Below are 115343 nucleotides of genomic sequence, written 5' to 3'. Positions count from 1 at the left end.
TGCAGAGGGATGTAATGCGTTAAAAGAAATTTTTAGGCTTTATGACTTCCGTGACTCTGCTAGTACGCGTAATTTAATCGAGTCATTGTTAAAGCTTAATACTAAACCGGTTACTGCTCCGATTCAGATTGATCAAAGTGTAGTTTTATGTCGCGGCACAGAAGTTGAGATTGAACTTGATTCCATGATGTTAACAGGAACAAGTCCATTGTTATTTGCTAGCATCATAGAGCGTTTCCTGGGCTTATACTGTTCAATTAATTCATTTACAAAACTGATTGCCACTATGAGTGGTCGAGATGGGGAGTTGAAGCGATGGCCACCTCGCGCCGGCGAAAAAGCTTTACTGTAATTGAGCGTTTACGCCGAGAGCCTTATAACTTTGATTTTTTTCAAGCGGTAAGGCTGGTAGAGCGTGCAGTACATCTGGCAGGTACAGGTTTCAGTAAAGAACCTATAGCTAGCGCTGCCCCTCCGACTAAAGAGCTGATTCGGTTTAGTGCTCAATCTGGGTTGTCTTTTGTCAGCTCGGATGTTTTACGTCTAGAGAAGAAAAGCGTTGAACATGAAGAGCCCGATGAAAATGAGACTCATCAGTGGCATATGGAGGTGGGTTTTACAGGGTTAATCGGTAGTCAGGGGGTGATGCCCTATTACCTGACAGAGTTAGTGCAGAGGGAGCTTAGGGAGAACAATACGGCGCTGCGTGATTTTCTGGATATGTTTAATCACCGAAGTATTTCCCTTTTTTATCAAGCTTGGCATAAATACCAGTTGCCTGTGAATTATGAGCGGCAACGCCTGCAGAATTCTCGAGAGCCAGACAAGTTTACCCAGGCTCTTGCGTCCCTTGCAGGGCTTGGTACAAATGAAATGCGCTATCGAATGCCGATACCGGATGAAGCACTAGTTGGAATGGGAGGACACCTTTCCAGTGGACGTTGTTCCGCTACCGCTTTATCCAGCATGATCAAGCATTATTTTGATTTAACGGTAAGTATTGAACAATTCCAGGGACAGTGGGATGAGTTACCGGATGATATCTTGTGCCGACTGCCCAGTGCTCAGGTGCCGAAGGGTATTAATAATTGCTTGGGAGTAAATACCATTCTGGGTACGCACTGCTTCCAAGCCCAGAATAAATTTCAGGTAATTATTGAGTCAATGCCTTATGAGCAATTTATGACTATTGCTCCGGGTACGAAAAAGTTGGAATCGCTTAAGGAGTTTATTCGCTTTAGTGCTGGTATCGAATTGGATTTTGAGTTGTCGGTGACACTTTCAACCAGCCAGGTGGCACCTATCCAGCTAAATAGAAAAGCTGAGAATGAACCTTTACTGGGATGGAATACTCACATGGCTAGTGAACAAGATGGTGAAAGGTTAGTACAAATAACCTTAAGTGCAGACAATATTTCACCTGATGAAGCTTTACCTGCTGCATAAGTAAAATTAACAACATTATTATTTAGGAAAGGATATTCAACGTGATCAATATCGATTTGAAGCGATTGGTTGATACCATGACTCCGCATATGCGTGACTCACTAGAGGGCGCTGCTGGGCTTTGTCTGTCACAGAACCAGTACAATGTTGAATTAGAGCATTGGTTACTGAAACTTTTGGATCAGTCTGATACTGACCTTTACCATCTGTTGGAAAAACACGACTGTAATCCAGCAAATTTTGCCAAGCAGCTGGCTACAGCGATTGCTGGATTTCGGGCCGGCAGCAGCCGTCCACCAGCCCTGTCCCCAACTATCGTAGAAGCAGCGAAGAATGCTTGGATGCTGGCTTCTATTGATTATGGACATAGAGCAATCAGTTCCGGACACTTTTTGGCTGCGCTTTTACTGGAAGAAACTTCTCGTCGCCAGATTTTAGAATCCTGCCCAGAACTGAAAGAGATAGCTCCAGAATCGATTCGCGAAACCGCTCGTGCAATGTTTGGACAAAGTGGAGAGTCTAGCCATATTAGCGCTACGGCGGATATGGATGATGGCGCAGCTGCAGTTGCTGCAGCTGCTTCTAAAGCTCCAGCTTTGGACAAATATACAATCAACCTAACTGAAAGAGCGAAGAAGGGAGAGATTGACCCTGTACTTGGTCGTGATGAGGAAATACGCCAATGTATCGATATCTTAACTCGCCGGCGTCAAAATAATCCGATCCTGACTGGTGAAGCAGGTGTTGGTAAAACTGCCGTCGTTGAAGGCTTTGCTCTTCGAATAGCTAGTGGTGATGTACCTGAGCCATTGCGCGGTGTAGCCGTACGCACGCTTGACTTGGGACTTCTTCAGGCTGGCGCCAGTGTAAAAGGTGAGTTTGAAAACCGCTTGAAGTCTGTAATTTCAGAAGTGCGAGCATCTGCAACGCCAATTATTCTATTTATTGATGAAGCGCACACCATGATTGGCGCGGGCGGTAAAGAGGGGCAGGGGGATGCGGCTAATCTCCTGAAACCTGCACTGGCTCGTGGTGAATTGCGTACTTTAGCTGCCACAACCTGGGCGGAATATAAGAAGTATTTTGAACGTGATCCTGCTTTGACCCGTAGATTCCAGGTAGTAAAAGTGGAAGAGCCTGATGAGAGCAACGCGATTGATATGATGCGTGGTATCGCAACCTCGCTGGAGGAGCACCATAAAGTACGCATTCTGGATGAAGCTATCATAGCTTCGGTCAAGTTATCTCATCGTTATATTCCCGGGCGCCAATTGCCAGATAAGTCTGTTAGCTTACTGGATACGGCCTGCGCGCGCGTCGCTCTTAGCCAGTCTGCTACTCCTGGGGCGATTGAAGATGCTCGTATCAATATTGATCGCACTAATACTACCCTGGCTAAACTTGAGCGTGAAAACGCAGCAATGGGTGAGCATGAGGAGCAACTGGCAGAGCTAAAAGAGTTTAAAGCTTCCGAAGAAAAGCGTTTGGAAGTGCTCGAACAGCAATTACTTAAAGAAAATGAACTAATCGGACAGATTCAACAACTCCGCGATCAGATCGATGTAGAGTTTATGAAGGCCCAAGGTGGTGAAGGTGAAGATACACCCGACGAGGCCTTATTAGCCGACTATCAGCAACAGCTCAAAACATTAACTGCGGACTTGGAGGTTATCCAGGGGGATACCCCGTTAATGCAGCCAGCTGTTGATGAACAGGCTATTGCCGCAGTAGTTGCCAACTGGACTGGAATTCCTGTCGGCAAGATGGTTAGCGATGAAATTATTGCTGTGAAAACTTTGTCAGAGCGCCTGAATAAACGTGTTATTGGTCAGCCCCATGCTATCGAGGCTGTAGCTCAGGCAATTCGCACTTCTCGAGCAGGCTTGACAGACCCGCGTAAACCGGTGGGTGTGTTTATGTTCTGTGGTACTAGCGGTGTAGGTAAAACAGAGACTGCCCTTGCCTTGGCTGATGAGCTGTTTGGTGGTGAGCAAAATATCACGACCATCAATATGGCTGAATTCAAGGAAGAGCATAAAGTATCTATGCTGTTGGGCTCTCCTCCCGGCTATGTAGGCTACGGAGAGGGCGGTGTTCTTACCGAAGCTGCACGCCGTAAGCCTTATTCGGTAATCTTATTGGATGAGATGGAAAAAGCTCACCCAGGTGTACAAGATGTTTTCTATAACCTGTTTGACAAGGGGACCATTAAAGACGGTGAAGGAAGGGATATCGACTTCAAGAACACCGTAATAATTATGACCTCCAATGCAGGGGAGGATGCAATTAGAGCTATCTTCAGTCAGGTAGAAGAAAAGCCTGAGCCAGACGTATTGATGGATAATATCCGCCCACATCTGCTACAAAAATTCAAGCCTGCTTTCCTCGGTCGAGCAAATGTGATTGCTTATTACCCTCTCGATGATGAGAATCTGGTAGAGATTTGCAGAATCAATATGCGTAAGATTGAAAAGCGCGTTCACGAGCATTACGGAGCTTCCTTTAGCTATGACGAGGATGTTTTGATTAACATCGTTGCTCGTTGTCACGAAGCTGATACAGGTGCTCGTAATATTGAAGTTATTCTGAACAAAACATTATTGCCGGAGTTGGCTAGTGAATGTTTGGATAAAATGGCGCGCGGTGAAGAGGTTAAAGCAATTAAAGTATCCGCAACGGAAGAAGGGGACTTTAGTTACACTGTAGAATAGAGAATTGTATATAAGCCCGGCAGTGATATTAATAAAAAATCATTGCTGGGCTTGGTACCACTAATAACCATATAGATACAACTGGTTTTAAGAAATAATTACTGGTTTGGTCTTCCTGCCCTCATTACTAAGTCAGAAACAGCGCGGTGCATACGTAGAAATACCATACGAATAAAGGAAACCGTGATATCCGTACCTTCGACAATAGCCAATCCGATCAGTTGTGCCAGCCTACGGATAAGTCGCAAAATCCAAAAAGAGATATCTTTACTAATCTGATATGCTTTGTGCAGGAATATCGCAAGTCTGTCGAGAAGTGTAAAAGTCGTGCCACCGGCAACCACCAAAGAAATTCCTGCAAGGTGAGTGATTTTCTTAAGCACCCAGAGCAGTGCCTCTCCAGCGATCCATGCTGTATTCATGGTAAGGGAAAGTACACCGTCAGATCTTAACCATGCCTCGACGCTCTTTTCTAAATTTCCTTTAGGTTTTTGTAATTTAACGGTATCCCAATCTAAGCTGGTTCCATTAGGGGATACAGATTTAACATAGGTTTGACTGCTATGGCTTATTTTTGGGTTAAGACTCGGTGTAGGTAGCTCAAAGTCTCCAGTTCCACCATTCGGGACATGAATAAATGGCCACGTAGGTACCATAGGAACAGGATCTGCACGATGATATACGCGATAAATATTTTCAGATTTAAGTTTACGTTTACAGCTGTTAGCGAAGTGATCAAGCCCAACTCTTGGGCTGCCAAACGTATATAGTTTTATAGATTTTCCCGTGTTTGAGGAAAGCCAATCAGCAGCAAGCGTGGCTAACGCCCCACCAAGGCTGTGGCCAAGGCAGTGAATAGTATGAACATCATTGGGTAGGTTTTGCGCAAACTGTTCAAGTTGAGGTAGTAGAGACTCAAAAGTATAATAAAAACCTTGATGTACTGCTCCGCCAGTATGAAATCGCTTAACTCCAGCATTTAGGTCTGTTAACACATCATATAGGCTATCAGTTCCCAAAATACTAAAAAAAGCGCTACCTTTGTGTTGCCCTTTCCCTAAAGTTGCTATTCCTCTTGTGTCTGTACTTTTTAGGAAAATAAGAGCACCGGCTTCCGCATCTACTTTGTCTGTGATTTTTTCGTCAATATCAAAGTCATCTTTATACATTTCATAAAATATTTTCCTTGTCCTACTTTCTTTTACTAAGTAAGTGTCCGCAGCAAGTTTAGCGGTATATTTAGGACTTAGCATAATTGATCTTTCCTTTTATTTTAGTGTTAATTAAATTGGCATGATGTTAATAAGGCTGAATCAAATATTTCTTCTAACCTGGTTTCATCTGTTAGCTCACATGTGAGGTTAAGCGGCTTTCCCATTTCGGAGTTCTCACCCGGGCTTCTTTTAGCGTAAACCCAAACTTCATAGTTTTTATTTTCGTAACTAACATCGATGGCCTGGGAGACTACAAACTCAACTGGTAATACCTGTGTTAAAGAGTTTGAAAATTTAGCTGGGAGGACTGCGATTCCGTCTTCATCAGATGTAAATGTATCGATCCATTCCTTTTGCCATTGTATTGAGCGTGTGATCTTAGCCCCTGATACAGGCTCGCCATTTAGTGTTAACTTGATTTTCATTTCTGAAAATGTACAAGCTTTAAAGGGGTTGAATGAAGCCATAGCGTTAGTCCCTCCAGGTGATATGGCAATTAATAAAAAAGATATTAAAAATAATTTAAATTTATGTTTCTTTTGCATGGTAAAAACCCTCTGGCCATTTTGGCTAAAGTGATTATTTTCTGGTTGGTTGTAATCTTTACTTATATTTCGGTCCTAGGCTAAGTTCTTTAATAAAGAGTCATCGAAAATATATTGTTAATGAAAATTTATTGTGTGAAATATTTTAATTAGTGATCCGTAGGTTATATAAACATATTGTTTATATTTGATTGGTAATTCTGTGCTATTTTTAGCTGAATAAAGTTGTTTAATATTTCCGGTTCTTAGGTAGGTTTTCCTAAGCCTATGCAAGACATGCGTTAATGTACGAGTAACGATTTTTGGATTTAAAATAATTGTGCTAGATAGCTAGCTTTACCATTGCGGTCGGCTAAATATCCTAATAAAAGAGGGCGTCACTTTTAGTACACAGAAATATTGTCTTGTGTACTAGGGCCTATATTTTAAGCCGTTATCTTTATTCAGCAGATATGGTGTGGCAGAGAGATGCCCACTCGATAAGAATGGACTTGTGTGAGTACTCTTAAGCATAGATATGGGATGATCTTAATTGGACAACACCAGTTTCCAATTTTATCTATGCCGACACACCGTACTTAGTTAGTACGCGGGATGGACCTATTTTATCCACCTATCAATACTGTAGGGCAACCAATAACTATTTTTCCACCATGCCCTGTGGTGTCTCCCATTCTTGCTGCAGGTTTCTTTTGCAGCATTACCGTTGTACTTCCCATGGCGACCGTATCGGGCGGTCCAACACAGGTACAAGTGCTACCAACGGTTGCTGAGGGCATCCCACCGATGATAACGGTGGGTGCTCCTGGGCTTACTACTGGGCCACCCACATGAGGTACTGTGCCGGTGACCATTGGGCATACGTGCATATCACCAATACGGGAAGCTGGCTTACCCATAGTTTATCCCTCAACCCTACCGTTTCCGCCTCGTGCTAGATCGAGACCTTGCTCCATATAGCGCATGAACCTTTTGTTTGGATCGACTGGGTCAGATAGCACGGCAGCAAGGGTAACACTGCCTGCGACTGCATGAGCATAAAGGTGTTCTGGCGGCTCTACTACCGGCTCACCTTCGGCTGCTAAGCTGCCATGACACCAACTCGCTGCAGTAGCCGCCCAGCTCGCTGGAGTTTTATGTTTTGTTTTATCGCCGAATAGTTTGCAGCGTAAGCGGGCTTCTTCACTGGGCTTTTTGGCCCAAGTCTCTGCTGCATTAAGCGCATTCACATTGTCATCGTCAGTTTGAGGGCCTTGGATATCTCGGGCCGCGAGGCAAGCCCACCACACGGCTTCCCGCTTTGGTAGGCCATGAGCAAGCAACTTGATCGCGTCTGGAAATAGGCCTGCTTCCACAAGGCGGTTTATGCTGACTTCTGGTGCTGTATCCGGTACCAGATGATCTTCTGCCTCGTCACTAACTTCAAAATTCTTAAGTAGCTCATCTGCGGTGAGAGCTTCTACTTTAATGAGGTCTGTCATTGGAATATCCCCATCAGTTAATCATGGTTACGCCGCCTTTCAGGGTCAGCATCCCGCCACCTTTAACTTCTGCAGTAGCGTCGCCCTTACAGGAAAGCATTGTTCCTTTGATGGTGATACCAGCTGGAGTCAGTTTAATACTGCTACCGCCGACTTTTAATTCAATGGATGCTTTGGAGGAAATCTTAATTGCACCCATTGCATCAGTAGTTTGAGAACCTTTACTGACCTTGAGTGTGTGATTTCCTGACCCGATAGTTACAACTTGATTGCCTTTACTGACATTGAGTTTCTGATCACCTTTTGAGATGGTGACAACTTCACTGCCATCGGTAACCGTAATAGTCCGGTCTTGCTTAACCTCAAGGGTCTGTTTGTTCTCTATCTTACCTGTTTGGTCATTATGGACGACAAAGTTATGGTCTTTGCCGGCTTCCATATAAAGCTCTTCGCTTCCGCCTTTGTCATCAAATCGAAGTTCGTTAAAGGCGCTACCTTCATACTCAGTTTTCCAGCCGCTTTGAGTCGCAGTGTAGTTGGGACCAGGATTATCACCGTTATATACGGCTCCAGTTATCAGTGGTCTATCTGGATCACCATTAATATAAGTAACAATAACTTCTTGATTGACTCTGGGGACAAAGTTGGCGCCCCAGTTTTTTCCGGCAAATGACTGCATCACCCGTACCCAACAGCTGTTCTGCTGTGAATTCCATGGGAACTTGACTTTGATTTGGGTGTAGGGGTCTTGTGAACTATCAGAAGTGGTGGCCTTAACTTCAAGAACGCGTGCGACTTGCGGAGAGTGTACCTTCTTCGCAAAAATATTTGGCTCAGGTCTTGGAGTTACTGATGATGGAATGCAACTGAAAGTATTGTGGAAATGTGTTTCCGCACTATTGCCGTCTGTAGCAGAGATATGTACGGAAGTAATCAGGTACTTCCCTTTTTCTGACGATAATGTGTGGTCAAAATTAAAGCGGCCGCCAGCTGTGAATGAGGGGCAGTCACTGCGCCCATGGCTCACATCAAATAAAGCTTCTTGTGCTTCCATTGAGCGCTCGGCTAGCGCCTTATGGTAGCTATCTGTAAATTTGTGCTTATTTTCACCGTCAGCCTGAAAATGATTTAGCCCATAAAGGCCGCGCATGTAATTGCTGACATCATTTAGTTGGCTGGTGGTTTTAACTTGCTGCTTATTATCTTTTGTTGCGGTGAACTCACAATAATCTTTCAGTTCAAAGCCGCCACCATGATAATTGAAATTTCGCTGCCAGCTACTTACGGTATTTTTTGTCGGATGACTACCGCTCCCATCGTACTCTATCTGTTCGCTTTCGCAGTCATAGAAATCCTGGCTATCATCACAAAGTACAAGTTCGTGTTGCCCATTTGAGTGCTTGAAGTAATAGGAGATACCCTCTTCAGCCATAAGGCGATTGATGAATTCAAAATCACTTTCATCAAACTGCACACAATATTCACGAGTTATATATTCAGCATTTAATTTAACGCTTAGTTTTACAACTTTGCTGTACTCGCCCAAAACTTCTTCAAGAATCTGTTTAGCAGATTTCTTTTCAAAAATTCTGTTGGAACCCCCGAGGCTGGTAAACCAAAGGCCTGGTTGAATCGTGGCGCTATAACTTCGTACTCCCTCAGCATTTACATCGCGCAGAGACAGTTGAGTAACGTAACCATTGATATAGCGAGGAGTTTCTGAGTGGTGTACAGAAACGGTAACAGCCTTGCCGACGATATCTTTCTGGCTTATTGCATGGTCATCGGACAGGAGCTGAAGTTCATAGCGGAAGAGTTTGGATATGTGCTCTTCGCCTTGCAGGCTGGTAGCGATTACCGCATCCGTGCCGAGCGGGCTGTCGACTTTAATCAGTCTTCTATCTTGATTTAATGTAGTCATGGGCAGCCCCTACTATCCCTACGGTGCCTTGGAGAATAGTACTAGTTATTATACATTCAGTTATTTAGCTGAAAACTCAATAAGCGCTCAGCTAAATAACTGCTAAATAATGGTCTGCAGAATTTCCTGCAGACCATTGTATATGCAGATCAGGTTCTGCTGGCTTACAGCGGCTTGGCTGTTTCCAGGTCGTATCCAACACGCATATTTTTGGGGTTCTTGTTGGTCTTGTCTGCGTGGTTGAGGTCCGCTTCGATTTTAGCGTAGCTCAGGGATACAGACTCAGCCGGAGCGCCACCAGCGGAAGCACCGATGCTGTAGGAGGAAATCAGGGTGTTTTCCAGTTTGTAAACAGCGTACTTCTCTACAGAGTTAGCACCGGTTTGTACTACGTGGATCTCAACGGTAACACCTTCGTCACCGGTTACAGAAGATTTGAACAGACCGCCGGAAGCAGCGTCGATGCGCTTGGTGAAGCTTACTTCGCTCAGGCTTGGGCGAGAAGCTTCGCGGTTTGACATGGCGCCAGCTTCCATGGTAATGCCGCGGCCAACACCGAAGTTGAAGCTGTCAATTTCGATCCAGTCCTCGTAGCCGGAAGCAGTAACATTGCCTTTGATGGCTTTGTTGTTGTAGTTCATGTAGATAGCCATGGGATGTCCCTCATTAGTTGGCGTGTGATGTTGGTGGTTAATCCCTTACCACCGCGATTCGCAGTAGTTCAGGTGGTCGTCGCGGTGGCAACTGTGATGATTTAAACAAAGAGAAAGCTAAAAACAAACTAATTTTCGAGTTATTTAATCGACTCTGGCACTAATTTCGAGAGGCGATTTTATGCCGTTACGATTTATGCCTGTTTGCTCAAATTGACTCTGACACTAATTTAATATTGCTAAAAACTAACAAATCTCTAACGGGGATAAATAAGTGGTTTGAGTCATGGATATTGATTGACAGTCAAATATCTATTTGAAAGCATTTACTGGTATTTTTTTGATAAGCTTGCTTTGTAATAATATGTAATTCAGCCTTATATCGGAGCGATACTCAGTGTTTTCGGGGGCTGGATCAAGATAATAGTTTGATGGCGTGTTAAGGCAAATTTATTTGAATATTGATTCATTGTTGCCACATAGGCTGTTCGATATACTTCGCACCCTACTTTATTGCCTTGCCCATTAGATCAATAACAAAGTTTTTGCAGATTTGGATGTGTCGTAATGGTTTCCCATGGAGGCGGAATTGAACGATAAGACGCGTATTGTTCGGCCGAGTGACACTCCGCCGGGCTCAGGCCAATCAACCAGCGGGCTGACAGAAGATGGTGATATCACCGTTGTTGTGCAGCAGGATAAGACTGGAGCAAATGATCACCCCCCGGTTAAAGGTGCCCAACCGGTAATCCCTTCGGCTGCTGCCAGCTTTAGCTCAGATGCTACTGTCTTTGCGCCTTCCCCTAATCCTAATCGGATGGGAAGTGGGGCTGGGACCAATGAAGTTTTGGGTGGGGTTTCTGCCGATTCGGCAGTAATACCTGAACCCTTTGAAGCTTCTGGCTCAAATGCAGTGACCAAAACTGTAATCAAAGGCCGATTTGAGCTTGACAAACTCCTGGGTGTTGGGGGAATGGGGGCAGTTTACAAAGCCCTTGACCGCCGTAAATTAGAAGCCAGTGACAGCGAGCCCTATGTTGCTATCAAGCTGCTTAATGATGATTTCCAAAAGCACCCCGATGCTTTTATTTCTCTCCAGCGGGAAGCGCGCAAGTCACAAACGCTTGCTCACCCTAATATCGTAACGGTTTACGATTTTGACCGCGATGGAGATCGCGTATTTATGACAATGGAGTTCCTTGAGGGTGCTCCATTGGACAAGTTGTTGCGCGATCATGCCGATGTTGGGTTGGAGCCCGAGCGTGCCCGCTCGGTATTTTGGGATATCTCCCAAGCCCTGATATATGCCCACTCCCATAAAATTGTTCACTCGGACTTTAAGCCAGGCAATATTTTTGTCACCAATAAGAAAGGTGCAAAAGTATTTGACTTCGGTATTGCCCGAGCTGTTTCTGAAGGGGGAATCGCAAATAAAGCTGGCGAAACGACAGTATTTGACGCGGGCACTCTCGGAGCCTTGACTCCGGCGTATGCGAGCCTTGAGATGCTCAAGGGAGCTGAACCGGCACCGAGTGATGATGTATTTGCGTTGGGTTGTGTTGCCTACGAACTATTCTGCGGGCGCCACCCTTATGACAAAACGCCTGCCGATAAAGCCATGGAGCAGGGCCTACGCCCCAAGCGGATCAAAGGGCTTAATCGCAGGCAGTGGCGCGCACTTGAGTCAGCGCTAGAGCTAAAGCGCGAAAACCGCACTAGTACCGTAGAGAAGTTTGTACAGGCGTTCTTTGTTAGCCATGCCTGGAAGTGGGTACTAGGCGGTGCGTTTGTCATGTTGTTGGGCGGTGCTGTAGTGGGTTATGGCCATCTGCAGCAGCAAAATGCCGTAGAGCAAGAGCGAGTCAGAATCGAGCTCGAGCGCAAGCACGAACAGGAGCTATTGGCCAGGCGTATTGCTGATAAGAAAGAGGCTATCACCCGGTTGATTGGCCTGAGTATTTTGACTCCAGCCTGGGAGCGAGATCTTCAACTGGAGTTGGAGGAGTACTCTGAGCTGAACCCTGCGGATAAAGAGTTCCTGGATTCCTCCCGTCGCCAGGTATCAGAACTTTTCCTGGCTGCTGCAACCGGTCAGTTAAACCTGGGTAACCTCGATCAGGCCGATGTCATGCTGGCGGGGGTTGCCAACTGGTATGGTGAATCTAAAGAAGCTGAGGCTATCAAAACTCAACTGGCGAATGATAGAGAGAATCTGCGCGCTCGCCTTGAAGCGGAGCGGATCGCTGAAGAGCGCGAAGCCGAGCGTATTCGCCTGGCGGAAGAGCGGGCAGAGCGTCGCCGCCTGGCTGCGCAAAAGCAGCAGCAGATTGATGCTGTGCTCGATGATATGGAAGTAGCACTCACCTGCAGCTTCTCCATGAGTGCCACTGCAATAGGTTCACAGTTGTCCAGCCTGGCAAAGCTGGATAGTGCAAAAGCCTTGAAGATCCGCCCAGTGGTGGGCGAAGAGCTGGTAAATTGCGCATCTAATCTTGGCACTAAGGATCCGATACAGACGGAAGCCCTGGTTGATCAATTCAGGGCTCTACTGCCCGCATACCAACCATTGAAAGACTTTAAGCTGGATTTTTGTGGGCACCTGGTTCCTGGCAGCGGCCGACGTGGTGATCGCTACACCTGTCGTGACCGTCTTGCGGATGGCAGCAAGGGGCCGGCAATGGTGGTGATTAAAGGTTTGAGTGGCAGGCCACTGGCTGTGGGTAAATATGAGGTGAGCAGTACTGAGTTGGCTCAATTCTGCCGCATTGCTGGTCAGTGCGGAGAGCAGACTCCAGAAGCAACGGACTTGCCGGTAAATAACTTATCCCTGGCAACTGCAGAGGCTTATTTAAGTTGGCTCAGTGATGAGACCGGCTACCGCTACCGCCTACCTTCTGAGCAGGAGTGGTTTGCTGCTGCAAGTGCCAGGGGGGAAGACGAAGTAGCGGATCGAAACTGTCATTTGAAGTATGGCGGTATTGAAAAAGGTGCTGAGTTAGTACCTGCCCGAGCTGGCTCCTCTAACGGATTTGGGTTACTTAATGCTGTAGGTAATGTCCAGGAGTGGGGATTAGGCACAGAGAGCGAGTTGCTCGCTTTGGGAGGTAGCCGCATTGATCCAATGAGCCGTTGTCTGGCAACAACCAAGAAGCTTCATAATGGCCAGCCCGATGAGTTTACCGGTTTCCGTGTCGTTAGAGATGTTAACTAGATTAAACAATTACCAGCGAATATCGATACGATAGTTGAGTTGGTTAGATTAAAGATTAAGAGATTAAAACTGGGGGAAATATGCTTGGGCTAGGAAAAAGTAAGTTGGCATTATTTATAGGTGCTGGCTTTCTTGTATCGCAAGTGCCGGCTTTTGCCCAGGAAGATGGATCTAATTTTCGCAACCGAGTGCGGGAAGCCTTTAATCAGGATACGTCTACTATTAATGAAGTGGATGTAACCCAAGACTTTCTCCAGCGTACTTATGAAGCTGAAGACCCCAACTTAAATACAGAAATTCCTGAAATCTCCCAGAGAAATCAGGGGCCGCGGATTACTGTAAAAGAATTTAAGTTTCATCGTTTAGAAGAATATCCCGAATTTGGTATTTCCCGAGAAACCGTAGAGGAAATGGCAGAGGAACTTCGGGCTAAATTCATGAAAGAGGATCAAATCCTCGCTAGCGGTTATACCGTAGACAACCTGGAAGAGCTTGCAATATTACTGGGCAATATGAATGCTCAATTTAATCCTGGTGGCTTGGGGCCCGCTGAGCTTAAGAAGCTGGTAAGTGTAATTGAAAAACAAAATAAAGAGAGGGGCTTAAGTTATGGCGATCTCGAAGAGATTGCTGCTGAACTGACAAGCTTCTATCGTCGCCAAGGGCTGTTTTTAGCCCAAGTGCAAATTCCCGCTCAAGATGTGGAAAATGGAGTGGTCACTCTTACAGTACAAGAGGGGCTTCTCGGGCAGGTTGTTGCCGAAGATAACGAAGAATACACAGACGAAAAACTGGCAGAACCCTTTGAAGACCAGCGTGGCCATCTGGTAAATCATGAGAATATCGAGGAAGGATTATATTTACTTAATGACCTGCCAGGCTTAAACGTTACCGGGTATTTCAGTGCGGGTGACAACCCTGGTGAAACCAAGCTTAATTTAAAAGTACGTGAAACGGATTCCTGGCGCGCTTCATTTAGGGCCGATAATCACGGTTCTCTCTATACCGGTAGCGAAAGAGTTTATGCGACTGTTGACTGGCTGAATCCCCTTGGAATCGGTGATGCTTTAACATTGGGTTATTTGAAATCCAACCCTGAATCAGATGAGGATTATGGTTCTGATCTCGGGCAGTTCAGATACAGCTTCCCTCTGTTTGGCCCCCGCACCCGGTTGGAAATATCAGCAGATCACAATGAATTTAGTCTTTTCAATGAAGAAGATGATAGTGACTTAGTTAATCGGCTGGAAATATCAGGTGTGAACAAAACTTATGCACTGTCTTTAGATCATAAGTTTCGACGCTCAAGGGATTTCAACCTCACCGGATCCTTCGGCCTGACAGAAAAAAAATCAGACCTGGATGGCGTTATCGAGTTTACCAATGACCACGTTTATGGCGGGGAAGTTGGTATTTATATGGATAGCCTTTCTAATGGCTTCCTTTCAATGCTGAATATAGTAAGTGCTACCGCACAGTATGGTGAGCATCAAAATGCGGTTGAACCGGGTAGGGGAGATGACTTCAATAAGCTGGCCATTAACACCAGTTCTCTGATCTTCCTGCCTATGCCTTTTACCGATGACCACTCAAGGCTGATAGTAAAAGGAAGAGCTCAATATAGTGAGAGCAGCCTGCCTGGATTTGAGCAATTGTCACTGGGTGGAGCCAATGGTGTGCGTGCTTTTTCTGCAAGAGATTTTTCTGCAGATATGGGCGCAGTTGTTTCCGCAGAGTGGTATGTAAACTTCCCTGAATTTATGAACCCCATCCTGTTTAATCAGCGTTTAAATGACATTTTCCAAGTAGCACTGATTGCCGATGTTGGATATGGCTATGTGAATAACTATGAGGATACCGTGGAGGACGACTGGGCTCGATTCTCCGGTGGCGGAATGCTGTTTAAGATGAATTGGAGTGACAGTTTCTCGAGTAAAGTCTCTGTTGCTTGGCCAATTATGTCTAGCTCCTCGATAGTAAATACTGGAGTTGGTGAAGACGAGCCCACCGTCTACGCTGACTTTTCGATTTTTTATAACTGAATAATTACTGTTTCCTGAATACTTAAAAGTAGCAAGGTTCCTCTTCGCAAGGTGCTGGTATGAAAGCCAAAAACAAAAAGCTTGAGTTAAGAAAATTAGCAAGTGCCATTAAGGTGTCAAGTTTTGCCTATGCCGGCCTGTTTGCAGGGCTGATTAGTCCCATGGTTCATGCTGGACCTGAAGGCGGAGTGGTAACCGGCGGTAGCGGCACTATTGATGTTGACGGGGCTACAACCACAGTCGACCAGGTAACAGACCTGTTATCAATCGACTGGGATTCTTTTAATTTAAGTGAAGAAGAGCTGGTCCAATTCCTGCAGCCAGACTCGTCTTCTATCGTGCTTAACCGAATCCTGGACCAGGATGTCACTACCATCCAAGGTGCGATAGAGGCCAATGGCCACGTTATCCTGGTGAACCCGCGAGGAGTTCTTTTTACTGAGACAGCCACGGTTAATGTCGGCGCCATAACCGCGTCCGGGCTCGATATGAGTCCAGAAGACTTTATGAATGGTGATTTTGCCTTTAAAGGCGAGTCGGGTTCTTCAGGGGTTGTTGTTAACCGAGGTGTGATTAATGCATCCAGCGCGGTTCTGGTAGGTAAACAGGTTACAAATGCCTCTACCGGCTTGATCAGCGCTGAACTCGTCAGCCTGGCAGCAGCCGATGAAGCCTTATTAACTTTTGATGCCGATGGAATGATTGGCGTTAAGGTCACGAAAGAGGTTATGGAGAATGACCTCGGCCTAGATAGTGCTGTGCTAAATGAAGGGGCCATCGAAGGCGCTCAGGTTTTAATGGAAGCCAGCGTTTCCGGTGACCTGTTTACTGCTGCAGTAAATAATGAAGGCACAGTAACTGCACGCGGTATTGATACCAGCGGGGGCAAAATCCGCCTGTTTGGCTCGGGTTCCGGAGTTGTGAATAGCGGAACTTTGGATGCATCCGGCAGTGCCGGTGGTGAGGTTGTCCTGGAGGGCGATTTTGCCGAGCACAGCGGAGATATTTCAGTAGCAGCTGACTCTGGCAGTGGCGGTTACGTTGCTGTTTTGGGTGATGAAGTTGTTGTCAGCGGGGATATCGATGCCCGCGGCACTTCCTCCGGTGGCGAAGTCCTTATTGGCGGCGACTACCAAGGGAATAACGAAGATGTTCGCAATGCCGAAACCACCACAGTTGCGGCGGAATCTATAATCGATGCCAGTGGTGTCGGAGATTCTGATGGCGGTACTGTTATTGTTTGGGCCGATGACACCACCAATTTTGGCGGTACGATTTTCGCCGAGTCAGGGGAAGATGGTGGTGATGGTGGCCTGGTAGAAACCTCCGGCAAGATTTACCTGAATCTGGATGAGGATAATATGGTTGTCTCCACCCTGAGTCACGGGGATGGAGAGACAGGCCTCTGGCTGTTGGACCCGGGGTGGATGGAAATTTCTGATACTTGTAGTGGTAGCAATTGTGTTTCAACAGGGACCCTTGAATCTGCTCTGAGCACTAGCGACATAACTATCCAAGTGACGGATGCAGGTTCTGGGTCATACAATGGAGATGATTCTCTGGAGCCGGAGTCTGGTGATGACTTTTCGAATGGCATCAGTGTTGCCAGTGACATTATCTGGTCTGAAAACACTCTTTTCTTACAGTCCTATGCCGATGTTTCAATCGCTGATGGCGTAATAATTTCCTCCGGCTCGGGAAGTCTGGATATTGAGGCTGGCGGATCATTTACTAATGCTGGAAGCATCGCCGTTAGTGGATTTAACCTCGCTGTAGGTTTCGGAACAGGATCTGATACTACTAATACACTGGGGGATATTACGGCTGACACAGCGGCTATCACCGGTGGAACTGGCACAGATATTTTTATATTGTCAGATAATGATGATGCAATAACTATCGATGGCGATAATGAATTTACACTTGCCACCACTCCTTCTGGTGCCACAGATCCCAGTGCCACAATTGAGTTCACGGATATTGAGGAAGTCGATTTAGGTGAAGGTGACAATAGTATTGCGGCCATTAGTAATACGACGACGATCCTTAGCGGAGTTGATAACGAAGCCAAAATCAGTGCAATTGACTTCAGTAATATCAGTAGCGTGACAGGCGGTAGTCTGGAAGGTTCTGATAGTGCCGATACCTTGGAAGTGATCGGTGGCACCAGTGTAACCGCTAACGGTATTAGCTTTAGTGATTTATCCAGTACTACCATTGATACAAAAGATGGTGAGGATACTGTCACCGGAGCAGATGATGAGGACTGGACCTTAACCGGCAATAATTACGAAGCTGAAAATTACGGCATCACTTTTACCAATATAGAGAATATTAATGTAAGTGGTGATGCCGATCTTTTAGGTACCACTAGTGCAGAGAGTTTCAAACTACTTTCTAGTGGTGATGTCGACGTTAATGGCATGATCTTTTCTGGCATGAACCGGGTCCTTGGTGATGGTGGGGGCAACACTATAACCGGAGGTGATAGCCTGGATGCCAGTGAATATACTGATGGTTTGACACTTACTGATGCGATCGGAAAAGTTGAAACTGATTCGCTGATTTTCAAAAATATTGCTACCGCGAGTGCTGTTAAATTAACCGGGCACAGCGACACTGACACCTTCACAATTACTGGCTCAGGAGCTTTAGATCACACTCAGTCGGGTATCAGTTTTAGTGGGGTGAGCACGGTAATCGCGGACTCCGGTGAAGATACCGTAGCCGTGATTGATAGTGTGTCTCTAACCGGTACTGATTACGAAGCAACTTCTTCTGATATTAATTTCAGTGAAATTGAAATTATCAATTATGCCAGCAGTGACGGCGGCAACTTTAGCCTTGCAGGTTCCGCAGCTGATGATAATTTTACGGTAGTTTCGGGTACCGAACTTACCGCCAATGGCATTAGTGTTACAGGGTTTAGCAGCACTATTGATGCCGGAGGTAGCGACGATACGGATAGCGTCACTGGTGCCGATGGTGAAGATTGGACCTTAACCGGCAACAACAACGAAGCTGAAAATTACGGTATTACTTTTAGCAACGTAGAAGAGCTTACAGCCGTTAATGCGAACCTGGTTGGTACGTCCAGTGATGATTCTTTTGAGTTGTTGTCCGATGCGGATGTCAAAGTCTATGAGATGACTTTCTCCGGCATGTCTGCTGTTAAAGGCAGTGGCGGCACTGACAGCCTGGATGCCAGCGCTTACGGCGATGGCCTGGCCCTGACAGGAATCGATAATCAGGTGACCGCTGAATCTGGCAACCTGACCTTCGATGATATTACCAGCGCAGTAACCTCCACTTTAACTGGTACCAGCAGTGCGGATAGCTTTACCGTTAATGGTGATAACGAAGTTACCAGTTATGAGATTGCTTTCACCGGTGTTAGTACGGTCGATGCAGGTAACGGTGCAGATAGCGTTACCGGTGCCAGCGGCGCAGATTGGACCCTGACCGGAACTAACGAAGAAGCGACCAGCAGCAGTATTACGTTTAGTGAGATCGAGGCGATCACTGTAGTGAGTGGCGACTTGGTCGGTACAACCGGTGACGATGACTTCGTACTGCAAGCCGATGCAGATGTTGAAGTCTATGACATGACCATTTCCGGAATGTCTGCAGTCGATGGCAATGGCGGAGATGACAGCTTGGATGCCAGCGCCTACGGCGATAGCCTGGCCCTGACAGGTACTGACAACCAAGTGACGGCTGAATCCGGTACTTTGACGTTTGACGGTATTGTGAGCGCGGTAACCTCGGCGCTGACCGGTAGTAGCGGTGCGGATAGCTTTGTTGTGAATGGTGACAATGCTGTAACCAGCTATGACATCGCCTTTACCAGTGTGAGCACTGTCGACGGTGACGGCGATAGTGACAGTGTTACCGGTGCTAATGGCGAAGACTGGACCCTGACCGGCACGGATTACCAAGCCACCGCCAGCGGTATGACCTTTAACCGTGTTGAGGCTCTGACTGCCACCAACGCCGACTTGATCGGCACAACAGGTAATGATGCCTTTGTACTGCAATCTGACGCAGACGTTGCCATCTACAACATGACCGTCTCCGGCATGTCTGTTGTTGAAGGCAACGGCGGCACTGACAGCCTGGATGCCAGCGCTTACAGCGATGGCCTGGCCCTGACAGGAACCGATAATCAGGTGACCGCTGAATCTGGCAGCCTGACCTTCAACGATATTACCAGTGCCATAACCTCCGTTCTAACCGGTACCAGCAGTGCGGATAGCTTCACGGTTAATGGTGATAACGCAGTTACCAGTTATGAGATTGCCTTCACCGGTGTGAATACAGTGGATGCAGGTTCTGGCGGTGGCAGTGTTGCTGCACAGAGTGTTGTGACCTTGACCGGTACGGATAACGAAGCCACAACCAACTCAATCGCCTTCAGTAATATCGATAGCGTGACCGGCGGCAGTCTGGAAGGCTCTGATAATACAGACACCTTTGTGGTAACCAGCAGCACCAGTGTGACTGCCAACAGCATCAGCTTCAGCGGCTTTTCCGGTGATATCGACGCTAAAGGTGGTACAGATAGCGTCACTGGTGCCGATGGAGAAGACTGGACCTTAACCAGCACTAATTACGAAGCCACGAACAATGGCATCACTTTTAGCAATGTAGAACTCCTAACCGCAGTTAATGCAAATTTGATCGGCACGACTGGTGCGGACGCCTTTGTACTGGAGTCTGACGCCGATGTTGCCATCTACAACATGACCATTTCCGGCATGTCAGCGGTTGAAGGTAATGGCGGCACTGACAGCTTGGATGCCAGCGCTTACAGCGATGGTTTGGCCCTAACGGGAACCGACAATCAGGTGACCGCTGAAACCGGCAACCTGACCTTCAATGATATTGCCAGCGCAGTAGCCTCCACTTTAACTGGTACCAGCGGCGCGGATAGCTTCACGGTTAATGGTGATAACGAAGTTACCAGTTATGACATTGCCTTCACCGGTGTTAGTACGGTCGATGGCGGTAACGGCACCGACAGCGTAGCGGCTCTTAGTGTTGTCACCCTCACTGGCGTAGATAACCAAGCCTCAACGAACTCGATTTTGTTTAGCAATATCGATAGTGTCAGTGGGGGCAGTCTGCAAGCTTCCTCCGGTAATGACTCGTTTGAAGTTACCGGTGCCAATGCACTGACAGCAAATGAAATCGCATTTAACAGCATCAGCAGCGTGGATGCGTTGGGCGGTGACGACAGCGTTACCGGTGCCGATGGAGAAGACTGGACCTTAACCGGCACTAATTACGAAGCCACGAACAATGGCATCACTTTTAGCAATGTAGAATTCCTAACCGCAGTTAATGCAGATTTGATCGGCACGACTGGTGCAGACGCCTTTGTACTGGAGTCTGATGCCGATGTTGCCATCTACAACATGACCATCTCCGGCATGTCAGCGGTCGAAGGCAACGGTGGTACTGACAGCCTGGATGCCAGTGCTTACAGTGCCGGCCTGGCCCTGACGGGAACCGATAATCAGGTGACCGCTGAATCTGGCAGCCTGACCTTCAACGATATTACCAGCGCCTTAACCTCTGTTCTTACCGGTACCAGCAGTGCGGATAGCTTTACCGTTAATGGTGATAACGAAGTTACCAGTTATGAGATTGCCTTCACCGGTGTGAATACAGTGGATGCAGGTTCTGGCGGTGGCAGTGTTGCTGCACAGAGTGTTGTGACCTTGACCGGTACGGATAACGAAGCCACAACCAACTCAATCGCCTTCAGTAATATCGATACCGTGACCGGCGGCAGTCTGGAAGGCTCTGATAATACAGACACCTTTGTGGTAACCAGCAGCACCAGTGTGACTGCCAACAGCATCAGCTTCAGCGGCTTTTCCGGTGATATCGACGCTAAAGGTGGTACGGATAGCGTTACTGGTGCCGATGGTGAAGATTGGGCTTTAACCGGCACTAATTACGAAGCCACGAATAATGGCATCACTTTTAGTAATGTAGAAACCCTAGCGGCGGTCAATGCAGATCTGATCGGCACGAGTGGTAACGATGCCTTTGTACTGGAGTCTGACGCAGACGTTGCCATCTACAACATGACCATCTCCGGCATGTCAGCGGTCGAAGGCAACGGTGGTACTGACAGCCTGGATGCCAGCGCTTACAGTGCTGGCCTGGCCCTGACGGGAACCGATAATCAGGTGATCGCTGAATCTGGCAGCCTGACCTTCAACGATATTACCAGCGCCATAACCTCCGTTCTTACCGGTACCAGCAGTGCGGATAGCTTCACGGTGAATGGTGATAACGAAGTTACCAGTTATGAGATTGCTTTCACCGGTGTTAGTACGGTCGATGCAGGTAGCGGTGCAGATAGCGTTACCGGTGCCAGCGGCGCAGATTGGACCCTGACTGGAACTAGCGAAGAAGCGACCAGCAGCAGTATTACGTTTAGTGAGATCGAGGCGATCACCGTAGTGAGTGGCGACTTGGTCGGTACAACCGGTGACGATGACTTCGTACTGCAAGCCGATGCAGATGTTGAAGTCTATGACATGACCATTTCCGGAATGTCTGCAGTCGATGGCAATGGCGGAGATGACAGCTTGGATGCCAGCGCCTACGGCGATGGCCTGGCCCTGACAGGTACTGACAACCAAGTGACGGCTGAATCCGGTACTTTGACGTTTGACGGTATTGTGAGCGCGGTAACCTCGGCGCTGACCGGTAGTAGCGGTGCGGATAGCTTTGTTGTGAATGGTGACAATGCTGTAACCAGCTATGACATCGCCTTTACCAATGTGAACACTGTCGACGGTGACGGCGATAGTGACAGTGTTACCGGTGCCAATGGCGAAGACTGGACCCTGACCGGCACAGATTACCAAGCCACCGCCAGCGGTATGACCTTTAGCAGCGTTGAGGCTCTGACTGCCACCAACGCCGACTTGATTGGCACAACGGGTAACGATGCCTTTGTACTGCAATCTGACGCAGACGTTGCCATCTACAACATGACCGTCTCCGGCATGTCTGCTGTTGAAGGCAACGGCGGCACTGACAGCCTGGATGCCAGCGCTTACAGCGATGGCCTGGCCCTGACAGGAAGCGATAATCAGGTGACCGCTGAATCTGGCAACCTGACCTTCAACGATATTACCAGCGCCATAACCTCCGTTCTTACCGGTACCAGCAGTGCGGATAGCTTCACGGTTAATGGTGATAATGAAGTTACCAGTTATGACATTGCCTTCACCGGTGTTAGTACGGTCGATGGCGGTAACGGCACCGACAGCGTAACGGCCCTTAGTGTTGTCACGCTCACCGGCGTAGATAACCAAGCCTCAACGAACTCAATTCTGTTTAGCAATATCGACAGTGTCAGTGGGGGCAGTCTGCAAGCTTCCTCCGGTAATGACTCGTTTGAAGTTACCGGTGCCAATGCACTGACAGCAAATGAAATCGCATTTAACAGCATCAGCAGCGTGGATGCGTTGGGCGGTGACGACAGCGTTACCGGTGCCGATGGAGAAGACTGGACCTTAACCGGCACTAATTACGAAGCCACGAACAATGGCATCACTTTTAGCAATGTAGAATTCCTAACCGCAGTTAATGCAGATTTGATCGGCACGACTGGTGCAGACGCCTTTGTACTGGAGTCTGATGCCGATGTTGCCATCTACAACATGACCATCTCCGGCATGTCAGCGGTCGAAGGCAACGGTGGTACTGACAGCCTGGATGCCAGTGCTTACAGTGCCGGCCTGGCCCTGACGGGAACCGATAATCAGGTGACCGCTGAATCTGGCAGCCTGACCTTCAACGATATTACCAGCGCCTTAACCTCTGTTCTTACCGGTACCAGCAGTGCGGATAGCTTTACCGTTAATGGTGATAACGAAGTTACCAGTTATGAGATTGCCTTCACCGGTGTGAATACAGTGGATGCAGGTTCTGGCGGTGGCAGTGTTGCTGCACAGAGTGTTGTGACCTTGACCGGTACGGATAACGAAGCCACAACCAACTCAATCGCCTTCAGTAATATCGATACCGTGACCGGCGGCAGTCTGGAAGGCTCTGATAATACAGACACCTTTGTGGTAACCAGCAGCACCAGTGTGACTGCCAACAGCATCAGCTTCAGCGGCTTTTCCGGTGATATCGACGCTAAAGGTGGTACGGATAGCGTTACTGGTGCCGATGGTGAAGATTGGGCTTTAACCGGCACTAATTACGAAGCCACGAATAATGGCATCACTTTTAGTAATGTAGAAACCCTAGCGGCGGTCAATGCAGATCTGATCGGCACGAGTGGTAACGATGCCTTTGTACTGGAGTCTGACGCAGACGTTGCCATCTACAACATGACCATTTCCGGCATGTCTGCTGTTGAAGGCAACGGCGGCACTGACAGCCTGGATGCCAGTGCTTACAGTGCTGGCCTGGCCCTGACAGGAACCGATAATCAGGTGACCGCTGAATCCGGCAGCCTGACCTTCAACGATATTACCAGCGCCATAACCTCCGTTCTTACCGGTACCAGCAGTGCGGATAGCTTCACGGTGAATGGTGATAACGCAGTTACCAGTTATGACATTGCCTTCACCGGTGTTAGTACGGTCGATGGCGGTAACGGCACCGACAGCGTAACGGCCCTTAGTGTTGTCACGCTCACCGGCGTAGATAACCAAGCCTCAACGAACTCAATTCTGTTTAGCAATATCGATAACGTCAGTGGGGGCAGCCTGCAAGCTTCCTCCGGCAATGACTCGTTTGAAGTTACCGGTGCCAATGCACTGACAGCGAATGAAATCGCATTTAGCAGTATCAGCAGCGTGGATGCGCGGGGCGGTGACGACAGCGTTACCGGTGCAGATGGAGAAGACTGGACCTTAACCGGCACTAATTACGAAGCCACGAACAATGGCATCACTTTTAGCAATGTAGAATTCCTAACCGCAGTTAATGCAGATTTGATCGGCACGACCGGTGCAGACGCCTTTGTACTGGAGTCTGATGCTGATGTTGCCATCTACAACATGACCATCTCCGGCATGTCAGCGGTCGAAGGCAACGGTGGTACTGACAGCTTGGATGCCAGTGCTTACAGTGCTGGCCTGGCCCTGACAGGAACCGATAATCAGGTGACCGCTGAATCCGGCAGCCTGACCTTCAACGATATTACCAGCGCCATAACCTCCGTTCTAACCGGTACCAGCAGTGCGGATAGCTTTACCGTTGATGGTGATAACGAAGTTACCAGTTATGAGATTGCTTTCACCGGTGTTAGTACGGTCGATGCAGGTAACGGTGCAGATAGCGTTACCGGTGCCAGCGGCGCAGATTGGACCCTGACTGGAACTAGCGAAGAAGCGACCAGCAGCAGTATTACGTTTAGTGAGATCGAGGCGATCACCGTAGTGAGTGGCGACTTGGTCGGTACAACCGGTGACGATGACTTCGTACTGCAAGCCGATGCAGATGTTGAAGTCTATGACATGACCATTTCCGGAATGTCTGCAGTCGATGGCAATGGCGGAGATGACAGCTTGGATGCCAGCGCCTACGGCGATGGCCTGGCCCTGACAGGTACTGACAACCAAGTGACGGCTGAATCCGGTACTTTGACGTTTGACGGTATTGTGAGCGCGGTAACCTCGGCGCTGACCGGTAGTAGCGGTGCGGATAGCTTTGTTGTGAATGGTGACAATGCTGTAACCAGCTATGACATCGCCTTTACCAATGTGAACACTGTCGACGGTGACGGCGATAGTGACAGTGTTACCGGTGCCAATGGCGAAGACTGGACCCTGACCGGCACAGATTACCAAGCCACCGCCAGCGGTATGACCTTTAGCAGCGTTGAGGCTCTGACTGCCACCAACGCCGACTTGATTGGCACAACAGGTAATGATGCCTTTGTACTGCAATCTGACGCAGACGTTGCCATCTACAACATGACCATTTCCGGCATGTCAGCGGTCGAAGGTAATGGCGGCACTGACAGCCTGGATGCCAGCGCTTACAGCGATGGCCTGGCCCTGACAGGAACCGATAATCAGGTGACCGCTGAATCTGGCAGCCTGACCTTCAACGATATTACCAGCGCCATAACCTCCGTTCTAACCGGTACCAGCAGTGCGGATAGCTTCACGGTGAATGGTGATAACGCAGTTACCAGTTATGAAATTGCCTTCACCGGTGTTAGTACGGTCGATGGCGGTAACGGCACCGACAGCGTAACGGCCCTTAGTGTTGTCACGCTCACCGGCGTAGATAACCAAGCCTCAACGAACTCAATTCTGTTTAGCAATATCGATAACGTCAGTGGGGGCAGCCTGCAAGCTTCCTCCGGCAATGACTCGTTTGAAGTTACCGGTGCCAATGCACTGACAGCGAATGAAATCGCATTTAGCAGTATCAGCAGCGTGGATGCGCGGGGCGGTGACGACAGCGTTACCGGTGCCGATGGAGAAGACTGGACCTTAACCGGCACTAATTACGAAGCCACGAACAATGGCATCACTTTTAGCAATGTAGAATTCCTAACCGCAGTTAATGCAGATTTGATCGGCACGACCGGTGCAGACGCCTTTGTACTAGAGTCTGATGCTGATGTTGCCATCTACAACATGACCATCTCCGGCATGTCAGCGGTCGAAGGCAACGGTGGTACTGACAGCCTGGATGCCAGTGCTTACAGTGCTGGTTTGGCCCTGACGGGAACCGATAATCAGGTGACCGCTGAATCCGGCAGCCTGACCTTCAACGATATTACCAGCGCCATAACCTCCGTTCTTACCGGTACCAGCAGTGCGGATAGCTTCACGGTAAATGGTGATAACGAAGTTACCAGTTATGAGATTGCTTTTACCGGTGTTAGTACGGTCGATGCAGGTAACGGTGCAGATAGCGTTACCGGTGCCAGCGGCGCAGATTGGACCCTGACTGGAACTAGCGAAGAAGCGACCAGCAGCAGTATTACGTTTAGTGAGATCGAGGCGATCACCGTAGTGAGTGGCGACTTGGTCGGTACAACCGGTGACGATGACTTCGTACTGCAAGCCGATGCAGATGTTGAAGTCTATGACATGACCATTTCCGGAATGTCTGCAGTCGATGGCAATGGCGGAGATGACAGCTTGGATGCCAGCGCCTACGGCGATGGCCTGGCCCTGACAGGTACTGACAACCAAGTGACGGCTGAATCCGGTACTTTGACGTTTGACGGTATTGTGAGCGCGGTAACCTCCACGCTGACCGGTAGTAGCGGTGCGGATAGCTTTGTTGTGAATGGTGACAACGCCGTAACCAGCTATGACATCGCCTTTACCAGTGTGAGTACTGTCGACGGTGACGGGGATAGTGACAGTGTTACCGGTGCCAATGGCGAAGACTGGACCCTGACCGGCACGGATTACCAAGCCACCGCTAGCGGTATGACCTTTAACCGTGTTGAGGCTCTGACTGCCACCAACGCCGACTTGATCGGCACAACGGGTAATGATGCCTTTGTACTGCAATCTGATGCCGATGTTGCCATCTACAACATGACCATTTCCGGCATGTCAGCTGTTGAAGGTAATGGCGGCACTGACAGCCTGGATGTCAGCGCTTACAGCGATGGCTTGGCCCTAACGGGAACCGACAATCAGGTGACCGCTGAAACCGGCAACCTGACCTTCAATGATATTGCCAGCGCAGTAGCCTCCACTTTAACTGGTACCAGCAGTGCGGATAGCTTCACGGTGAATGGTGATAACGCAGTTACCAGTTATGAAATTGCCTTCACCGGTGTTAGCACAGTTGATGCTGGAAATAGCACTGATAGCGTAACTGGCGCAGATGGTGCTAGCTGGACCCTGACCGGTACAGATAATGAGGCAACTAATAGCAGTATTACTTTCAATAATGTAGATGTCATTGCTGCTATCAATGCAGACCTTTTAGGTAGCACCGGCGCAGATGAATTTGTATTGCAGTCTGATGCCGATATTGAAGTCTATAGCATGACGATTTCCGGTATGTCGTCGGTGCACGGCAATGGCGGTACTGACAGCCTGGACGCCAGCGCTTACAGCGATGGCCTGGCCCTAACGGGGACAGATAACCAAGTAACGGCCGAATCCGGCAGTCTGACATTTAATGATATTGCCAGCGCAATAACCTCCACTTTAACTGGTACCAGTGGTGCGGACAGCTTTACCGTCGATGGTGATAACGAAGTTACCAGTTATGACATTGCCTTCACCGGCGTTAGTACGGTCGATGCGGGTAATGGCACTGACAGCGTAACGGCTATTGATGTTGTTACCCTCACCGGCATAGATAACCAAGCCTCAACCAGCTCAATTCTGTTCAGCAATATCGACAGCGCGAGTGGAGGTCGCCTTCGAGCCTCTACCGGTGATGACTCGTTTGAAGTTACCGGTGCCAATGAGCTGACTGCGAATGAAATTGAATTTAGCAGAATCAGCAGTGTGGATGGGCGAGGTGGTGATGACAGTGTTACTGGAGCCGATGGTGAAGACTGGACCTTAACCGGCAATGATTACGAAGCCACCAACAACGGCATTACTTTTAGCAGTGTAGAAATCCTAACGGCGGTCAATGCAGACCTGGTCGGCACGAGCGGTAACGATGCCTTTGTGCTGCAATCTGACGCCGATGTTGCTATCTACAACATGACCATCTCTGGCATGTCTGCTGTTGAAGGCAACGGCGGCACTGACAGCCTGGATGCCAGTGCTTACAGTGCTGGCCTGGCCCTGACGGGAACCGATAATCAGGTGACCGCTGAATCCGGCAATCTGACCTTCAACGATATTACCAGCGCCATAACCTCCGTTCTAACCGGTACCAGCAGTGCGGATAGCTTTACCGTTGATGGTGATAACGAAGTTACCAGTTATGAGATTGCTTTCACCGGTGTTAGTACGGTCGATGCAGGTGATGATGCAGACAGTGTTATTGGTGCTGACGGAGAAGACTGGACTCTGACTGGCGCGGATTATGAAGCGACAGGCAGCGGTATTACATTCAGTAGTGTGGAGGCTCTAACTGCTACCAATGCAGGTTTGATCGGGACGAGCGGTGCCGACGCCTTTATTCTGCAATCTGATGCCGATGTTGAAATCTACAGTATGACCATATCCGGCATGTCTTCTGTTGATGGCAATGGCGGTACTGACAGCCTGGATGCCAGCGCCTACAGCGATGGCTTGGCTCTAACAGGTACAAATAATCAAGTCTCTGTAGAGTCTGGCACCCTGACCTTTGATGGCATCAGTAGTGCTGTTACTTCAGCATTAACAGGCACCAGCAGTGCTGATAGCTTTGTAGTGAATGGAGACAATGCGCTCTCCAGCTACAGCATAGCCTTCACTGGGGTTAGCACTGTCGATGCAGCTAATGGCACAGATGACATTACCGGTGCAAGCGGTTCTGACTGGACTCTAACCGGTAATAACAATGAAGTAATTGGCAGCGGAATCACCTTTAGTGATGCAGAAACTCTTGTCACCGTAAGTGCGAATCTGGTGGGTACTACCGGTGACGATGATTTTGTTTTGCAGTCTGATGCAGATGTTGAAGTTTATGGCATGACGGTTTCCGGCATGTCTGCTGTGGAGGGCAATGGTGGTGATGACAGCTTGGATGCCAGCGCTTATAGCGATGGACTAACCCTAACGGGTACCAGCAAACAGGTAACCGCAGAGTCTGGGGCTCTTACCTTCGATGGTATTGTCAGCGCCGTTACTGCAACGCTTACTGCCACTAGTGGCTCAGATAGCTTTACGGTAGATGGCGCTAATGCCGCCACCGTTTATGACATCGCCTTTACGGGCCTGAGCACCATCGATGCGGGAGAGGGGGCAGACAGTGTTACTGGTGCAAGTGGTGCTGATTGGACTTTAACTGGCAATGATTATGAGGCCACTAACAGCAGTATTACTTTCAGCAGTGTAGAAACTATTACTGCTGTAAATGCCGACCTCGTGGGCACGGCTAATGCTGACGCCTTTGTGTTGCAGTCCGCTGGCGATATCGAAGTTTACGGTATGACCGTTTCCGGTATGTCTGCCGTGGACGGCAGCGGGGGTGATGACAGCTTGGATGCCAGTGCCTATAGCGATGGGCTGGCACTGACAGGCAGCGACGGCCAGGTAACCGCCGGCTCTCTGCTCTTTAGCGGTCTTGCGAGTGCTGTAACATCATCGCTAACCGGTACCAGTGGTGCCGATAGCTTCACGGTGGATGGCGATAATGCTGTCTCTAGCTACGATATTGCCTTTACCGGTGTAAGCACCTTAGATGCAGATGGCGGCACAGACAGTGTGACAGGCGCAGATGGTGCCGACTGGACCTTGAGCGGCACCGACAATCAGGCTGCGAGCAGTGGAATCACCTTTAGCAATGTAGACAGTCTGGCTATTGTGAATGCGGACTTGGTCGGTACGACAAGTGCTGATGCCTTCGTGTTGCAGTCCGGTGGTGATATCGAAGTTTACGATATGACTTTCTCTGGCATGTCCGCAGTTGACGGTAATGGCGGCGGGGATAGTTTAGACGCCAGCTCCTACAGTGATGGATTGACACTCACAGGTGCCTCTAATCAAGTAGCGGCAGGCTCCCTGACTTTTGATGGCATTGTAAGCGCGGTAACTTCGATACTGACCGGTACGAGCGGTGCAGATAGTATTACTGTGGATGGTGACAATGCCGTCACCAGTTACGACATTGCTTTTACCGGAGTAAGCACCATTGATGCCGGTACTGGTACCGACAGTGTTACCGGTGCTGATGGTGAAGATTGGACTCTAACGGGCTCGGATAACCAGGCCACTGGCAGCGGTATCACCTTTAGCAATGTGGATAGCCTCACCACCGTGAATGCAGATCTGATCGGCACTACAGGTGCTGATGACTTTGTTCTGCAATCAGATGCCGATGTTGAAGCTTATGGCATAACAGTTTCTGGCATGTCTTCGGTCGAGGGCAATGGCGGTAATGACAGCCTGGATGCCAGTGCTTACAGTGATGGCTTAGCCCTGACAGGAACAGATAACCAGGTTACCGCAGAATCTGGTGCCCTGATATTCAATAGTATCTTCAGTGCAGTGAGCTCAACGTTAACTGCAACTAGTGGTTCGGATAATTTCACCGTAGATAGCGATAACGCCACTACCATCTATGACATCGCCTTCACTGGCGTGAGCAGCATTGATGCAGCTGGTGGTACAGATACTGTGACAGGAGCTGATGGTGCCGATTGGACCCTGACCGGTAATGATTATGAGGCAACGAATAGTGGAATTACTTTTAGCAGCGTAGATACACTTATTGCTACCAATGCCGACCTGCTGGGAAGCAGCGGTGCTGATGCCTTTGCTCTGCAATCGACTGGAGACATTGACGTCTACAGTATGACGGTCTCAGGTATGTCGGCAGTCTATGGCCAGGGTGGTAATGATAGCCTGGATGCCAGCGCTTATAGTGATGGCCTGACGCTCACTGGCACTGACAATCAAGTAACGGCGGGTAGCCTGACTTTTGATGGCATCGTCAGTGCTGTAACTTCGGCGTTAACAGGCACTAGTGGAGCGGATAGCTTTACTGTAGACGGGGATAATGCAGCGACCAGCTACGATATCGCCTTTACCGGATTGAGCACTATTAATGCTCTAGATGGTAACGATACTGCTACCGGTGCAGATGGTGCTGATTGGAGCCTGACGGGAGCTGACAACGAGGCTGTTAACAGCAGTATCACTTTTAGCAATATCGAGAACCTTACTGCCGTAAATGCCGATTTGGTTGCTACAACTGGCGATGACGCATTTGTGCTGCAGTCTGATGCAGATGTGGAAGTTTACGGTATGACCGTATCCGGCATGTCTGCAGTCGATGGTAATGGCGGTGACGACAGCTTGGATGCCAGTGCCTACAGCGATGGGCTTTCTTTAACTGGTACTGATAATCAAGTCGATGCCGGCTCACTGTCTTTCTATAGCATTTCCAGTGCGGCCACTTCTATCCTGACAAACACCCATGATTCTGCTCAGTTCGAATTGCAGGGTGACCAGGCATTAGCAACGGCAGGTATCAGTTTTACTGGCCTTGAAGAAGTGAATACTTCGGGCAGTAATGACACCTTGGTGGCTACAGACAGTGACGATAACTTTACCCTCAACTCCGATGGCGATATCAGCGTTGCAGGCATCGACTTCAGTGGGCTGGAAACTGTGGATGGCGCAGGTGGTAGCGACACGGTTAGTGCAGATGGAGCTACCTGGACCTCCACCAGCTCCGGTAACTCCCTTGTTGAAGGCAGTGTGGAGGCTGAAGTTAATGGCCTGACCGTCTACTTTGATAACCTCGAACTCGTAGAGGGGGCGGGAAGTTATACTGGCCAGGATATCGATGGTGAATATGAGTTTAGTGCTCTGGATACCATGACGATTGGCGGAGTCACCTTTGCCGACCTGGATAGTGTTGCTGCGGGTTCTGGCACAGATACCGTTTATGGTGCAGATATTGATGCTGTCTGGGATATCAATGACTCTGAACACACTGTTTCCAGTGGTGGAGCATCACTCACGATTACTGGTATCGAGTCTATTACTGCCGGTTCAGGTGCTGACGAGTTTAATTTAAATGGTGGTGAGCTCGCAGGGATTGATACTGGAGCTGGCAGCGATACCGTCACCTTCTCTGGCACTGTGATTGACAGTATTTCCCTTGGTGCTGGCAATGATTTCTTGACGGTAGAAACTGATATTGGCCAGGAGGTAGAGCTTGCTGGTGGTGGCGGATCTGATGATTTCCAATACAACTTGTCCGGTGCGACCTGGGAGCTTTATAGCAGTGGCAATCAGGTAGGTAACTTCAGTTTTGCTGGTTTCGAATACCTGGACAACACCTCTGACAGTATTACCGTCCTGACCGATCTGGCATTTGATTTTGAAGATGGTGGAAGTAGATCTGAAAGCTTCAATAAAAATGGTGCCGGGCTCCAGTTCAGCGATATGCGGTTGGGCTACGATGGCGAGGGCGATATTTATGTTACCAGCAGCTCAACAGATACTATCGGTGGCAGCCTGACCGCTGATCGTGCCGAACTGGTTGTTGGTGGCGATGTAGATATTGAGACAGATGTGAGTGTCTTGGCTGTTGCCACCTCGGGTGCGGATATCAATATCAGTGTGCAGGCTGCAGGGGATCTCGTTATCGATGAGATCGATGCAGGGCGGGGCACAGTTTCCCTGGCCAGCTCCAGCTTTGGCACCCTGACTGCTGAAACTTATGGAGATACCCATATCACAGCATCCGCTGTGACCTTGGGAACGGAAACTGAGTTGTGGACCATCATTGGTGAGGCGACTAATCCTCTCCGCATGGATGTCACCAATACAGTGGATATCTATTCCGTCAGTTACTATGAGCCTGACTTTATTGGCCAGATCCCGACGGTTACCAGCACTGGTGACGAGCTGCAGTCCGTTGCCGGTGCCCAGGCATCCCAAGGCCTCAAGTCAGCAGTTCAAAATGCAGTAGAAGACTTCAGTCATGTAGACCCTGCGATCTTTAGCGCTGTGAAGCCCTACAGTAGTGGTGTCGATGCGGTGAACTCCCCTGAGATGCGTCTCAGGTCTGGGGAATTGAGTCCGGCTGTAGCTTCTGCTGCTGAGGAGGTCGAAACTGCACCTAAGTTTGACGCTGAACTCGAACTGGGCACCAGCGACGCGCCCAGCGACATTACTGTAGATCTTGGGGAGTTTAATGGAGGTAGTGCAGGGCACTAAAGTAAACTCGCTTTGCAAAAAAGCCGGTCTTTAGGGGCCGGCTTTTTTTATGTCCGGAATTTTTTTGGCTGGGTTTTAGAAGGAAAGAGTTAAAAGCGAGGGCTGGAAAATTAAATCACCCAAACGAAAAAAGGCCGACTCTTGCGAGTCAGCCTTTTTGGAATTGGTGCCCAGGAGAGGACTTGAACCTCCACGACCGTTAGGTCACTAGCACCTGAAGCTAGCGCGTCTACCAATTCCGCCACCTGGGCAAATCAACGTGTGCTCCGTTGAGGACGCGAACTATAGAGATCTGCCCCCCCTGTGTCAACGGCTGCGTTGCGCTTTTTTCATCATTTTTTTCTTAGGTCGGGAAAATTGGCGAAATCGCTTATAATGCGTGCAATAGCGGCGAATTATTGACCAGAAATCCACCACCAACGCCGTCTTTCTTTATGGCCGGATAATCTCCGGAGGTTGCCAAACTTGGCAACTGCCCAACAACGGATGCTGTTTTGACTCAAAAAAATACCTCAGACCCCTTCAATATTGACCCTCATGCCCAGCGCGAGGCGGAGAAATATGAAAAGCCCGTGCCCAGTCGGGAGTACTTGTTACAAGTTCTTGAGAATCAGGCGGAACCTGTGCCCTGGGAAGCGGTGGCCGATTTACTGGAAATAACCGATGAGGATCGCCGCGAAGGGGTCAGGCGCCGTTTGATCGCCATGTCCCGGGATGGGCAGATTGCAAGCAACCGCGCCGGTGATTTTGGTGTACTGGATAAAATGAGCCTGATACGCGGCCGGGTTATGGGGCACCGGGATGGTTTTGGTTTTGTTATCCCCAGCGATGGCGGCACCGATCTATTTTTATCCCACCGACAGATGCGCAAAGTCTTTGATGGTGACGAAGTATTAGTGCGGGAAACCCCCGGAGGTTTTCGCGGTAAACGCGAGGGCGCTGTTGTCAGGGTGATCAAGCACAATACCGAGCAGCTGGCCGGGCGCCTGTACCGGGAAAACGGCATTTGTTTTGTGCGCCCAGATAATCCGCGTATTAACCTGGATATTATGGTGGCCTCTGAGGATACCGCCGGAGCTGATCACGGCCAGTATGTTGTAGTAAAAATAGTTACCCAACCGGGCAGGGATAAAGTGCCGCAAGGTGAGGTTAGCGAAATTCTCGGTGACCACCTTGCCCCGGGTATGGAGATTGATGTTGCGATCCGCAACTACGGAATTCCCCACACCTGGCCCAGTGCACTGACGGCGGAGGTCAATGAAATTGCCGATGAAGTGCTTGAGGATCACAAAAAATCCCGGGTGGATCTTCGCCAGCTGCCGCTGGTTACTATTGATGGTGAAGACGCGCGGGATTTTGATGATGCGGTCTACTGCGAACTTTTACCCGACGGCAACTGGAAATTACTGGTGGCCATTGCCGATGTTTCCCACTATGTGCGCCCAGGCAGTGCGCTGGATGAGGAAGCGCACGGCCGCGGAAACTCGGTTTATTTTCCGGATTTCGTTGTACCCATGCTGCCGGAAAAATTGTCCAACGGCCTTTGCTCCCTGAACCCCGATGTCGATCGGCTGTGTATGGTCTGCGAAATGCACATCAATCGAAGCGGTGAAATTCAGGATTACCGTTTCTTTGAGGCGGTTATGCGCAGCCACGCGCGCCTGACCTATACCCAGGTAGGGCAAATACTCGATGAGCGGGATAACCGCGATAGTGGTGCCCGCAAGCAATTTGCGACCCTGACTCCGCACCTGGACAACCTTCACGACCTCTACCTGGCGTTGCGCGAAGCGCGGGAGCGCCGGGGTGCTATTGACTTTGAGACGACTGAGACCCGGATAATATTTGACGCCCAGCGAAAAATTGAGCGAATTATTCCGGTGGTGCGCAACGATGCTCACAAGCTGATCGAAGAGTGTATGCTCGCGGCCAATGTCTGCGCGGCGAGTCTGATGGAGCTATCGGAACTACCCGCACTCTACCGGGTACACGATGCGCCCAAAGAGGAAAAACTCAGTAATTTGCGCGAGTACCTGGGTGAATTGGGATTGCGCCTTCCCGGTGGTGGTGAGCCCCAGCCCAAAGACTTCCAGGACCTGATGGAGCAGATTGAGGGCCGTGCAGATGCGCATATTATTCAGGTGATGCTGCTGCGCTCTATGAACCAAGCGGTTTACCAGCCGGAGAATCGCGGACACTTCGGTTTGGATTACCCGGCCTATGCCCATTTCACCTCCCCGATTCGCCGCTATCCGGATTTGCTCCTGCACCGGGCGCTGCGCTGGTTGATACGCAACGGCAGCGCCAACCAAGCTGCGGTGGCAAAAAAAGTTTACTCGGTGCCCGGCGCCAAACCGATTGCTCGCGAGCAGATTTTGCCCTACGACATGCCGGCCATGTTGCAACTTGGGGAGCAGTGTTCCCTGACCGAGCGGCGCGCCGACGATGCGACCCGGGATGTGCTCAGCTGGCTTAAATGTGAATACCTGCAGGATCATGTGGGCGAAACCTATTCCGGCGTTATCAGTGCGGTCACAGGCTTTGGATTATTTGTGGAGTTGGATGATCTCTACGTGGAGGGACTGATTCATGTCACCGCCCTACCCAAAGACTATTATCGCTTTGAGCAGGCGCACCAGCGTCTTATCGGGGAGCGCAGTGGCAAACGTTACCATTTGGGCGACTCTGTCACCGTGCAGGTTGCACGGGTAGATCTCGAAGAGCGCAAGGTGGATTTCACCTTGAATGAACTGGTCCCACGCGCTAAGCGTGAGTCGAAGAAAAAGAAAGAGAGTACGCGGGTGAGTGCCCGCGCTATGGAAATGGCAGTAGAACATCAATTAGAACGCGAGCGCCGGGGCCGCGATAAAAAAGAAAAGCCCAGCAATACCAGTACTAACCCCTGGGCCAAGCATACCGAGACCACAGCCAAGCCCTCGCCTTTCCGCAAGCGCAAGGTGGGCTCAGATGAGGCTGTGCCAGTAGAGGCCAGCGTTGAAGCCCCTGTAGTAAAACCGGAAAAAGAGCCGCTAAATAGGCGAGGTGAAGGCGGGCAAAGTGATGATGCCCAGCCCAAACGCAAGATTAAAAAGCGCACCCCGACACGCAAGGGTGGAAAGCGGCCTGCAGTGGCGGCCCGTAAAGCCGCGCAAAAGGCTGAAAACGCCAAAACCCGTTCGGGTAAATTAAAAAAGAAGAAAAAGGTTTCTTCTAGCAGTAAAAAGAAAAAGTGATCGAGGAATAAATTGAGTCAGGAAGTTATCTATGGTCTGCACGCAGTGCAGGCCCTTCTAAAAGGTTCTCCGCAGAATGTATCGGAGCTGATGTTACTGCGTGGCCGCAAGGATCAGCGCCTGCAAAAAATAATCCAGCAGGCGGAAAAAAATGATATTGCCGTGCGCTTTATTGACCGGAGAGCGCTGGATGAAAAGGTTGAGGATGGTGCTAACCACCAGGGTGTTGTTGCCATCTGTTCTGGCAAAACAAAGGTACACGATGAAAAATTCCTGTTCGACCTGCTAAAACAACTGGATCAGCGCGGGGAAGTGCCTTTCTTATTGGTGCTGGATGGCGTGACGGACCCCCACAATCTGGGAGCCTGCCTGCGCTCGGCAGAGGCTGCTGGAGTCCATGCAGTGATTGCACCAAAAGACAAATCTGCCGGACTGACGCCAACAGCTCGCAAAGTGGCCTGTGGTGCAGCTGAAGTATTGCCCTTTGTTACCGTGACTAACCTGGCTCGCGCATTACAGCAGCTGCAGCAGGCGGGAGTGTGGATATATGGCGCAGCCGGTGAGGCCACACAGGATGTATACCAAAGCCAATTAACTGGCCCCCTGGCGCTGGTTATGGGGGCCGAGGGCAGCGGCTTGCGGCGCCTGACTAGGGAACACTGCGATCATTTGATCAAAATTCCTATGGCGGGAGAGGTAAGCAGCTTAAATGTTTCTGTTGCCACGGGTGTTTGCCTGTTTGAGGCTGTGCGTCAGCGCAACGGCTAAGGGGCCTGTATGACCTGTACTGGCTGGGGAGAATTTATCTCTGGGCGTACAGGTCGGTGCTTATAATATCCATAACGTTATTTCCAGATAGCCTCTGGTGATCTATCGATAAATTCCCCTAATTCTTCCTGTCACTAAATCGAATTGCAAAAAGCAAGGTTTTTGCAACGTTGCTGCGATAATAGCTTCCGCTATATTTTTAATCTGCAGTAATAATATGGTTTTAGTGTGGATCATCGGGTTTTGGTTTATTCTCATATTCGATGGCTTTGTTTAATCAAAGCAACCATAAAGCCAGTCGCAGTTAACTTGTTGCCGTTAAAGTGCGGTAAATCATTGGGCCTAAAGCCCACTTGATCTGCTGGCGCGAATGATCATTTAAGTTTTATCGATCTTGTAAGGTAACCGTTCTTTTGCAGTTTTTAGAACGGTGAGAATTTAAATATAAGTAATTGGAAATGTTGCAATTGCTGATGACGAAAATCCCTAGCAGAGCTATAAATTCAAAAGTGGATTTAAGGGTGTCTGCTGATTGAAAAGATAAGTATAGCTTCACCGAGTTTTAGGTCTGGCTCTTTTTAATTAGTACTCATGTATCTAAATCTTTTGTTCGTTTTTATTTAAATAATATTAGGTCTTATTCATTAGTGAATCGTATTTTAATACCTTTATAGATTTGGAGTCGGCTGAAATATTTGTAATTTGAAGGCCATTTGAATTGCTATATGGCACTTGGCTTTTTATTATGTCGGCTTTACTGGAGGGGGTTTATATGAACGGAGTTACGGGCCAATATCAATCTTGGCATTTGCACATTTTGCACATTTTACGTTTCGGGTTATTCACACTCACTATTGGCCTGCTCAGTGCTTGTGGCGGAGGGGGTAGCAGTAGTAATAACAGCAACAGTGATGGCGATGGGAGCGGTGATGGCAGTGGTAGTGGTGGGACAGATACCGTAACGCTGGAAAGTGTAGGGCTGGAACAAGATAGCACCAATGAATACCAGTATTTCCTAACGGCCTATTACAGTGATGACTCTTCTGTTGATGTTACTGAGGAAGCGGACTGGTCTGTGAGCGACGATAGCCTGGCAACGGTTGAGGCAGGGCTGCTTACTCCTTTGCATAGTGGTTCATTCACTTTGAGTGCCTCTTATGAGGGGGTTGATGCGCAGGTTGATGTTGAGTTGGCTCCAATGCTGCAGGGGCTGCAGTTGGATAGGGATGCCTCTAATTTTGATCAATACTACCTCACGGCTAACTATGATGATGACACCTCAGTGGATGTTACCGAAGAGGCCGAGTGGTCGATCAGTGATACCAGTTTGGCAACCGTAGAGGCGGGTCTTATCACCGCCCTGGAGAGTGGCTCGGCGACGCTAACCGCCACCTTTGATGGTGAAACGGCGGATATGGACATTGAGCACCTTGTCTATGTGCGTGAAATTTTTTCCTCTTTACATGCATTTGCCGCATTAAAAAATAATGGCTCCGTTGTATCCTGGCCTGATGAGTACGATTCATCAGATATTAGTTTTAGTGAGGTAAGTGCCAGCTTAGCCAGTGATGTGGTAGAAATTTTCCCTGCAAATGATGCTTTTGCAGCATTAAAGTCTGATGGTTCGGTTATTACCTGGGGAGTCTACGATGAGGGTGGTGATAGTAGCTCCGTGAGCGCGAGCCTGGCGGATAATGTCGTTAAGATTTATCCAGGCTCACAGGCGTTTTCTGCATTGAAGTCTGATGGATCCATTGTAACTTGGGGGAACGATTTATATGGGGGGGATAGCAGTGCGGTTAGTGCCCAGTTAGCCAGTGAAGTAGAGGAAGTTTATACATCTGGATATGCTTTTGCTGCGCGAAAAACAGATGGCTCTGTTGTGACATGGGGGCACGTTAATGGAGGTGGAGATAGTAGTGCGGTGAGCGCAGAAATCTCCAGTGATGTGGTCACAGTTTTTACAACATCGGCTGCTTTTGCTGCACTAAAATCAGATGGCTCTGTTGTGACCTGGGGATTTGATAATTGGGGTGGGGATAGTAGTGCGGTGAGCGCGGAAATCTCCAGTGATGTGGAGACTATTTTTCCATCAAGATATGTTTTTGCTGCACTTAAATCAGATGGCTCTGTAGTGACCTGGGGATTCGAAGATAACGGTGGCGATAGCAGTGCAGTGAGCTCGGAAATCTCCAGCGATGTTGTGGAGGTCTTTGGGAATCGCGAAGCTTTAGCGGCCGTGAAATCTGATGGCTCAGTCGTCACTTGGGGCGATGCCAATAATGGTGGTGATAGTAGCGATGTGAGTGACCAGCTTACAGGGGGGGTCGATACCATCTCTGCGAGCGGTTTTGCCTTTGCCGCTGTTAAATCCGATGGTTCTGTTGTCACTTGGGGGGCGAGTAGCTGGGGTGGCGATAGTAGCGCAGTCAGTTCTGAGCTGACTGAAAATGTGGAGTCAATCGTTTCGAATGGTTATGATTTCGCCGCAATAAAGGCTGATGGGTCGGTAGTGACTTGGGGTTTTCATGATAATGATAGTGAAAAAAACAGCAGTAGCGCCAGTGATCAACTGACGAGTGGCGTGTTAACGATAGTAACAAGCGGTAAGGCCTTCTCGGCGATAAAAGACGATAAGTCCGTAGTGACTTGGGGTGATAGTTCTTTCGGCGCTGATAGCAGTGATATAGATTTTAATTAGATAGAAATGATACTGCGGAAAATGCAGGCTATTTACTCATTTTTGAAGGTAATATCACTGATATGACCTGGTGGATATTACAGGGTAGATAAGCCTTGAGCCGACAATCAAAGCAAGTCTTGGTTGTCGGCTCTTAACTTAATAAATACGTGGATTTTCTAATGCTCACCTTTTGTATTAGGTGGACTCCAGCACTATTACTTTACAATTTAACGCCCAAGTAATTGTTTTATGTTTCTTTATTGGGTATCCAGTATTAGCTATTTAAGCAATAGTGGTTTTCCTGAGCCCTACTGAAGTTTTTATTTAAATTTCATGTTGGGTTTTTCTTATCTCAATATTTTTTCTGGTCTATGCTTGTTTTTTTTATAAGAGTCACTCAAAAGGTTTGCCCGTGGGGCTCCCGTAGATGGCAATAAATCGAACATCGATATGCCCCGGCTATATTGCCTTTCTCTACGCCTCTTTAATAAAGGCAGAGTTCAGTGTGCCGTAGTCCAACGCCTTACTAAACAAATTATTGTCACTTTTAACCTCTGCCAGCTGTTTTAGTGATTCGTTTAAATGGCCGTAGACTGACTGGAATAAAGCTGGTCCGGTACTAAAACGCTTTATGCCTGCAGCAAAAAAATCCGATATAGGGGCCATACCCGGAAGCAGCATAATATTGATTGGCAGGTCGATACCCGCTGCCAAACTCCTTGCCTCCTCAACTGAAGAGAGCCCAGGCACAAAGCCGCAGTCAGCACCGGCACTCTTATAAAGCTCTAATCTCTCTATGCACATATTTACCGCCTTATCGCCGTTGGCGAGTGCATTGAGATAAACATCGGTACGGGCATTAATAAAAAGCGGGCGGCCGTTAAGTGCTTGGCGAATAGCGTTGATTTTTTCGCCGAGAGATTCGGGGGTGTCGTTACCATCTTCAATATTGATGCCTGTAACTCCCAGCGCAACCATTTTACAGGCCAGCTCAGCTACCTGTTTGGGGTTTTGGGAATATCCATCTTCAATATCCACGCTCAGAGGTAAAGAGGTCATCCGGGCAATCCGTGCGATAGCATTTAGGTGTTCCTCAACTGGCAGGGCACCGCCATCGGCATAACCCAACGACCAGGCGACGGCGGCACTGCTGGTACCTACTGCTTGGGCGCCTGTGTTTTGGCAGATTAAAGCGCTGGCAGCATCCCAGGCATTTGGCAGGATCAGTGGGGCGTCAGTTTGGTGCAACTTGGTGAAGGTATTGAATGGGCTGTTGTTCATCGGGATAACCTACTTGAGCGATGTCGTTTGAGTGGTGAATCGGCATAACCCAACGACCAGGCGACGGCGGCACTGCTGGTACCTACTGCTTGGGCGCCTGTGTTTTGGCAGATTAAAGCGCTGGCAGCATCCCAGGCATTTGGCAGGATCAGTGGGGCGTCAGTTTGGTGCAACTTGGTGAAGGTATTGAATGGGCTGTTGTTCATCGGGATAACCTACTTGAGCGATGTCGTTTGAGTGGTGAATTTACCGCTCAAGAGATTGATTCACTGGCCACAAACGGAACTGAACCGTGAAAACCGGAAAGACAATTAAGATTGTTGGCTGCGATGTGTGAGGGAGGTGGAGCGGACAGGTTCTATTAATACATGGCTAAGAAAGCTATGAATTGCTTTCTTGGCCACGCAGGAAAAAGAAAAAAGGAAAATCAGTTGAGAGCGGGATCTTTATGTAGCCACTGCTGTACCGCCTCCACTACGGGGGCGGGATTCTTGATCCAGCTGAGGTGAGGGTTGCCTTTGGGATAAGTGGGTTTCATCTCCCGGGTTTCGCCGCCGACAATTGCCGCTAATTTACGGGCGGCCTGAATAGGAGCGAAGGGGTCGCCGTCCAGCGCAATATGCAGAGTGGGCTGGCTTGTTTTTTCCATTTGCCCAAAGCGATCCTCTGGAGCAAAGCGGCCACTAAATATGGATCGGGCCCAGTCTTTCATCAGTCTGCGCGCTTCGCGCCAGCCGAATCCCATGCGCGCACCGGGGAAATAACCCAGCAGGCTTGAGGTCACACTGGCAATTGAGGCGAAGAGCAGGATGGCGTACTTGTGCAGGCCACTCCAGCTGCGGTGGTCCACATGGCCGGAGGCGATGCTGACAACCTTGGCGTTACCAGTGAGGCCGGCGCGGGCTGCTAGGGTGCTGGTTTGACCGCCGATACTGTGGCCGAGAATCAGCGCTGGCCCCTGGGGGAATTGCTGTTCCAGCAGTTGGATTAACTGTGGGATAAACGAAAACACCAGATCGTTGTAGCCGTAGTCGGCATTTCGGTGGGGGCGCGGCAGGCTCTCCCCAGTGCCGGGCAATTCGCTGATGGCGGTGCTGTAACCGAGCCTTTGCAGCTCTTCCAGAAGCAGGCGGTAGCGGTTGGCCGGTACGCCCATCGCGGGAAGCACCAATACCAGGGGGCCTTCGCCGTTGTGTACTGTGGTTACTGGTACCTGGAAGGCGCCAAATTCTAATTGATGGGTTTGTTGGGGCATGGTACTTCTCCCTTTAACAGTCCGGCATCATAGGCGAAGCCAGCTTGCCAAACCCATGACCAGACCGCGCAGTGCTGTGTCCCAATCCGCCAAATCCCAGAAACAAGGCGAGTGGCAGGGTAGTCATTTTGATCAGCTTGCAACCGGGCAGGCGAAGGCACGGGGCCTGATGTAACTGGTTGACTTGCAACCGGGTTAGCGAAGGCATTGGGCTGAAGTAATTGATCAACTTGCAACCAATCCCACAACTGCCTAGAATACGCCGCCCGCAATGGGCCCGGTTTATCCGTACCCGTTGTACTCCTTGCCTCATCGGACTGTCCGAGAGGCTGATTAACCCGTAAGGAGCTAAAATGCGTCATTACGAAATTGTATTCCTGGTTCACCCGGACCAGAGCGAGCAGGTACCTGGCATGGTGGAGCGCTACACTGCGTCCATCAAGGAGAGCGGTGGACAGGTTCACCGTCTGGAAGACTGGGGCCGTCGCCGTCTGGCTTACCCGATCAACAAGATCCACAAGGCTCACTACATTCTGATGAACGTAGAATGTTCTGAAGAAGCCCTTGAGGAACTGACTACCAACTTCCGTTACAACGATGCGGTTATCCGTAATCTGGTAATTCGTGAAGATGAGGCGATCACTGAAGAGAGCCCGATCATGAAAGCGGAAAAAGAAAGCCGTGAGCGCAAAGCTGCCCGTGCAGAGCGCACCGAGCGTCGCGAGCGCGCCGGAGAAGAGAAAGCTTCTTCCGACGCTGCAGAAGCTTCTTCCGATAACGCTGAAAGCGAAGAGTAAGGGGATTATCAGATGGCACGTTTTTTCCGTCGTCGCAAGTTCTGCCGTTTCACCGCTGAAGGTGTTAAGCGTATCGACTACAAAGATCTCGATACCCTGAAAGCCTACATCTCCGAGACTGGCAAAATTGTTCCTAGCCGTATTACCGGTACCAAAGCCAAGTATCAGCGTCAGCTGGCCTCTGCGGTCAAGCGCGCTCGCTACCTGGCCCTGCTGCCGTACACGGACAGCCACGAAGCCTAAGCCGCAGTTTGCTTAGACTCATTAATAGAGAAGCTATCTAGATATGCGCGCCGTAGCTGAATTTATTATGCGCGGACGCGTCAGGGCGGTAATCCTCACCATGTTGGGGATTCCGCTGATAAGCCCGGCAATTCTCGCTCTGGTGAGTTTGCGCCGAGGCAGCAGTGACGGCCTGATGGTTTTGGCCTGGGCTCTGTTGCCGATTGTCGTTATGGGTATGAGTGGTCATGTACCACCACTGGTGACTGGTATATCCGCAGGCCATTTTGTTGCAGTTTTTTGCGGCGCCATGGCATTGCGCAGCAGTCGCTCCTGGGCCGCTGGCCTGGTGGCTGTAACGGCGGCATCAGCAGCAGGCATATTGCTGACCTCTCTCTTCAGTGGAGGACTGATGCAAGGGTTCTTGCAGGCAGTCGAGAATGCAGCGGAACAGCCCAATACTGTTCCAATGGATGAACTGAAGCAGATATTTTCGGGTGAATTGCAAATTACCGGTTACCTGGGCCTGATATCGGCGATGAGCGCCACATTGGCTCTGGTACTGGGGCGTTACTGGCAGGCCCTGCTGTACAACCCCGGCGGTTTCCGCCAGGAGTTCCACCAGCTGCGCCTGCCCCTGTGGCTGTCAGCGACAAGTATGTTGTTGTGGGTAGTCAGCTTGGTAACCCCAGGCTACGCATTTTGGGGAGCGGTGATTGCGTTCCCGATGGTGGTAGCTGGTATTGCCCTGGTCCACTGGCTGGTTGCCAGTCGCGGTTGGGGGGTAGGTCCCCTGGTGGCGATGTACATCATGCTGGTGATTGGAGGGCTGCCCCTGGCAGGCTTCCTCTGCGGCCTGGCCCTGGTAGATAGCTGGATAGATATTCGCGGACGCTCTTCCAAATAAGCGCGCCCGCACAATACAGAAATTGAGGAAACCGAGATGGAAGTTATTCTGCTCGATAAAGTAGGCAAACTGGGCAACGTGGGTGACCGCGTTGATGTTAAAGCCGGTTTTGGCCGCAATTTCCTGCTGCCGACTGGTAAGGCAATTGCTGCTACCGCCGCTAACATTGCTGAGTTCGAAGCTAAGCGCGCTGAACTGGAAGCCGCTGCCGCTGCTAAGCTGGCTGAAGCTGAGAGCCGCGCTACCAAGCTGGCCGATCTGGTTGTTACCATCGCTGCTAACGCTGGCGACGAAGGCAAGCTGTTCGGTTCTATCGGCACTCGCGACATCGCTGAAGCGATCTCCGCTGGTGGCGTTGAAGTAGCTAAAGCTGAAGTTAAGCTGCCGGAAGGCGCGCTGCGCGAAGTGGGCGAGTACGACGTAGACGTACAGCTGCACTCCGACGTAATTGCTGCAGTTAAAGTCGTTATCGAAGCCGAGTAAGGTTTTGCTGACGAACGGTTGGTGCTTCGGGCGCCAGCCGCGCTACAATCGGGCGCTGCACCCTATCGGGTCCAGCGCCTGTTTTGTTTTTACTATCCAGTAAAGTTCCATGATCGACGAAAACGCCGCCCCTGAAGAAGAGATCCACAGCGAAGAGAGTTCACCCCTGCCGCATTCGGTAGAGGCGGAGCAGTCTGTGCTCGGCGGCCTGATGCTAGACCCGGGCCGTATTGATGCCGTTGCCGAACAGCTGAGTGAAGAGGATTTCTTCAGCGCCAGTCACCGCAAGATCTTTGCGGTTATGGGCGAGCTGAGTAATGGCGAACAGCCCCTGGATATCGTTACCCTCGCCGAAGGCCTCGCCAGCCGCGACCTGCTCGGTGAAGTGGGTGGCCCTGCCTACCTGGCGGAATTGGCCGAAAATACCCCCTCCGCAGCGAATATCGTCGCCTACGCCAAGATCGTGCGTGAGCGCTCTATGCTGCGCCAGTTGATCGCCGCCGCCGGTGAGATCAGCCGCACCAGTTTTAATCCCGGTGGCCTCGCTTCCGCCGATCTGCTGCAGATGGCCGAGCGCCGCGTGGCGGAAATCGCCGAGGGGCGCGCCAAAGAGGGCGGCTTTGTCGGCGTGGATACCCTGCTGAAAAAGACCGTCGAGCGCATCGATGAGCTGTTCAAGACCGAGGGTGATATCACCGGTATCAGTACCGGTCTTACCGAATTGGACCAGCGCACCTCCGGCTGGCAGCCGGGCGAACTGGTTATTCTCGCCGCGCGTCCCTCCATGGGTAAGACCGCACTGGCATTGAATTTTATTGAGAGCGCCATGCTCTGCCAGGAGAGCCCGACACTGGTCTTCAGTATGGAGATGCCCTCGGACAGCCTGGTGATGCGGATGTTGTCCTCTATTGGTCGTATCGACCAGGGGCGCATCAGGAACGGCAAGCTGCAGGAAGAGGATTGGCCCAAGCTATCCAGTGCCGTGCAGAAGATGAAAGGCAAGTCCCTGTATATCGACGATACGCCGGCACTGAGTCCCAGCGAGGTACGCGCCCGTACCAAGCGCACGGTGCGCGATCACATCAACAAATTGATGCGCGAGAACCCCAAGTTAAGCCGCGAAGACGCCGAGGCCAAGAGTATGCCCGCCATGATTATGGTGGACTACCTGCAGCTGATGCAGGTGAAGGGGTCTACTGAGGGCCGCACCCAGGAGATCTCCGAGATCTCCCGCTCTCTCAAGGCGCTGGCGAAAGAATACGAATGCCCGGTGATTGCCCTGTCGCAGCTTAACCGGGGAGTAGAGCAGCGCCCCAACAAACGGCCGATGAACTCGGACCTGCGGGAATCCGGGGCGATCGAGCAGGACGCTGACGTGATCCTGTTTATCTACCGCGATGAATACTACAACGAGGACAGCCCGGATAAAGGCATGGCCGAGTTGATTATCGGCAAGCAGCGTAACGGTGAGATCGGCACCTGCCGCGCAGCCTTTGTGGGCAAATACACTCGCTTCGATAATCTGGCGCCGGAATACTACCAGGGCGAATAAGCCTTTCTGCTAGGTTTGCGGCTGTCGAATATCCGAGCCTAGGGGAGCCACTTCTTGTTATCCGAGCAAAAGATCCGCGCACTGGTGCTGCAACGCCAATTTATCCACAGCTCCTGGACTGGAGGATTGTCGGGGTTGTTGCAACATCTTGGCGCCCTACAGTTGGATGCTATCCAGCGAATTACCCGGGCCCACCACCACCAGCTCTACAATCGCCTGCCCCGTTACAGTGAGTCACACCTGGCTGAAGCTGAAGAGCACCGCGAAATTTTCGAGTACTGGTCCCACGCCGCTGCCTACCTGCCAATGGCCCACTACCCCTATGCGCGGGTGCGTATGGATCGTATCCGCGCCGGTCAGCGCCACTGGTTTGAAAAGAATGCGAAGCTGTGTCGCTATGTTCTCGATCGTGTGCGAGAGGAGGGTGCCCTGCGGGCCAGTGATTTTGTGCGCACCAAGAGTGGATGGTGGGAGTGGTCCGATGAAAAGAAAGCCCTGGAGCAGTTGTTTCATGAAGGTGAGCTGATGGTCAGCCACCGGGAGGGCTTTCAAAAAGTCTTCGATCTCCCGGAGCGGATACTGCCAGCAAGAATCTCGACCAATGCCGCCTCGGAAATTGAGTACGGCAGCCATCTGGTGCGAACTTTTCTGGGGTGCCAGGGGATTGGCCGAGCGGAGGAAATTGCTTACCTGCGGAGGGACGACAAACCCCTTATCCAGCAGGCCGTTAAGCGTATGCTGGCAAGTGGTGAGCTCACCCCGCAGGGAAAAGAGCTGATGCTCACCGGGCACCTGGACTGGGAGCCAGTACGACCATCGCGCAAAGTGCGCCTGTTATCCCCGTTTGACCCAGTGATATTGCAGCGCAAACGCCTGCGCCGGCTGTTTGATTTTGAATATCAATTGGAGTGCTATGTACCGGCGGCCAAGCGCCGCTATGGCTATTTTTGCCTGCCGATTTTATACGGCGATCAATTCGTGGGGCAGGTGGACTTGAAGGCAGACCGGGATGCGGGTGTATTGCGGGTAGAGGCCTTGCACTGGAATAAGAAACCCGGCGTCTCGCTGGAGGCGAGTTACCACCGGGCTCTGGGGCAGTTTGCCCGCTTTCACGGGCTGGAAAGCGAAGCCGCGCTTACAGCTTGACGACTACGTAGACCTCCTGGCCATCGCGCTGGGTAGGCATAAAGTAATTGCCGCCATAGCGGTAGTACTGGATGCCGTTGATAATTTCAGCGGCATAGCCATTGGGTAGGGTTTCCACCACTTGTCCGGGCTGGAAGCCCTGCGGGCCAGGGTCCGGGGTTGCAGGCACAGTAGCGGGAGCTGCTGCCGTTGCAACAGGAACGGCGACAGCCGGCGCAGGCGCTGGAACAACGGCTACGGGTGCTGGAGCTACAGCCACTGCAGGTGGTGCTACTACGACATAAGTTCGGGTAGCCGGGTGCCACTGATAGTAGGCATCGGCGTACTGGTAATAAGTAATTCCGCCTACATGGACTCTGACAGCACTAGTTGGCAGGGTGACTACCGAGGCTCCCAGAGGGGCGGCGACAACGACGTAACCACGGGGACCGTGGCGGTAGAAGTGTCCGCCATGGTAGTAAAAGGGACGTCCGCCAACTGCGACACGCACATGGCCAACGGGTAGTACGGGCGCAACAAATCCGATCGAAACACGTGGTCCGCGATAAACACCGCCACGGTGGTGGTGGCGATGATCTCCCCCGCGCTCATAACCGCGCGCATCGGCCGGTGGGCTAAAGGCAAAAGCGGCCAGCGCCAGGAACGCACTGGCGCCAATTACGACATTCAGTTTATTCACAGTCTCTCCAGCGAAGTGATTACTCACATTTGACATACTAACCCTTATCCTGACATTAAAGACAGGTTAATTGGTTAAGAATTGTCAAAGTACCGGAGGCTGGATCAGTGGTCAGCGGTTGCGCTGGATGATTCCCATCAGCTTGTACATCAGCTGTGCGGCGGCAAAGTCATAGGCGTGAAAGCCCTCGATCGGCGCAAATTCCAGCAGATCGAAGCCGATAATCTCTCTTTGTCGCGCAACGGATTCGAACAAGTTGAGGGTCTGGTACCAGCCGAGACCACCGGGTACCGGGGTGCCGGTGGAAGGGAAGACCGATGGGTCCATACCGTCCACATCCAATGTAAAGAAGACTTTCTTGGGGAAATTCTCCGGTAACTGGAATTCCTGCACATTGTTGGGCACCAGTTGGTGGGCATCCAGATAGCCCACGTTGTGGTCCTTGCGGGCTTGAACTTCCTCTTCGCAATAGGCGCGGATACCCAGCTGAAATAGGGGAACACCGGCTTCTACCACTAGACGCATCACGCTGGCGTGGCTGTGTTTGTGGCCCTCATAGCGATCGCGAAGGTCGGCGTGGGCATCGATCTGCACCACGCCAAAATCGGTTTCACCGGCGTCCAGTAGCCCTTTGATAATACCCCAGGTCACCGAATGCTCACCGCCGATACCCACCGGCATCTTGCCAAGCGCCAACACTTCTTTGGTGGCTGCGGCGATATTCTCCATCACCTGTTCTGCAGGGCCGGAAACCGAGACCGGCGAGCGGGTGTAGATGCCCAGGTCACAGGGGTTGGAGAAGTTGTCAAAAGTTTCCAGTTGCCAGGATGCTTCCAGGATGGAGGCCGGGCCCTTGCCGGTGCCGCCACCGTAGGAGACGGTTTCCTCATAGGGGATGGGGATAATGTGAAAGAGGGCGTCTTCCGGCTTCGGCTGCTCGATTTCGGAGCCGAGAAAAATGGGGTATTCGTTTTCTGACAACATCTACTGGTCCTCTGGCGGAGGCAATAACTCATTGCCTGCCGCATCTATCTCTATCGGCACTTTTTAGGAGAGGCGCTCCTTAAAATCTTCGTAGCCGAAAGTTTTGATCATCTTCAGGTCGTCGGTATCCGAATTCCACAGGGCGATAGCCGGTAGGGGGATACCGTTAAAAGTATTGGTTTTCACCATGGTGTAGTAGGCCATTTCCTCGAACACCAGTCGCTCGCCAATCCGCAGTGGTTGACTGAAACTGTATTCGCCGATGCTGTCGCCGGCCAGGCAACTCTGTCCGCCCAGGCGATAGGTGTGGGGTAAGTCACCGGGGCGAGCGGCACCGGTAATTTCCGGTCGGTAGGGCATTTCCAGCACATCGGGCATATGGCAGGTGGCAGAGGCGTCGAGGATGGCTTGGTTTTCACCATTCCAGGCGATATCCACTACTTCAGCCACAAGGACTCCTGCGAACAGGGAGATGGCCTCACCGGGTTCCAGGTAGACCTGTACATTGTGCTTGTCGGAAAAGCTGCGCACCGCTTCGACCAGCTCATCCACCTGGTAATCCCGGCGAGTAATATGGTGGCCGCCGCCGAAATTAATCCACTCCATTTGTGGTATCAGATCGCCAAACTTCTCCTCCACGGCAGCGATTGTGCGCTGCAGAGGTTTGAAATCCTGTTCACATAACGTGTGGAAGTGCAGGCCACTGATGCCTTCGAGGGACTCTCCTTCAAACAGCGAGCGCACGATGCCCAGGCGCGAACAAGGGGCGCAGGGGTCGTAGAGATCGGTGTGGCCCTCGGAGTGCTCGGGGTTGATACGCAGGCCAAAACGCAGCTCTGGCCGCTGCTGTTGCATATCCAGGCACAACTCCCGAAAACTCTTCCACTGGGAGAAGGAATTGAAAATTACATGGTGGGCAAATTGCAGTATTTCCCGTAGTTCCTCATCCTTGTAAGCGGCACTGAAGACATGAACTTCCTTGCCTTTGTCGCGACCGCCGTACTCTTCGAACCCCAGTTTGGCTTCGTGCAGGCCACTGGCACAGGTCCCGGATAGATATTCAGCCACGATGGGCCCGGTGCTGAACATGGAAAAGGCCTTGAGCGCTGCCAGTACCTTGGCACCGCTGCGTTCCTGTACATCGGCGAGCAGTGCCAAATTATTGCGCAGGGCAATTTCATCGATCACAAAACAGGGAGAGGGAACGCGGTAGGGATCGAAGCTGCCGAAATAGTCAACGGGGGGAGTGAGGTCCATGGTGCGTTATATCCTGGTGCGGCGGGGCGGGCACTGGAGTCCGCCCCGCTAGGTCGGGAAAGAAGCGATTTACTGGAAGGGCTTATCCAACCAGGTTTCCTGCCAGGGCAGGCCGTACTTGTTCAGGTCATCCATAAAGGGATCCGGGTCCATCTGCTCCATATTCCACACGCCGGGCTTCATCCACTTGCCTTCCAGCATCATCTTGGCACCGATCATGGCCGGTACGCCGGTGGTGTAGGAGATCGCCTGGGATTGAACTTCCTGGTAGCAGTCCTGGTGGTCACAGGTGTTGTAGACGTAGTAGATCTTCTCTTCGCCGTCTTTGCTGCCGCGAATAATGTTGCCGATGCAGGTCTTGCCCTTGGTCAAGGGGCCGAGGCTGGCGGGATCTGGCAGCAGCTCCTTAAGGAACTGGATAGGTACAATTTGCTGGCCCTGGAATTCCACTGGCTCAATACCGGTCATGCCGACGTTTTGCAGGACTTCCAGGTGCTTCAGGTAGCTCTCGCCAAAGGTCATCCAGAAGCGCGCGCGCTCGATTTCCGGGAAGTGCTTGGACAGGGACTCCAGCTCTTCGTGGTAGAGCAGGTAGATATCCTTGTCGCCAATGCCTTCGGGGAAGTTGAAGACGCGCTTTTCTTCCATCGGCTTGGTGGTTACCCACTGGCCGTTTTCCCAGTAGCGGCCGTTGGCGGTGATCTCGCGGATATTAATTTCCGGGTTGAAGTTGGTGGCGAACGGCAGGCCGTGGTCACCGGCATTGCAGTCGAGGATATCCAGGGTGTGGATACGATCGAAGTGGTGCTTCTTGGCGTAGGCGGTAAATACGCTGGTGACGCCGGGATCGAAGCCGCTGCCCAGCAGTGCCATCAGGCCGGCCTTCTCGAATTTTTCCTGGTAGGCCCACTGCCACTTGTACTCGAACTTGGCCTCTTCCGGCGGCTCGTAGTTGGCGGTGTCCAGGTAGTGCACGCCGGTTTCCAGACAGGCATCCATAATGTGCAGATCCTGGTAGGGCAGGGCCACATTGATGACCAGGTCAGGCTTCACTTTTTCGATCAGCTTTACCAATTCAGGCACATTGTCCGCATCTACTTCAGCGGTGTCGATTTTGCGCGGCAGCATAGCGGCAATCTTGTCGCACTTGCTTTTGGTGCGGCTTGCCAGGGTGATATTTTCAAATACCTCAGCAACCTGTGCGCACTTGTGCGCAACCACCTGGCCGACACCGCCGGCGCCGATGATCAGTACGTTGGCCATAAAGATCTCCTTAAATCTGCGGCTAATGTTACCGCTATATTCTCAAAGGCGTTGGCGCCTCATTTTTAAAATTTATTTTTCAAAGTAGGTGTAACCGCTCATGCTGGCGGTATAGGTTTGCAAAATCTGTTTGCGTTGGGCAGCGGTAATCAACCCTTGCTTGACGGCGCGTTCTGCCAGGCGGCGGAAGCGCTCAAACAGCGCCTTGGGCTGGTATTCCACGTAGCTTAACACGTCAGAAATACTGTCACCGTGAATCTCGTGGCTGAAGTCTATGCTGCCGTCTTCCTGGATGCGCACACTCACGACATTGGTGTCCCCAAACAGGTTGTGCAGGTCACCCAGGGTTTCCTGGTAGGCGCCAATTAAGAAGGTGCCGAGAATATAGTCCTCGCCATCCTTTAGCTCGTGTAAAGGCAGGGTTTTCTGCTCTTTTTCCCGGCCAATAAAGCGGTCGATCTTACCATCACAGTCGCAGGTGATATCGGCGATGATGGCGGAGCGGGTCGGCGCCTCGTCCAGGCGGTGGATCGGCAATAGCGGGAACACCTGATCAATAGCCCAGATATCCGGCACCGATTGGAATACGCTCACATTGGCGTAGTAGATATCCGACAGCACTTCCGGCAGCGCCTGCAGGTCTGCGGGAATTTCCTCGGCTTCATCGAGCAGTTTGCGAATATCCTGGGCGCCCTGTAGGAACAGGTTTTCCGCATTGGCGCGCTCGCGCAGGCTCACCTGGCCGTGCAGGTACAGGGAGCGCACCTCGTCGCGATAGTAGAGCGCGTCGTTGTAGCTCTCTTGCAGGTTTTTGGGGGTGATACTGCGCACTGCGTCTTGCAGGTTGAGCAGCATCTGGTGGTCGCCCTCGCTGATTTTGGTGTGTTCGAGTTCCACCGGTTCGAAGCGGGTGGTGTCGAGAATATCGAACAGCAGCACCGAGGAGTAAGCCACAGTGGCGCGGCCGGACTCGGTAATAATCACCGGGTGCGCGACGCCCTCGCTATCGAGGGTGCCCATAATGGCTTCCACCACATCCACACAGTACTCGTCCAGGGAGTAATTTTTGGAGTGGGTGTAATTGGTTTTACTGCCGTCGTAATCCACCGCCAAGCCACCGCCCAGATCCAGGTAGCCCATCGGCGCGCCCTCTTCCACCAGATCGGCGTAGTAGCGGCAGGCTTCCAGCACCCCGGTGCGGATATCGCGGATATTCGGCACCTGCGAGCCCAAGTGATAGTGTAATAACTTGAGACAGTCGAGCATATCGTGGTTGCGTAGTTGATCGACCATGGCGATCAGGTCGTTACTGCCCAGGCCGAAAATACTTCGGTCGCCACTGGTCGCATTCCAGTAGCCGCCCACCTTGGAGGCGAGTTTTACCCGTGCGCCGATATTTGGGCGCACCTGCTCGCGCTCGGCGCAGCGGATAATAGTCTCCACTTCCGAGGGCGTTTCGACGACGAAGAAAACCTGTACGCCCAGGCGTTGGGCCTGCAGTCCGAGGTTAATAAATTCCTCGTCCTTATAGCCGTTGCAGACGATCAGGGATTCGGTGTTATCCAGAATGGACAGGGCAGCGATAAGTTCTGCTTTACTGCCCGCCTCCAGGCCGTGGTTAAAGCGGCGGCCGGCATTGGCAATTTCTTCAATGACCTGACACTGCTGGTTCACCTTAATGGGGAACACGCCGCGAAAAACATTGCCGTAGCCGCAATCGTCGATAGCGCGGGCAAAGGATTCGTTAATCCGGGCGATCTGCGCTTCGAGTAAATTCTCAATACGCAATAGCAGGGGCATACCCAGGCCGCGCTCGGTGGCGCCTCGGGCAATGTCCATCAGCGAAACACTGTGTGTTACCCCGTTGGGGCCGTCGACTTGCAGTGAAATTTCACCATTTTCGTTCAAATCGAAATATCCGGCGCCCCAATTGCGGATGCCGTAGAGCTCGGCCGAATCTTCGCAAGTCCAGTCTTTTACTTGTTGCTTTTTCATGGCGCCTTTCTGTTGATATTGGCGGGCGCGAATCTTGGGCCCAGCAGGGCCGGAAAGCAATAACTATAGATAAAAAAACGCTAATTTTTGCGCACTGAAAAGTAAATGGGGAGCGAGTGGGTGGCCAGCTCTTTTGCACTCTGCGACAGGGGGCTGAAGAAGGTGATTGATCTGCGCAAATTTGAGTAAAAAAAGGCGGCCCGAGGGCCGCAGGGAGGGGGGGATTGGGTAATCAGTAATAGGTCGGCTTGGGGACAACCCGGTAGCCGCGGTGGCTATGGTCCCACAGGTAGTAGGTGTCATAAGCCACGTAGTAATTGTGTCCACCGGCTACCACGGTCAGTGCTGATGCTGGCAGGCTGTGCACGATGGCGCCGTGGGGGGCCTGGGCTACTACGTAGCCGTGAGAAGCCGGGCGATAAAAAATTCCATCGCTATAGTAGAAGCCCGCTGTACCGATACTGATACTGACGAAATTACGCGGCAGGTGGCGCCAGCGGTAGCCATAACCGTAGTGCGAGGGGCGGTAGTGGGGGCGGTGGCCGCGATAACCGTGGCGGTAAACCGGTCTGTGTGCCGCGCGGTATTCGTGGCGGTGGCCCTGCTTGTGGCCTTTTCTATGCCCTTTGTTATAGCCTTTGTTGTAGCCCTCTTTATAGGCGTGGCGAACTTCGCGGCGGTGCTGGCGCTCCTCTCTGCGTTCACGTCTGCGCTCTTCTTTCTTGCGCTCTTGTCTGCGGCGTTTCTTTTCCTGCTGGCGGTCGTGATGCTTGTCGTGCTGTTTCTTTAAGTGGCGCTGCTCGCGTTCGGCTCTTCCATATTTGTGGTGGTCGTCCATGGCGCGCTGGTGCCCGCGATGTGACTCGGATAGGGCGGGTGCTGCGATCAGCAGCAGACTTAGGGTGGCGATGGCAGTAGTGAGGTGTTTCATAACATCTCTCCCGAGCGTGGGGCTCTTTTCTTTCAGATCAGGTCTTTTGTGTATCTTGGCGTGAAGTTTGCCCTGGCGGGTCTGAACACTTCCTGAACTGAATGGGGTAAAATTCGGCGGCAATCGACGGCGTAGATTGTGACTAATAGTTCAGGTATGGGCAGAGATTGTCTGGCGGGGCTACAGGCTGGATTCTGCGGTGAAATCTTATTGAGAGCGGCAATTTTGCTATGTTGAGACACCTGGTCTCAGCGAGTATGATGCCGCGCTGATTCATAGTGAGCGGTAGCAAGATGCAAGTCTTCCACCACGTAGCAAGTCTGCGCGAGGCGCTGGCCCAGGCCCGCAAAGACGGCAAGACCGTCGGCTTTGTGCCAACCATGGGCAATCTGCACGATGCCCATATAGAGCTGGTCAAAATCGCCCAGCAACACTGCGATCTGGTTGTGGTATCCATCTTCGTCAACCGACTGCAATTCGGTTTGAATGAGGATTGGGATAAGTATCCGCGCACTATGGAGCGGGATATGGCCAGCCTGCGGGAAGCGGACTGTGACTTCCTGTTTCATCCGGATGAGAGTGAGATTTACCCCAACGGCATGGACCAGCAGACCCGCGTGGTTTGTCCGGCGATGACCGATGTCCTGTGCGGCGCCAGCCGGCCGGGTCACTTTGAAGGGGTCACCACCGTAGTTTCGAAGCTTTTCAACATTGTGCAGCCGGATAAGGCTATTTTCGGGATTAAGGATTTCCAGCAGTTAGCAGTGATCCGCCGTATGGTGGAAGACCTGTGTATGCCGGTGGAAATTGTGGCGGCGCCGGTGCACCGTGAGGAAGATGGCTTGGCAATGAGCTCTCGCAATGGTTATATCACTGCGGAAGAGCGACCGAAGGTTGCTGTGCTCAACCAGTTACTTAACTGGGCCAAGGATGAAATTGTGGCTGGACGCCGGGATTTCGCCGACCTCGAGACAGAGGCGCGCAAGCGAATTGAAGAGAGTGGCTTTCGAGTTGACTACTTCTCCATCTGTTACAGCAAGGATTTACAGCCAGCGGCAGATGACGATAAAGAAATCACGATCCTGGGAGCTATGTACACCAGTGCAGCGCGCCTGATCGACAATGTTTCCCTGGAACTCTGAGGGGCATCCAACTATGCAAATTGAAATGTTGAAGTGCAAGTTGCACATGGCCGCAGTGACTCAGGCCGAACTCTGGTATGACGGTTCCTGTGCAATTGATGAGGACCTGGTAGAGCTGGCTGGCCTGCGTGAATTCGAGAAAATCGATATTTACAATGTGAGCAATGGTGAACGCTTCCACACCTATGTGATCCTCGCGGAGCGGGGTTCCGGTATTATTTCCATGAACGGCGCCGCTGCACGTAGAGTGCAGGTGGGTGACCGCATTATTATCGCTTCCTATGCGCAGATGACAGAGGGCGAAGCCGATAACCACAAGCCCAAGCTGGTCTACCTGGATGAGAATAACAAGGTAGAGCGCAGCACTAATACTATTCCGGTTCAGCTAGCCGAAGCCTGATTCTTTTCGCTACAGGGCGTTGTGTCCTGTAGCAACCCCGCTGCTTATTGACCAGACATTAATAACACTTCCTGATTAAACCTCTTTTCCAGGTAGGACTCGTCCAGGGTGTAGTGCCAGAGATTTTTCTTTTGTCCTTTAGCTAAAGCGATTTCGCCGATTCTGCCAGGGTTATATTTAATCGGTTGGGCGAGTTGGTAGTTGGCGATGGGGTCCCGATAGGCCTCCTCTAAAGGAATTATCTCCCAGCCTTCCTTCCTCAGTCGTTCAGCCAGATCACCAATAAACAGGGCTGAAATATCCATTTCATGCAACAGTATCACGTGCTTTGGGGAGCGCCCGAGATATTTAATTGCCATATCGTCGTAGTACTTAATGCTCGCCATAAGAACGTCGACATAAAAGTTGGAGAGTCTTTCCATATCAACTGCTTTCCCATCTTTTACTGCCGTTTGGAAAAGTTCCTCGATATACCAGTCGTAGTTATTTAAGGTGATATAGGCGTTTTGATAGTTATTTCTCTGTAGTAGATCCCGGATACCATCGCGTTTTTCGACAGTTTCTCCCTCGCGCAGATAGGGAAAGCGAAAATAGGGTTTAAAGTTGTCAAATTGTTGAAGCAGCTGGTGAGCCTGCAAAAAATCCGCTTGATAAGTGGATAGTCCTGTTTCCAGAAAATTGGGATGGCTATGGGTGTGATTGCCAATAATATGCCCAGCCTTATCATAGCGGTGCATCCGCTCCAACCCTTCCTTATTGAAGGATTGAGTATTGGAAAAGAAGGCTACTTTGCCAACTTTATATTCTTCTAAGTTTTCAATTAACGTTTTGGCCCGGGTTGGTCCATCAAAATAACCATCGGCTTTACGTGGGGCATCATCGAAAGTAATTGCCAGTTGTTTGGCGCTAGCGACTGGGATTGCCAACAAGTAAATTATCAATAATATGACTGAACGCTGCATGGTTTATTACTCTAATGAGTTTATTTACGAGCTGTTCGCCAGGCTAGGATTTAGTTGTCCTTCTATTCAGGTTTTCTGTCTTAATTTACTTGTCAGATAACCTGCGATGTCCAGTAGCCTAGGCTCAGTTGCGGTAGAGTACGGCTTCCTATTGTGTCCACTATAGCTTCAGATGTATATGGCCAAAATACTTGTTAGCTCCTGCCTTTTGAACTGCGCCGTGCGATATGACGGTAGTAGTGTTGAGGCCAATAGCGATGATTTTGAGTGGCTTGTGGATACTCAGGAAATTGTTTCCTTGTGTCCGGAAGTGGCAGCGGGATTGCCTATTCCGAGGGTGCCGGCTGAGATCTGTGGCGCAAATGGAACAGAGGTGTTAGATGGAACTGCCGGGGTTATAGGTAGTGATAAAACAGATCTAACTGAGCAATTTATGCTGGGGGCCAAACTGGCTCTGGAATTATGCAGGAAACACAATATCCAGTATGCAGTGCTTACGGAAAATAGTCCCTCTTGTGGAAGTAACTATATTTACGATGGCAGTTTTTCAGGGACAATAATAATGGGCTCTGGTGTTGTGTCTGCGCTTCTTCAAAGGATGGGAATAATAGTTTTTAGTCAACATACTGTTGGGCAACTTAGAGACTTGATAAGTGTATCCAGAGCTAACTAAGTTGTTAGCATCAATAAAATTAGATCGGTAAAAAGGGCATTGGTCACAGTTAGGCCCTATAGGTTGATTAATACCGGCGAAGCCGGTGGCTCCCAGATGTCAGTACGATTAGCGCAGTGTCCCTGAAAATTCTCCTTTTGTGACGCAGCACCCAGCCTGTTAGGTTTTGTCATTTTTAGGGTCCAGATTGGCAGTGACTGCTGTGGCAATAAACAGGTAAGACTGAATACCCTGTCGGCTATTTAAATGGCTGCAGGAGGCAGTGGTGGAAGGCAAGTTTTTTAAAGCCGATAGCAAGTTTATCAAAGCCGCATTGGTACTGGCGATCAGTTCCGCGTTTTATGGCTGCAGCGGTGGCAGCGGTGGTGGTGAAGATCCTGCGCCTGTGGATACCACTCCGCCGAGCCTGACACTGACTCCCGCCAGCGGGGCCTCTATTGCAGCAACCGACACCCTACGGCTGGATTTTAGCGAAGCGGTGGCATTGGAGGATGTGTCCCTAAGTGGCGCCATGCAGGAAATGGGAGAGCTCTCTCAAGTCGATCAGGACACCCTGATCTTAACCCCGATAGCGGAGTGGGCAAAGGGACTAGAACTCTCCCTGACAATTGCCGCGCGGGATGCGGCCGGCAACCAGATGGTAGAGGTTGATGCTCACTATACCGTGGATGAAATTGCCCCTTCCGTAGTCAGTGTATCCCCAGCACAGGAGCGTTTGGAGAAGGATGGCGCAATCACGGTACAGTTTTCCGAGTCGATAGATCACGACAGCCTGCAAATTAGCGGTTCCTTGCTGGATGATGAATACACTCTGACCTGGTCCCAGTCGCGCTTTAATGACGACACCTTGGTGATAGCTCCCAAGAGCCGCTGGCTGTCCGGGCAGGATCGCAGCCTGCACCTTGAAGCCAAAGACCCCGCTGGCCTGGATCTCCCCGCTGAACAGCACAATTTTACTGTGCCATTGTACTTTGAGAATTTTGACAGCGCGCAGGTCGTGATCGGCCAGGATGATTTTTCCAGTGCTTTGACCGCCATCAATGCAAAGAATCTTGGCGAGGGCCCCCTGGGTTCCGCTGCCGTTACTGATGAGGGGAAGTTGTTCGTACCCGATTTTACAAATGATCGGGTGTTAATTTTTAATTCGATCCCCGCAAGTAATGGAGCACCGGCCAATGCGGCGCTCAATAAAGATAGTCTCGACGATATCAGCGTGGGAGATTTTGGTCGCGGGCCCACAAATATCAGTTTTGATAGCGGAAAACTTTTAATAAATTATTTTTTGGGCCCCGAGTACCACAGTATTTATGTTTACGATACTATTCCCGAAGATGGTCGGGCACTGCCTAGTGCCAAACTATCGAAGGACAACTGCCAGGGTAACCACTCCATATATACCAGTGCGATGATTGCGGAGGGGCGCGTATTCGCGGCCTCGTGGTCTAAGGCTCGAGTGGTGGTATGGGATGACTTGCCCTCAATGGAAGATGCGGCACCGGATTGGCTGCTGGGCCAGTCCACACTGGATAATTGCACCCCTAACGACCATGAGCAAGATGGCTCGACTGAGCAGGTCAGTGCTCGCACATTGGCTGCGCCCGGAGATGTGTGGAGCGATGGAGAAAAGTTAGCCATCACCGACTCAGAAAATAACCGGGTACTTCTGTGGAACTCAATGCCTACTAGTAGCTTTGCTCCGGCGGATATAGTTCTGGGGCAAGCAGATTTTGTCAGCAATGAAAGCCAGCCCCCAAGTCGAAAAACCCTGAGTTTATTCGAACGGGGTATCTGGTCGAACGGCATTCAGCTATTTGTAGCGGACAGTGAAAATCACCGAGTATTGATCTGGAACCAGTGGCCACAGGAAAATTTCGCTCCGGCAGATGTTGTCTTGGGTCAGGAAGATTTTGATCGCAGTGCCTTCAACGACAGCAACCAGAATGGGGTTGCTGACGAGGGGGAGTTGCCAAGTGCTGCTACGCTGAAATGGCCCGACGGAATTACCGCTTATGAAGATAAGTTGATTATCAACGACTCGGGTAATAACCGCTTTCTTATTTTCCAATCTCGCTAGTTTTTTCTGCTAAATGTACCGGGCTGGTAACCCGGTACAGGCAAACTTAAGTTGATTTGTTTTCTATTGTTGCGGTCTGGCCCCAGCACAATATTAAATACGCAGTACTTACGGAAAATAGTCCATCATATGGTAGTGATTATATTTACGATGGTAGTTTTTCTGGTGCGAAAATAGTTGGTTCTGGCGTTGTGTCTGCGCTTCTAAGGAGGGAGGGTATAAAGGTATTTAACCAGAATATTGTGGGCAGGCTTAGAAAACTTTTGGAAGTATCCAGAGATAAATAAGTTTTCCAGATATATAGTCATATTAAAGGTAGGTATAAAAGTGAATTCTAAAGTTATCAATTTTAAAGAAAAATTGAACCTGTTCTCGGAGCACTGGTCCCCTAAAGTGATTGCCGAGATGAACGATTACCAGTTTAAACTGGTTAAGATCCAGGGTGAATTTACCTGGCATGATCATCCCGATACCGATGAGGTGTTTGTTGTAATTTCCGGGCATATGCAGATCGAGTTTCGCGATAGTGTCATATCCCTTGGACCTGGTGAGATGACGGTAGTACCAAAGGGTGTGGAGCATAAACCCAGAGCTGAACAGGAATGTGAAGTACTATTGATTGAGCCTAAAGGGGTCGTTAATACGGGCGATGCCGGTGGAGATCTAACTGCGAAAAATGATGTCTGGATCTAAGTGATTGAGCTGTTAATCAACTTTCTTTTACTGTTTGCTTGTCTGATTAACTTGCACCTTTCAGGGCCTGCGTTGGATTGTCTTCGCCCCATGCCAAATTTTGAGATGAGGGGACTGTTTCGCAGCGGCTATGTTATAAAGTGACAAGAATAAAGCTCTAATAAACTCAGATTTCTCTAGGCTAGCCATGCCGCGCTAATAATAAAGGAGAAGATGATGTCTGAAGTGCATACCCGCCCAGTCTCCCCCGGTTTTGCTGCCAATGCGCTTATTAGCGCCGAAGACTACGAGACAATGTACCGCCAGTCGGTAGAGAGCCCAGAGGCGTTTTGGGCACAACAGGCCAAGGACTTTTTGCAGTGGGACAAGCCGTTCACTCAGGTTCTTGAGGAGGATCTGCACAAAGGTCATACCGCCTGGTTCTCCGATGGCCAGTTGAACGTAACCGTAAACTGCATCGATCGGCACCTGGCAAACCGTGGCGAGCAGACTGCGATTCTGTGGGAGGGAGATGATCCCGCTGATAGTAAGGCAATCAGCTATCAGAGCCTTTATGAAAGTGTGTGCCGCTTGGCCAACCTGCTGAAATCCCGGGGAGTTAAAAAGGGAGATCGGGTGTGTATTTATATGCCGATGATCCCGGAGGCGGCCTACGCCATGCTCGCCTGTGCCCGTATCGGCGCTGTGCACTCGGTAGTATTTGGTGGTTTCTCCCCGGTGTCCCTGAAAGACCGTATTCTCGATTCCGATTGTCGCCTGGTGATCACTGCTGATGAAGCGGTTCGCGGCGGTAAGCGAGTACCGCTGAAAGCCAATGTGGATAAAGCGCTGGTGGATTGCCCTAATGTGCATACGACTATTGTGGTTAAACATACGGGCACACCGGTAGACTGGGATAGCAAGCGGGATATCTGGTATGGCGAATCCATAGGTGAGATGGAGCCGGACTGCGCGCCTGAAGTAATGGGAGCGGAGGACCCGCTGTTTATCCTTTATACCTCGGGCTCTACCGGTAAACCCAAAGGGGTCCTGCATACCACTGCCGGCTATCTGCTGATGGCCACCATGACTTTCAAATATACCTTTGATTATCGCGAGGGAGAGATTTTCTGGTGTACTGCCGATGTGGGCTGGATCACTGGGCACAGCTATATCGTCTATGGACCCCTGTGCGCTGGGGCCACCAGTCTGATGTTTGAGGGCGTGCCCACTTTCCCGGATGCCTCACGCTTCTGGCAGGTTGTGGATAAGCATCAGGTCAATATTTTCTACACCGCGCCGACAGCGATTCGGGCGCTGATGGGCGCTGGTGACGAGTTTGTAAAAGCCACCGAGCGCAGTTCCCTGCGACTTTTAGGCACCGTGGGTGAGCCCATAAACCCGGAAGCCTGGGAGTGGTATTACAGCGTAGTGGGCGATGAGCGCTGCCCGATTGTGGACACCTGGTGGCAGACTGAAACCGGTGCACAGATGATCACTCCACTGCCCGGTGCCATGGCTCTGAAACCCGGGTCGGCAACCCGGCCCTTCTTTGGCGTCCAGCCCGCGCTGCTGGATAGTGAAGGCCGGGAGATTGAAGGGGAGGGTGAAGGCTCTCTGGTGATTAAAAAGAGCTGGCCCTCCATGATTCGGGATGTGTACGGCAATCGCCAGAGAATGCTGGATACTTATTTTTCCGCATTCCCCGGTTATTACTTTACCGGTGATGGCGCCCGCCGCGATAGTGACGGTTATTACTGGATTACTGGGCGCATTGACGATGTGTTAAATGTCTCTGGACACCGCCTGGGAACAGCGGAGATCGAGAGCGCCCTGGTACTGCACAATGATACGGCGGAGGCGGCGGTGGTAGGTTATCCCCACGATATCAAAGGGCAGGGGATTTATGCCTTTGTAATGCTCAAATCTGGCCATAAGCCCAGTGATGAGCTGAAGGCTGAATTAATTGAGCTCTGCCGCAAGGAGATAGGGCCAATTGCCAAGCCTGACTTTATCCAATGGGCGCCTGCACTGCCAAAAACCCGTTCCGGCAAAATCATGCGGCGTATCCTGAGGAAGATTGCCTGCAATGAGCTGGATAATCTGGGAGATGTTTCCACTCTTGCCGATCCCACTGTGGTTGACGCATTGATTGATCACCGCGAAAATCGCTGACCATAGGTGTGGCGCGTGAAGGTTTTATTGGCCGGGCATAGCCCGGCCTTTTCATTGGGGCAAGAGGTTAAATTCCTCCCCGATTTTTGCGCCATTTTCAGCTAAATAGACAAGTAAATGCCTGCTGGTTTGCACAGTTAGTAACCCTCTAACTCCGGATATTGTTTTAAGGGTATTTACAGTTAAGGAGATTCCGCTTGGAACAGGGACAGTACCTCTGCGATCACTACCGCTTCGCCGCCGATCAGCGTCTCAAGGTTTTTAATTTTTTTGTTGTGTTAACCATGTTTGTTGAGGGCGGGATTTTCACTGCCATGGAGAAAGACTTCCACCCTCTAATCCTGGCGTTGCTGGGAGGGTTTGTGGTCATACTGGTCACTGTATTTTGGCTGATGGATATTCGCAGCCGCCAGCTTCTCAAGCTTGCAGTTCCGGCACTGAAAACCCTGGAAATGGGATTCCCGGAGGAAGCGAGAATTTTTTCCAACGATGCCATTCGTCGAGGTGACTTGGCCCGTTACACTTTCGCTTTCAGGGTTTTGTTGGTGGGGCAGCTGTTCTTTGGTCTGGGCGTCGCTTCTTACGGTATTTATCACTGGTATATCTCCCCCTAATCCCAACCTTGCAGTGGCGGGTATGATTGCATGAAGTGAACCACCCGCCACAACCTCCTCTTTGTCTCGTACGTTTAAAAGTCGGCGCTGCCGGCCTCTCTAGGCTATCTTGCAGAAGTATCCGCTTCCCTCCCGAGGTTTATACGATGCTTGATCATATTCGCCTTTATGTGCACAGTTATGAACGCAGTAAGGACTTCTATCAGCAGGCGCTGATGCCGCTGGGATACCAGTTAGTGATGGAGTTTGAGGATTGGGCGGGCTTTGGCTGGGCGGATAAAGCGGAACTCTGGATTCGTGGAGGGACCAGCACCACTCCACAATTGCATATCGCCTTTCGCGCTGAAGAGCGGCAGGTGGTCAGGGAGTTCTATCGCTTGGCCCTGGAGGCCGGGGGTAAAGACAATGGCGCACCGGCTGTCTACGAGCAATATCACCCGGATTATTACGCCGCCTACGTACTTGATCCCGATGGACATAACCTGGAAGTGGTGTGTCATTTACCAGGGGACTTACAGGAATAAGTCGATCGAGATTTGGGAGTCATTTATGAACGAGGCAACTCGAGCAAAATACCTGCCAATAGCGCTGGTCGTTGTAGGAGTGCTTTTTATTCTGGCGATTTACCCGATGATGATGTGGATTTGGCCGGAAGGGTGGGGCTGGACCTGTGTTTTATACACATCATTTAAGTCCATTTAAAGCCTCCGCTGCCTCCATATAATGGAGAAGCTTTGTGTACCCCTGCCAAACGGTTTTAACTCCAGGCTCACCATCGCCGCTCCGCCCCAGAAAGCCTCCAAGTCCTGCCAACATACGAGTTATATCTCTCATACTTGGAGCTTCATTGGGTGGGGAGGTTTTAGCTTGCATTATCCATATCATACGCCACTCTTTTTCAGAGTAGAATTTCGTACACGACGTATCAGGAAGCGTTCGTGCCCGTGTTGTCATGGAGTGTAGACGCCACCCAATAATCATATAGATTGCAATACAGTTCAACATGCGCTGCTCAGTTCTAAAGCGATTACTTTCTATCTGGCATCCGCCTTTCACCACTCGAAAATAGGTTTCAATTTCCCATCGACTTCGATACCACTCAATAATGATCCTCGCTTGCTTAAAGTCCTCAACTGCAAGATCGGTCAGCAGCATCCATTCAATACCTTTTTCCCCTTCTGGTGGGCTTAATTCCTTAGCAAAGACTGCGTAGAGAGAAAGAGGTCGTTTTGATTTTCCTTTTCCCTGCAATCTTACTTCTGCAATGGATACACTGACCTTAGCTTCCCTTTCTGGCCGTCCACTCCTTTTGGGGATACCTACTGAGTATTTCCCGATGGACTTCTGCTTGGTCATATAGTCCCAAAGTAAAGTCGTATCTTCTCCTTCGATCTCTAAACTACGGTTAGCCTTGGCTCGAACAATATAGCTTGCACGCCGCTGTTCATTTTGATCTTCAGCTAATTGAAACCACTCATGAATATCCCCCTCTCTATCCGCGATGCTCACAATCGTGGTTTCAGGGCAGCGCTCTTGTATCTCACAAGCTGATTCATAATGGTCTAGCCAGCGTCGACTCTCTTTATCTTGTATCGACTTGGTATAGCGAGAATTAGCACTAGATTCTTTATCTCGCTGCCACATACTACCTTCAACAACACCCAAATTAATTCTGGATGGTGTTATCGCGATGGAGGTGTGCAAGAGTTGTTGGTTGGTCTCTTTACGCCTAAGTGTTCCCATCTCTTTACTTTCTAGGTCAGTGGCAAAATTTAGAAAAGTAGTATCTTGTGGGATAAGAACAACAGGCTGCGCCTTGATTCTCTCAAGAGTTGCCGATTTATGGCCGCTCATAATAGAGTCAAAATTGACTTTATCATTTTCGATAAAGCGATAAGCCGCAAACGTTTCTGCCCAAGTTTTGTTTGCACAAGGAATGCTATTCTTTGGGTCGGAGCTTAAATTACTAAGAATATTAGACAAGCGTTTATTCAAGCGTGTATCACCCATAACCTGATTTTTTACTTCGTCCATGACCCAGTCCTGCATAATTATCCAGCCAAATCTGTAGTTCTTACTGGGCTAAACTGTAACTTATTGATTTATATAATAAAACTGAAAAAACTTGTGTATAAAACTTAGGGCTGGACTCCGCGGCAGCTAGAATACGAGCAAATGATTATCGGTATTTATGTCACCTTGGGGGTGTTTTTAATACGCGCTGCAAAAAATCCCGCCGCAAATGCCAGTTTAATTTGGTTCACTATATGGTCCAGCCTTGTACACGCCGTCATTATGTTGGTGCAGGCATTGGTGGATAAAACAGAGCGAATCAATTTGATGGGAGATATTCCCGCACTTTTTTTGATTGCCGCTGTGCTTTGGTACCTTATGCCCAGGCGAAAAAAATCTGATTGAGCATTTACTTTATTTTGACTTGCTAAAAAATCTGAATTGCTCTTTCTGACTCACCGTTATTGATCCCTACTATAAGAGCGATAACAAGGTCTAATTTCCCGCTTATTGTTCTCCCCTATAAGCTCTACTCCTGTAATAGAGATGGCAGTAGAGATAAATAATCCCATGAAATACTTACCCTTATTTGCATTAACTATCGGTCTGATAGGCGGAGCCAATGCAGGGACATTGACTCGCGATAATGGCGCACCTGTCGGAGACAACCAGAACGCACAAACCGCCGGAGAAAATGGCGGTAATTTGCTGCAAGATGTTCAACTGATTCAAAAATTGCAGCGTTTTGCCCGTGAACGTATTCCCGAGCGTGTAGTTCATGCTCGTGGAACTGGTGTTCACGGTGAATTTGTTGCGACGGCTGACCTCAGTGATTTAACCCGCGCAGCGGTGTTTGAGCGCGGTAGTAAAACGCCAGTGTTTGTGCGTTTTTCAACAGTAATCCACTCAAAAGGTTCCCCGGAAACCCTGCGCGATCCCCGTGGATTTGCCACCAAGTTTTATACGGAAGAAGGCAACTGGGATTTAGTGGGTAACAACCTGCCGGTATTTTTTATCCGCGACGCGATTAAATTCCCGGATATGGTTCACTCCCTAAAGCCCTCCCCGGTGACTAATCAACAGGACCCCAACCGTTTCTTTGATTTCTTTAGCCATGTGCCGGAATCCACCCATATGCTGAGCTGGGTCTATTCCGATTACGGTACACCGGCTAACCTGCGCCAGATGGATGGCTGGGGTGTTCACGCCTATAAATTTATCAATGACAAGGGTGAAGTGAACTATGTGAAATTCCACTGGAAAACCCGTCAGGGAATCAAGAACCTGACTGCGGAAGAGGCAGCAGAAATTCAGAGCAAGGACTTCAGCCACGCAACTCGCGATATGTATGCCGCGATTGAAAAAGGCGAGTACCCCCAGTGGGATCTGTTTATTAAAGTACTGAAGCCCTCCCAGCTTAACAGCTTTAATTACAACCCCCTGGACGCCACCAAAATGTGGTTGGACGTGAAGGAAACCAAAGTCGGCACCATGACACTCAACCGTGTGCCCACTAATTTCTTCCAGGAAACTGAGCAATCCGCGTTTGCGCCGGCCAATATTGTTCCGGGTATTGAGCCTTCGGAAGACCGCTTGTTACAAGGCCGCGTGTTCTCATATTCCGATACGCAAATGTATCGCCTGGGGGCCAATCACCAGCAATTGCCTATCAACCGGCCCCTCGTTGCAGTAAGTAACTGGAACCAGGATGGAGCGGGTAACTACGGCCAGCAGACTTCAGATGTGAACTATCAGCCGAGCCGCATCGATGCGCGCAACGAGGACCCCAAAGGTCTTTATAGCAACAAGGCATTGAATGGCAGCACCCAGCAAAAGGCCATTGAAAAGAAACTGCCATTTGCCCAGGCGGGTGCTTTCTACCGCAGCCTGAGTCCTGAAGAGCGTCAGAACCTGATTGAAAACCTCGCTGGTGATCTGGGTAAAGTGAGTGATGAAAACACTAAGCACATTATGCTGAGCCACTTCTATCAAGCGGACAAGGACTACGGACAGCACTTAACCAAAGCAGTTGGTGGAGATCTGGATCGCGTGAAAAAACTGGCCCGGTAATTTTTACCCAAGTGCGGGCGACAGAGGTCGCCCGCTAAATTTATACAGGTGAAATTATGAGATCATTTTTATTCGCACTACTCTTTCTCACCCTGGGGGTTCAGGCAGGGGAGCCGGAAAAAACGGAATCTGATTTTATCGAACTCTCCCAGTATTATTTTGCCGCAGCCAGGATTGGTGATACCGAGGTGCTGCGTGAATTTTCGCAAGCGGGTTTCCCCCTGGATGTACGCAGCCCGAAAGGTTATACGGCACTGATGATTGCCACTTACAACGGCAACGGGGAGGCTGTGGACTACCTGTTGCAGAGAGGTGCAGATGCCTGTGCCCAGGATCGCCGTGGCAATACTGCCCTGATGGCAGCGATTTTTCGCGGTGAGTTTGCCCTTGCACGAACCCTGCTAAAGCAGGATTGCGATTCGCAGCAGGTGAATAAGGCCGGCCACTCCGCAGAGGATTTTGCCGAAGTTTTTGGTCGTGACCAAATGGTTCAGCTATTGCAGCAACAGCGGGCAAATGGCGGTTAAGCCAGTTTTTTGTGCGGTTGGCATTGGGTGGTGTCACCGCTCCTGTCCTGCGTGAACTCCCCTTGAGTTGGCCGCTTTAGCTTGCGGCACATTTCTCAGTTTGTCCCCGCCCCCGCGACCGCGTTAGCATAGCCAGCTGCAATCCAGTTGGTACCCACTATGACCTCGAATCATCATCCCTATGAAGCCCTCACGCCGGACGTGGTGATCGACTGTGTCGAGACTACCGGGCTGATTTCCGATGCGCGTATTTTCCCTTTAAACAGTTATGAAAACCGCGTCTATCAGGTGGGTATTGAGGATGCCGAGCCGTTGATTGCCAAGTTCTATCGCCCGGGGCGCTGGAGTGATGAGCAGATAATGGAGGAGCACCAGTTCACCCTGGAGCTGGCAGAGGCCGAAATTCCTGTGGTGGCACCGATACAGTTTGATGGGCGCACCCTGATGGAGTCCGCTGGATTCCGTTTTGCGCTTTTCCCCCGACGGGGCGGTCGCCAGTTGGAGCTGGATAACTTTGATCACCTGGAGCAGGTGGGGACCATGTTGGGTCGCATTCATGCGGCCGGCAGCGCCAAACCTTTCAGCTATCGCCCATCCCTCACTTTGCAGCGATTCGCAATTGATAGCCGGGAATTTATCCTGAATGGAGATTTCCTGCCACGTGAGAACCGCGAGGCCTACGCTTCCGTCACGGGCCACATTATCGAACAGATAGCCCCGCTGTTTGAGCGGGACTGGGATATGCTGCGCTTGCACGGTGATTGTCACAGTGGCAACTTCCTGTGGCGGGATGAGACTCCCTGGTTTGTGGACTTGGACGACTGCCTGATGGGGCCGGCGATCCAGGATATCTGGATGTTGATTTCCGGCAATCGCGCAGAGCAAACCGCTTACCTGGATGCAGTGTTGGAAGGCTATGAAACCTTCTATAGTTTTGATCCCCAGCAGTTGCAGCTGGTGGAGCCCCTGCGCTGCCTGCGGCAGATGCACCACGCCGCCTGGTTGGCGCGACGCTGGCAGGACCCGGCTTTTCCCCAGGCGTTTCCCTGGTTTAATACTGCCCGTTACTGGGCAGAGCATATACTGGCATTGCGCGAGCAGCAGTCTGCGCTGCTGGAGCCCCCGTTGACCCTGGGGGCTGTGTAACATGGAGAAAGCAATAATGGATGCGACATGCACCGAGGCTGAGGCGGATCTGATCTGGGAGAAGATTCGTATAGAGGTGGCGCAGCAGGTAGAGCGGGAGCCGATCCTGGCCAGCTTTCTACACGCGACCATCCTGAACCACAATTCCCTGGAGGCGGCGCTCAGCTTTCACCTGGCCAACAAGCTGGACAATGCGGTGGCACCGGCGCTGTTAATTCGCGAGGTTATCGATGAAGCGCTACAAGCTGACCCTTCCATAGGGCATGCGGCGCGAGCGGATTTGAACGCAATTTACCTGCGGGATTCCGCCTGCCACTCCCTGCACGAGCCCTTCCTGTACTTTAAGGGCTTTCACGCCTTGCAGGTTCACCGTGTGGCCCACTGGCTGTGGCAGCAGCAGCGCCGCTCCCTGGCTATGTTCTTACAGCACCGTGTCTCTGTCGTATTCAGTGTGGATATCCACCCGGCTGCGCGTATGGGTGACGGTATATTGCTGGATCACGCGACCGGTATCGTTATAGGTGAAACGGCTGTAGTGGAAAACAATGTTTCCATCATGCAGTCCGTTACACTGGGCGGCACTGGCAAAGAGAGCGGGGACCGCCACCCGAAAATCCGCCACGGGGTTTTAATCGGTGCGGGCAGCAAGGTGCTGGGCAATATTGAAATTGGCGAGTGCGCCCAAATTGCTTCCGGAAGTGTGGTTCTTAAAACGGTACCGGCAAAGGTGTTAGTGGCCGGAGTGCCGGCAAAAGTTGTCGGGGCAGCCACCTGTGCTGAACCGGCATTATCCATGGATCAGTGTGCCCTGTCGCAAGTACAGAAGTAAGGCTTGTCGCCCCGTAGCGAACACCGGCTGCGGGGCTGGGATCACTGGGGAAATGATGCAACGGCACTGTTCTTGGCACTATCCTTTGACCCATGAAATATAGTCTCAGCGCTAAAAATCTTACCTGCCGAAATTTGGAGGCTTATGCGGATTACCGCGCGAGCCTGGTAACTCCAGATTGCACCAAGGAAATTACAGGTATTGTCCGCAGTGATAGCGGCCTGCCTTCCATTGGGCTCAATCAGGTGATTTCCAATATGGTAATGCCGCCGCGCATTATTCAGCGTTTTGCGCTGGATTATTTTGCCGAGCGGCACAGCCCCTTCACCCTTTGGCACAGTGCCACCAAACCCCTGGACAATGACGCTTTGGATGAGCTTGGACTAAAGCGGCGCCAGTCCCTGGTAGCTATGGCCGCCGAGATACCCCGACTCAGCGCTGCCGAGGTTCCGGTAGTGGAACAGCTGACTATTAGTGCGGTGAAAAAGGAGGCCTTGCCTGATTACGGCGCGGTGCAGGCAGCGGCGGCAGGGGAGCTGGAAGGGGCACAGTTGGCGCACTTCTATCAGGGCCTGCAGGAAATCCCCGAGCAGCGACGCGGGCGACTGAAATTATTTCTCGCTAAGCTGGATGGTGTGCCGGTGGCCGCCGGTTGCCTGTTTGCGGCAGCGGATGCACTGGGGCTCTATGACCTGGTGACACTTCCGGATTACCGGGGTCGCGGGATTGGTCGGGCCCTGTTCAAGCATCTGCTAACCGCTGCCCAAGGTAGCCACCATAGAAATCTTGTAGCTTTAGTGCCGGCGGATCGTCAGCAGCTACTGCTCGATAGTGGCTTTTTTGCAGTTGGCGAGGTTGCCCGCTATCAATACACTCCGGCGCCGGCGGCCGCTAAGCCCGACTGAAAGGGAAGGCGATAACTTCCTCAATCGATTGGTAACCGGCTTTTAACATCAGCAGTCGGTCGACTCCCAGCGCGACCCCGGCGCACTCGGGCATGCCTTGCTCCAGGGCCGCAACCAGACGCTCTTCAAAGGGGTGTACAGGGCGCTGGTTAGCACGGCGGTATTCCAGATCCTTTTCAAAGCGGCGCTGCTGTTCCGCGCTGTCGGTCAGCTCCCAATAGCCATTGGCCAGTTCCAATCCACCCACATAGGCTTCGAAGCGCCTGGCTACGGGCGTCCCCTGTTCGTCCGCCACCACTTTTGCCAGTGCTGCTTGCTCTGCAGGGAAGTCGTAGAGCAGGGTGATGCCCTCACCCATGGTGGCTTCCAGGCGGTGGCTCATCAGCAGGTCCAGGCACTCACTGCGTTCACGGGGTACAAAAGACAATTCCATTTCCCGCTTAACGCAGGAAATCAGCTCGGCTTCGCTGGCACTGTGGGGGTCCAGTTGCAGCTCCCTTAAAAACAATTCCCGGTAACTGAGGGACTGAACCTGGTCCGTCGCCAAAATACCGCAGAGCAGCTTGGCGACCTCCTCCATCAGTTGGTGATCGTCCCAACCGCAGCGGTACCACTCCAACATGGTGAACTCGGGGTTGTGTCGACCGCCGGATTCGCCCTGGCGAAAAGCCTTGCCCAAGTAGTAGCAATCTCCGAGTCCTGCGGCGAGTAAACGCTTTAAACCAAATTCAGGGCTGGTGGCCAGGTAGGCGTTTTTGCCCCGGCACTCTGTGGTGATGGACTCGATATGGGGGTCGCTGGTGGCGCGCTGGGATAGCACCGGAACTTCGGCTTCCACAACGTTTCGTTCAGCAAAAAATGTGCGTATTTCAGCGAGTAGCGCAGCGCGTTGGCGCAGGGCTGCAATAGTGGCGGTGGGGCGCCAGGTATCTGTGCTCATGGGGGGTAGCTCTGGAGACGAGCGGCCGTAGGCCGCTCGAGGGGAGGAGGTACTTAGTCTTCCTTGGCACGGCCCAGGTATTCGGCAGTGCGGGTGTCTACCTTGATGGTTTCACCGATTTCCAGGAACAGAGGAACCTTCACAACGGCGCCGGTAGCCAAAGTGGCTGGCTTGGTGCCGCCCTGGGCGGTGTCTCCGCGCAGGCCCGGATCGGTATCGGTAATTTCCAGGATAACGTGGTTGGGCGGAGTAACTGCCAGCGGAGAGCCGTTGTACAGGGTTACAGTGCAGATATCCTGCTCTTTGAGCCATTTTGAAGCATCGCCCACAGCATCGCTGCTGGCTTGGTGCTGTTCAAAAGTCTCGGGCTCCATGAAATGGTAAAACTCGCCATCGTTGTACAAGTATTCCATTTCGCGATCCATCACATCCGCCGCTTCCAGGCTTTCACCGGAGCGGAAGGTGCGTTCCCATACGCGACCGGTTTTCAGGTTGCGAAGCTTCACGCGGTTGAACGCCTGGCCCTTACCAGGTTTGACGAATTCGTTTTCCACGATTGAGCAGGGGTCGCCGTCCAGCATCACCTTGAGGCCGCCCTTGAATTCGTTAGTGGAGTAACTAGCCATAGCAAATAGAGCCCTTTAAGTCATTTATCTATATGATTTTTAACGAGTTTTTTGTTTCTAGCCGATTCCGGCCAAGGCTGGGCTAACGCCCTCCGCTTCCGCCACAAATGGTAGCCGCAGGTAACTCGTCTGGCTGGGGAAAAGAGACTTCACCGCCAGCCCTGCATGATGGAGCGGGATTATACAGGAGGGTGGGAGCTTGAACGAATACCAGAGAGAAATGGAGGGGAGGCGTTCCGGTTGTTATAGCCAAGCTGCAATTATTGGGGCAGCCAACAATGCAATGGGCTTTAGCCCATTGCACAAAAGCACTTAACTTAATGGGTCGTCCCCGCCGCCATAACCTTTTCTCTGCATGCGGCGCACAAAGTAAGCAAAAGTCGCCTGCGTGCGTTTTTCCTGGAGGATCCAGTCGTGGGCTTCGCGGCCCAGTTCGGGATCAATATCCTGGATGGTGCCGGCGGATTCAGCCAGTATTTGCAGTTTGGCAGCGCGCTCACACTGAACCGCCATTACACAGGCTTCCTCAACAGAGCGACAGGCCATAATCAGGCCGTGGTGTCCCAGTAGGATTGCGCGCTTGTCCCCAATAGCGGCGGAAATCAGCTCGCCCTCGCTGTTACCCACGGGTACACCCGGCCAGTCTTTGAGGAAGGCAATATCCTCATACAACATGCAGGCGTCCATATGGGAAATCTTTAGCGGGCGCTCCAGCATGGAAAGTGCACATACGTGCATGGGGTGGGTATGCACGATGCAGTTCACATCGGGGCGCGCCCGGTAGATCCAGGAATGAAAGCGGTTGGCCGGATTGGCCATGCCCTCTCCAGACAGTACTTCGAGGTCTTCGTTGACCTCCAATAAGTTGGATGAGGTAATTTCATCGAAGCCGAGGCCCAGGCGTTGGGTGTAATAAGTACCGGGCTTTTCCGCACGGGCGGTAATTTGCCCAGCCAGGCCGGAGTCGTGACCATCGTTAAATAAAATTCGGCAAGTCAGCGCAAGCTTTTCTCTCAGGGACCACTCGGGGGTGCTGAGGTGCTGCTTCATTGCTTCACTGGCTCGTTCAACCAGTTCGTTTTTTGCCAGTGATAGTGTTTCAGCCATTGTTATCTCCAATTCTCACAGCAAGTCATATTAATTCTGCGATATTTAATAAATTTTCCTTTTTTATTTTCTTATCGCAGAATAATTTTTAAAAACCTAACTCAAAATGATTCGATCTCTGTCGAATTTATGTTGGTGGCATTTCCCTATGCCCATGCTTTCTCCAACAACACCTGTGAGTGGGTTGATAAGTGCTTGCTAATTAAGCTGTAACAGCTTCAACTTTTTTATGTTTAGTGGAGTGGTAGGCGGTTTCAATAGAATCGAAGAATTGTAAGCGGGCCTCTACAAGGTGGCGCCCGGCTTCAAGCATTATGTCCAGTTGGCTGGGATCCTTGGAGCCGATATCTACCATAATATCGCGAATGGTTTCTGCATGGCCGTCATCACATTCAATATGCAGCAGGAAAAATTGCATTTCTGCATCGGTTACGCCGCAAGAGCGGAATCCGGCAACAATATCTGTATATAAATCGGGTACCAGGGCTTCGGCTCCCAGGCATAGGGCTCCCAATCCTGCACTGGCCCTGAGGTCCCGACAGTTTTTGAACATGGTATCGATCAGGTGCTGAGTGCCTGGTAAAACTTCTGCGTTTTCCAGGGTCAAACCAAAATGCTCGAGGGTTTCGCGATAGATTTCTGCGTGGGGTTTGGGGCTGTCTGGTTCCAGGCCCAGCTCTTCCATTAGATTCTCGGCAAGCTCCAGGACTTCGTGGTTACTCGGGAGGTTTGCCATCATTGCACAGAGATATCTAACAAAGAATCCACTGTAAATACCTTGTTGAACCAAAAATATTTTTAATTCGTCCAGCGTAATGGAGCCTTCACGGCAACGCTTCAAGAAAGGATGTGCGCGAGTTTGCTCAATCAGTAGGTCTTTATTGGCTTCAAGCAATTCAAGCTGCATTTCCATTGGGTAATTCCTTTTTGTAATTCTAAACTTACTGGTTAAACACCTTTTAGGTGTTTTATTTATTTCTTGATAGTGCCCGCCTTTGGCGGGGGCGACAAAATGGTTTTCTTTGCCGGCGTTTAAATTAACACCGAATTATCCCTATTGTGAATAAGGGAATTATGAATTTTTTGATATTTGTTGATGGTTTTTGGAAGATGTTTTTTCTAGTGATAAAAATTTTATTAATAAATAATTTTTGCTTTGCTTTATCCTTGTTGGATTTATCAAAGAAAATTTTTTTTGCTCCCTGAATTAACTGTGGAAATGTCGACTGTGTAGATTTTCTTTGTTGCAGTGGAGTGTTTTGTGGGGTAAGGGTTTTTATTGGTAGGTAGAGTGAATACTTGCTTCGCCGATAATGAGTCTACTCCTAAATTCAGGTAAAGAAGAGTTAAGGAGCCTCTGAATAACTCCATGATACCTCTGGCATGCAGAGCGGTTCACAATCAAGGCGCGGCTTCGCAGGAATGTCTAGACCTTTCAAGAAGTCGCAACGCGGAGTGTGAATCGCTCTGCAAGCCCCGAAGGGCGAGCCTTGAAGGCCACAGCTGCTGCGTTGCAGCTCTTGCAAAGGGCTACGGCCATTCGCGGCGAGCTGCGCCTAACATCTGCAGCCTTCAAGACCCGCAGAGGCATTACGGAGTTATTTAGAGGCTCCTTAAGGCTCTGGCTGCTTAAAGATACAGTCCAACTATCCGATATTTTTCCATAGAAGATTGGTGAATATTTTTTGATTATGTATATGGGTTTCTGCAAAAATAAATTCAGTTTATGTAATTACCCTAGGGAATCGATTTGAGGGTTCAACTAACTCACTAGATAGGGTCTGAAACAGATGCCATTTCTCTGATGGGTTTGTGCGAATTCCCATGTCTACCTGGTCACGGCACCCTTTGTGGGGTATCACTGTCAGTGGTGGCGGGAGATTGCAGTGGGGGATCTGATACAATCTCTTATTTTGTAGTGTATCTCCATGATGGCGTCATCATCGGCCCCCGGTATAGAGCTTATCGACACACAGGAATCCCGCTGCTGGCAGGATGAGTTGTCTGATCTGGTCACTGATCCGGCAGAGTTGATTCAATTACTACAGCTAGACCCGCGTAAGCTCCCCAAGGCCTTGCAAGCAGCTTCTGGCTTTTCCCTGCGCGTGCCGCGCCCCTTTGTCCGGCGCATGCGTTGCGGCGATCCCGAAGACCCATTGTTGTTACAGGTTTTACCCGGTGCGGATGAGTTGGAGAAAGTGCCGGGATTTAGTTCAGACCCCCTTGAAGAGGCAGAAGCTAACCCTCTGCCTGGAGTTGTTCACAAATACCACGGGCGCCTACTGCTGATCACTGCGGGCCAGTGTGCGGTCAATTGTCGTTACTGTTTCCGACGTGAATTCCCATACGGCGACAACCACCTAACTCGCAGACAGAGCCTAGCAGCTCTAGACTACATTCGCGCGCGCACTGAGCTGCGCGAAGTGATCCTGAGCGGCGGTGATCCTTTGGTTATGAGTGACCGTCAACTGGCCTGGCTCACCGATGAGCTGGCTGAGATTCCCCATGTGGATAAGCTGCGAATTCACAGCCGCCTCCCGATAGTTGCTCCCAGCCGGGTAAACCAGAAAATGTTGGACTGGTTTACCGGTTCCCGCTTGAAGCCCGTGCTGGTGTTGCACTGCAACCACGCCAATGAAATTGATAGTGAGGTGCGGGAGTCTCTGCAAAAGTTGCGAAGCGCAGGGGTTACCCTGCTCAACCAGGCGGTGCTATTAAAAGGCGTCAATGATAGTCGCGAGGCGCTGGGTGCGTTGAGCGAATCCCTCTTTACAGCAGGAGTACTTCCGTACTATTTGCATCAGCTGGATCGAGTAAATGGTGCCGCACATTTTGAAGTCTCTGATGCGAAAGCGCTGGAGCTAATCGAACACCTCCGCCAGCAGTTACCCGGTTATCTGGTACCAAAACTGGTGCGTGAAATCCCCGGCGTCCCATCAAAATCCCCGGTAGTTGCTGAACATAGCTAAACCTCAGCTGATAGCTGTAAGGGTTATCTTTGTGTATTCGACAGGGATTTTCATAAAGAGAGATAGGTTGGGCGAATAAATATCGCCAAATTGATCTAGGCTAACCCTATAACGCCAGTGCCAGATATAGTTGGCCGGTCGACCTATTCAGCAGCTGCTATTTCGCTTTATAGCGCTGTATCCAGGGGCTTCTTAGGTTGGGAAAGTTTGATTAGCGGCTGTGGTTTCGCAAATGGGAAAGGTGGAAGCTTTTGTAGGGGGTGTTGTGTGATTTAGATCACAGGTACCAGTTTGATCTACCCTTGTATGCCATCCTTGACGCCCCCTAAAATTACCGCCAGCGGTAGCTGTGTGCCGCCATTAAAAAAATAGAGCAAATAATGAGTAGCAACGACACAATACGACTTCTCCTGATTCACGATACCCCGTCGGAAGCCCAGCGCCTTGTGAGTATGCTGCACAACGCAGGCCGTCCCAACCGAGCACAGCATGTGGCCAGCGAGGCTGTGTTTAACCGCCTGCTCCAGGATAAAACCTGGGATTTAGTGATCGCGGCTGAAAGCAGTACTCAGGTGCCCCCCTCAGTGGCGTTGCGCACCATCAGCAAGCTGCAAAAAGATGTTCCGGTAATTATGCTGACCGAGCGCACCGGTGCCCAACCCGTGGTGGAAGGTTTGAAGCTCGGAGCCCGCGATGTTGTAGTGGTGGATGAAGACCAACACCTTCTCTTTGTGATACAGCGGGAGCTAGGGGCGCTCGCCAATCGCCGTCAGGCTCGCCTACACGACCGCCGCTATCACGCGACCCTTAACCGTGCCAAGGAGCTACTCGATAGCTCCAAAGATGCCATCGCTTATATATCTGATGGCTTGATCGTCTACGCCAATGACTCCCTTGCAGAGCGCTTTGGTTACGACTCTGGCGAGGACATCGAGTACCAGCCATTGATTGATATGCTGGCTGAAAATGAGCAGGAAGAGGGGCGTGAATTCCTCAAAAGCTGCGCTATCGACAACAATGAGCTGGAGGCGAAAGAGTGGAAATTTACCGCTAAGACCGCCTCTGGCGAATCCCTGCCCACTCGCGCAGAGGTACTCAGTACCACCTACGACGATGAGCGCTGTCTGCAGGTGCGTATTGCCTCGCGCCGGGGTGATACGGAGCAATTGGAAGCGCAGCTCAGCGATATCAAGAACCGCGATCCGCTGACCGGACTTTTCAATCGTCAGCACTTCCTGCAGGTACTGGATTCCAGCATCAAATCTGCAGCGGACTCCCACAATACTGGCGGTCTGATGCTGATAGAAGTGGATCGCTTTGAAGATGAAGTGTTAAAAGTTGTTGGAGTGGCCGGTGCCGACGCCCTGCAAAAAGGCATGGCGGAATTACTCAAGTCCTGCCAACGCAGTGGCGATACCCTGGCCCGGTACAGTGAAGATGCCTTCTGCCTGCTCAGCCCGAATACAACTCCGGACAGCATTGAGCAACGCGCGCAGGATATATTGAAGAAGATTTCCGACACCATCTTCGATGCAGATGGCAAAACCCTGCAAATTACCGCCTCTATCGGTATTTCCCTGATGAGTGAGGCCTCCAGCGGTGCGCAACAGGTGCTGGACCAAGCGCTATCTGCTCACAAGCAGGCCTTGGGTGAAGAGAAGAAAGGTGGGAATTTTGCGCTCTACGAGCCGGATACTGAAGGTGGTGCCGACGCCGATACCTATCACCGTGCACGGGTGGTTCAGGCCCTGGAGGCCGGCAGTCTGAAGTTGCTCTACCAGCCAATCCTCAGTTTGCAGGGAACTGGCGAGCAGCTGTACGAAGTATTGGTGCGTATGCTTGATGATAAGGAAGAGCTGGCGCCGCTGGCCTTCCTGCAGGAACTCGGCGATGCGGGCCTGTCGGCGAAAATGGATCGCTGGGTAATTATTACCGCGATCAAGGCCGCCGCAGCCGCCAGGGCTGAGGGCAAGAATATTTCTTTGATGCTGCATATCACCACTGCTTCACTGGTGGACAGCAGCTTACCCGGCTGGCTGGGGGTTGCCTTCAAAGCTGCCAAGGTGGCGCCGGGAACGGTGATCTTCCAGTTGCGTCAGGAGGATATCAACAGCAACCTGCACGCGGCCCGGGACTTTACCACTCAGGTCCAGCAATTGGGTTGTCGCGTTTCGGTCTGTCATTTCGGCACCGGACTCAATCCGTTCAAGGCTCTTGAGCATGTGAAAGTGGATATCGCCAAGATCGATCCCTCCTTCGTGCGCGAGGTCCAGGATGAAGGCGAGAGCAGTGACTCCCTGGCAGGATTGGTACAGCGCTTGGGTGAGGCGGATACCAAGGTGATAGTGCCCCATATTGAGCAGGCCAGTATGCTGCCGACTTTGTGGCAGACCGGTACTGATTATATTCAGGGGTACTATGTGCAGGCGCCGGCGGAGGATATGAACTTCGATTTCAGTCTCGAATAATTTCTCTCTGAAAGCTTTTTAAAAAACCGCACCGCCTTAACAGGGGTGCGGTTTTTTATTGCCTGCAAATCAGACGTTGTAGCGGCTGCGTAAGGCGGCGATGGTATTGCGCGCCAGGGCGCCGTACTGCGGTGCCGGTGCCGGTACCAACTCATCAGCTGTGCTTTCACTCCAGGCGCGCTGGATATGGTTTTGCCCCGCTTCCTGCTTATAGATCCTTGCCAGGCTGGCGTTGTATTTCTGACTGGTGACTGTATCCACGTGATACCAGTGGGCCTTGGCGCGGGAGTGGGAAACATCCATCAACAGGTAACCGCGCTGGGTGATCTCCACCCACTTGAGGTGTGGTATTAACCCGTCCATAGCAATCGCTGCAACATCCGTCAGGTGGGATTTGTCCAGGAAGCTGGAGGTTACTCCGGGGGTGACAAATTCTCCGCCGAGGGCGCCACGTCCGGTCAGGCGCCCGTATTTCAAAATACTGAAAGGATTGCTGGCCAGGTCCCAGGCCCAGGAGCTGTGGATATCTCCAGTGAGGACGACAAAATTGTCGATATTATTGTCGGCAATGTGGTCGAACAGACGCTCGCGGGATGCGGTGTAACCATCCCACTGGTCCATATTCACAGACAAATCCCGAGCCAGGGTGAGTTGCGCCATCATTACTTGTTGCCCTAATACCCGCCAGCGTACGCCATCCGACTGGGACTGGGTCAGGCTACTGTGCAGCCATTGTTCCTGCTGGGTACCGAGGATGCTGCGCTCCGGGTCGTCGGCGGTCTGCTGATCGAACCAGTTGGCCTGCTCGGAGCGCGCGGCGATGCGGGTATCCAGCATCATCAGGTCCATCAGATTGCCGAAGCGGAAGCTGCGGTAGATGGCCCTGTCACCAAATAGATCAAAGATGCCGTTATCGCGGATGGGCATCCACTCGAAGTAGGCCTGGTTGGCTACCGAGCGGCGTACAAACCAGTCGCCCTCGCCATCTTGGACATTGTGGTTCTCAGCACCGCCAGCCCATGCGTTGTTAGTGGTTTCATGGTCGTCCCATACACAGATAAACGGGTGTTGGCGGTGTACCTCCTGTAAATCCGGGTCGGAGCGGTACTGGGCGTAGCGCAGGCGGTAATCCTGGATATCCACCATTTCCTTGGCGGGGATTGGCTCTCGCCCCAGGCCCGTGCCGGTACCGTAGCCACCGGGTCCGTACTCGTAAATGTAATCTCCCAGGTGCAGTACCACATCCAGGTCTGCACGCAGGGCAATTTCCCGGTAAACATTGAAATAACCCATGGGATAGTTGGAGCAGCTGGTCACCGCGAAGCGCAGCTTATCCACATGGCCGATGGGCAGTGTGCGAGTGCGGCCTATGGGCGAGTCGATACCGTTAGAGTAGAAGCGGTAGTAGTAACTGGTGCCGGGTTGCAGACCGCTGGCATCCACTTTGATGGTGTAGTCCACATCGGGCCCGGTAATACCGCTGCCGCTATTGACCACCATGGCCATTTCCGGGTCCAGAGCGACCTGCCAGGTGTAGGGCACCATGGACTGGAATTCTGGATCGGCGGACGGAGTGATACGGGTCCAGAGAATTACGCGATCTGCCAGGGGGTCACCGCTGGCTACGCCGTGCTGGAAGGGCTCCTGGCCGGAACCGTAGGCTTTCAGTAGGGGCAGGGCCGCCAGGCTTGCGCCGGAAAATTGTAGAAACCGCCTCCGGGACAGAGACATGGGGTTCTCCTTATAGTGCTTGTTATAAAAGAGCCGCAGTCTGAATCTGGAAAGTGAACGATGTATTAATTCCCGGTCAGTATTTTTCTTCCCTCGCTGCTATTAGTCATGAAATTCGTCCTAAGGCGACGAAACTGAGACATTAATCTGGTTTATTGGCAAAACGCGGCATGACCGTCGGTAGCTGTGGCTCGAGCGGGGGATCGGTGTGCCCGCTTACGGTGGGTGCAGAGTCCCCTGTCGTTTCTCATCTGCGCTCTGTCAGGTATCCTGTGGCGCAAATTGAAAAGCTGAACTCAGGGAGTAGACCCATGTTGCCCCGTTTACTGTGTACCAGTCTGATCGTTGGCGGCCTTGCCGTTGCCGGTGGCTGTTCCAAGTCGGAGCCTTCCAAGGCCGAATTAGACAGTGCGAGCGCGCCGATAAAGGCGTCCGCTGTGATCGAGAAGAAGCCGGGTGTTGAAAAAGCGCCCCAGTCCGGAGTGGATTACCACTCTTTTGCCAACAGCAATGATTACCAGGTTCAGCACCTGGATCTGGACCTGACTGTCGACTTCTCCCGCAAGGTTCTTGAAGGTGAAGCCAAGTTGGACTTCAAGCGTCTCAACGACAAGAACCTGCCGATGGTACTGGATACCCGCGAACTGGAAGTGGTTTCTGTATCCGCTAATGGCGCGCCAGTAAAATTCTCCATGGGCGAGAAAGACAGTCACCTGGGCACTCCGCTGAATATTGAGCTGCCGGAAGATGCCGACAGCATTACTATCCGCTACCGTACAGTGCCGGGCGCTTCTGGCGTGCAGTGGCTGGAGCCCCAGCAGACTGCGGGTAAAAAGCATCCGTTCCTGTTTACCCAGGCTCAGGCAATTCACGCGCGCAGCTTTATTCCGCTGCAGGACTCCCCGAAAGTTCGCATCACTTACAACGCCACTGTACGCACTCCGAAAGAACTGCGCGCAGTTATGAGTGCGAACAATGACCCGCAGGCGGCCAAAGATGGCGTCTATGAGTTTGAGATGCCCCAGCGCATTCCTTCCTACCTGATTGCCCTGGCGGTTGGCGACCTGAAGTTCAAGCCCATGGGCGAGCGCACTGGTGTCTATGCCGAACCTTCCATGCTGGAATCTGCAGCGGCGGAGTTTGCCGATACCGAATCTATGCTGGAAGTGACCGAAAAGGCGTATGGCCCCTACCACTGGGATCGTTACGACCTGCTGATTCTGCCACCCAGCTTCCCCTTCGGCGGTATGGAAAACCCGCGTCTTAGCTTTATCACTCCGACGGTGATCGCCGGTGATAAGAGCCTGGTAGCCCTGATTGCCCACGAACTGGCCCACTCCTGGTCCGGCAACCTGGTAACCAATGCCAGCTGGCGCGACCTTTGGCTGAATGAAGGTTTCACCACCTACCTGACTAACCGCATCATGCAGTTCGTCTACGGTGATGAGCGCTACCAGATGGAAATGGCCCTGGGCTATGACGACCTGCAAGCGGACCTGGCTGATAAAGAGCCCCGCGATGAAATTATGGCGATCGACCTGCGCGGACGTGACCCGGATGAAGTTTTCTCCAATATTCCCTACGAGAAAGGCTCCCTGTTCCTGTATGAGCTGGAGCAGAAAGTAGGTCGCGAAGCGTTTGACCGCTTCCTGATGGAGTACTTCAACCACTTCTCCTTCCAGAGCATCACCACCGAGGACTTCGTTAAGTATCTAGACAAGACCCTGTTGGTTGAGCACGCCGATAAGCTGGACCGCGAGCGTATCCTCGAGTGGATCTTCGATCCGGGTATTCCCGAAGGTGCGCCGCATCCGAAGTCCGATGCCTTCACTAAATTGGATCCAGTGCGTCAACAGTGGTTGGACGGCAAACTGGCGGCGAAGGATATCGATACCAAAGGCTGGACTTTCCACCAGTGGAAGTACTTCCTCGATGGTATGCCGGAAAAACTGACGGAAGCTCAGTTGAAGGAATTGGACGGCGCCTTTGGCCTGACCGAATCCCGCAATAACGAGGTGGCTTTCAGCTGGCTGATGATTGCAGTGCGCAACGACTACGAGCCGGCCTTCGAGCGCCTTGAGAATTTCCTCACCAGTATCGGCCGCAACAAGTTCCTGCGCCCGCTATATCGCAATATGGTTGAGACTGGTAAAAAAGACGTGGCTGCACGCATTTTTGAGCGCGCCAAGGTGGGTTATCACCCGCTGACGGTAAAAGTAAATAGCCTGGTTATTTACGGTAAAAAAGAGAGTTAATCGCTCTCTTTTCCCGGTTGTCGCAATTCCCATAGGTCAATATGAGAGTTGCGGCAACTCTCCCCTTTCTTTTTCCCTTCCACTTTGGCTAATGCTAAAGTTTGCTCCACAAAATATTTTTTATGGGCATTCTTTCAGTTTGTTTTTATAGTTAAGTGAACTGGTACGATAGCGTGATTAATACGCCAGATTTCTGGCATAAAAATCATTAAACGGCTGTTCAAATGGATTGCCTTTGCGTACTCTGCTGCCCAGAGATTTTACTCAGGAAGGGAGGCACCTATGTATAAACGGGCTTTACTAATAGTCGTCCTGGGGCTTTTTCTTGCCAGTTGTGGGCAGAAACCCGGGCCCAGTGCTTGCACGGATCACAACAAGCGGCCGAGTTTCCCTTTTCCTCACGCGATGCTTTAAGAGCTAAGCCGGGTTATCCCCCGAGCTTGGCAATTTGTTGGTCATTGAGACCAAATAAGTAGAGGGCGGCGTCCAGGCCAAACAGATTGATGGCCTGGGGGGCCTGTAGCCTCACCTTGGGCTTGGGGTGAATGGCGATACCCATTTCCCCTAAATTCAACATGGGAATATCGTTGGCGCCGTCACCCATAGCGACCACACTTTCCAGCGCCAAATCTAAGCTTCCGGCAATTTCCTGCAGTAACTTGCGTTTGCGATCGCCATCAATAATGGGTTCCACTACTTCGCCGGTGAGGGCCCCTTCGGCAAATGTCAGTTGATTGGCATGGATATAATCCAGGGGCAGGCGCTCTCGCTGCAGGAATTTCGCGAAGTAGGTAAAGCCGCCAGAAAGCAGTGCCGTTTTGCAGCCCAGTGCGCGCAAGGCTGCCAGCAATTCATAGGCCCCTTCTTTTAACGGCAATTCCCGGGCAATTTCTGCCAAACGCTGCTCGGAAAAACCTTTTAGCAGGGCCATTCGCCGTTTAAAACTCTCGCAGAAATCTATGTCCCCGGCCATGGCAGATTGGGTGATGGCGGCAACCTGATCACCGATACCAGTAATTTTTGCCAGCTCGTCAATGACTTCAGCATCAATCAGGGTTGAATCCATATCAAAGCCCGCCAGCTTTGGCACTCTCTGGGTAACAGAAGCCTGGATTGTTAGGTCTACTCCCAACTCATCGGCCACTCCAAGGCAGGCCAGACGCGCGCTGTCAAAATCTAGATCGCCATCAATTTGGAAGCGGATAACGGTGCGATCGCGTCTTTGTGCCAAAGTATCAGCGGCGAATAGGCTCCACTGTTGTTCATCAAAAAATCGCAGAAGGTATTGGAGTTGGGCCAGGGAGACAGAGGGGCTTAGCAGGGTGACACACCAAATGGCTTCAAGTGCACTCGGTTCTTCGGGGGGCGGGGTAAAGTCCGTAGCCTCACCGGGAAAAGGGGCTGCACCGGAATACTCCAGGCCGAGCTTGGCGACTTGATCTCGGAAGCTCAGGTAGCGCAGGGTGCCACTTCCTGAAGCCTGGGAAATCTGTTTCAGGGAGAGGTGGAATTCCTGTGAATTTATTTGATCACCCATAAGCTCTGTCCCGATTGAATTAAATGTCCGGCGCATTATAGCTCTTATGAGATTCTTCGCTAAAATTGCCGGGCTTTAATTTCATTGATTGCCGGTCAGCAGGGTTTTAATGGGCTCAGTTCGAATGGTGAGTAAAATTCCTTTTCGAATTGTGCGAGTTGAATTGAACTATTTCGTCGTCTGCTTTACCAATCGCTCAGGAATTAATTGGGTATGCACAATTTTGGTGCCTACCGTTAAAATGCTCGCTGCTCCAAAACAGCTGGGGCAATAGTAAAAAAACAATACGCAAGATGTCTGCCGCCGTTTATGTCAGTTTCCATTGTATCTATTCTTCGCAAAATACCGGCTCAATTAGCACAGTTGTCCAAACGCGCCCGCCAGCGTTTATTGGCACTGGTTATCTGGCTAACACTGGCAATATTCTGTGCGGCGGCACTGGGGCATTTTTATGGTCAGCAGCGCACCGGCCAGATAGAGCGGGACAGAGTTACCGCGAAGGCGGCTGCGACTATTCTCGCGGGGCAGAGCCTGGAGAGTATTGTGGCCGGGGATCGTATCAGCTTACAGCTGATCGCTCGCCAGCTGCTGGAGCTTCCAGTGGTTTCCGGCATTTTAATTGAGGATGTGGAATCGAATTCCCTGGCCGAAGTGGGTGACCTGAAAGAGGGGGAGACGATCACCGAGCCAGTGGTCCTGCACGATAGTATTGCCGGCAATATTACTGTGGCGTTTGAGCCTGGTAATTCCGTTGCCTTCCCTTGGGCCAGCTTGTTGCTGACCCTCGTTTTTGCCCTGCCATTTAGTGCAGCTGCGGCCCTGCTTACCGGTAGCTTGTCCCGGGAGCGCAAATTGCCCGCACAAGTTACTGAGTCTGCTCAAGCTGTAGCTGAAGTTACCGAGCCCAGCGTTGGGCTTTATCTTCGCCCCCTTAACTGGGCGCAGTTGGGCAACCAGTTAAGTCGCAGCGCCCTGGAGGGTTTGCAGCGGGAGCTAGATGGACGTATGCGTTTGCTGCAGCGCATATACGGTGCCACCCCCCTGGGTTGCGCCGGGCCACAGATCGGCCTGGATTTCTCTGGAACTGATGCGGCCTTCCGCGCAGTCTGCTGTGGTTTATTGCTGCGGGAGATGCAGAGCGTTAGCCGTGCGACCGGTTTGAAGCTGGCTCTGGCGGTAGTCCCATCCCAGCCACAGAGTCCGGATTTCTGTGCCGATCAGCTACTCAACCAGTCCCGCGGCTTGTTTTTGCACCCAGAGCTTCTTGAAGACAGTTCCCTGGTGGGGCGAATTGAGCACCACGGTGCCGGTTGGGCATTGGAGGTGACTGGCCTAACCCCTTCCTATCAAAAACTTCTCAACAATCAGCTACAACAGCTGCTCGGCGCTGAGTCTACTCCCCACAGGACCCCCGTGGGCTAAGTGACTAGAAGTGCCTTAGGGTTCTTTTTTGGCGCGTGCTTTACGTTTACGTTAACGTAAACTCTTGCTAGGCTTGATGGCATCTTGAGGAAGTCGTTATGAAAGCAGAAGCAAGCCAAATGGAGCCCCATAGTTACAGCATTTCCGAGCTGGCGCGGGAGTTCGATATCACTACTCGCGCCATCCGCTTCTATGAGGACAAGGGCCTGCTCAATCCGGAGCGTCGCGGCCAGACCCGCGTCTATAGTCCCGAAGAGCGTGTGCGCCTAAAGCTGATCCTGCGCGGAAAGCGGCTGGGATTCTCCCTGGATGAGAGCCGTGAAATTATCGATATGTACGACCCGGCCCACGGCAATGTGGAGCAGTTGCACCGTCTATTGGAGCGCATCGCGCAAAAGCGTCTGCAGTTACAACAGCAACTGCGGGATATCGAAAGCCTGATGGAAGAGTTGGATGAAGCTGAATCCAGGGCCCGTGAGTCCCTGGCGCAAAGCGATGACAGCAGCGTTTCCTAAACAGATTTCGGCACTGTGCCAAGAGTGGCGCAGTTGCCTCATATGGTATTGAACAGCCGCCAAGGCGGTTATTTGAATTAAAGACATTTTTAAATATCAGTGGAGCCGTTATGAACACCTCCTACCCAACCCTGAATTTCGGTCTCGGTGAAGACATCGATATGCTCCGTGACATGGTTTACAAGTTCTGCCAGGCGGAGCTGGCCCCGCGCGCGGCGCAGATTGATGAAGACAATCTGTTTCCTGCGGATATGTGGAAAAAGTTTGGCGAGCTGGGTCTGCTGGGCATGACCGTGGAAGAGGAGTTCGGCGGTTCCAATATGGGTTACCTGGCACACGCTGTGGCCATGGAAGAGATTTCCCGCGCCTCTGCTTCTGTGGGCTTGTCCTACGGTGCCCACTCCAACCTGTGCGTAAACCAGATCCGTAAAAATGGTACCCGCGAGCAGAAGTTCAAATACCTGCCCAAGCTGTGTTCCGGTGAACATGTAGGCGCCTTGGCCATGAGTGAACCCAACTCCGGTTCCGACGTGGTAAGTCTGCAACTGCGCGCCGAGAAGCGCGGTGATCGCTTTATTTTGAACGGCAATAAAATGTGGATCACCAACGGTCCCGATGCCGATACCTATGTGATCTACGCTCGCACTGAGCCGGGCATCAGCTCCGGTGGTATCACTGCATTTATCGTTGAGCGCGGTTTCGCCGGCTTCTCCCAGGCGCAAAAGCTCGACAAGCTGGGCATGCGCGGTTCCAACACCTGTGAGCTGGTGTTCGAAGACTGTGAAGTGCCGGAAGAAAATATCCTCGGTGAACTGAACGGCGGTGTACGCGTATTGATGAGCGGTCTCGACTACGAGCGCACGATTCTCTCTGGAGGCCCTGTCGGAATTATGCAGGCCTGCCTGGATGTGGTGGTTCCCTATATTCACGAGCGCAAGCAGTTCGGCAAGGCCATCGGTGAGTTCCAGCTGATGCAGGGCAAGATCGCCGATATGTACGCTGACCTGAATGCCAGCCGCTCATACCTGTACGCTGTGGCCCGGGCTTGTGATCGCGGTGAGGACTCGCGCAAGGACGCCGCCGCTGTAATCCTGTTTACTGCGGAGCGCGCAACACAGATGGCCCTGCAGGCTATCCAGACACTGGGCGGCAATGGCTACATCAACGAGTACGCCACTGGTCGTCTGCTGCGCGATGCCAAGCTCTACGAAATCGGCGCGGGCACTTCTGAAGTGCGCCGTATGCTGATTGGTCGCGAGCTGTTTAAAGAGACCCGCTAAGGCTGGGCATTTCTTCTCGCCGCCGGCGCCTGCCGGCGGCAGCTGTCTCCAGCCGGGCACTGCGGCAATAAGCTGCGCCCTGTGGAGGTCTTTTCTCCGGGAAAGTGAATCGGACTTTATGAATCAGTTGCAGAGCAATATAAACACACGCGATGCCGCCTTTGGCGAAAACCGCGAGCAGATGCAGGCGCTGGTGGCAGACCTGCGCGAGAAAGTGGAAGCCATCGCCCAGGGCGGCGGTGAGCGCGCAAGGGAAAAACACCTGGCGCGAGGAAAATTATTGCCACGGGACCGTATCGATGCGCTGCTCGATCCGGGTAGCCCTTTTATGGAATTTTCCCAGCTGGCCGCTCACGAGGTTTACGGTGAGGATGTTCCGGCCGCGGGTATTATTACCGGCATCGGCACCGTTTCCGGTCAGCCCTGTGTGATAGTGGCCAACGATGCCACTGTAAAAGGTGGAACCTATTATCCCCTCACAGTAAAAAAACACCTGCGCGCGCAGACCATCGCCGAGCAGAACAATCTGCCGTGCATTTACTTGGTGGATTCCGGTGGTGCTAATTTGCCGCGCCAGGACGACGTTTTCCCAGACCGTGAGCACTTCGGTCGCATCTTCTTTAACCAAGCCAATCTCTCTGCACAGAATATTCCGCAGATCGCGGTGGTTATGGGTAGCTGCACCGCCGGTGGAGCCTATGTGCCGGCCATGGCAGACGAATCCATTATGGTGAAAGAGCAGGCCACCATCTTCCTGGCGGGCCCGCCCCTGGTGAAAGCGGCCACCGGTGAAGAAGTTTCCGCTGAGGAACTTGGCGGTGCCGAGGTGCACTGTCGCACTTCCGGGGTTTCCGATCACTACGCCAATAACGACGTACATGCGTTGCAGTTGGCGCGCCGCTCTGTAGCTCGCCTGAACCGTATCAAAAATCCTGGTCTGGATATCCAAAAGCCTGTGGAGCCGATTTATCCACCGGAAGACATTTACGGCGTGGTGCCCAAAGATTCGCGCCAGCCGTTTGACGTGCGCGAGATTATCGCGCGGGTTGTGGACGGGTCTGAGTTCGATGAATTTAAAGCGTTGTACGGCACCACCCTGGTAACCGGTTTTGCCCGTATCCAGGGCTATCCGGTGGGAATTGTTGCCAATAACGGCATCCTGTTTGCGGAGAGTGCGCAGAAGGGCGCGCACTTTATTGAGTTGTGTGCGCAGCGCAAGATTCCATTGGTTTTCCTGCAAAATATCACCGGCTTTATGGTGGGCAAGCAGTACGAGGCGGGCGGTATCGCTAAACACGGCGCCAAGATGGTGACCGCTGTCGCTACCGCCAAGGTGCCCAAAATTACCATCCTTATCGGCGGTTCTTTCGGCGCCGGTAACTACGGTATGTGTGGCCGCGCCTACGATCCCAACTTCCTGTTTATGTGGCCCAATGCGCGTATCTCGGTTATGGGAGGGGAACAGGCTGCTGGCGTATTGGCCCAGGTGAAGCGCGACCAGATGGCCGCCCGAGGGGAATCCTGGAGCGAAGAGGAAGAGCGCCAGTTTAAGCAGCCGATTGTGGATAACTACGAACACCAGGGGCACCCATACTACGCCTCCGCGCGCTTGTGGGATGACGGCGTTATCGATCCGGCGGATACCCGCCGCGTGCTCGGTCTGTGCCTGGCGGCGGCCAGCCACAAGGAACCGGAAGAGACCAAGTTCGGCGTGTTCCGCATGTAAGGAACCGTGGTTGCGGCGCCAGCGAAATGTTCCGGTGCCGCTTTTGATAGACGCCCCAATCGAGGAATTACAATGAGCGATAAATTGCTGTGCGAAGTGGATAGCGAGGGCGTGGCCACGGTCACCCTGAACCGGCCGGAAATCCACAACGCTTTTGATGATGAACTGATCCACGAGCTGGCCACCACCTTTGACACCCTGGCGCAAAACCCCGCTGTACGTGTGTTGGTACTGGCCTCCAATGGCAAGAGCTTTTCTGCCGGAGCCGACCTCAACTGGATGAAGCGCATGGCGACTTATTCAGAAGAGGAAAACCGCCGCGACGCAGCTGCGCTCGCCGCCATGCTGTACAAGCTCGACACTTTTCCTGCGCCCACCATTGCGCGAGTACAGGGCGCCGCTTTTGGCGGGGCCGTGGGCCTGGTGAGCTGCTGCGATATGGCCGTGGCCTCTGAGCGCGCCAGCTTCTGTTTGTCCGAAGTCAAAATCGGGTTGCTGCCCGCCACCATCAGTCCCTATGTCATCAATGCTATCGGCACTCGCCATGCGCGTCGTTACTTTGTCACAGCGGAACGTTTCCCCGCCGAGCGCGCGGAACAGATCGGTTTGGTATCCGAAGTCTGTGCCGAGGCCGATCTGGATCTGCATGTGCAGAAATTAGTGAACGCCATTGCCGACAACGGCCCCAAGGCAGTTGCAATGGCCAAACAGCTGGCCATGTCCATGTCCAACCGGGTTATTAATAATGAGTTGCAAGGGCAGACCAGCGCGCTGATCGCTGCCGTTCGTGTGTCGCCGGAGGGACAGGAAGGGTTGAGTGCGTTTTTGGAAAAGCGTGCACCCAGTTGGATGAATGGTAGCGAAGGGTAATTTTTATGATTCGCAAACTGTTAATAGCTAATCGCGGCGAAATTGCCTGTCGCATTATCAAGACCGCACGCCGCCTGGGGGTGTCCACTGTCGCCGTTTATTCCGATGCGGATGCCGACGCCCTGCATGTGCAGATGGCGGACGAAGCGGTGCACTTAGGTCCGGCCCAGGCCAGGGATTCGTATCTGGATATCGACAAAGTATTGGCTGCTGCCAAGCAGACTGGTGCCGATGCCATCCATCCGGGTTATGGCTTCCTGTCGGAAAATGCGGAGTTTTGCCGCGCCTGCGATAGCGCCGGCATTATTTTTGTCGGCCCACCCACCGGCGCGATTGAGGCGATGGGCTCCAAGTCCGCGGCCAAGCGTATTATGGAAGAGGCCAATGTGCCTCTGGTGCCCGGTTACCACGGTACCAATCAAAATGAAGAGCTGTTGGAAGGCCATGCCAATCGCATCGGATATCCGGTATTGCTGAAAGCTGCTGCCGGCGGCGGTGGTAAGGGAATGCGCCGTGTCGACAGTGCCGATGAATTCCACGAAGCTCTGGCCGCTGCCAAGCGTGAGGCCATGAATGCCTTTGGCGACGACATTATGTTGCTAGAGCGCTATGTGGTGAGTCCCCGCCATGTGGAAATCCAGGTGTTCTGTGATCAGCAGGGCAATGGCGTCTACCTGTTTGAACGGGATTGCTCGGTGCAGCGCCGCCACCAAAAAGTAGTGGAAGAAGCTCCCGCACCGGGCATGACTCCGGAGCTGCGCGCCCGCATGGGTGAAGCGGCCCTGCGCGCGGCCCACGCGATTGGTTACGTGGGGGCCGGCACGGTGGAATTCCTGCTGGATGCCAGCGGTGCCTTCTACTTTATGGAAATGAATACCCGCCTACAGGTGGAGCACCCGGTGACGGAAATGATCACCGACCAGGATCTTGTGGCCTGGCAGCTGTCAGTTGCCGCTGGCGATACCCTGCCCATGAGCCAGGATGAGCTGCAGATCAACGGCCACGCCATGGAAGTGCGCATCTACGCCGAAGACCCGGACAATGATTTCCTGCCGGCAACCGGCGTGTTGGTGCGCCACCAGCCCCCGGCGGAAGGCGAGGGTGTGCGGGTGGATACCGGTGTGCAGACTGGCGATGAAATCAGCGTGCATTACGACCCGATGATCGCCAAATTGATCTGCCACGGCCGCACCCGCAAAGAAGCCCTGGCCAAATTGGATCGCGCCCTGCGTGATTATCAGATTGCCGGTGTGCGCCACAATATCGAATTCCTGCGCCGAGTGATCAATCACCAAGCCTTTGCCAGCGGTTGTATTTCGACGCACTTTATCGAGGACTACGAGGCGGAAGTACTGCATCAGGAGCAGACACTGACGCCGTTGAAATGTGCTGCTATTGCCGGTTATTTGCAGCAGCGTGAAGAGCGCGATCTGCGCAATAGTGCACCTCAGTGGGACCCTTTCTCCCCTTGGCACAATGGCGATAACTGGCGCAATGCTCTGGCTGGCAGTCGCACCCAGACCGTGGACTACCGTGGCCAGCACGCTCAAATTCGCTTTGTTGCGGAGGGCGATAGCCTGCGCTGGACTTGCGATGCCTTGCCTGAGGAACAAAACAGCGGTGACATTCGCCTGCTGCCAGGGCGCGACTTGATGCTGGTGGATGGCCGTCGCATGAGTTTCTCCGCCGTGGATACCCGCGATGGTGGGGCTGTATTTATTGATGGCACTCAGGTGGAATTCAAGCTGTTGCCACCGGATATGGGCGAGAGCAATGACCAGGCCCACGGCCTCGATGCCCCCATGAACGGCACCATAATTTCGCTGCTGGTTGAGGCCGGCTCTATGGTGGAAAAAGACCAGCCGCTACTGGTAATGGAAGCCATGAAAATGGAACACACCCTGCGGGCTCCAGCCGCTGGCACCGTACAGCAGTTCTTCTGTGCCGAAGGTGAATTAGTGGATGGCGGTAGTCTGCTGGTGGATTTTGCCGGGGAGGAGCAGTAATGACTTTGCCCAAGCAAGTCAAAATCGTCGAAGTGGGCCCCCGCGATGGACTGCAAAATGAAAAGCAGCCTATCTCTGTGGAGACCCGTATCGCTCTGGTGGACAAGCTCAGTGCCAGTGGGCTGTCGGTTATTGAAGCCGGCAGTTTTGTCAGCCCCAAATGGGTACCGCAAATGGCCGCCAGCGAGGAAGTGCTGGCGGGTATCCAGCGCAAAGACGGTGTTATCTACAGCGCGCTCACGCCAAACTTAAAAGGCTATGAGCGCGCAGTGGAAGCCAAAGCAGATGAGGTCGCCGTATTCGGTGCGGCCTCGGAAGCCTTCACCCAGAAAAATATTAATTGCAGTATCGCTGAGAGTCTGGAGCGCTTCCGCCCACTGGTGGAAAAGGCCAAGCAAGACGGCATACCCGTGCGCGGATACGTATCCTGCGTACTTGGTTGCCCCTATGAAGGCGATATTGACCCGGCCAAAGTGGCAGAAGTTAGTGCCGCTCTATTGGAAATGGGTTGCTACGAAATTTCCCTCGGCGACACCATCGGTGTCGGCACCCCGGAATCCGCCAAGCGTATGCTGGAGCAGGTGATGGCCCGTGTACCTGTGGAAAAACTTGCTGTGCATTTCCACGATACCTACGGCCAGGCCTTGGCCAATATCTACGCGGCCTTACAAATGGGTGTCGCAGTAGTAGATTCCGCCGTAGCCGGCCTGGGCGGCTGCCCCTATGCCCGCGGCGCTTCCGGTAATGTTGCCAGTGAGGATGTGCTTTATATGCTCAATGGCATGGGTATTGAAACCGGCGTGGATTTACAGTTGCTGGCAGAGGCTGGGAACTTTATTTCTGAACAGCTGGGGAGGGTGACTAACTCCCGTGTGGCTAAGGCTTTGGTGCCCTGCTGAGGAATTTCTGGGGCGGTTAGAGCGCCGCCCTGAAACTACAAACTTGAAGATCAGATATCTACCCGATAAATCAGAGGGTGGTTATTTCCGTTACCCTCTCTGCAACCCTCTACTCCAAAACCTACGGTATTAGATTTAGCAAAATATGCAGCCATAAGTGATGAAAATTGCTCTTTAGTGTCATTATTGTCTGTTCCATCATTGTGATCGAACTCTATGACTACATGGTTACTTGACCCAGATGAGCAGTCTTCCCCTAATTCGTCACCAATAGCATCTGGTGAGAATTTAATAACCGCGTAGTATTTATAAGTAGTAATACCTTCGATAGTTTTATTCGGCTCAATGGTACTTGATGCAAAACTGGTGCTGGATAGTAGCGCGAGTAGTAGTCCGGAGAATAAATTTTTCATTTTCATAAAAACTAATATTTTTTTGGTTCTCTGTAAATAGGATGGAAACTATTAAGTGGTTTTTCTATTCTGTGATATTGCTTGTGCAAGTAACGTTATTTCTAATAATAGAATGGTCATCGGCAGCGGCTTATTTATCAGAGTAAATCATTATATAATTTATGTTGGCTAGTCCAGCTTCATTACAATTTGTGCCACTTTCCATAACTTGTACAATTTTCCCTGCCATCAACGCAGCAAGAGCAGTGCTATGCTGGGCTTCATTTACTATGGTAATTCTATCTTGTGCATTTGTGTTCTCACACATAGAGTTAGTTATATCGGTATCAAGATATAAAACATTATAGTTCTCTCCAATGCCTTCGGCCTGGATCTTTGTTATTTTTGCTGTCCAAGCAGCAGAGAAAACATTTGCGGAGAATGCAAGTAATATAGTTGCAGTCAAAAATTTTTTCATCTGGATCTCTTGATTAGTTTTAATCAGAATGATTATATTTGGATTTGATGGTTTATATTTTAGTATAAAATAATTTTATGTTTTTGCATATAGTTTTCTCCTTTTTGAGATTTTGCTTGGTGGAACGTATGTCCAGATTTTGAGGGAGGTTGTGTCTTTTATTGCCCTCAATGCTGAACTGCTCTAGGGATCCTCTGATCAACGAAGCATTTTTCCAGAATTAAGCTGAGCTGCTTGAAAAATTCACTTTATTACGCACAAACGCGTAATTTTCGCGTAATAGTCCCCTAATTTTTCATCTGAAACCCTCAATAGGTGGGTTTCAGGCGAACCACCCCTAGGCAGCCAAGTATTTTCTCCCTATTAATAAGTTGGTAAAGCCTGCCAGTAAGCACAGCCTCTCAGTATTTTTTACCAGTCCCCGATAGCGGACCTTGTCATAACCAAATACCCGTTTGATGTAGCGGAAGGGGTGCTCGACCTTCGCTCTTATCTGCGCCTTGATCTTTTCCGCTTTACGGAGTGCATCACGCCCTGGAAGAGTTTTTAGCTTGCTCGGCTTCATTGCTATATACCAATCCGCCTCCCGCTCTTTCAACTCTTCACGTTTCTCCGCACCAATGTACCCAGAGTCTCCCCAGATTCTTTTCTCCTCCCCGTGGAGAACTCGCTCTGTGGTTGTGACATCATGCGAATTCGCTGCTGTTGTATCTATGCTATGTATTACTCCGAGCACATCATCAACCCCGATATGCATTTTCATCCCAAAATGCCACTGATTGCCTTTCTTTGTTTGATGCATTTCCGGGTCACGTTCTTTCTTTTCATTCTTAGTTGAAGTTGGCGCAGAGATAATAGTGGCATCTACAATCGTGCCTTCACGCAGTACCATCCCATTCTCAGCAAGGTGTTTGTTGATTTCATCAAAAAGAGCTGCACCTAGCTGATTGAGCTCCAGTAAGTGGCGAAAGTTAAGAATCGTTGTTTCATCGGGAATTGGGCTACTCAAAGTCAATCCAGCAAAACTACGCATGGATTCAATTTCATACAGTGCATCTTCCATAGCGGGATCACTGAGATTGTAAAATAGCTGCATGCAATGAATACGAAGCATGACACTCAATGGATATGGCTGTCGGCCACGTTTACCTTGTGGGTAACAAGGAGTGATCTGAGCTTCTAGTCGCTGCCATGGGACGAGGGTTTCCATTTGAGAAAGAAACTTCTCTCGGCGAGTTATACGACGCTTTAGCTTATATTCTGCTTCGGCAAAGGTGACTTGGTGCATGATTCATCGTAGTCTTGATGGGTAGGTGAATATTACCAAATTGACTCAGAATTATTCAGAGGTTCCCTAGATGTTTTAATATCTTAAGGTTTGGTTTTCGTGGCACTATTGGTGGAGATATCTTATTGTTTAGCAAATAATTGATATTTTTATTTTTTTCATTATTTTCTGTAAACATCTTTGCAGGGCTGATTTCTCAAGTGCGGCTGATGAATTATAATTGCCAGTGATGGTGCGTTTCATCGATATTTTTTTTAAAGTTCTGTTGTTTTAATTGGCTTTTAAGTGGTGGAAGATGTAGATGTCGTTGAGGGAGTTAAGATTATTGTTGGTGTTATATTTATAATTTAATAGTTAAAGCCGTATTTGGATCTAACTGGCGGCTAGACACTTTTTGATTTATTTGATTTATTTGATTTTTTTCTGGCCTAAGGCATTGAATTAAGGTTGGTAGATTAGTTGCTATTTACTGGCTCTGATTCCATTACCCTAAATGGCCGCATCATATCGTAATCCTCATGGGATAGTAGATGGCAGTGCCATACATAAAGGCCTTCGCGGTCAAAGCGCGCAATTACCCGGGTCACTTGGCCGGGAAGCGCGATGACCGTATCTTTGGGGCCGCTTTCTTCTGGTTGTGGTGGAAGGGGTTTTCCCTGTAGAGATTCTATTTCCAGGCGTGCACCCTGAAATATCTTATCTGTATGCATAAATTTCTGCTGCTTGGCAATAAGTTTTCCTTTAAAAGGCTGGCGATCCAGTACCTGGAATTCCACCAGATGAATATGGATTGGATGAGCCGATACTGTAGGGTTGTATATTTCCCAGATCTCAACGGCGTTGTGTTGGATTATTTCTGTAGTAGGGTCTTCAAAAAATAGGGAGCCCTCCTTTACTGGACCTAACATGAGCAGATTGCGGCCATAGGGATCATCCAACCGATAGGTGGCAAGTTGTCGTGTGCGACTGGCTTGGTTAAGCCTATTAAGTGGGGTGCGCAAGGGAGTATTTAGGCTGAGTTTTAAATCTCCAGTGGTATTTTTAATCTCTGATTTCTGTTTATTAGAAGGGGGGGGGATCGGTGTTGAAGCAATATGAAATTGTAGGATTTGGCCTGTAGTATTTGGATCGGTAGCTGGTGTGATGCCGCCGCGTCCATCGCTTAATACGCGTTTACCTCCCGGGTTGTAGACAAGTGGAATCGAACTCTTTGGGTCATTGGCCTCTACAAAGCCTTTAAAAGGGACATCCGGTCCAAAGTTTCGCAGTGTTAGTTCACGTCCTTCATAACCGCTGAAATCTACTAAAACATCTGCTCGCTCTGCGGGTGCCAATATCAACTCGTTCAATTTTACAGGGTAATCGAGAAATCCGCCGTCACCGCCGACTTGTACAAAGGGTGTATTTTCGTCGATCCTGAGTATCAGTGTGCGAGTATCAGATGCGTTGAGTAATCGCAATCGATAGACGTGTGGAGTGACACTGACTTTGGGCCAGGTCATACCGTTTACCAGAATAAAATTGCCAAAAAATTCGTCGAGATGGGACGGATTGGGCCAATTGGCCTTAACCACCTCATGGGAAACCGGTGATGGAGGCTGGTCCCTCCAGCCAGGAAAATACAGCTGCCCATCGGAGCTAAACAAGCTGTCTGTAATAGCGGCTACAAAAGTGCGCTCTTCTGCAGGGAGGAGCCTCTCCTGTATCAGACGGTCTTCATTGTCATCGCCAACCAGGTAAAAACCGAATAGACCTGCGTAAACATTAAGGCGCGTCATGCCCAGGGTGTGGTCGTGATACCAGATAGTGGCGGCATCCTGGGAGTTGTCGTATTCGTAAATCCTTTTCTCAAATAATGGTCCCGTCTCATGATAATTGCGGGTGTACCAAGCGAGGGGATTGCCGTCACTTTTCCACTCTGTATGCCCGCCGTGAAGGTGGATAACCATAGGTACAGCTTTTGGATCTTTTACGTCGGCGAGGTGAATGGATCGATCCACAGGAAATAGATGTGGACCCGGTAGCTCATTGGCCCAGTGTACAAATACCGGTTGGCCTTCTCGGGCGCGAATAGTAGGGCCAGGAGAGTGGATGCGACCTGCATATTCAAAACCCCAGGCTTTTGTCATTAAACGTTTGCCTTCCTTATCCCGTAGCCCCATCCAAACTTCAGTGGGGCGGGCGGGTAGTTTAATCGGGACTGAGCCCTGAGGGCGGATTTCTGCGGGTATTGGCAGTTCATTGACGAACTTATCCACAGTTGCTGGATCCAGCAGCCGCAGGGGAGTTGCTTTAGCTACATCTTCAGCAGCAGTCAGGGCAAGGGGAATTAACAACAGCAGGGAAAAGATTACCCGAAACATTGGCTGTTTTTAGCAGTAAGTATTTAACAGTCAAGTATAGGTAAACAAGCGGTATCGGTGGCGTTAACTTGGGGGCAGGGAAGGGTGTACAGGGCCCTTCCCTGATGCGACCCTTCAATAGATAAAGCGATTGATCGCCGTTTTGGCATTGTCTTGATAGGTAGGATTGTCCAGGTCCGGGAAAAGCTTCCGCTGTTCACCAAGAGGTCCAGTCAATCCGCGTTCACTGCCGTAAAAAATACCTGTGCGGAAGGATCTTGTATCCAGTAGGGCATCGATATAGCGCTTGGCGCCTATTTCTACTTTGTGGACTTTGCCAAGTAGCAGCATAATCTGCATCATGCCCTTCATCATATATTGCTTGAATAACGACAGTGTATTGAAGCCCTCTGTGCCTACCGTAGCCCCGGGACTCATGGTTACGAAGCGGATATGGGGGAATTCCCGCGCCATGGAAGACATCCATAGGGCGCCCATATACTTTATCGGACCATAGGGTACCGTAGCGTCTTTGGTACTGGCATAGAGCTTTCCTTCACAGATCTGCATAAATTCCTCCACAGAGGCGCTTTTCAGGTCTGGTCGCTTCATACCCATCTCTTTTACGCCGCGAGCGGCCTCGGAGCCGGCATAGATAGCAGTCTGGGTTAATTTATTGGCTTTCAGTAACTCGTTAGTCAGTAGAGCATGCCCAAGCAGGTTGACGGCGAAAATTTGTGTGACTCCTTCGGGGGTCTTGTTGTAAAACTCTTTCCCCCCGGTACCGCCAGCATTCATAACCAGCGCATCAACTGGGGAGTCCAGGTTCTTAACTGCCTCTTTCACAGATTGTTGATCCGCGACATCGATCAGCAATACTTCGAAGATATTCCTGCCTGTTACCGACACCAGATCGGCTTGGGCTTCCTTGGCTTTGTGCAGATTGCGGCAGCCGAGATAGATCTTGTTAATCTGCTGGTATTCCGCCAGTTGCTTGGCGCATTCCCTGCCTAAGCCTGCATTCGCTCCGGTAATCAAAACACTCTTAATCATCTTTCTGTTTCTGTGGATATTGGGAACTGGTGCCCGGATATGGATATACCCGGCTGTTGGAGAGAAAGATAAGCGGTTAAGCGCCTCGTCTTTTGACATTTCTTGCTGTCTTAGTGGGATACCAAGACCGCAAGAAATATCAAAAATAGGGCCTTACTGGCCAATATGATTAGGTCATCACTCCAAATACGGCAAACTAAGGTGACACTATGAATCAGGCGAGTTCTATAGAAAGAAAAATTTTCCAATTGTTAGTGGTAGCGCTAGCGGTGATCTGTTTTGTACCCGGTGGTATCAGTGCATTTGGAGGGCTGAATGGCAGTGCAGCTCTGAGTGGTGGTGCTATGATTTTTGGCCCGGATAGCCCCTTGAGAGGATTTGGGGATAATCAATATCGATTTGCCTTTGGTGTTTTCTTTGTCCAGGGATTGGTTCTACTGTATTTCCTGAGCAATATCGAAAAACATAAAGCATTGTTTTACTTCGTGGCTTTATCCCTCTTTATTGGCGGTCTGGGCCGCTTAAGCAATATTCTGGAATTTGGATTGGTGGATGATCAGGTCTTACCCCCTACGATTATTGAGCTTGCGATAGTTCCACTTCTGGTTTTTTGGCATAGGCGAGTAGCCTCTCAAGGTTAGTCATTAGAAGCTATTAGTTAAGCAACTAAAAGTTATTTACACTTAAGAGGTTATTACTTTGTTACCAGTATTTTTACATATAGAGTCTTCACCAAACTTACAGGAATTGCAGGCTCTTCAGCAGTATAGTGGTCTGGCACCGCAATTAATGCAACAGTATGGGGGGGTGCCTATTGCTTCTTATGATGTGGAAGAGGCCCTGGACGGGGGGCGGTCACCAAGGGCATTTGTTGTGGTATCTTTTCCGGATCGGGAGGCGATCTATGCATTCTTTAATGATCCAGCCTACCAGGCGATTATTCCTTTGAGGGACAAAGCATTTGCCCATTTACGCTTTTTTATCACTAGTGAGCGAATTTAATTTAAAGGCATACTAATACGGGAAGGTGTTGCTCGAAAATCTCACCGTCCCAACGTAAACAGGCAGTAAAGGAGCCTCTCATGCAGCGATTTTTTAAAAGTATCAACTTCGTAGAGCAGCATCTATACGACAAAATTTCTGTTCATGAAATTGCCGCGGCCTCTCATTACTCAACCTATCACTTCAGTCGTATTTTTAAAGCATTAGTGGGGGACTCACCGAAAGAGTACTTGCGTAAGCGCCGATTGACCGTTGCCGCAAAGAGGTTGTTGAGTGAAGATATTGGTATTCTTGAGCTTGCCATGGAGTGCCAATTTGATTCCCAAGAAGCCTTCACTCGCGCGTTTAAAGCTTTATTTAATGTAACCCCGGCGCAGTATCGAAAGCAGCAGGATCCTTTTCGGTTGTTGTATAAGGATCAATTTAGCCCTCATATGCTGCACTTTTTGCAAAATGAGCTATCCATGGAGCCACAAATTATTTCTCGGCCTGCGATGCAATTGGTGGGGGTAGCGCAGGAATACGACCATGAAAATCTCAGCTTGCCAAAGCTCTGGTCTGCATTTCGGCCCTACAGGGATAAAATCCCCAATCGTATCAGCGATGAATCTTTTGGTATTTATGAGTGTTATGAGGAAGCGGGTGATGAAATTCAGTTTAAGTATGTCTGCTGTGCGCCGGTTGCCGACCTGACTCAGGTACCCGAGGGTATGGTGGCGCGGGAACTACCGGAGCAGCTATATGCAAAATTTGTTCACCGTGGATCTATTACCACCCTGGAACAGACATTGAAGTATATTTGGGGAAGCTGGTTGCCAAAGTCCAATTACGACTATATTGAGAGGCCAGACTTTGAGCTGTACCCACCCAGATATCAGGTTGCCAGCCCGACAGCGGAAATGTTTCTCCATATCCCGGTCAAAGAAAGGCCGTAATCGCTTGGAAATAGCGTAGTTTTTTCGCTACTCAATCTTTTCGGTTGCCTGGCCGGCGTTGTATCGGTAATGCCCGGTAATTTTAAAGGAAAACAACATATCTTCCAGCACGGGTCCAGCCCCGATATTGTGTGCGACCAAGTACCGGTTGGTTTTTTGAGAGCGTTTCGCAGTCACAATACCGATATGCGGTAAATTACCGGGCAGCATCCAGGTAACGATGTCCCCCGGTAGATAATCCTCTGCCTTGTCACTTATTGAGAGTGATTGCCCTTTGCGAGTAAAAAAAGCCTGTAGATTGGGTACTCGCCGGTGATCAATATTTTTATCTGGCCTGGAAAGTCCCCATATGCGTTTAGACGGGTAGGCTTGAAAATGGCCCGATATATCCTCGTGAACTTCTTTTTGCAAATCGATCCCCAGCTTCCTATATGATCGAATCACTACGTCGGTACAAACACCGGTATCAGCCGGCACATCTCCATTTGGATAGGGGATAGACACATAAGCAGGATCGTAGCGTACCTTATGATAGGTTCGCTCCAGAGCAGCTTCGGCCAAAGTTATATTTTGTGCATAACTGGCGGCAGAAATCAGGGTACCCAAAAATAGAAATATCCGTTTCACTAGGGCTCCAGTTTTTTTGAGTCTAGGCTGAAATCCTATACTATCGTTTATTTACCCTGCAACACATCAATAACTATTTTACCTTTGGCTCTTCCCTTATTTAGGTAGTCGAGTGCGGCTTGAGTTTCATGTATGGGGTAGACTCTATCAATAACCGGTTTCAAAAATCCTTTCTCAAGTAATGAAGCAAGTTCTGCGAGAGTAGTGCCACTTGGCCATGAATAGACTAGTTGGAGACGCTGCCTCATCTTTTCAATTAAGATATCTGACCCTTTAGCTTTGACGGAGACTGATACTAATAGACCATGTTTGTTAAGAACTTTGGCAGACCTTTCTAATACTTCTCCGCCTAAAGAGTCGAGTACAAGGTCATAATCCTCGAGTAATTCCTCAAATTTTTCGGTTTTATAATTGATAACAGTGTCGGCACCGAGTCGTTTGACTAATGTAAAGTTGGCATCACTGGTGGTTGTGGCTACGAAGGCGCCTATATATTTGGCAATTTGAATAGCGATAGAACCGACTCCGCCAGAGCCGGCATGAATAAGGACTTTTTGTCCTTTCTGTAACTTTCCCACTTCAACGAGAGATTGCCAGGCTGTTAAACCCACGAGAGGGAAAGCGGCACACTCATTGTTAGAAAGATTGCTGGGGCGGATAGCTGCGTCCATTGCTTTGATTGAAGTGTATTCGGCAATCGTACCTGCTTGATTTGTATCGGGGCGTGCAAAAATCAGATCGCCAATTTTAAAATTTCTGACAGCGCTGCCAATTTCTACTACTTTCCCAGTAACATCGTACCCGACAATATGCGGCATTTTTACAGGCATTACATTTTGTAAAGTCCCTGATATTGCCCAGTTATCGAGGGGGTTGATACTGGCCGATTGAACCTTTACTAAAATACTATTTTTCTCCGGTGAGGGTTTGGGCATCTCTGCAATTTCGATGGGACTGCCATAAGACCTGATAATAGCGGCTCGCATATTTCACAGCTCTAAAATTAGAGGATTGATAGCTTTAGTGTGTTGAAAGACTTGCTAGTTTAGTAACTGTAAAAAAATAACGATTGAAAGAAGGGGCCCGAAGGCCCCTTGTAGCAGTAAATATAGCCACAATGGCTAGCGCAAGTTACTGATACAGCGGTTATATTCGCGAATATAAATCTTACCACCTACTGCAGGGTTAGCATTTGCCATATCTGCAGCGGCATTCATACAGCCTTCTACCTGGTCTCTAGTCAGACCCCAAGTTTGGGGGCGAGGTTGTGAGCCGCGGATATACATATCCCGGGGATTCTCATAACTACGAATAGAAGTGGGGGGCTGTACTCTGTAGAAATAACGGCCCTGCTCATTAAAGGCATAGAAAGTATTACCACTTTGATAATAAGTCTTGCCGAGAATTTGCACGGGTTCAGCGTTGGATGGGAGGCGCGTCATGCGGTCATCTGCATAACTGAAACCTGCGAGAGAACACAAGAGCACCATTGAAACAAGATATCGCATAACGTCTTCTCCTTCTCCTAGTTTGGCCACAAGTCTACTCAAACTGGGGGAGTGTCCCAACGTGCGGTAATGGAAGTTTCGGTTGTTGTAAAGGTATCTTTTAAGATCCGATCGAGATAACGGTTATGAATTCAATAATTATTTTTTACATGAATAGGTATAAATCAAAAAAATTTCCTAGATAGCGGTTTTCTTATAGTAATCAGGACCTTTATTTTGCGGAGGTATTTTTAAGAAAGCTAAATCGTGGAGATAGGAATCTGGGTTAGATTGAAATACAAGAAAAATAGATTGTTAGCTACCTTTTAAACGGCTCTGAATAAGGGAAGTTAAAGGGTGGTTTAAAAAAATACATTGTTGTTTAAAACTGTCATCGAGCCATAAAATTACTCAGGCGTGCCACAGGGGATCAAGAGACATGTGAGGTGATCTCTAGCGATAATGGTCAATTTCAATTTATGGCCGCTTACAAATCCCTCTTCTTAGGCTTGATCAGAGCTTTTGAAATATTAGATTTACTAATTTACAAGCCGAGATTCTGCTCTTTAGAAATGGGTCGTAGGTCCTTATGCCGTGGTTGATGAATGTTCAGCACTCGTACCAAGTAACGAGGCTCTTGTCGCACTAATAGCCTCATAATCTGATACCATCGGCGCAAACCCCTTCGCTAGATGATTTTTTATGAAACTACTGCGTTCACTTCTATTTATTGTGCTTGCCCTAATGGTGATATCTGCCCTGGCTGCGCCGGGTTTTATCGGCCCCAAAGTAGAGGAAATTTGGAAGCAGCAATTGGGCCGCTTGCAGGGGGGGAATTCCACGGGTTACGAACGCGGATGGTTTGGTGCTGAAACCAATACTGAAGTGGCATTGCCGGATGGCACTACCCAGCTCAATACCGAGATCCATCATGGGCCGGTGTTGCTTACCTCTAAGGGGCCGCGCCTGGGTGTGGTTTATACCGAGACCCGGCTGGAGCTGGATCAACTACAGCCTGAATTGCGCGCTCAATTGGAGTCCATTTATGGCGCTTTACAGGCGAGTCCGGTAGTTCTGGAAACCCTGGTTACCGCCGACAACCGGGTGCTGAATACCCTCCGCTTAGACTCTTTCAAAAATACTGGCCCACTCGGGGAGCTGGAGTTTGACGGTGGGGAGATTGCCGTATCTACGGATTACACCGGTGCTGTGCTGAACGGTGTCGTGGAGCTGGGAAGCTTGCGCCATATTCGCGAAGGTATCGAAGTACTGTTTACCGAGCCCCTTGAAGGCGAGTTTGAATATATGCCTGGCGAGGGCGGTAATGCGGAGCTGCGCTTGTCGTTGCTGAGGGCAGAATCAGATTCCGGACCGGTTCAATTGCGCGATGTTACCCTGGACCTGACCTTGGAAGAGTTGGCTGCCCAGACCCTGAAAGTTATCAGTGACCTGAAGCTCCCCACCGTGGACTCGGCAACACCGATTACCTCTGTGCGCCAGCAGATGACCTTGCCGAGAATTAAGACTGCGGATCTGGGGCACTACCTGCGCGTATTGTTGCCGGCCCCTGAGCGGAATTGGGCCCGTGAAATGAGCCGCCCGCTGCGCCTGGAGCAACAGCTGGCGATTCAATCTCGCAATGGCCCGGTGTTAGTGGATGCTGATATCGATTGGCGGGGTATGCGCAAATCCTCCCGCCGAGGTGCCAGTGAGATCGATCAGTGGCTCAAACCGCTGGTAGGTAGTATGACCGTTAGCGCTGCAGAGCAGGCGCTCTTGCAGTCCCCCCTGGTAGGTCAGGCAATGCTTCTGCGAGATTATGGCCTGCTGATCGAAGACAAGGGTGAGCTGCAAATGTACCTCAAGGTCAATCGTGGCCAGTTGGAGGTGAATGGAGAGCAGTTGCCGGCAGACCTGTTCGTGATGGCACTTACCGGCAGGTTCTGATTGCTTGGGGGCCTGCTATTGTGAAAAAAGCAGGCCTCAAATCCCAGTATCATCACAGCTGCCGTGGTCTTTTAACCCGTATTGCGCATGCCCGCTGCAATCCCTGCGATAGTGACCATCAGCGCACTTTCCAGTACCGCATCACTTTCCCGTTCGCGCAAACGTGCCATCAGCTCGGCCTGCAATAGGTGCAAAGGGTCAGTGTAGGGATCGCGCACGCGGATGGACCAGCGCATTACGGGATTGTTATCCAACAAGCTCTCCCGCCCGGTAAGCTGTTTTAGGGCCTCTACGGTGTGAGCCAGTCGCTCTCTCAAACTGACACCCAGTTGGATTAGGTCTGCATCCTGGGTGAGTCGTTCTTCGTACCAGGAGGCAACGCGGGGATCGGCCTTGGCCAGTACCATTTCTAGCATATCCACAACGCCTTGGAAAAAGGGCCATTGGCGGCTCATATCCCGCAAGATATCAGTTTCATCTGCGTGCTTGAGGGCATTCTCCAAGGCGGCGCCAGTGCCCAGCCAGGCCGGTAACATCAGTCGTATCTGGGTCCAGGCAAACACCCACGGAATCGCCCGCAGTGATTCGACACCGCCACCGGGTTTACGCCTTGCCGGGCGACTGCCCAGGGCCAGGCGGCTCAGCTCGGTTTCCGGGGTGACAGTGCGCAAGTAAGCCACCAGGGCTGGGTCATCCTGCACGACTTCCCGATAGTTGCCGACGGAGACTTCCGTGAGCCGGTCCATCTCCGCGCGCCACTCCGAACGCGGCTCTGCCGGGGGCATCAGTGTCGCCTCCAGAGTTGCGGCGACATACTGCTCCAGGTTGTAGGCGGCTACAGAGGGACGGCCGTATTTGAAGCGAATCATTTCTCCCTGTTCGGTAACGCGAATACGTCCGGCTATTGATCCCGGTGGTTGCGACAGCAGGGCCATACGAGTAGGAGAGCCGCCCCGGGATATGGAGCCGCCACGGCCGTGAAACAGAGTTAGGGGGATACCGTGGTTGCGGAATATACCGGTGAGAGCTTCCTGTGTGCGGTACTGGGCCCAGGCGGCGCCCAGGAAGCCGGCGTCCTTGGCGGAGTCCGAGTAGCCGATCATCACTTCCTGGCCATCGAGCACACGCTGCTTGTAGAGGGGGATATTCAGCAGGGTACTCATAGTGGTAGCTGCACCATCGAGATCGTCGAGGGTTTCAAACAGGGGAACCACTCGCATTGGCACCTGCACCCCGGCAATTTTTTGCAGCAGCATTACAGCGAGAACATCGGAAGGTGTGGTCGCCATTGAGATAACGTAGGCACCTAATCCCTCGGGACCCTGTTCGGCAATGACCTTGCAGGTCTGTAAGACTTCACTTACCTCTTCGTCACAGAAATCACTGCGGTAAAAGCTCTCGTCCACCAGTGGGCGGCGGCTGTCCAGCTCGGACACCAGGAACTCCTGTTTCTCCTCTTCACTCCAACTGCTGTAATTGCCCATACCCAGATAGCGGGTAATGGCATCCAGGGTGTCAGCGTGGCGGGTGGATTCCTGTCGTATATCCAAGCGCAATAAAGTGATGCCGAAGCAGTTGAGTCGCCTCAGGGTATCTTTAAGTTGGCCATCGGCGATGGCTGAGAGGCCCACATCGCGCAGGGAGCGGTCGATCAGGCGCAGCTCGTCGGCCAGCTGCTCGCTGCTGGTAAACGCGAGGCCGGAAGGCTCTGCACGTCGACCAATGCGGGCCTCCATTTTTTCCCGGGTTATTTTGAGACGGTCGCGAACCTGGCGCAGCACCAGGCGATAGGGCTCGTGGCTGGGGCCAGTGCGCTGTAAAAGTTCTTCGCTGGCGCGATGCATGGACAAGTCTGCGAGCAGGTTTTCCACATCGCGCAGATAGAGGTCGGCGGCCATCCAGCGGGCTAGGTGCAGAACTTCCCGGGTGACGCTGGCGGTGACATTGGGGTTGCCGTCCCGGTCTCCCCCCATCCAAGAGGCAAAGTGGATGGGAACCCAATCAACCGGTAATGGGGGCAGCTTGGCCAGGGCCAATTCACTGTCTATTTCCCGCATACTCCTCGGAACTGCCTGCCACAGGGATTGTTCGATGGTGGCAAAGCCCCACCTGGCTTCATCAACTGGGGTGGGCCTGGAGCGGCGGATCTCGTCGGTGCTCCAGGCGGAAAGGATCTGTTCTTGTAGGTGGCGACGTAAATCCTGGGATTCTTCAGGGGTCAGGTCGGGCCTGTCCAGTGTGTTGAGCAGGTCTGCAACTCGATCGTATTTGCGAATTAGGGTACGGCGTGTCACTTCGGTGGGATGAGCGGTTAGGACCAGTTCTACGGATAACTCTTTTAGTGTCCCGTGGATTTCCTCGGGAGACTTCCCCGCTTTGCTTAACTCTGCCAGTACCTGTCGCAGGCCGCGGTCTGTATCGGGATCTCCGGGAAAGCGCTGGTGCTGGCGGTGCAGTCTCTCGCGATGGCGCTGTTCAGCAATATTGGCCAGGTTTAGAAACTGGCTGAATGCCCGGGCAACTTCCAATAGGGTCGCATCATCCAGGGGGTCGAGTAGCTCTCGCAAGTGATCGGCCTGCATCGCCCCTTTGCTGCGGCTTTCAACGGCCGCCTGACGAATATTCTCAACGGTATCAAATAGTGGCTCGCCAACTTGGTTTCGCAATACTGCGCCGAGCTCGTCACCCAGCAGGCGTACATCTTCCCGCAAGGGGGCATTCTGGTCCTGGTTCACGAATCTATTTCTCCCTGTTAACAACGCGGTGAAAGTCAATCGGATAGGCATATTCGCACACTTTGCGCTGAAGCATGCAATGTTGCAGCTGCAACTTTTGGCGAATAAGGGCTTGAGAAAGAAAATGAGGAAAGGTCGATACAGCCTTATGGCTAGTCAATCTGCTTTTGTCTTTTTCGAGGTGTGAAAGTCGCTAATTTCAGTAAGGAAACCTTGGGTTCATTTCTTACTGAGAAGTAGATGGGTCCAAGATACTGGGCCCATCTAATAGAATATTTGCCATTAATAAGCTGGGCGCCGGTCAACAAGTGTCAGCCAGCCGCGAATAACCCGATAGATTACCCATACCCAGTTAATTGCCAGAATCAGGTAGCCCAGCCCCAGTACCCAAATGGTTAGGGAGCCAACAATGGTCCACAGCAGCCAAAACCAGAAGGTGCGAATCTGCCAGCGGAAATGGGACTCGGCCAGGGTGCCGCGAACATCGCTGCGCTTAAAGTAGTTGATTAATACCCCGATAAAAAATGGTACTGCGGTAAATAAGCTGATCGCCTGGATCAGGTAAACCATGATGGCCAGGTCGCGCCCGCTTTGTTCTCGGGCTTCCTGACTGCGTTCGGGATACTGCTCTGACATAACTTGTTCTCTCTACTATTCACTCCAATATAGTGTGGTGCAAATAGTGCATTTCAACTTAGCTGCGCTGGGATGTGTTATTTGCGCGGTGGATTGCAGACGCCTTTTCCGCCCCATTATTTCCCAGTAAGAGTACTGTGGCTCGAAATCGGAGCACAGTAGGGTAGTCTATTTTAATGCCCACTCAGTGTGAACATTGCGCTCGCGCCAGGCCTTTAGCTGGCGCACAGATTCGCGCATAAGCTGTAACAGCTCTGTGCGCTGTTGGCGACAATGTTCTCTTTCACTATCGATAGAGAGGTTTGCGGCCAGGGTGCGCAAGCGAGAAGCTATTGTTTCGAGGCCGACCTCAATAGCTGAGCGAGCCAGTCTTTGTGCCTGCTGTTCTGCATCAAGCCAGTGGCGTCCAGTAATAGCGCTGGTTAATGACGTTATTTGTTTTGGCAGGGTGGCGGTGCGCTCGCTGAGTAATTCGGCAAACGTATGGTGGTCCAATGTATCCCGCAGGCGAAATAGGGTATTGGTATTAAGGAGTCGAGTGGGCTTTGCTCCCTGGGGGCCTGCAATGCCCTGGCTTCGGCGAACAGCCCAACTCAATAATTGCATCAGCTGTCGGTCGCCGATCGGGTGGGTCAATACCCCGGTAAAGCCTCTGGCCTGGTAGCGCTCCTTATCGCCAGAGCTGGCATTTTGTAAAAGGGCAAAAATAGGTAGTTCTGCACCTCTCTCCCTGCGGATTTCCCGCACTGCTTCAACACCATCCATCAACGGAAGATGGGTATCTGCCAAAATAAGATCGAAATTTTTTTGCAGTGCCGCGCTGCTCCCATCGATCCCATTGCACTCCCGTTGCACGTTATGGCCCATGGTCTCAAGGGTGGGCTGAAGGGAGTCATGCTTACTGTTTTCAACGAGTAATACAGAGAGCTGTTTGCCGGGTGCACGATGGCTTTCAGTGGGGAGTTTTAATTCTACTGTTTCAACATTACCGCACTGATGTAAGTTCTCCAGGGATTTAAGGGCGCTGTTTAATTGTCTTTTCCCGATTTCTACCAGGGCGCGCGTATTGTTGTCTTCGCTGCGAGCCAATAAATTCAAAGTGCCGAGAAGTGTATCCAGGGGATGCTGTAAGTGGTGCCGGGTTATGGTGAGGAGATCAGATTTCTCCTGGCGCAATTGTTCCAGCTCACTGAGAGCGTCGGCAAGTTGTTTTTCCAGTGCGATAAATTCGCTGTTACGACTGTGTACCTGTTGGAAAAGATTGCTATTTTCCTTGCTCAAATTTTTAAGCCGAGCATTGGTATCGAGAGTTAATTGGCGTAATTTAACTTGCCTATTTATTGCAAACGCACAAATTAGCAGTAGAAGCACAGCAGGTATTCCCATCCAAAAGAGCGGGACCTGACTTTTTAGTGTGGTAATAACATCGGCCTGTGCAGTACTCGATAAAAATACCGAACCCGAGACCAATAGGCCGAGGCATATGGCACGCAAGAATACGTGACGAGAGGGAATTCCCCCAGACAAAGTGGTTTCTATCATCCTTGTAACCAACGTTATTTAAATTGGACTAAATCCTGCAGTCCAAAAAGGTTTTAATACGACTTGTTGTAATGGATACCCAGGCACATCGGAGATTTTTGATACTGCAATAAGCCCGCTTTTGGTACAAGAAAAATTTTCCTTCTGCTGTGGGGGGAGCAGAGGCGCTTCAGTGAACGAACCAAGAGAGAAGTAGCCTGCCAGCCCCGTCTGTCCTGCCCTTGGATCGGGTAGCCGGCTTTTTGGCAGGGAGTTAATCCACAGATTGCATCTGATTACATAGAAGGATCTAGCAGCAATTTACTAGGTTGAATGGGTAGTTTAGCGACAGCTCCAGAACAAATTACGCCGGAGCTATCGTGAGGAAATAGTATTCAGGCGGCTTGGGGGATGCGCTCTTGCAGCAATTGCAACATGCGCTCTGAGGGAAGGAAAAGGCGAATGCCATCGCAGTGTGCGAGCAGTTCCCGATAAAAATAATCGAAATGGGTGCACCCCAAAATCAGGATCTGTACGCCGCTTTTCACCAATGCCGCGACCAAGTCATCAAGGGCATGTTGGCGAACAATCATTTCTGCGGCGAGGCCGTCCTCGATATCTTCCACAATTTGCAAGTTGCCAATACCGATGACTTTGGCGGTTGTATTGCGCTCGAGTATTTCCCGCTCGATATTGGCGCAGCTCTGGCAGTTGGCGGCCAACAGTCCAAAGTTGCGATAGCGCTGGGTAAGCTCAGCGTAGACCTCAAGAGGGGATACCACCTCAATGGGGGAGGCAGCTTTTACCACCGTCATATCCACAGCACCGGAAAGAGAGTTGCAGTAGATCATGGCCGCTTCTGCACCGGCCTGGTACAGCTGCTCAATGGCTTCGATCAATTGTTGGGTAAGGGCGTCGCGCTCCAGCGCCTGCAATTGAGTCTGGGCCTGGGGAGAGGAAGATAGGGACAGGCCCACGCCACGAAGTTGGCGCGCGGCGAGGAAGTCCAACCCGAAGCGGGTATCTGTGGGGGTGCCGGCGACCACGCCAACGGTCATGGAACTGTTTTCAATGGCGTTATCGGTCAACACAGTCATGTTCCTCTCTCGTAATGCCTAATCGAGTATCGGTGACCCCTCAGGCAGCGCGTTTGCTCCACAGGGGGACAAGCGTATTAATCCATACTCGGCGCACCCAGTCGAGATAAATTCCGTAGGGGCGGCCAAGAGCTCCCGCGATGAGCATAAAAGTAATACTGGCGGTGGCAATTTCGTCCCAGCTGGCCCCACCGAGGCGCATATTGGCCATATATAGCGGGAACTGGAAGCTGAGGAATACAAAGGTGTCTACCAGGTAGGCATTGATAAAGCCGCCACCCCCAAAACGGTTCACAATCCAGTTGCGATACATACTGAATGGGCGGGCGATAAGGGTATTGAATACCAGGGCCATCAGGCGAACTTTCAGGTGTTCGTTCCAACTCATACCCGCCAGAACCAGCTCGATGGGGATCGCTACAGCCCAAGAGAAGCTATTCATGGCGAAGATGTCCAGCATAAAGTCCCAGCGGCGCGCACCAGAAGCCTTTTCATCTGGGGCATCTGGACTGGATGGGGATAGTGCGGGCGCGGACATTGGGCAAACAACCTCGTAGACAGTGGCCGCCTAAACGACTTTGGCGACAAGCCGGCGATTATATCTCCAATTTGCATAAAAGCTAGCCTTACATCTCGACTGTTAGTTTCTGTCGATACATTTGTCCTATTTTTTAATGTTTTATTAATCTAATTATCTTGTTATGAAAACCCGGCAGCTGGTCATAAATGGCTGGCTCCGGTTAATATGCAACTCTTTGCATAAGATGAGTTGGAGTTTTCATGTCTCTGCGCTTTGCCGTTCTCACCTTGCTGGATATTGAGCCCGGCAGTGGATATGACCTTAAGCGGCGCTTTGAGCGCAGCGTCTCCCACTTCTGGAGTGCCAGCCATCAGCAGATGTATCGCGAGCTGCACAAGTTACATGAGGAGGGCCTGCTGGACTGTGAGGAGCAGGCCCAAGAAGGCAAGCCGGACAAGAAGGTCTATAGCCTCACGGATCTAGGCCGCGCCGAGCTGCGTGACTGGGTCATTCAGCCCAGTGCGCCGCAGAAGATTCGCGAGCCTTTTCTGGTGCGTATGTTCGCCGGTCACAACCTGAGCAAGGATGAAATGCGAGATGCTCTGGAGGGCCAACTGCGCCAACATCGCAGCTCTCTGGAAAGTTACCAGGAGCAAAATGAGCGCGTATTAAAGAGTGATACAGCGCTCCAGGAGCGCTACTGGTTGGCACATCAAACCCTGCTTTTGGGTATTGAGGCGGAAAAGACCTGGATCAGTTGGGCGGAAGGTCTGTTGAGTGAGCTTGAAGAGTCCGCAAAAAAATAACTGCTACTCACTTGGAATGACGCGCCCGAATCTGGCCAGCGATGCTGTTTGGTGTTCAGTAACCTCGCTCTTTTAGCAAGTGGGGTGACCTTAGCCATGACTTTTACCGTAACACCTATCCGCGAAGATTTTTTAGAAAAGGTTCGTCAAGCAGGTCTAGATGATCTAGGGCAGCCGGTACGGCAGCTGAGCGCCCAGGGCGGTGAGCCATGTCGTGATGTGCGACGGCGCGCACGGCCCGGGGAGAAAATCCTCCTGGCCAGCTACTGCCCTTTCTCTTTTGCCGGTCCTTATCGGGAGTACGGGCCTGTATTTGTACTGGCGCAGCCACAGCCGGAACAAAACTTCAGAGTACAGAACAGCTTCCCCCCGCTAAATAATAATGCGGAAGATTATTTCAAGAATGGTGTGCCACTAGTGCTTCGCGCCTATAGCGCTGAAGAGCATATCGTGTCTGCGAAATTGGTGGGCCCTGAACAAATAAAAACAGAAGTGAGTGAATATTTTATGCAGGATCAGATTGATTTCGCTCTGCTGCGCTTCGCTGCTTATGGTTGCTATGCGCTGCGGCTGGATCGCGCATAGTTTTAATAGATATTTGTGAAGGCCAGGTCGCCGGTTAATAAAATCCTGGTGTTAGTGGTAGTGAGAACCACCGGTCTTTTTGGTGGTTGTTTCGGAGTTCAGTATTTATTCCCGAACTCCGAAAATATTTCAAAATTAAATGGAGATTTTTTCCAATACCAAGCTGCCAATAGAATAGCCTGCACCAAAGGAACAGATAATTCCCCGGTCACCGACCTGCAAGTCATCGCTGTGCAAATTAAATGCGATAACTGAGCCGGCACTTGCCGTGTTGGCGTAGCGGTCCAGAACGATGGGCGCGCGTTCAACGCTTGCATTGTCACCCATTAGCTTCTTGGCGATCAGGTTGTTCATATTGATATTGGCCTGATGGAGCCAGTAGCGGCGCACGCTGTGAGGATCGGTGTCTGTCTCTTGCAGGTGGGCCTCAATATGGGACGCCGCCATGGGGCAAACTTCTTTAAATACCTTTCGCCCATTCTGGCGGAACAACTTACCGGGGCCAAAAGGGTCCACATCGGCGGCGCGAGCGGTGTAGCCAAAGTTCGAACGGATATTGTTGGAGAAAACGGTTTTCGCTTTGGTGCCGAGAATTTCCCAGGCGCTTTCGACAGTACAGGTTTCTCTGCGCTCGATAATGCTGGCTACGGCTACATCGCCAAAGATAAAGTGGCTGTCTCGGTCGGTGTAATCCACTTGTGGTGAGGCCAGTTCGGCATTGATGACCAGTACAGTTTTGGCTGAGCCTGAGCAGATCGCATCCACCGCACGCTGAAGTGAGAAGGTGGCTGAGGAGCAGGCCACTTCCATATCAAAGGCAAAACCATCGATACCCAGTGCACCTTGGATTTCAATAGCAATAGCGGGGTAGGCGCGCTGCATATAGGAGGCACCGACAATGACCAAATCAATGTCAGACGCCTGCTTATCGGCTTTCTCCAGAGCTAGTCTGGCGGCCTTTAAGCCCATTTCGGCTTGTACACTCAGCTCGTCATCTGCGCGCTCGGGAATAAGGGGGCGCATGCGCTTCGGATCAAGGATGCCATCGCGGGTCACCACATAGCGGCTCTTGATGCCTGAGGCCTTCTCGATAAATTCTGCAGAAGAGAAAGGTTTTGCCGCGCACTCACCGGCCTCGATCTCTTGAGCATGCTCAAGATTGTACTGCTCGGCATGGGTGTTATAGGCATCTACCAACTCTTCATTGCTAATAGATTCCGGTGGGGTCCACAGGCCTGTGCCGCTGATGACAATGCCCCGTGGCAACTTGTATTCACTCATCGCTGAATTCCTGGCCCGCGACAACAGAAATGCGGGCAATTTAGTCGCTGTTAGAACCTTAGCAGTGCTGGCAGGTGAGGGACTGAGGCGCCAGAACGGCAAGGTAAGCTATTGTGACGTTGGGGTGACTATGGGTCTATTTGTAGTCGCGCCGAACAGTCATGGCGTTCTGGCCAAAACGAAGGCGCTGACCTGTTTTGCCCCGGCTGTGAGTAGCTGGCGAGTGATGACTTCGAGGGTCGCTCCCGTGGTTACAACATCGTCTACCAGGCCGATATGGGCACCCGATATTTCTCCGCGCACGGCAAAGCTGTCAGACAGGTTTTTCAGCCGTTGGTTGCGGCTGAGTTGAGACTGGGTTTTGGTGGAAGTTGTTTTGCGCAGTAGTTGCAGATCTACTGGCAGGCACCAGTTTTGCCCCAGACCACTGGCAATAAGTTGAGCCTGGTTGTAACCGCGTTGCCAATAGCGACGCCAGTGCAGAGGAACCGGGGTAAGTATGTCAGGCATATCCTCTGGAAGCCCCAATTGGCGGGCTGCTAGCTGTATAAGGCTGTGTCCGGCGGCCAGGTCCCGGTGGTATTTGAAATGTTGGATTAAGTGGTTGATCGGGTAAGCGTATTGCCAGGCAGCACTGATCTTCTTTAAGGCGGGTGGCCTCTGTAAACAGGCCGCGCAAATATTATCTTTTGCCGCCGCCAAGGGTAGGGCGCAGTAGCGGCAGCCGCGGCCTAGCGCCGGTAGTTCCTGAGTGCAGGCAGAACAGATTCCAACCTCTCCCGATACTCCGCCGCACAGCAGGCAGCGGGCCAGACTTTGGGCAAGTTTTCTACTGAAAAGCTTGTAAACCATATCGTCTCTTCCGAGTTGACAGCGGTTTGGCCGTGGCTAAACTGGCCAGTCTGGTGGATTGAACGGCAGGCGCTGAATTATAGCTCGCTGATCGATGCCGCTAGAGCCTGCTAACAGGCTGTGAGTATCCGATTTTAATAAGCAACAGAGAGAGTACGCCCTGTGACTGCCGCCCAGCAAATGCCCGCCGCAGAGATCCGCCACGACTGGACCCGCCAGCAGGTACTGGACCTCTTCGCCATGCCGTTTAGCGACTTGATGTTTACCGCGCAGCAAGTGCACAGAGCTTATTTTGATGCCAATCGGGTACAGGTCAGTACCCTTTGCTCTATCAAGACCGGTGCTTGCCCTGAGGACTGTGCCTACTGTCCCCAAAGTGCCCGCTATGACACCGGGCTGGAGCGGGAAAAACTGATGAAGGTTGAAAAGGTGTTGCAGGAGGCAAGGGCAGCTAAGGCCGGCGGTGCTACCCGCTTCTGCATGGGGGCCGCCTGGCGCTCCCCCAAGAAAAAAGACATGCCTTACGTGACCCAGATGGTACGAGAAGTAAAGGCGTTGGGTATGGAAACCTGTATGACCCTGGGCATGCTAAATGATGATCAGGCCCAGGAGTTGGCGGATGCAGGCCTCGATTACTACAACCACAATTTGGATACTTCGCCGGAATATTACGGTGAGATTATTACCACTCGCACTTACCAGGATCGCCTGGAAACCTTGGGGCGAGTGCGCTCAGCGG

The 115343-nt window shown here is 51.2% G+C and carries 85 protein-coding genes, 1 tRNA gene and 1 pseudogene (2 of these 87 cut by a window edge); 48 read left to right on the top strand and 39 right to left on the bottom strand.

What is annotated here, in order from left to right; translation table 11 throughout:
* The 3 genes in view from tssF to tssH are tightly spaced (at most 41 nt apart) and all read left to right on the top strand, a layout consistent with a single transcriptional unit that may run on beyond the window.
* On the top strand, positions 1-352 hold the final stretch of the coding sequence (tssF, locus tag ACJJIS_RS20365; RefSeq protein ID WP_444906604.1) for a type VI secretion system baseplate subunit TssF. The gene continues 1478 nt to the left of window position 1, outside the view; only the last 352 of its 1830 coding nucleotides appear in the window; its start codon lies off the left edge, out of view; the stop codon is at positions 350-352.
* Complete coding sequence (gene tssG, locus ACJJIS_RS20360; protein WP_444906603.1) at positions 316-1446, top strand: type VI secretion system baseplate subunit TssG; 1131 nt, start codon at positions 316-318, stop codon at positions 1444-1446. The genes tssF and tssG overlap by 37 nt, the downstream gene beginning before the upstream one ends.
* Positions 1447-1487: 41 nt before the next feature.
* Positions 1488-4157, top strand: a complete 2670-nt coding sequence (gene tssH / locus ACJJIS_RS20355) for a type VI secretion system ATPase TssH (protein ID WP_475708928.1) — start codon at positions 1488-1490, stop codon at positions 4155-4157.
* A gap of 98 nt (positions 4158-4255) precedes the next feature.
* On the opposite strand, the gene ACJJIS_RS20350 is transcribed toward tssH, so the two are convergent.
* The 6 genes from ACJJIS_RS20350 to ACJJIS_RS20325 all read right to left on the bottom strand — a co-directional run bounded on the left by ACJJIS_RS20350 (position 4256) and on the right by ACJJIS_RS20325 (position 9971).
* Positions 4256-5410, bottom strand: coding sequence for a lipase family protein (locus ACJJIS_RS20350; RefSeq protein WP_444914952.1), 1155 nt, complete (start codon positions 5408-5410; stop codon positions 4256-4258).
* Between the two features lie 26 nt (positions 5411-5436).
* Complete coding sequence (locus ACJJIS_RS20345; protein ID WP_444914951.1) at positions 5437-5916, bottom strand: DUF6795 domain-containing protein; 480 nt, start codon at positions 5914-5916, stop codon at positions 5437-5439.
* A 605-nt stretch (positions 5917-6521) separates the two neighbouring features.
* Complete coding sequence (locus ACJJIS_RS20340; protein ID WP_413664124.1) at positions 6522-6815, bottom strand: PAAR domain-containing contractile injection system baseplate protein; 294 nt, start codon at positions 6813-6815, stop codon at positions 6522-6524.
* A 3-nt stretch (positions 6816-6818) separates the two neighbouring features.
* Entirely contained in the window at positions 6819-7397 is a 579-nt protein-coding gene (locus ACJJIS_RS20335) for a DUF6931 family protein (RefSeq protein WP_413664125.1), read from the bottom strand.
* Between the two features lie 13 nt (positions 7398-7410).
* Complete coding sequence (locus tag ACJJIS_RS20330) at positions 7411-9318, bottom strand: type VI secretion system Vgr family protein (protein WP_413664126.1); 1908 nt, start codon at positions 9316-9318, stop codon at positions 7411-7413.
* Positions 9319-9482: 164 nt separating this feature from the next.
* Positions 9483-9971 (bottom strand): Hcp family type VI secretion system effector, encoded by a 489-nt coding sequence (locus tag ACJJIS_RS20325; protein WP_413664127.1) that lies wholly within the window; start codon positions 9969-9971, stop codon positions 9483-9485.
* A gap of 589 nt (positions 9972-10560) precedes the next feature.
* Between ACJJIS_RS20325 and ACJJIS_RS20320 the strand changes: the two genes are divergently transcribed.
* The 3 genes from ACJJIS_RS20320 (at position 10561) to ACJJIS_RS20310 (ending at position 33031) form a co-directional block, all read left to right on the top strand.
* Positions 10561-13182: a bifunctional serine/threonine-protein kinase/formylglycine-generating enzyme family protein gene (locus ACJJIS_RS20320; protein WP_475708927.1), complete on the top strand. Its 2622-nt coding sequence runs from the start codon at positions 10561-10563 to the stop codon at positions 13180-13182.
* A 104-nt stretch (positions 13183-13286) separates the two neighbouring features.
* The gene (locus tag ACJJIS_RS20315) at positions 13287-15224 is read left to right on the top strand and encodes a ShlB/FhaC/HecB family hemolysin secretion/activation protein (RefSeq protein WP_444906598.1); all 1938 of its coding nucleotides are present in this window, start codon (positions 13287-13289) and stop codon (positions 15222-15224) included.
* A gap of 59 nt (positions 15225-15283) precedes the next feature.
* Positions 15284-33031, top strand: a complete 17748-nt coding sequence (locus ACJJIS_RS20310; protein WP_475708926.1) for a filamentous hemagglutinin N-terminal domain-containing protein — start codon at positions 15284-15286, stop codon at positions 33029-33031.
* Positions 33032-33195: 164 nt separating this feature from the next.
* Here ACJJIS_RS20310 and ACJJIS_RS20305 read toward each other — a convergent pair.
* Positions 33196-33282: transfer RNA gene (locus ACJJIS_RS20305), tRNA-Leu, on the bottom strand.
* Positions 33283-33525: 243 nt separating this feature from the next.
* On the opposite strand from ACJJIS_RS20305, the gene rnr reads away from it, so the two are divergent.
* The 3 genes from rnr (at position 33526) to ACJJIS_RS20290 (ending at position 39733) form a co-directional block, all read left to right on the top strand.
* Entirely contained in the window at positions 33526-36264 is a 2739-nt protein-coding gene (gene rnr, locus ACJJIS_RS20300; RefSeq protein ID WP_475708925.1) for a ribonuclease R, read from the top strand.
* Positions 36265-36276: 12 nt separating this feature from the next.
* Positions 36277-37032: a 23S rRNA (guanosine(2251)-2'-O)-methyltransferase RlmB gene (gene rlmB / locus ACJJIS_RS20295; RefSeq protein ID WP_444906595.1), complete on the top strand. Its 756-nt coding sequence runs from the start codon at positions 36277-36279 to the stop codon at positions 37030-37032.
* Between the two features lie 772 nt (positions 37033-37804).
* The gene (locus ACJJIS_RS20290) at positions 37805-39733 is read left to right on the top strand and encodes an RCC1 domain-containing protein (protein WP_475708924.1); all 1929 of its coding nucleotides are present in this window, start codon (positions 37805-37807) and stop codon (positions 39731-39733) included.
* A 456-nt stretch (positions 39734-40189) separates the two neighbouring features.
* On the opposite strand, the gene ACJJIS_RS20285 is transcribed toward ACJJIS_RS20290, so the two are convergent.
* From ACJJIS_RS20285 to ACJJIS_RS20275, 3 genes are all read right to left on the bottom strand, one after another.
* Positions 40190-40996, bottom strand: a complete 807-nt coding sequence (locus tag ACJJIS_RS20285; protein ID WP_475708923.1) for an isocitrate lyase/PEP mutase family protein — start codon at positions 40994-40996, stop codon at positions 40190-40192.
* A complete protein-coding gene (locus ACJJIS_RS20280; RefSeq protein ID WP_475708922.1) occupies positions 40993-41202 on the bottom strand; it encodes an isocitrate lyase/phosphoenolpyruvate mutase family protein in 210 nt (69 codons plus the stop codon). Before ACJJIS_RS20280 ends, ACJJIS_RS20285 begins: the two co-directional genes overlap by 4 nt.
* Before the next feature lie 221 nt (positions 41203-41423).
* Complete coding sequence (locus ACJJIS_RS20275; protein WP_475708921.1) at positions 41424-42251, bottom strand: alpha/beta fold hydrolase; 828 nt, start codon at positions 42249-42251, stop codon at positions 41424-41426.
* 353 nt (positions 42252-42604) lie between these two features.
* Between ACJJIS_RS20275 and rpsF the strand changes: the two genes are divergently transcribed.
* The 6 genes from rpsF (at position 42605) to ACJJIS_RS20245 (ending at position 47358) form a co-directional block, all read left to right on the top strand.
* On the top strand, positions 42605-43048 hold the full coding sequence (gene rpsF / locus ACJJIS_RS20270; protein ID WP_282930240.1) for a 30S ribosomal protein S6: 444 nt from the start codon (positions 42605-42607) through the stop codon (positions 43046-43048).
* A 12-nt stretch (positions 43049-43060) separates the two neighbouring features.
* The gene (gene rpsR, locus ACJJIS_RS20265; RefSeq protein WP_108731487.1) at positions 43061-43291 is read left to right on the top strand and encodes a 30S ribosomal protein S18; all 231 of its coding nucleotides are present in this window, start codon (positions 43061-43063) and stop codon (positions 43289-43291) included.
* 43 nt (positions 43292-43334) lie between these two features.
* Positions 43335-44177: a YybS family protein gene (locus ACJJIS_RS20260; protein WP_413664135.1), complete on the top strand. Its 843-nt coding sequence runs from the start codon at positions 43335-43337 to the stop codon at positions 44175-44177.
* Positions 44178-44213: 36 nt separating this feature from the next.
* Positions 44214-44660: a 50S ribosomal protein L9 gene (gene rplI, locus ACJJIS_RS20255; protein ID WP_282930238.1), complete on the top strand. Its 447-nt coding sequence runs from the start codon at positions 44214-44216 to the stop codon at positions 44658-44660.
* A 109-nt stretch (positions 44661-44769) separates the two neighbouring features.
* Positions 44770-46212, top strand: a complete 1443-nt coding sequence (dnaB, locus tag ACJJIS_RS20250; protein WP_475708920.1) for a replicative DNA helicase — start codon at positions 44770-44772, stop codon at positions 46210-46212.
* Between the two features lie 54 nt (positions 46213-46266).
* Entirely contained in the window at positions 46267-47358 is a 1092-nt protein-coding gene (locus tag ACJJIS_RS20245) for a winged helix-turn-helix domain-containing protein (protein ID WP_475708919.1), read from the top strand.
* Here ACJJIS_RS20245 and ACJJIS_RS20240 read toward each other — a convergent pair.
* The 6 genes from ACJJIS_RS20240 to ACJJIS_RS20215 all read right to left on the bottom strand — a co-directional run bounded on the left by ACJJIS_RS20240 (position 47348) and on the right by ACJJIS_RS20215 (position 54467).
* Positions 47348-48037, bottom strand: a complete 690-nt coding sequence (locus ACJJIS_RS20240; protein WP_108735126.1) for a DUF6515 family protein — start codon at positions 48035-48037, stop codon at positions 47348-47350. The genes ACJJIS_RS20245 and ACJJIS_RS20240 overlap by 11 nt on opposite strands.
* Before the next feature lie 111 nt (positions 48038-48148).
* Positions 48149-49021 (bottom strand): agmatinase, encoded by an 873-nt coding sequence (speB, locus tag ACJJIS_RS20235; RefSeq protein ID WP_413664138.1) that lies wholly within the window; start codon positions 49019-49021, stop codon positions 48149-48151.
* A gap of 63 nt (positions 49022-49084) precedes the next feature.
* A complete protein-coding gene (gene nspC, locus ACJJIS_RS20230; protein WP_444934717.1) occupies positions 49085-50278 on the bottom strand; it encodes a carboxynorspermidine decarboxylase in 1194 nt (397 codons plus the stop codon).
* A 69-nt stretch (positions 50279-50347) separates the two neighbouring features.
* Positions 50348-51541 (bottom strand): saccharopine dehydrogenase family protein, encoded by a 1194-nt coding sequence (locus tag ACJJIS_RS20225; protein WP_444943368.1) that lies wholly within the window; start codon positions 51539-51541, stop codon positions 50348-50350.
* Between the two features lie 72 nt (positions 51542-51613).
* Positions 51614-53536, bottom strand: coding sequence for a biosynthetic arginine decarboxylase (speA, locus tag ACJJIS_RS20220; RefSeq protein ID WP_475708918.1), 1923 nt, complete (start codon positions 53534-53536; stop codon positions 51614-51616).
* A 232-nt stretch (positions 53537-53768) separates the two neighbouring features.
* Positions 53769-54467, bottom strand: a complete 699-nt coding sequence (locus tag ACJJIS_RS20215; RefSeq protein WP_413664141.1) for a DUF6515 family protein — start codon at positions 54465-54467, stop codon at positions 53769-53771.
* Positions 54468-54760: 293 nt separating this feature from the next.
* Between ACJJIS_RS20215 and panC the strand changes: the two genes are divergently transcribed.
* Both panC and panD read left to right on the top strand, forming a co-directional pair.
* Complete coding sequence (gene panC / locus ACJJIS_RS20210) at positions 54761-55609, top strand: pantoate--beta-alanine ligase (protein ID WP_444895400.1); 849 nt, start codon at positions 54761-54763, stop codon at positions 55607-55609.
* A gap of 13 nt (positions 55610-55622) precedes the next feature.
* Positions 55623-56009, top strand: a complete 387-nt coding sequence (gene panD, locus ACJJIS_RS20205; protein WP_413664143.1) for an aspartate 1-decarboxylase — start codon at positions 55623-55625, stop codon at positions 56007-56009.
* 44 nt (positions 56010-56053) lie between these two features.
* Here panD and ACJJIS_RS20200 read toward each other — a convergent pair whose 3' ends face one another.
* A complete protein-coding gene (locus tag ACJJIS_RS20200; RefSeq protein WP_475708917.1) occupies positions 56054-56971 on the bottom strand; it encodes a polysaccharide deacetylase family protein in 918 nt (305 codons plus the stop codon).
* Between the two features lie 178 nt (positions 56972-57149).
* On the opposite strand from ACJJIS_RS20200, the gene ACJJIS_RS20195 reads away from it, so the two are divergent.
* From ACJJIS_RS20195 to ACJJIS_RS20160, 8 genes are all read left to right on the top strand, one after another.
* Positions 57150-57644 carry a 2-thiouracil desulfurase family protein gene (locus ACJJIS_RS20195; RefSeq protein WP_475708916.1) on the top strand — a complete coding sequence of 165 codons (495 nt, stop codon included), beginning with the start codon at positions 57150-57152 and terminating at the stop codon, positions 57642-57644.
* Between the two features lie 265 nt (positions 57645-57909).
* Positions 57910-59718, top strand: coding sequence for an Ig-like domain-containing protein (locus ACJJIS_RS20190; protein WP_475708915.1), 1809 nt, complete (start codon positions 57910-57912; stop codon positions 59716-59718).
* 56 nt (positions 59719-59774) lie between these two features.
* Positions 59775-60005 carry a 2-thiouracil desulfurase family protein gene (locus ACJJIS_RS20185; protein WP_444895396.1) on the top strand — a complete coding sequence of 77 codons (231 nt, stop codon included), beginning with the start codon at positions 59775-59777 and terminating at the stop codon, positions 60003-60005.
* A gap of 40 nt (positions 60006-60045) precedes the next feature.
* On the top strand, positions 60046-60411 hold the full coding sequence (locus ACJJIS_RS20180) for a cupin domain-containing protein (protein ID WP_444914935.1): 366 nt from the start codon (positions 60046-60048) through the stop codon (positions 60409-60411).
* 216 nt (positions 60412-60627) lie between these two features.
* Positions 60628-62565, top strand: coding sequence for an acetate--CoA ligase (gene acs, locus ACJJIS_RS20175; RefSeq protein ID WP_475708914.1), 1938 nt, complete (start codon positions 60628-60630; stop codon positions 62563-62565).
* A 197-nt stretch (positions 62566-62762) separates the two neighbouring features.
* A complete protein-coding gene (locus ACJJIS_RS20170) occupies positions 62763-63179 on the top strand; it encodes a hypothetical protein (protein ID WP_444906581.1) in 417 nt (138 codons plus the stop codon).
* Positions 63180-63325: 146 nt separating this feature from the next.
* On the top strand, positions 63326-63703 hold the full coding sequence (locus ACJJIS_RS20165) for a VOC family protein (RefSeq protein WP_444892625.1): 378 nt from the start codon (positions 63326-63328) through the stop codon (positions 63701-63703).
* Positions 63704-63728: 25 nt separating this feature from the next.
* Positions 63729-63881 (top strand): hypothetical protein, encoded by a 153-nt coding sequence (locus tag ACJJIS_RS20160; protein WP_475708913.1) that lies wholly within the window; start codon positions 63729-63731, stop codon positions 63879-63881.
* On the opposite strand, the gene ACJJIS_RS20155 is transcribed toward ACJJIS_RS20160, so the two are convergent.
* Positions 63864-65228 carry an IS4 family transposase gene (locus ACJJIS_RS20155; protein WP_475708210.1) on the bottom strand — a complete coding sequence of 455 codons (1365 nt, stop codon included), beginning with the start codon at positions 65226-65228 and terminating at the stop codon, positions 63864-63866. The two genes, ACJJIS_RS20160 and ACJJIS_RS20155, sit on opposite strands and share 18 nt — an antisense overlap.
* 111 nt (positions 65229-65339) lie before the next feature.
* Here ACJJIS_RS20155 and ACJJIS_RS20150 point away from each other — a divergent pair.
* The 6 genes and pseudogenes from ACJJIS_RS20150 to ACJJIS_RS20125 form a co-directional block, all read left to right on the top strand.
* A pseudogene (locus tag ACJJIS_RS20150) lies at positions 65340-65597 on the top strand (DUF6632 domain-containing protein); the annotation flags it as partial.
* Between the two features lie 165 nt (positions 65598-65762).
* Positions 65763-67262, top strand: coding sequence for a catalase (locus tag ACJJIS_RS20145; RefSeq protein ID WP_475708912.1), 1500 nt, complete (start codon positions 65763-65765; stop codon positions 67260-67262).
* Between the two features lie 56 nt (positions 67263-67318).
* On the top strand, positions 67319-67789 hold the full coding sequence (locus ACJJIS_RS20140; RefSeq protein ID WP_282930217.1) for an ankyrin repeat domain-containing protein: 471 nt from the start codon (positions 67319-67321) through the stop codon (positions 67787-67789).
* A 159-nt stretch (positions 67790-67948) separates the two neighbouring features.
* Entirely contained in the window at positions 67949-68935 is a 987-nt protein-coding gene (locus ACJJIS_RS20135) for an SrkA family protein kinase (protein WP_444918853.1), read from the top strand.
* A gap of 1 nt (position 68936) precedes the next feature.
* On the top strand, positions 68937-69764 hold the full coding sequence (gene cysE / locus ACJJIS_RS20130; RefSeq protein ID WP_413664156.1) for a serine O-acetyltransferase: 828 nt from the start codon (positions 68937-68939) through the stop codon (positions 69762-69764).
* A gap of 92 nt (positions 69765-69856) precedes the next feature.
* The gene (locus ACJJIS_RS20125) at positions 69857-70669 is read left to right on the top strand and encodes a GNAT family N-acetyltransferase (RefSeq protein WP_475708911.1); all 813 of its coding nucleotides are present in this window, start codon (positions 69857-69859) and stop codon (positions 70667-70669) included.
* On the opposite strand, the gene epmA is transcribed toward ACJJIS_RS20125, so the two are convergent.
* The 4 genes from epmA to ACJJIS_RS20105 form a co-directional block, all read right to left on the bottom strand.
* On the bottom strand, positions 70656-71609 hold the full coding sequence (gene epmA, locus ACJJIS_RS20120) for an EF-P lysine aminoacylase EpmA (RefSeq protein ID WP_475708910.1): 954 nt from the start codon (positions 71607-71609) through the stop codon (positions 70656-70658). The two genes, ACJJIS_RS20125 and epmA, sit on opposite strands and share 14 nt — an antisense overlap.
* A 53-nt stretch (positions 71610-71662) precedes the next feature.
* Positions 71663-72235 (bottom strand): elongation factor P, encoded by a 573-nt coding sequence (efp, locus tag ACJJIS_RS20115; protein ID WP_108731510.1) that lies wholly within the window; start codon positions 72233-72235, stop codon positions 71663-71665.
* A gap of 312 nt (positions 72236-72547) precedes the next feature.
* Entirely contained in the window at positions 72548-73342 is a 795-nt protein-coding gene (locus ACJJIS_RS20110; RefSeq protein WP_444911975.1) for an aldolase, read from the bottom strand.
* A 202-nt stretch (positions 73343-73544) separates the two neighbouring features.
* Positions 73545-74255: an iron-containing redox enzyme family protein gene (locus ACJJIS_RS20105; protein ID WP_413664160.1), complete on the bottom strand. Its 711-nt coding sequence runs from the start codon at positions 74253-74255 to the stop codon at positions 73545-73547.
* A gap of 1015 nt (positions 74256-75270) precedes the next feature.
* On the opposite strand from ACJJIS_RS20105, the gene epmB reads away from it, so the two are divergent.
* Together epmB and ACJJIS_RS20095 are read left to right on the top strand one after the other, a co-directional pair.
* Entirely contained in the window at positions 75271-76311 is a 1041-nt protein-coding gene (gene epmB, locus ACJJIS_RS20100; protein WP_444906574.1) for an EF-P beta-lysylation protein EpmB, read from the top strand.
* 380 nt (positions 76312-76691) lie between these two features.
* A complete protein-coding gene (locus ACJJIS_RS20095; RefSeq protein WP_282934550.1) occupies positions 76692-78779 on the top strand; it encodes a GGDEF/EAL domain-containing response regulator in 2088 nt (695 codons plus the stop codon).
* A 69-nt stretch (positions 78780-78848) separates the two neighbouring features.
* Here the strand turns inward: ACJJIS_RS20095 and ACJJIS_RS20090 are convergent, their stop codons facing one another.
* A complete protein-coding gene (locus ACJJIS_RS20090; RefSeq protein WP_475708909.1) occupies positions 78849-80510 on the bottom strand; it encodes an alkaline phosphatase D family protein in 1662 nt (553 codons plus the stop codon).
* 311 nt (positions 80511-80821) lie between these two features.
* Here ACJJIS_RS20090 and ACJJIS_RS20085 point away from each other — a divergent pair, with 311 nt between their 5' ends.
* Positions 80822-82765 (top strand): M1 family metallopeptidase, encoded by a 1944-nt coding sequence (locus tag ACJJIS_RS20085; protein WP_475708908.1) that lies wholly within the window; start codon positions 80822-80824, stop codon positions 82763-82765.
* A gap of 427 nt (positions 82766-83192) precedes the next feature.
* Here the strand turns inward: ACJJIS_RS20085 and serB are convergent, their stop codons facing one another.
* The gene (gene serB, locus ACJJIS_RS20080) at positions 83193-84302 is read right to left on the bottom strand and encodes a phosphoserine phosphatase SerB (protein ID WP_475708907.1); all 1110 of its coding nucleotides are present in this window, start codon (positions 84300-84302) and stop codon (positions 83193-83195) included.
* A 309-nt stretch (positions 84303-84611) separates the two neighbouring features.
* On the opposite strand from serB, the gene ACJJIS_RS20075 reads away from it, so the two are divergent.
* The 7 genes from ACJJIS_RS20075 to ACJJIS_RS20045 all read left to right on the top strand — a co-directional run bounded on the left by ACJJIS_RS20075 (position 84612) and on the right by ACJJIS_RS20045 (position 93020).
* Positions 84612-85724, top strand: coding sequence for a hypothetical protein (locus ACJJIS_RS20075; RefSeq protein WP_475708906.1), 1113 nt, complete (start codon positions 84612-84614; stop codon positions 85722-85724).
* Between the two features lie 98 nt (positions 85725-85822).
* Positions 85823-86239, top strand: a complete 417-nt coding sequence (locus ACJJIS_RS20070; RefSeq protein WP_444911985.1) for a MerR family transcriptional regulator — start codon at positions 85823-85825, stop codon at positions 86237-86239.
* 110 nt (positions 86240-86349) lie between these two features.
* Entirely contained in the window at positions 86350-87519 is a 1170-nt protein-coding gene (locus ACJJIS_RS20065; RefSeq protein ID WP_475708905.1) for an isovaleryl-CoA dehydrogenase, read from the top strand.
* A 118-nt stretch (positions 87520-87637) separates the two neighbouring features.
* A complete protein-coding gene (locus ACJJIS_RS20060) occupies positions 87638-89245 on the top strand; it encodes a carboxyl transferase domain-containing protein (protein WP_475708904.1) in 1608 nt (535 codons plus the stop codon).
* Between the two features lie 72 nt (positions 89246-89317).
* Entirely contained in the window at positions 89318-90115 is a 798-nt protein-coding gene (locus tag ACJJIS_RS20055) for an enoyl-CoA hydratase/isomerase family protein (protein WP_444943394.1), read from the top strand.
* 5 nt (positions 90116-90120) lie between these two features.
* Positions 90121-92121, top strand: a complete 2001-nt coding sequence (locus ACJJIS_RS20050; RefSeq protein WP_475708903.1) for an acetyl/propionyl/methylcrotonyl-CoA carboxylase subunit alpha — start codon at positions 90121-90123, stop codon at positions 92119-92121.
* A complete protein-coding gene (locus tag ACJJIS_RS20045) occupies positions 92121-93020 on the top strand; it encodes a hydroxymethylglutaryl-CoA lyase (RefSeq protein WP_475708902.1) in 900 nt (299 codons plus the stop codon). The genes ACJJIS_RS20050 and ACJJIS_RS20045 overlap by 1 nt, the downstream gene beginning before the upstream one ends.
* Before the next feature lie 50 nt (positions 93021-93070).
* On the opposite strand, the gene ACJJIS_RS20040 is transcribed toward ACJJIS_RS20045, so the two are convergent.
* From ACJJIS_RS20040 to ACJJIS_RS20020, 5 genes are all read right to left on the bottom strand, one after another.
* Positions 93071-93433, bottom strand: coding sequence for a hypothetical protein (locus tag ACJJIS_RS20040; protein ID WP_475708901.1), 363 nt, complete (start codon positions 93431-93433; stop codon positions 93071-93073).
* Positions 93434-93563: 130 nt separating this feature from the next.
* A complete protein-coding gene (locus ACJJIS_RS20035; RefSeq protein ID WP_444934739.1) occupies positions 93564-93890 on the bottom strand; it encodes a hypothetical protein in 327 nt (108 codons plus the stop codon).
* Between the two features lie 337 nt (positions 93891-94227).
* Complete coding sequence (locus tag ACJJIS_RS20030; protein WP_444959510.1) at positions 94228-95178, bottom strand: IS5 family transposase; 951 nt, start codon at positions 95176-95178, stop codon at positions 94228-94230.
* Positions 95179-95633: 455 nt separating this feature from the next.
* A complete protein-coding gene (locus ACJJIS_RS20025) occupies positions 95634-97541 on the bottom strand; it encodes a multicopper oxidase family protein (protein ID WP_475708900.1) in 1908 nt (635 codons plus the stop codon).
* Positions 97542-97655: 114 nt separating this feature from the next.
* Positions 97656-98573, bottom strand: coding sequence for an SDR family NAD(P)-dependent oxidoreductase (locus tag ACJJIS_RS20020; protein WP_475708899.1), 918 nt, complete (start codon positions 98571-98573; stop codon positions 97656-97658).
* A 209-nt stretch (positions 98574-98782) separates the two neighbouring features.
* On the opposite strand from ACJJIS_RS20020, the gene ACJJIS_RS20015 reads away from it, so the two are divergent.
* The 3 genes from ACJJIS_RS20015 (at position 98783) to ACJJIS_RS20005 (ending at position 100510) form a co-directional block, all read left to right on the top strand.
* Complete coding sequence (locus tag ACJJIS_RS20015; RefSeq protein ID WP_475708898.1) at positions 98783-99214, top strand: DUF4345 domain-containing protein; 432 nt, start codon at positions 98783-98785, stop codon at positions 99212-99214.
* Between the two features lie 58 nt (positions 99215-99272).
* Positions 99273-99575, top strand: coding sequence for a DUF1330 domain-containing protein (locus ACJJIS_RS20010; protein WP_444940163.1), 303 nt, complete (start codon positions 99273-99275; stop codon positions 99573-99575).
* An 80-nt stretch (positions 99576-99655) separates the two neighbouring features.
* Entirely contained in the window at positions 99656-100510 is an 855-nt protein-coding gene (locus tag ACJJIS_RS20005) for an AraC family transcriptional regulator (protein ID WP_444892647.1), read from the top strand.
* Between the two features lie 27 nt (positions 100511-100537).
* Here the strand turns inward: ACJJIS_RS20005 and ACJJIS_RS20000 are convergent, their stop codons facing one another.
* From ACJJIS_RS20000 to ACJJIS_RS19990, 3 genes are all read right to left on the bottom strand, one after another.
* Positions 100538-101137 (bottom strand): DUF1287 domain-containing protein, encoded by a 600-nt coding sequence (locus ACJJIS_RS20000; RefSeq protein ID WP_444892648.1) that lies wholly within the window; start codon positions 101135-101137, stop codon positions 100538-100540.
* Between the two features lie 47 nt (positions 101138-101184).
* The gene (locus ACJJIS_RS19995) at positions 101185-102123 is read right to left on the bottom strand and encodes an NADP-dependent oxidoreductase (protein ID WP_475708897.1); all 939 of its coding nucleotides are present in this window, start codon (positions 102121-102123) and stop codon (positions 101185-101187) included.
* A gap of 135 nt (positions 102124-102258) precedes the next feature.
* On the bottom strand, positions 102259-102645 hold the full coding sequence (locus ACJJIS_RS19990; protein ID WP_282934530.1) for a hypothetical protein: 387 nt from the start codon (positions 102643-102645) through the stop codon (positions 102259-102261).
* 681 nt (positions 102646-103326) lie between these two features.
* Between ACJJIS_RS19990 and ACJJIS_RS19985 the strand changes: the two genes are divergently transcribed.
* Entirely contained in the window at positions 103327-104571 is a 1245-nt protein-coding gene (locus ACJJIS_RS19985) for a DUF945 family protein (protein WP_475708896.1), read from the top strand.
* Between the two features lie 71 nt (positions 104572-104642).
* Here the strand turns inward: ACJJIS_RS19985 and ppc are convergent, their stop codons facing one another.
* The 5 genes from ppc to alaE all read right to left on the bottom strand — a co-directional run bounded on the left by ppc (position 104643) and on the right by alaE (position 111098).
* Entirely contained in the window at positions 104643-107306 is a 2664-nt protein-coding gene (ppc, locus tag ACJJIS_RS19980) for a phosphoenolpyruvate carboxylase (RefSeq protein ID WP_444926524.1), read from the bottom strand.
* 282 nt (positions 107307-107588) lie between these two features.
* Positions 107589-107942, bottom strand: coding sequence for a DUF4870 family protein (locus ACJJIS_RS19975; protein ID WP_444906559.1), 354 nt, complete (start codon positions 107940-107942; stop codon positions 107589-107591).
* Positions 107943-108110: 168 nt separating this feature from the next.
* Positions 108111-109484, bottom strand: a complete 1374-nt coding sequence (locus ACJJIS_RS19970; RefSeq protein WP_444895363.1) for a response regulator — start codon at positions 109482-109484, stop codon at positions 108111-108113.
* Positions 109485-109858: 374 nt separating this feature from the next.
* Complete coding sequence (locus ACJJIS_RS19965) at positions 109859-110560, bottom strand: aspartate/glutamate racemase family protein (protein ID WP_444906557.1); 702 nt, start codon at positions 110558-110560, stop codon at positions 109859-109861.
* A 40-nt stretch (positions 110561-110600) separates the two neighbouring features.
* Positions 110601-111098 carry an L-alanine exporter AlaE gene (gene alaE / locus ACJJIS_RS19960; protein WP_413664185.1) on the bottom strand — a complete coding sequence of 166 codons (498 nt, stop codon included), beginning with the start codon at positions 111096-111098 and terminating at the stop codon, positions 110601-110603.
* A 242-nt stretch (positions 111099-111340) separates the two neighbouring features.
* Here alaE and ACJJIS_RS19955 point away from each other — a divergent pair, with 242 nt between their 5' ends.
* Both ACJJIS_RS19955 and ACJJIS_RS19950 read left to right on the top strand, forming a co-directional pair.
* On the top strand, positions 111341-111886 hold the full coding sequence (locus ACJJIS_RS19955; RefSeq protein WP_444906556.1) for a PadR family transcriptional regulator: 546 nt from the start codon (positions 111341-111343) through the stop codon (positions 111884-111886).
* Positions 111887-111982: 96 nt separating this feature from the next.
* Positions 111983-112471 (top strand): DUF1203 domain-containing protein, encoded by a 489-nt coding sequence (locus ACJJIS_RS19950; RefSeq protein ID WP_444912000.1) that lies wholly within the window; start codon positions 111983-111985, stop codon positions 112469-112471.
* Positions 112472-112606: 135 nt separating this feature from the next.
* On the opposite strand, the gene ACJJIS_RS19945 is transcribed toward ACJJIS_RS19950, so the two are convergent.
* Together ACJJIS_RS19945 and ACJJIS_RS19940 are read right to left on the bottom strand one after the other, a co-directional pair.
* Positions 112607-113752 carry a beta-ketoacyl-ACP synthase III gene (locus tag ACJJIS_RS19945; RefSeq protein WP_444906554.1) on the bottom strand — a complete coding sequence of 382 codons (1146 nt, stop codon included), beginning with the start codon at positions 113750-113752 and terminating at the stop codon, positions 112607-112609.
* Positions 113753-113911: 159 nt separating this feature from the next.
* Positions 113912-114604, bottom strand: a complete 693-nt coding sequence (locus ACJJIS_RS19940) for a ComFC family protein (protein WP_475708895.1) — start codon at positions 114602-114604, stop codon at positions 113912-113914.
* A 180-nt stretch (positions 114605-114784) separates the two neighbouring features.
* On the opposite strand from ACJJIS_RS19940, the gene bioB reads away from it, so the two are divergent.
* A protein-coding gene (gene bioB / locus ACJJIS_RS19935) for a biotin synthase BioB (RefSeq protein ID WP_413665834.1) crosses the window boundary here: on the top strand, positions 114785-115343 show its 5' portion. It continues 491 nt past the right edge of the window; the window shows 559 of its 1050 coding nt (coding positions 1-559); the start codon lies at positions 114785-114787; its stop codon lies off the right edge, out of view.

It is taken from the genome of Microbulbifer maximicatervae (SeqCode), from assembly GCF_056231245.1.
Note: the sequence above shows the minus strand (reverse complement) of the source record. Positions and strands in the feature narration are given on the sequence as shown.

What these genes read in the sequence shown, in the direction of transcription:
- tssG (WP_444906603.1), top strand. Translation starts at nt 316, where the DNA reads ATGGCCACCTCGCGCCGGCGAAAAAGCTTTACTGTAATTGAGCGTTTA.
- ACJJIS_RS20350 (WP_444914952.1), bottom strand. Translation starts at nt 5,410, where the DNA reads ATGCTAAGTCCTAAATATACCGCTAAACTTGCTGCGGACACTTACTTA.
- ACJJIS_RS20345 (WP_444914951.1), bottom strand. Translation starts at nt 5,916, where the DNA reads ATGCAAAAGAAACATAAATTTAAATTATTTTTAATATCTTTTTTATTA.
- ACJJIS_RS20340 (WP_413664124.1), bottom strand. Translation starts at nt 6,815, where the DNA reads ATGGGTAAGCCAGCTTCCCGTATTGGTGATATGCACGTATGCCCAATG.
- ACJJIS_RS20335 (WP_413664125.1), bottom strand. Translation starts at nt 7,397, where the DNA reads ATGACAGACCTCATTAAAGTAGAAGCTCTCACCGCAGATGAGCTACTT.
- ACJJIS_RS20330 (WP_413664126.1), bottom strand. Translation starts at nt 9,318, where the DNA reads ATGACTACATTAAATCAAGATAGAAGACTGATTAAAGTCGACAGCCCG.
- ACJJIS_RS20325 (WP_413664127.1), bottom strand. Translation starts at nt 9,971, where the DNA reads ATGGCTATCTACATGAACTACAACAACAAAGCCATCAAAGGCAATGTT.
- ACJJIS_RS20310 (WP_475708926.1), top strand. Translation starts at nt 15,284, where the DNA reads ATGAAAGCCAAAAACAAAAAGCTTGAGTTAAGAAAATTAGCAAGTGCC.
- ACJJIS_RS20290 (WP_475708924.1), top strand. Translation starts at nt 37,805, where the DNA reads ATGAACGGAGTTACGGGCCAATATCAATCTTGGCATTTGCACATTTTG.
- ACJJIS_RS20285 (WP_475708923.1), bottom strand. Translation starts at nt 40,996, where the DNA reads ATGAACAACAGCCCATTCAATACCTTCACCAAGTTGCACCAAACTGAC.
- ACJJIS_RS20280 (WP_475708922.1), bottom strand. Translation starts at nt 41,202, where the DNA reads ATGAACAACAGCCCATTCAATACCTTCACCAAGTTGCACCAAACTGAC.
- ACJJIS_RS20275 (WP_475708921.1), bottom strand. Translation starts at nt 42,251, where the DNA reads ATGCCCCAACAAACCCATCAATTAGAATTTGGCGCCTTCCAGGTACCA.
- rpsF (WP_282930240.1), top strand. Translation starts at nt 42,605, where the DNA reads ATGCGTCATTACGAAATTGTATTCCTGGTTCACCCGGACCAGAGCGAG.
- rpsR (WP_108731487.1), top strand. Translation starts at nt 43,061, where the DNA reads ATGGCACGTTTTTTCCGTCGTCGCAAGTTCTGCCGTTTCACCGCTGAA.
- ACJJIS_RS20260 (WP_413664135.1), top strand. Translation starts at nt 43,335, where the DNA reads ATGCGCGCCGTAGCTGAATTTATTATGCGCGGACGCGTCAGGGCGGTA.
- rplI (WP_282930238.1), top strand. Translation starts at nt 44,214, where the DNA reads ATGGAAGTTATTCTGCTCGATAAAGTAGGCAAACTGGGCAACGTGGGT.
- dnaB (WP_475708920.1), top strand. Translation starts at nt 44,770, where the DNA reads ATGATCGACGAAAACGCCGCCCCTGAAGAAGAGATCCACAGCGAAGAG.
- speB (WP_413664138.1), bottom strand. Translation starts at nt 49,021, where the DNA reads ATGTTGTCAGAAAACGAATACCCCATTTTTCTCGGCTCCGAAATCGAG.
- nspC (WP_444934717.1), bottom strand. Translation starts at nt 50,278, where the DNA reads ATGGACCTCACTCCCCCCGTTGACTATTTCGGCAGCTTCGATCCCTAC.
- ACJJIS_RS20225 (WP_444943368.1), bottom strand. Translation starts at nt 51,541, where the DNA reads ATGGCCAACGTACTGATCATCGGCGCCGGCGGTGTCGGCCAGGTGGTT.
- speA (WP_475708918.1), bottom strand. Translation starts at nt 53,536, where the DNA reads ATGAAAAAGCAACAAGTAAAAGACTGGACTTGCGAAGATTCGGCCGAG.
- ACJJIS_RS20215 (WP_413664141.1), bottom strand. Translation starts at nt 54,467, where the DNA reads ATGAAACACCTCACTACTGCCATCGCCACCCTAAGTCTGCTGCTGATC.
- panC (WP_444895400.1), top strand. Translation starts at nt 54,761, where the DNA reads ATGCAAGTCTTCCACCACGTAGCAAGTCTGCGCGAGGCGCTGGCCCAG.
- panD (WP_413664143.1), top strand. Translation starts at nt 55,623, where the DNA reads ATGCAAATTGAAATGTTGAAGTGCAAGTTGCACATGGCCGCAGTGACT.
- ACJJIS_RS20200 (WP_475708917.1), bottom strand. Translation starts at nt 56,971, where the DNA reads ATGCAGCGTTCAGTCATATTATTGATAATTTACTTGTTGGCAATCCCA.
- ACJJIS_RS20195 (WP_475708916.1), top strand. Translation starts at nt 57,150, where the DNA reads ATGGCCAAAATACTTGTTAGCTCCTGCCTTTTGAACTGCGCCGTGCGA.
- acs (WP_475708914.1), top strand. Translation starts at nt 60,628, where the DNA reads ATGTCTGAAGTGCATACCCGCCCAGTCTCCCCCGGTTTTGCTGCCAAT.
- ACJJIS_RS20165 (WP_444892625.1), top strand. Translation starts at nt 63,326, where the DNA reads ATGCTTGATCATATTCGCCTTTATGTGCACAGTTATGAACGCAGTAAG.
- ACJJIS_RS20160 (WP_475708913.1), top strand. Translation starts at nt 63,729, where the DNA reads ATGAACGAGGCAACTCGAGCAAAATACCTGCCAATAGCGCTGGTCGTT.
- ACJJIS_RS20155 (WP_475708210.1), bottom strand. Translation starts at nt 65,228, where the DNA reads ATGCAGGACTGGGTCATGGACGAAGTAAAAAATCAGGTTATGGGTGAT.
- ACJJIS_RS20145 (WP_475708912.1), top strand. Translation starts at nt 65,763, where the DNA reads ATGAAATACTTACCCTTATTTGCATTAACTATCGGTCTGATAGGCGGA.
- ACJJIS_RS20140 (WP_282930217.1), top strand. Translation starts at nt 67,319, where the DNA reads ATGAGATCATTTTTATTCGCACTACTCTTTCTCACCCTGGGGGTTCAG.
- ACJJIS_RS20135 (WP_444918853.1), top strand. Translation starts at nt 67,949, where the DNA reads ATGACCTCGAATCATCATCCCTATGAAGCCCTCACGCCGGACGTGGTG.
- cysE (WP_413664156.1), top strand. Translation starts at nt 68,937, where the DNA reads ATGGAGAAAGCAATAATGGATGCGACATGCACCGAGGCTGAGGCGGAT.
- ACJJIS_RS20125 (WP_475708911.1), top strand. Translation starts at nt 69,857, where the DNA reads ATGAAATATAGTCTCAGCGCTAAAAATCTTACCTGCCGAAATTTGGAG.
- epmA (WP_475708910.1), bottom strand. Translation starts at nt 71,609, where the DNA reads ATGAGCACAGATACCTGGCGCCCCACCGCCACTATTGCAGCCCTGCGC.
- efp (WP_108731510.1), bottom strand. Translation starts at nt 72,235, where the DNA reads ATGGCTAGTTACTCCACTAACGAATTCAAGGGCGGCCTCAAGGTGATG.
- ACJJIS_RS20110 (WP_444911975.1), bottom strand. Translation starts at nt 73,342, where the DNA reads ATGGCTGAAACACTATCACTGGCAAAAAACGAACTGGTTGAACGAGCC.
- ACJJIS_RS20105 (WP_413664160.1), bottom strand. Translation starts at nt 74,255, where the DNA reads ATGGAAATGCAGCTTGAATTGCTTGAAGCCAATAAAGACCTACTGATT.
- epmB (WP_444906574.1), top strand. Translation starts at nt 75,271, where the DNA reads ATGATGGCGTCATCATCGGCCCCCGGTATAGAGCTTATCGACACACAG.
- ACJJIS_RS20095 (WP_282934550.1), top strand. Translation starts at nt 76,692, where the DNA reads ATGAGTAGCAACGACACAATACGACTTCTCCTGATTCACGATACCCCG.
- ACJJIS_RS20090 (WP_475708909.1), bottom strand. Translation starts at nt 80,510, where the DNA reads ATGTCTCTGTCCCGGAGGCGGTTTCTACAATTTTCCGGCGCAAGCCTG.
- ACJJIS_RS20085 (WP_475708908.1), top strand. Translation starts at nt 80,822, where the DNA reads ATGTTGCCCCGTTTACTGTGTACCAGTCTGATCGTTGGCGGCCTTGCC.
- serB (WP_475708907.1), bottom strand. Translation starts at nt 84,302, where the DNA reads ATGGGTGATCAAATAAATTCACAGGAATTCCACCTCTCCCTGAAACAG.
- ACJJIS_RS20075 (WP_475708906.1), top strand. Translation starts at nt 84,612, where the DNA reads ATGTCAGTTTCCATTGTATCTATTCTTCGCAAAATACCGGCTCAATTA.
- ACJJIS_RS20070 (WP_444911985.1), top strand. Translation starts at nt 85,823, where the DNA reads ATGAAAGCAGAAGCAAGCCAAATGGAGCCCCATAGTTACAGCATTTCC.
- ACJJIS_RS20065 (WP_475708905.1), top strand. Translation starts at nt 86,350, where the DNA reads ATGAACACCTCCTACCCAACCCTGAATTTCGGTCTCGGTGAAGACATC.
- ACJJIS_RS20060 (WP_475708904.1), top strand. Translation starts at nt 87,638, where the DNA reads ATGAATCAGTTGCAGAGCAATATAAACACACGCGATGCCGCCTTTGGC.
- ACJJIS_RS20055 (WP_444943394.1), top strand. Translation starts at nt 89,318, where the DNA reads ATGAGCGATAAATTGCTGTGCGAAGTGGATAGCGAGGGCGTGGCCACG.
- ACJJIS_RS20050 (WP_475708903.1), top strand. Translation starts at nt 90,121, where the DNA reads ATGATTCGCAAACTGTTAATAGCTAATCGCGGCGAAATTGCCTGTCGC.
- ACJJIS_RS20045 (WP_475708902.1), top strand. Translation starts at nt 92,121, where the DNA reads ATGACTTTGCCCAAGCAAGTCAAAATCGTCGAAGTGGGCCCCCGCGAT.
- ACJJIS_RS20040 (WP_475708901.1), bottom strand. Translation starts at nt 93,433, where the DNA reads ATGAAAAATTTATTCTCCGGACTACTACTCGCGCTACTATCCAGCACC.
- ACJJIS_RS20035 (WP_444934739.1), bottom strand. Translation starts at nt 93,890, where the DNA reads ATGAAAAAATTTTTGACTGCAACTATATTACTTGCATTCTCCGCAAAT.
- ACJJIS_RS20030 (WP_444959510.1), bottom strand. Translation starts at nt 95,178, where the DNA reads ATGCACCAAGTCACCTTTGCCGAAGCAGAATATAAGCTAAAGCGTCGT.
- ACJJIS_RS20025 (WP_475708900.1), bottom strand. Translation starts at nt 97,541, where the DNA reads ATGTTTCGGGTAATCTTTTCCCTGCTGTTGTTAATTCCCCTTGCCCTG.
- ACJJIS_RS20020 (WP_475708899.1), bottom strand. Translation starts at nt 98,573, where the DNA reads ATGATTAAGAGTGTTTTGATTACCGGAGCGAATGCAGGCTTAGGCAGG.
- ACJJIS_RS20015 (WP_475708898.1), top strand. Translation starts at nt 98,783, where the DNA reads ATGAATCAGGCGAGTTCTATAGAAAGAAAAATTTTCCAATTGTTAGTG.
- ACJJIS_RS20005 (WP_444892647.1), top strand. Translation starts at nt 99,656, where the DNA reads ATGCAGCGATTTTTTAAAAGTATCAACTTCGTAGAGCAGCATCTATAC.
- ACJJIS_RS19995 (WP_475708897.1), bottom strand. Translation starts at nt 102,123, where the DNA reads ATGCGAGCCGCTATTATCAGGTCTTATGGCAGTCCCATCGAAATTGCA.
- ACJJIS_RS19990 (WP_282934530.1), bottom strand. Translation starts at nt 102,645, where the DNA reads ATGCGATATCTTGTTTCAATGGTGCTCTTGTGTTCTCTCGCAGGTTTC.
- ACJJIS_RS19985 (WP_475708896.1), top strand. Translation starts at nt 103,327, where the DNA reads ATGAAACTACTGCGTTCACTTCTATTTATTGTGCTTGCCCTAATGGTG.
- ACJJIS_RS19975 (WP_444906559.1), bottom strand. Translation starts at nt 107,942, where the DNA reads ATGTCAGAGCAGTATCCCGAACGCAGTCAGGAAGCCCGAGAACAAAGC.
- ACJJIS_RS19970 (WP_444895363.1), bottom strand. Translation starts at nt 109,484, where the DNA reads ATGATAGAAACCACTTTGTCTGGGGGAATTCCCTCTCGTCACGTATTC.
- ACJJIS_RS19965 (WP_444906557.1), bottom strand. Translation starts at nt 110,560, where the DNA reads ATGACTGTGTTGACCGATAACGCCATTGAAAACAGTTCCATGACCGTT.
- alaE (WP_413664185.1), bottom strand. Translation starts at nt 111,098, where the DNA reads ATGTCCGCGCCCGCACTATCCCCATCCAGTCCAGATGCCCCAGATGAA.
- ACJJIS_RS19955 (WP_444906556.1), top strand. Translation starts at nt 111,341, where the DNA reads ATGTCTCTGCGCTTTGCCGTTCTCACCTTGCTGGATATTGAGCCCGGC.
- ACJJIS_RS19950 (WP_444912000.1), top strand. Translation starts at nt 111,983, where the DNA reads ATGACTTTTACCGTAACACCTATCCGCGAAGATTTTTTAGAAAAGGTT.
- ACJJIS_RS19945 (WP_444906554.1), bottom strand. Translation starts at nt 113,752, where the DNA reads ATGAGTGAATACAAGTTGCCACGGGGCATTGTCATCAGCGGCACAGGC.
- ACJJIS_RS19940 (WP_475708895.1), bottom strand. Translation starts at nt 114,604, where the DNA reads ATGGTTTACAAGCTTTTCAGTAGAAAACTTGCCCAAAGTCTGGCCCGC.